Genomic DNA, 99,233 nt, shown 5'->3' on the forward strand with positions numbered 1-99,233 from the left:
GCAGGGCGTCGCCGACGGCGGGAAGCACGGCGAATGGCAGTCCGCGACCGGCGCGGCGCCGGGCCAGTTCGCCGAGGAAGCGGGCACGCGGGGTTATGCGAACCTGCTCGCGAGCGTGCCCGCGTGCACGGTCTACCACGACACGGCGGCGGTGGCGACGTCGTGCTTCACCGGCAACGGCGGCCAGTGGTGGACCTACGACGACGCGTGGTCGATCGGGTTGAAGACCACGTGGCTGAAGCAGCGCGGACTGCTCGGCGTGATGGCGTGGGAGATGTCGGGTGACAACGGGACGTTGATGAACGCGGTCAGCGCGGGTCTCGGCTAGCGGTCACCGGATTCAGCCCGCTGAACGGAAAACGCCTTCCGTTCAGCGGGCTGAACATTTCCCGGTTCTTTTATTCAGAACCCGAAGAAAGGGCTTCCCGAGCCTTGACGGACAGTGGTCTGGACCATGAAACTACAGACGCAGCCGCGCGCTGGTGACCCAGACACCGTCGTCTCGAGGAGAGCCATGTCCGCATCCCGCGTGAGAAAAGTCTTCACGCTCGCCGCCCTCGTCCCGCTCGCCCTGGGCTTGATTGCCACGCCGGCGCCCGCGGCGCCGGCGACGTTCACCCACCCGGGCGTGCTGGTCAGCCGTCCGCAGCTGGACTTCGTGAAGGCGCAGGTGAACGCCGGCGCCCAGCCGTGGAAAAGCGCTTACGACCAGGCCAAAGCGAGCACGTACGCATCGCTTTCGCGCACCGCGAAACCCCGTTCCGTCGTGGAATGCGGCCCGTATTCGGACCCGAACTACGGCTGCACGGACGAGCGCGAGGACGCGATCGCGGCGTACACCGACGCCTTGATCTGGTACATCTCCGGCGACGCGAGGTACGCGCAGAAGGCGATCGCGCTGATGGACGCGTGGTCGGCGACGATCACCAACCACACCAACAGCAACGCGCCCCTGCAGACGGGGTGGGCAGGCTCGTCCTGGCCCCGCGCGGCGGAGATCATCAAGTACACGTACACGAGCTGGCCGAACTCGGGTCGCTTCGGCACAATGCTGCGTAACGTGTACTTGAACAAAATCATCAACGGCAGCAACAGCAACGGCAACTGGGAACTGTCCATGATGGAGGCCGCGGTAGGCATCTCGGTGTTCCTGGAGGACAAGACGAGCTACGACAAGGCGGTAACCCGGTACCGCAACCGCGTGGCGGCGTACGTCTACCTGTCCTCGGACGGCGCGCTCCCGAAGACGGTCCCCGGCAGCGGTCTGTCCACCCGGGACCAGATCGTGGGCTACTGGCAGGGCCAGGGAACATTCGTGGACGGCCTGACCCAGGAAACATGCCGCGACTTCGTCCACACGGGTTACGGCATAGCAGCGATCGCGGACGTGGCGGAGACGCTCCGCATCCAGGGCCAGGACGTGTACGGCACGGACGTGGGCGAGCGCCTGCGCCAGGCCCTGGGGTTCCAGTCGAAGTACGAGCTGGGCACGGCGGTGCCGTCGTGGCTGTGCAAGGGCAGCGTGAAGAAGGGGCTGGGCCCGGTGACGGAGGTGGGGTTCAACGCCCTCCACGGCCGCCTCGGCATCGCGATGGCCAACACGCAGACGCTGACGGAGTCCCGCCGCCCGGCGGGCACGAACGCCCTGTTCGTGGCGTGGCAGACCCTGACCCACGCGAACAACCCAGCGTGACCTCGTCCCTCGCCCGCCCTGCCCGCGGCCCCGGCTTTCGCCAGGTTTCCGCAGGTCAGGCGGGCGAGGGACCCTGGTTACAAGGTCCTTTCGGAGGCGCGCTAGAGTACTCGTACGCACTGAGAAGTGCGGGTCCGGGCTGTGGCGCAGTTTGGTAGCGCACTTGACTGGGGGTCAAGGGGTCGCAGGTTCGAATCCTGTCAGCCCGACCGGATCAGCCACGTTCACGCAGGTGGACGTGGCTTTTTTCGTCCCCGAGGTAGCTCCGGACGCGACTCAGCCCCGGGGCTGCCCACATTCTACCCACATGCCCCGGGGCTGATCATCACGCCGCCATGCCTGCCAGCGCTTGAGTGCGCCGGGCGTCGAGCACATCCGCGACCTCGTCGAGGCGGTCCGGGAACAGGTGCCCGTACACGTTGAGCGTCATGGCCGCGTCGGCGTGCCCGAGCATCTGCTGAACGACCTTCACGTCCGCACCGGCAGCGATCGCGAGCGACGCGGCGGTGTGCCGGAGCTTGTGCGGGGTGAGTCCGGCGAGGCCAAGGTCAGCGGCCGTCATTGCCGCGTTGAACTCCCGGACGCGCCAGTTGTTCGCCCGCAGCGACTGACCCCGCCCCGTGGTGAACACCAGCTCGTCAGACTGCCGGCCGGTCACCAGCGGACGCAGCACCGGCACCAGCGAGGCCGGGAACGAGACGGTCCTCTTCTTGCCCGTCTTGGGCAGTCCCTCGTGCTGCACTCCCCCGACCTCGAAGAACGTCACAGCAACGCGGATGCGCCTCTTGACGAGATCCACCCGTCCGACACGCAGCGAGGCGGCCTCACCCCACCGAAGGCCCGTGTAGGCGAGCAGCAGGATCAACGCGCGGTTGATCTCGGCACCGGCCGTTGGACGGTCGTACTTCGTCCGGAGGCCCGCAGCGGCTTCGGCCAGCACCTCCACCTGTTCGTACGTCAGGTAGACGTGCTCCGCCTCGGGACGCACCGGCAGCTTGACGCCGCGCGCCGGGTTGGCCAGGATGCGACGCGGCACGCACCAGTCCAGCACCATCGAGAACACCCGGTACGCGTGTCGTGCCTGCGAGGGCCCGAGGCCGCTGCCGCCCTTGTCCTTGGGCTTCAGGAGGTCCGCGACCCACACGGACACGTCTTCGCGGTGGATCGCGTTGAGCGGCCGACCGCCCCACTTGACGTTGACGTGGTTGTCGAGCAGACCTCGGTACTTCCACCACGTCGACTGGCGCAGGTCGTGGCGGCTCTCCAACCACTTCTCCCCCATCTCGGAGAAGGTCACCTTCGCCGTCTTCGGATCCACATAGGACCCACCACGAAGGCTGTCTTCGAGTTCCGTCCGGCGCGCTTCCGCCTTGTCCTTGTTCGGAGCCGTCTCCGACCGGAGTCGGCCAGTCACATCGTAGTAGCGAACTTCCCAACGAACGGGCGGCTTCCGCCCTGTTGCCTTCGCCTTCGCGACCGCGTCACGGTGAGCAGCCTTTCGCAGCCGGTCGTAAACCCACGCGCGTGCCATCAGCAGGCCACCTGTCCGTCGACCCAGTTGTCCACATCGGACGGCCGGTAGCGAACGTACTTCCCGACCCGGAAACCGTTCGGGCCTTTTCCGGTCTTACGCCACTGGTAAAGCGTGTTGACCGGGATTTGGAGGTAGGAGGACAGGTCTTCGATGCTGAGTAGACGGTCATTCATGACGGTTTTCCTCGCTGTACTTGTGTTTGCGGTCTTCTCGGATGCGTTCGGCGATGCCGGCGGCGAGTTCGCGTTCGGCATCGTCGCGGTAGCCGGCTCCGTCGAATCGCCAGTCGTTGACCACGGCGATCGAGGCGGCGCGGTCGTCGAGGCCCAGGCGTTCGAGCGTCTCGGCGAGCCGGAAGGCCCGGCGGTCACCTCGGATGGCTTTGAACGTCGTGGAGTACGCCATCGACTTGGTGAGGAAGTGGCCCCGGAAGGCCAGCATGTGCGCCCACCGGCGGAGCTTCAGGTCCTCGTACGCCGACAGCTCCCGGAGGTCCCAAGCGGTTTGAATGATCCGCCGGTGATGCTCGGTGACCCGGAGGTGGTCAATGTCGAGTTGGGACCGGATCGGGCGGTCGGCGGCTTCGCTCTTGCCGGTGCCCTTGGTGGCGTACTTGGCGATGTAGGCGGCCAGTCGGGCTTCGGAGATCTGGCCGTTGTCGTCTTCGAGTTCGGCGGACCCGGCCGGCTCGATCCGGCGGACGTCGACCTGCGTGCCCCAGGTCAGCCACAGCTCGGTGCCGTCCGGGTACGGGGCGCGCACGCGCACGGCCCCGGCAGCGGCGTACACGGCGTCTTCGAGCAGGTCCGGTGTCGCCCACCCGGGAGCCGGTGACGTCGCGCCCTCGGGGCCGTCCAGGCGGACGACGGCGTGGAAGTGCACGAGCCCGCGCCGTTGGTATTCCGCGACCTTCCCGTACGAGAGCCGGGCCTGTTCGGCGAAGTCGCGGGCCTTCAGACCGGCACGGCGGGCGATCTCCCGGCGCAGCCGCGTCGTGAAGCGCTGCCACAGGACTCCGGCGTGGGCCTGCCAGAGCACCGAGCCGACGTAGTCGTAGGTCTCGGGGTCCAGCGGTCCGCCGACGCGGGTGTCGTCGTCGTGGTGGTACTCCCCGCAGCCGCAGGGCCTGCGCTTGCCGTTGCGGGTGATGTGGGCGGTGTGGGCGGGACCGAAGGACGGCGCGGTGAGGGTGACGAACGCGCGCGGCCGGTCGCCCACGGAAGCCGGGATGCCCTTGTGGCCGCCGATGAGGCCGGCGCGGATGAGGTGGAAGGCGTCTGCGGCGTAGCGGTCGGAGCAGGCCGGGCAGACACCGGAGCGGCGATTGCCGCAGGGGGCGAAGATGTCCCCGCCGTGGTGGTGCAGCACCCGGCCGGTGGTGGCGTCCTGGAGCTGGTGTGCGCCGGAGAGCCGGATGGGGCGGGCGCAGCCGTTGACGGCGCGGACCTTGTCGCGCCAGTCGTGGTAGTCGCGGGCGCGCACGCGGGCGGCGAGACGGTCGTCCAGCGTCAGCATGACGGTGCCTTTCGTTTGGCGGACATGAGAAACGGCGCGGGAGCCGGGCCGGATTGGTGGCCGGGTTCCCGCGCCGTGGCGGGGCGTGTCGCGGGGAGCCGGGCTACCTCATCAGCGACAGCTCGTAGGCGTTGTGCGCTACCCGTTGCATCTCCTGGCTCTCCTCTTCGTGGATGTGGGCCAGGTCGCCCGCCACTTCGGACAGGCGGCGCAGGGCCTCACGGTCGCGTCCGCCGGTTTCCTTCAACACCTTCCCGTTGAGCTCGTCGTAGTGCTCGTAGAGCCGGGTCAGTTTCTGCAGCAGTGTTTCCGATTTCTCCATGGTGCGGTCCTTTCAGGACGGTCAGGTGGTAGTGAGGTCGTGCAGGATCTGGGCGGCCATCGGCTCGGGGACGCGCACGACGCGGCGGATCTCCTCGATCGTCAGTTCGCGGCCTTCGTCGCGGGCCGCCTGGGCGGCGGTGGTGATTCGGCTGGTCAGCTCGGCGGGGAGCTTGAGCCGGGGCCGTGCCGACGCGACGGCCGGGGCCGGCGGCGGGGTGGGCACCGGTGCCGGGTGGTGGTCGACGCGGGTTGCGGTCACGGCGACCGGCTCCGGTTCCGGTCGCGGTGTTGAGGCGCGGCGCATGAGCAGCTTGACCACGACGAGGAACCCGAGTGCCGGCATCGCGGCGACCAGCCACCCGGCCGGGGTCGGTTCGGCGAGCGCGACCTGGGCGGCCATCTGCACCCCGAAACCGGCCACCAACACCGCCACCGGGAAGGTGAGCTTGCGGGTTGCTCCGGCGCGGTGGTCACGCTGAATCTCGAACCCGGCGACGATGACGATGCCCTCGATCACCACGGCGTCAGCCCAGGCGATCCAGCCGAGCTGTCCGTGGTGGACGGCCCAGTCGTGCGTGTGGGTGAACCCGGCCGCCGCGCCGATGCTGCCCAGGACCACGGCGACCAGGACCCGAACGATGTCCACCAGCCGACGTGTCTTCTGTGCACTGTCCACTGCGGACATCACGACTTCCTTTCGCTCTACTTCTCGCCGCGCCAGCTAGCGGCGGCAGTCCTGTATGCGTCGGCTTCCTCGTCCAACCTCTTCGCGATCAGGTCCGCCAGTTCCGCAAGCTGCAGGTTGCGATAATCCGGGCTCGCCTGATCCTCAGCGCTGACATTCACCCTTGCGGTGTAGTAGTTGTGCAGCAGTCGTTCCAGGTCGACCGGGTACCTGATGTGCGTCTCGTTCATTTCAAGCCTTTCGATTCGAGTCCTTTGTGGACCGCATAGTTTTCAGGATTCATGCTTTCGGGAACATCGCGGCGTCGAGGGCGATGCCAGCGAGTCGCCGGAACTCTGCTTCCTCCTCTCCGTGGATATCCGCGATCTCGTCGGCTAATTCCGACAGCCGCAGGAAGGCTGTGTATCCTCGATCGCTGGCGTCTTCACCCCTGAGGCACACGTCACTGAACTCCTCTTGCAGGTCGTGAAGCTTGCGCATGTTCGCCTGACTGTCGGTCACGGCGTGCCTCCGAAGGGGGTGAGGTTGGACCAGCGCTGGAGCATGTCCCGGCCGCGTCGGGTCAGCCGCAGCGGCAGCACGGGTTTGCGGACGACGCCGTGCAGGCACGAGATCGTCTCCCGAGCCGGACTGCGCTCGACGTAGCCGATGCTCACCAGGTGCATGACGATGTCGTCGTCCTGGGCGATGCGGCAGTGGCCGTCGGTGTCGATGACCATGACGCGGTCGGTGTCGTCCAGCAGGCCGTAGCGGCCGTCGCGGACTTCCGCGAGCACGTCCTTGGCCACCAACGGGTTGCCGACCGAGCCGAGTTTGCGTCGCCCTCGCGCGGGTGGGCACGCCCGGCTCGGTGCTGGTGCCGGCGCGGGGCCGGGCGTGCCGAACAGGCCGAGCTGTCCGGGGTCGGCGCGGCGGGTCACCGGACACGTTCCCGGCCGACGTCGCCGAACTCGCGGTTGCGGAACTCGGTGACTCCGAGCACCATCCCGAGCCCGACGAGGAAGAAGATCGCCGCGACGATCCAGAACAGCGCCGACCAGCCCTGGGCGAGGTAGATCAGCCAGAGCACGAGCGCGGCCGGCACGCCGTACTTGGCGTAGAGCCAGGCGCGCCAGACGTAGAAACCGAGACGCCACATGGTGTTCTCCTTTGCTCACGCGCCCGTGCGGCGCACCTTGTCGAGGGCTTCCTGGATCTGCGCGAACGCGTCCAGCGCCGCGCCGTACTCCGGGTCGTCCACCGGGCCGACGTCGCCGACGTGACCGAGACGGCGTTCGACGTCCACCCGGACCCAGTCACACCAGCCAGCCGCAGTGGAGAGCGCGCGTCCCAGGTGGGAGACCACGCGTTCGTGCGAGTCCTCCCGGTTGCTCATCACGCCACCACCGAGAGCCCGGCGAGCGGGCGGCCGGAGCGGATGAAGGCGATCAGCTCGTCGACCTCGCGGTCGTCGACGTAGGCGGCCCGGACACGCTGCGGGACGCGGGTGCGCTGGCGGATCACGAACCCGATGCCGGCGGTGTCCGGAACGTTGGGGATCTCGTCCGCCAACGCGCCCCGCAGCCGAGCGCCTTCCCCGAGAACCATGTCCACATGCGACTGCGCGGTCACCCGCAGACAGATCCGGGTCGGGAACAGCTCCCGGACGGGGACGACGTCCTTGCTCGGCTCCTGCACCGCCCCGCGCATGAAGTGGCCGGTGGCGCGGCCCTGTGACCCGACGATCGCCAGGTACTTGCGCAGGGTCCGGGCGATCGAGCCGTCGCCGTAGGCCAGCAGCGCGCCGATCTCGTCGATGATCAGCAGGTTCAGCGGCGTCTCTCGCGACACCTCGATCTTGCGGCGGCCGGTGGCGGCGAAGGACTGCTGAACCCTGCGCAGGTCCGCCACGTACTCGTCGACCAGCGCCTCACACGTCTCCTCGGTGTCGGCGTAGCGGTAGGCCGCGCCGGCATCCCCGAACTTGCGGAACTCCAGTTGCTTCGGGTCGCAGATCCACAACCGGACCAGCCCGTCACGGATCATCGGTGCCAGCGCCCGCAGCTCCGAGAGGATGATCGAGTTCTTGCCCGCGCCGGTCGCACCAGCGATGAACACGTGATCGCGGGTGCGCAGCCGCCAGTCCGTGCCGTACTCGGTGTCGCCGACGTAGATGTCGTCCAAGTCAACCGCGTCGATCGTGTCGGGCATCTCCGGGGCAGGGATGGTCTCGGTGAACGACTCCGACCGTTCGATGATCAGCGCGACATAGCCGGGCTTCGGGTGCTCGAACGCGATCCGCTGCACCCGCAGCGTGTCGGCGAGCCGTTCCAGGTTGTCCTCGATCGAGCGGCGCCCCTGCCCGCGAGCCAGCGCCAGCGTGAGCACGTCGACCGACGGGGAGTAGGACCGCAGCCGGGTGATCCGGGGGAACAGGTCCTCGCCGGTCTTGCGGTCGGTGACGTACATGTCGCACGCCTGCAGCGCCTTGTTGAAGCGCGGTCCGAAGTACGCCGTCCAGCGCCGACGCCACGCGCGCAGCCGCGGGGCCGCGTAATGGTCGAAGGTGTTCGGGTGCGCCCGGTACCAGCACGTGAGCGCGCCGGCCGTGCCGCCCGTGATCCCGCCGGTCGCGGTCCAGCCAAGCATGGCTCCGGAGGTGATCAGCGCGGCGGGGGCGACGGTCGCACCGGGGTGGCGGAACAGCCACTTCAGCGCGCGGAATTCGGTCCCGACCTTGCGAGACGACTTGGCGGTGTTCATGGTGGTGGTCCTCTCGAACAGCACAAGACCGGCCCCGCGTCCCGTGGTGGGAGGTCGCGGGGCCGGTCACGTGCGCAGCGGGTCATGGTGAGGTCAGGGGGTGATGGCGGTCCGGGCGTCGGTCAGCTCGGTGATGAGCGTGCCCATCGCGCGGCCCATCCGGTCGTGCGCGGCCTTGAAGCCGCCTTTGTTGATCGGCATGCCGCGCATCGACTCCTTGAGCTGCACGAGCGCGGTGCCGAGGTCGTCGGTGACGCGGTCGACCTGGTGGGACATCGTCAGAACCTCCAGTCGCGGGAGATGAGATCGGCTTCGTGCTTCTTGCCCAGCGTCCGCAGCCGGTCCAGTTCGTCGAACGCCTTGCTGCGGAACGCCTTCAGCTCGTCCTTGGTCGCGATCGTCCAGGACTCCGACATCGCGCTGTCGTCGTAACGGGCGATCAGCTTGTCGACCTCGCCGAGGACTTCGGCGACCATGTCCAGGGTGGCGACGAACCGGGAGTAGCGCTCCTGCGCTCGCCGGTTGAGTGCCTTGATCTGCACGTCAGCTCCACCTCTCCGGGTTGTGCTCCAGCGACCAGGCCAGCGCGGACAGGTCGCCGACCATCGCTCGGACCGCTCGCCCTGCCTGGATCTTCGCTTCGTTGGGCGCGTCGGTCGCCCGGAACGTCTCGAACGTGGCGGTCACCGCGTCCGTCATCGCCTTGATTTCCTGCATGCCGCTCTACCCTTCGCGTGTCGTGGCGACCAGTGCGGCCGCCGTCGTGAGGTCTGCTGCCAGGAAGCGCACCGCGTTCCCGACCGCGACCTTGATCTCTCGATCCGGGCTGGTGGCCACGAACGCGCGGTACGCCTCATTCGCCGCCGTGATGATCGCCAGGATTTCCGGCATGTCAGCCTCCGTTCCGGATCACGTGCCGGGCGTGCTCGAGGCCCTCGCAGAACCCCGCCTGCCACGCCAGGTTCTCGGTCGGCTCCGCCAGCGCGGCGGTCCGTTCCCGCTCCAGCCGGGCGGCGAGCATGCGGATCACCACGCCGACCTTCACCGGGCGGCTCACCGGCCGGCCTTCCACGCCAGCGCCAGCCCCGAGACCAGCGCCAGAACCCCGAACACCGGGGAAGCCACGATCAGCAACCCCACCAGCACGAGCCAAATCAGGTACGTCACTTCGCTCTCCTCCTCACATCGGCCACTGAGCGCCGCACACCGTGCACGTGGCAATCCGTGTCGGTGACAGCCAGAAACTCGCCGAACAGACGTGATCAGCCATCGCTAACCCCGCTTCGGGCCGTGCGGGTCATACGACGACAACCCACCCCGAACCGCGTTCATCCCACCCATTCGCCTACTCCTTCCGCTCGAACTCCGTTTATTCGTCGTCTTCTGCCGTGAACTCGACTCCGCAGCGCCCGCACAGAATCGGCGCTTCGGCCAGCGTGCTTTTCGCGACGCGGATCTTGCGGTCGCAGTCGCAGGAGGCCACCGCGAGGTTGTTGCTGCGCGTCTTGCCCGGGACCACCACTTCGGCGTGCCGGAAGGCCACCAACGCGGCCTTGATCAGCGCCACTTCACGCCGGTAGCGGTTGGACGTCTTCGTCGGCACGCACGTGACGCTCCAGCCGATGCGCGGGTCCTCCTCCAGGATCAACCCGAGCTCCTCACCCAGGGCCTTGAACCGCTGGTTGTGGTAGCGACCCTGACGCGAGGTGTCCTTGACCTCCCGAGTGTGCGCAACCCCGTGCGCCGCTTCGTGAAGCAGCGTGCCGAGTACCTCGTCGGCGGTCCGCTGAAGGCCCTCTCCCGAGACGAACAGCTCGGGAACCTTGTCGGTGTCGCCGACATGCCACCGGCCGGCCGCGAAGTGCCCCAACCGGGTTTCGCCGCGTCGGGATCCGAGGGTGCCGGACCCGATCGTGATCACGACGACCGGGACGTCCGGGTGCCGCTCGCGGATCGCGGCCCAGGTCGTGTCGAACGCCGCCACCAGCCGCGCGGTCACGCATTCCGTCGTGTCCACCATCGCGTAGCCACCTCCGCGTTTTGACACTTAAGTGTCAACGTGTCGATTTCTGGTAAAGCCCAAAGACCGTCGGACAAGTAGCCCGGCGATCAATGCGCGCCACCACAAATGGCGCGGATTTAGGCATGGATCGGCCCGCTCTGTATTTGTCAAGGATCGAAAGTGCCCTTGCCCGACTCGAAACGGGCAGCCAACCTTTTTGGGAAGGGCTCCAGGGTGGTGTTGACGCAACGGCCGGGGAGGTAGCCGCGCGGACCGGTCACCCACCGGTCATGAGGTCGGAATCAGGCGGCGCGCTGCGCAACACCCGCTCCGACAGGCTTCAACCCCGCCGCCTTGAACCACAGACCCGAGCCGGTGATCCGGCCGTCGTCCCCCGTCGTCTGCCACGTGTTCAGCACCGGGTTGATCAGCTCCACGTAGGAGCCCTCCTCGAACCCCTCCCCCGGGTCCGTCGCGAGCGTCACCTTGATCTCCTCGCCCTTGCCCGGCCGACGCCCCTCCACCGGACGCGGCTTCGCGAACAGCATCACCACGAACGCGGGCACGCCGTCCCGGTCCGTCGCCGGGGTCAGCTCCCCCTTGACCTCGCGCATCTTCATCGTCGGGGCCTCGGTGACCATGAACCGGTAGCCCGAGCTGACGAACGGGATGTCCTGCATGGCGAACCTCCTGGTCAACCACTTCGGTGTAGACCCCCTAAACACCGGAAGCGAGTCGTTATCAGTCGTCGTTGAGGGGGTGTAAACACGAAGGTACGCTGCCCTCGCAACAGGTGTCAAGGGGGTCTAAACTCTCAATGCATGGAGGCAGAGAGTGAGTTCGAGAGCGTGCGCCGCGACCCGGACCCGATCCGACGAGGGCAGCGGGCGTCGGCGCTGCTCGTCACCTACCAGCAGCGCGCAACCGAGCTGGCTCGCCTCCGGAAAGAGGCCATCGAGGAGGCTCACCGCCTGCGCGGCATGAGCTACACAGAGATCGCAGCAGCGCTCGGGATCACGAAGGGTCGCGTTACGCAGATCCGGTCGACCGCACCCCGACCTGAGCGGGCGTTCTTCGGCGTTGGCCCGGTCGCTATCGGCGTGCCGTGGCGCTACCAGACGACGGACCGCGAGCGGCCGCTCATCGCCGCCGATGACGCACAGACCGGCGAACAGTTCGAACGCCTCGTCGAGGGCATGTCGATGGCGGTCACGAAGTTCCAGATCGAGCCGGACCGCGAAGCCCTGCCGGACGGCGACGTCATCCTCGTCTGTGGCCCCAAGTCCGCACCCGTTGCAGCGAACCTCATGGAGCGCGACCCCGTGCTCAGCATGATCAAGGCCGATGGGCGCTGGTGGATCCAGCACGAGCAGACCGGAGAGCGGTACCGCTCCCCCACCGATGACGACCCCGCCGAGTCAGCTGATATCGCCTATGTCGGCCGGCACCAGGTGGGAGGACGCATCGTCGTGCATGTGGCCGGCATCCACAGCATCGGCTCACTCGGCGCGGCGCACTTCCTAACCGGCCACCTTGCCGAGCTGTTCAGCGATACGCGCGAGCACGAGTGTTCCTTGATCGTGCGCGCGACCTACAACGGCCTCACGATCACCGGAAGTGAACTCGCAGCCGGACCGTTCAGGTGGTGACCCGGATGCACGTGACCACCGCTCAGCTCCCCCGCTTCGGCGCCAGCGACGACAAGATCTTCACCCTGCCAAACGCCGTCATCGTCCTCGATGGCGCGTCCGCATTTCGCCCGGTGCCCGTACCCGCATCGGTCTACGCGGCCGACCTCGGACAGCGGATTGCCGACGGCCTGACGGCTGAGCCGGACGCAGACCTCCGGTCGGTAGTGCGAACCGCAATCGAGGACACCGCCCGCGGACTCAAGCTCGAACCGGGGAATTCGCCGTCGAGCACGGTAACGATCCTCCGCCGGCGGAACGGCGAAGTCGACGTGTTCGCCCTCGGAGACAGCGTCGCGGTGCTTCCCAGCCGGACCGTGACCGACGAGCGAATCGATGACCTCGACCTCGAACCGAGGCGCACCTACCGCCGACGGCTCGCGTCGGGAACCGGCTACGACGACACCCATCGAGCCCTCCTGCGCGAACTCCAGACGCAGCAGGCTGCCCAGCGCAACACCGAAGGCGGCTACTGGATCGCAGAGGCCGATCCCCGCGCAGCTGATCATGCCGTGACCCACACGTTCTCAGCCGACGAGATCCCGTGGGCGGTGCTCGCCACCGACGGCGCATACAACGTGATGACGCACCTCGGACTCGACGACTGGTCGAAGGTGTCCCATTCGGACAGTGCCCAGCTTGCCGCGATCCTGGAGCAGTGCCAGTCCTGGGAGGACGAAGCCGACCCAGAGGCCGTCGCACTCCCCCGCGCCAAGCAGCACGACGACAAGGCCATCGCAGCGGTCGACCTTCGCGCGTAGTCGTCGATGGACGTTGTGTTCAGAGTTTCTTTTCTTGTTCAAGGCGGCCCCTCCGGGGCCGCGCCGCTATCGGCCGGCACGCGCGGGGCCCGCCTCCGGCACCCACGCGACCGGCCGACGGCTGCACCCGGGGACCGCAGCTCAAGAAGAAGAGAATGTCCTCGCCGGACGGGCAGGTCTCCGAGATGGCCGAGTCGAGCGTGGCGGTTGCGTCCGTGAAGTGACCTGTCGCCACCTCGTCGACCTCCCAAAGGGCTATCATGTCGCGTCAAGGGGGCAGTTCAGCCAGAATGCGCAGGATCACTGGATGGCCCCCTTGACGCGACATGATCGGGCTACGCCAGGTCGACGAGATGGCGAAGAGGTCACTCACTAGTATCGAAAACGTTACACGAAGGGCAGCCATGCAGTCACAGATTCCCACTTGGGTCACTCTCGCGTTTGCGGCTCTTGGACCAATAGTAGGCGCCCTCGTGGGAGCCTTTATTACAGCCAGACGAGATGATCGCAGATGGCAACGCGAAAAAGAAAAAGCAGAGCTGGATGCAACGCGCACCGAGAAACGCGACGAGCACAAATACTGGTTAGACGTTCGGCGAGTAGCCTACGCAAAAGTCCTCGAAAAGTGGCCTCGCCTACTGGACGCCACCGGGACGATCGCCGCCAGGGCGAAGTCCGCTCGCGAAGACCTGAAGGTGCCGAATTTCGATATGGACGACCTTGAAACGCTAGCAAATGAGCTTGAGCAAGCGTTTACCGAAGCGGAAGTCTGTTCAACCCGAGTTATTCAATTCGATGTCGTGAAGGCAAACCGAGAGGTCACAGAACTTCAAGTAGCATCGATGATGCTCATCAATCTATTTCTGAGAGAAAAAGATGATCCATCCCGAGTTGTCAATGAAATTGATGATCTCAGTAAGAGGATTGCAGAACTACACGACCGACTCTACGATATGCGCAATGACTTTACCGAGAAAATAAAAGATGAACTTCACATACCCGGCGGAACATGGAATGAGTCGAAAGCGCAGGATGCGGTTAGCCGCAAGAAAAAGTAAGTAATCGGCGACGGTCGAGTACTCGTACTTCGAGTGCGGAAAGGCCTCTCCCGTCGAACTCGGGAGCGAGCCGTCCGGAGCTACGGATCGCCGCCGGTCAGCGCAAGCAAGCGGGCAGCTCATGGAGGGGCAGACTGGACTCGCAGCCCACATTCTGCCCACATGACACTAGCGAGTGACGACCGACAATCATGATCAAGGACCTCGGTCCCACCTGCTCATAGACGAGACATGGGCAAGCCCGCAGGTCTCAGAAGCGGCGAGCAAGTGCAAGGGGTCGCAGGTTCGAATCCTGTCAGCCCGACCGGATCAGCCACGTTCACCCAGGTGGGCGTGGCTTTTTTCATGCCTGAGTCAACTTCGGACACTGAATGCGCCCGACCATGCAAGATATGCGCAACACGGCGCAGGGGTATTCAGTAAGAGGCGGCCGTTTGCGTAACAGCTCCCCCCGCTCCTGCGGATACCAGGTCGCAAAGGAGATTCCCATGGCGGACAGCCTGATCGAACTCGGCATGATCACCCCACGTGAGATGAACAGCCCTGAGCTCATCTCGTCCTCCTCCCCATCCTCGTCACCGTCGCGACGATCGTGATCGTCGTATCGGGCAGGCGGTGAGCGAGTCGGCGAAAGCGAAGCGCACCCACACGTCAGACCGCTAGGGTGGCCCCAGCCGATTTCAGGGGGAGCTGTGACCGACCAGGAAGACTGGATCCCGCCGGGAGCCGATATCTCCAGGCCCAGTGCCGCGCGCATCTACGACTACCTGCTCGGCGGAGCCCACAACCTCGCCGCGGACCGGGCCGTCGCTCAGCAGCTCGAGGCCATCCAGCCCCAAGTCGCCACCGTGGCCCGGCGCAACCGGGCCTTTCTCCGCCGGGTCGTGCGGTTTCTGCTTGACCAAGGCATCCGGCAGTTCCTCGACCTCGGCTCGGGCATCCCCACCGTCGGCAACGTGCACGAAGTCGCGCAGGACGTCGATCCCGCTTCCACCGTCGTCTACGTCGACCACGAACCCGTTGCCGTCGCGCACAGTCTCATGCTGCTCAAAGGCAACTCCCGCGCCGCCGCGTTGGAAGCCGATGCCACCGATCCCGAGACCATCCTGGCGTCCGAGCCCGTCAAGGAACTCCTCGACCTCGGGAAACCCGTCGGGCTGCTGGCCATCACCCTTGGGCACTACCTGCCGCCCGAGCCGGACATCCATGCCGTCTTCCGTGCTTACCGGGACGCGCTCGCGCCCGGGAGCTACCTTGCCCTCACGCACCTCACCAACGACTTCGCCGTGCTGCGAGATCCGCGGGTTGCGGAGACCATGAAGTCGACGCAGGACCACATCTACCCGCGGACGCGCGCCGAAGTTCTCCGCCTCTTCGACGGCTTCGAGCTCGTTGAGCCCGGGCTGACCACCTCGGCGAACTGGCGGCCCGACCGGCTGGCCGCCGTCGTCGACCCTGAAGAAGACGGCCTCTACGCCGGTGTGGGCCTCAAGCCGTAGAACCGAAACGCTCCCACGCCGACTGGCGGGTCATCCCCAGCGACTCGCCGATCTGTGCCCACGTGCCGCCCAGGGAACGGGCTTTGCCAACCCATGCGGCCAGGTTCTGCTGCACCTGCGCGCTCGCTGCCGCGACCGGGCGCAGGTTCGCCAGGACCTGCTCCAGTGACAGGTCGTGGTCCCACGGCGCGATGTGCGGCGCCGACGCCGGCTTGCCCGCTATCACCGACACACACAGCTGCACGCAGCCGTCGCAGATCAGCACTCCCGGGCCGCTCACCAGCGTCTCGACCTCGGTGCTGGGCTTTCCGCAGAACGAACAATGCGCGATCACGTCGACCTCCCTTGTCAGGGTGGACCTTACATCCGTAAGGGTGACCCTGACAAGGACAGGAACGCCGACGTCCAGCCGGCGAGCTCGGTCAGCCGGGCCGTCAGCTCCTCGATCTCGGCCCAGCGGCGGTGCTCGCGCTCCAGGTCCGGGACCAGGAAGTCCTCCACCAGCAACAAGAGCGTCGCGATCTCGTAGGCGACGTCGGCGAGCTGCAGGAAGGGCCGGTACTCGGCTTCGGCGCCCGTCCCGTTCCGCGCGGCCCAGTCCCGGGCGCCGTGCCCGGCCGTGCGGCACACCGCCACGACCGTGCGCCGGAGGTCGCCGCGGCGGGAGTCCGGTGCGCCTTCGGCCAGCGGGGCGACGTTCCAGGCCACCGACAGCAGGCAGCACCCCGCGTCGTCCATCGAGTTGTTCATCACGGACGTACTCTGCGGACCCGCGGGCACAGTCCCGCCGTTCCGACTCGCGGGGTCACGCCATCGTGTGAAGAACCGGCCCCGATCGAGGAGTCAGCTCCGGGTGAGCATCGGCAGCGAGACGAAGTCCGCGAGCGCCTGCTGGCCGGCGGCGTTGGCGTGGATGCCGTCGCCGTTGTCGTACGCGGCCAGGATGCTGTTGGGCTTCAGCGGATCCTTCAGCACCTCGTCGAAGTCCACGACACCCGAACACAGCCCGCCGCAGGTGTTCCACTTCTGGACGAACAGCGCGATCTCGTGCCGGTCCAGGTTGTTCCGGTCGCTGTACCCCGGCCGGGGTGTGCTCGGCGTGACGTAGACGCTGATGCCCGCGGTCCGCAGCCGCCGGAAGACCTCGCGGTAGCTGTCGAGGATCGTCGCGGCGTCACAGCCGAACGCGAGGTCGTTGGTGCCGTAGTAGTAGAGCACCGACCGGACGCCGTGCAGCGCCAGCACGTCCCGGTCGAGGCGGCTGAGCGCGTCCAGCCCGGTGATCGACGGCGGTGAGCCGGGACAGCTCTTCGCGCTCGTGGTGCCCGAGACACCGGCGTTCGCCACGGCGAGCGGGGCCGACGCCGCGACGATCCGCCGTGCCAGGTCGTCGGTCCACCGCCGGTCCGCGCCGAGCTGGGTGCAGCCCGGGCCGCAGTTCGTGCTGCCGATGCCGTCGACGACCGAGCTGCCGAACGGGACGACCGTGCCCGTCAGCGCGAGGTTGTGCACGTCGACCGCGCTCACCACGTACGTCGATCCCACCGTCGAAGTGAAGGCTCCGCCGGAGACGTCGGCGGTGTGGTCACCCGATCCCGGCGGGGTGAGGTAGTTGACCCGCAGGGCAGCGCCGTGCCGGCCGGGTGTGGCCGTGCCCGCCACGAACATGCTCACCGCGAGGTTCGTGTCCGGGCGCGTGACCAGCCGGGTTTCGTCGCTCCAGACCTCGCCGCCGGCGGGGATCGTGACCGCGCGCCGGCCCGCGAAGGTCAGATCGCGCGCTTCCGCGACCGCGGCGCCGTCCGTGGTGACGCCCGCGGTGGTGTGCCCGATGGTCAGCGGCCCGGCGCCGAAGGTGTTCTGGAGCCGGACGCGCACCGCGTCACCGCCCTGGCTCAGGTGGGTGATCATCCGCAGCGACTGACCCGACACCGGCGCGTCGGCCCGGCCGTCCTGCGACTGGGCCCACGAGGTGAACCAGGCGGGCCGCGCCCCCGCCGCGCCCGGCGCGGAGACGACGACGGCCGCGGTCACGGAAACCGCGGCCAGCAAGGCGATCCTGCGCACGGCGCCTCCCTGGTCCACAAAGGACATCCGGGGTGACACCGGCGTCACCGCTCCTGACCGATCGTAGGGAGCCGGTCACGGGGCGACAAGGACACCGGGGCGGTCCTGTCCGATCTTGTCAACCACGCCCGTTTCGAGTTCGATGGGGGAACATGACCCTCAGAGGCCTGCCGCGACCAGGCGAAACCCCTCCCCGGCTCTTCGGTGACCCGTACGAGACCCCGGACGGCACCACCGTCATCACGGTCAGCAGGCCGCCCGGGGTGTTCGCGATCCGCGACGGTCAGGCCAAGTGGGAGCCGGCGGTCAACGCGACCCTGGTCGCGGTGCTGGCCGTGACCACCGGGCTCGTCGCGGCGACGCTCGGCACCCTCGCGGTGCTGCGCCGGCCACCGTGGCCGGACCTGTCCGGCTGGAAGCGCTAGGCCTGCTGACCGGCGGCGAGCGCCTCCACCCGGCCCATCGGGCCGTTGTAGTAGTTCTGGTCGCCCGGCAGGCCGCCGCCGCGGGCGAACTGCCAGATGCTCTGCTTGTCCCAGCCCGCGGGCAGCTCACCGACCTCCGGGCCGTACCGCGCCAGCCACAGCGGGTCGGTGTTGCCGAACCGGTCGGTGTTGCCGGTGCAGGTCTTCCACCACGACGTGCTCGTGTAGATGAGCGCGCTGCGCTTGGCCTTCGCCAGGTAGGTCCGGGTGAAGTCGGCGATCCACGCCGTCATGTCGGCCGGGCTCTTGCCGTAACAGACGTCGCCGTACGGGTTGTACTCGATGTCCAGCGCGCCCGGCAGGGTCTTGCCGTCCGGGCCCCAGCCGCCGCCGTGGTTGATGAAGTACTCCGCCTGCTCCGCGCCGCCGGAGATGTCCGGGCGCGCGAAGTGGTACGCGCCGCGGATCAGGCCCGCCGAGTGGGCGCCGTCGTACTGGCCGATGAACTGCGGGTTGAGGAACCCGGTGCCCTCGGTCGCCTTGACGTAGGTGAACTTCGCGCCGGCGGCGGCCGCGGCGCCCCAGTCGACCGGGCCCTGGTGCCCGCTGACGTCGTGGCCGAGCGTCTGCCCGGCCGGGTCGACCCGGGCACTCCCCTGCACGCCTTCGTGCAGCGCGATCTGGGTGCCCGCGAAGTTCGTGTCCGCGAGTGAGTAGTCGGGCGCGGCTTCGGCGGGGACCGCGACGACCACCGAGGCGAACGCGGCCAGCGCGCCCGCCGCGGCGAGCCGGGCCCGCCACCGCTGTTCGTCGTGTCCGGCAACGGTTCGGCTCATCGGGGCTCCGATCTCGGTACGGGCACGTTCGCAGCCCATGGTGCCTGCCCGTATCGCTCCCCGCGAGCGATGTGTCACTCGATGTAGTGATCTATAGCTCGGTGGTGATGATCGCTTCGACCAGCACCTCCCCCACTGGGGTGAGTTCGACGACGCCGTCGTCCGGAAGCAGCCGGACGAGCCCGCGCGAGGCCAGCGAGCGGAACTTCCCGAGCCACGGCTCCGCGAACAGCGACCGGCCGGGGAACCGCTCTGCGTGCAGGGAATCCCGCAACGGCTGCAACGTCGTCAGCGCCATCTTCACCGCCCGCGCCTCCTGCGCTTCCGCGGTGAAGCGCGTCGCCGAGCCCAGGGGAATCCGCCCCGCCTCCACGGTTTCGATGTAGCGCTTCGAGTTGACGTCGGAGATGGCCTCCGACGCGCGGCAGCTCGAGCTGCCGCCCAGCCCGATCGCGACCTCGGCCTCCTGCTTGTCCTGGTCGACCATGATGGACTTCCACTTCTCGGGCCCGAGGCCGTCGCGCGCGAAGTACATCGTCGGGTGCTCGGTGTAGCCCGCCTCGCGCAGCCCGTCGGTGAGCAGCTCCCGCATCTGGTACTGCTCGCCGAGCGTCGGCCAGCGGTGGCCGTCGCGCACCAGCTTGTCCCGGTAGGACGGCAGCTGCCACGCGGCCGGCTTCTCGCCGGTGACACCGGTGCGGGTGTCGCTGTAGGACGCCAGATGCAGCTTGGTGCACACGACCGCCGTGACCTCGTTCTCCAGCACGACGTCGAGGTCGCGGCGGACGCTGTCGAGGGTCTGGTCGAGCAGGCCGTACATCAGGTCGATGCTGACCCACTCGAAGCCCGCCGCCGTCGCGTTGCGGACGAAGTCGACGCACATCTGCGCGCTGTGCTCGCGCCCGCACAGCTCCAGCACGTGGTCGTCGAAGGACTGGACCCCGCTGGACAGCTTGGTGCAGCCCAGGTCCCGCAGCAGCGCGAGCTTCGCCGGGGTGAACGTGCTCGGGTCGCCTTCGAACCGGATCGTCGTGTCGGCGGTGAAGCCGAACTCCGAGCGGTAGAAGTCCAGCAGGCGGCGGATCTCCGGCTCCGGCAGCAGCGACGGCGTGCCGCCGAAGACGTTGAACTCCCCCACTTCGGCGCCGGCCAGGTGCGGCACGGCGTCGAGCCACATCCGCGCTTCGGCGATGTTCAGGTCGACCCAGTGCTTCGCTTTTTCGTACTGCACCTCGGGTTTGCCCTTGACGAGCACCACCGGGTACTGGCAGAACCGGCAGCGGTAGGCGCACGTCGGGATGTAGGACCAGAGGTGGATCGGGCCGGACGACGCCAGCTGCGTGTCGAGGTCGCTGAGGAACTCCGACGGCGAACCGGGGAGGTTGCCGGGGAACACGTGCGCCCCGAACGGGTCCTCCTGGACGAAGTCGAGCAGGTGCCGGTTCTCCGGCGCCTCGAGGACGTCGAGCACGGCGGGCCGGGGCCACGCGGGGTCGAGCCCGTGCAGCGAGCCGATCGCCGCTTCGTACGCCAGCGTCATCAGAACACCCCTCCGTTGCCGAAGTAGTTGTGGGCTTCGCCCGATTCCCGGTCTTCGCAGTAGTAGTGGACGAACTCGGCGAAGCGGTCGGGTGGCACCTCCGCCAGGCACGGCGGCAGCGGTGGCGGGTGCCCGATGTCTTCGCCGACGTGCTTGCGCAGGCACGCGAACAGCTCGTCGGCGAACTCGAGGTACAGCCGGTACGACGGGGTCTTGTACGCGTGGATCGGCGTGAAGTCGACCACGCGCATCTCGGCGCGGATCTCGGCGATCCGCCGGGCGAGCCGGGCGGCCAGGTCCGCGCCGAAGAACGCGATGACGGCGTCGTCCTCCAGGAGCGCGGGCGTCAGCAGCACCGGCAGGATCGTGTTCTTCGGGGTGAAGTCCTTGATCGAGAACTCCCACGCCTGCCGCGCCTCGGCCTCGGTGAGGTCGACGGCGGTCGTGGGCACCGAAGGCCGGATGTCGCGCATGACGATGATGCCGTCCGAGCCGTAGGCGCGGCCCGCGATGACCTCGTCGATGGCGTGGTCGACGCGCCGCGGGTTGATCTCGACCCGCGAGCGCGGCGCGTAGGTGATGGCGTCGCCGCCGCTGGCGACCTTGATCCCGAAGTCCCAGTCGTCGGAGAGGTGGTTGACGAACTTGCCGTCCTGCAGCTGGTAGAAGATCTCGATGCCGCCGGCGCGCTCGTAGGCGTCGCGCTCGACGGCGAAGCCCTTGCCGTCCGGGAAGCCGCCGAAGAGCGAGAACGTGACGGCGCGGCAGCGCAGCGTCCGCTGGATCGCGTCCCACAGCCGTGGCCGGTTCGTGAAGTGCTCCGCGGTGTAGTAGTAGTCGCAGACGCCGATCGCGGCCTTGCTCGTCTCCATCGCCGCGAACAGCTCGGCCAGCCAGTGCGGGTCGACCCGGCAGTCCGCGTCGGCGGACACGAGGTAGAAGCGCTCCCCCGGGTCGGTGTCGGGCCGGTTGCGGCTGCGCGCCGCGGCGAAGTCCATGCCCGCCCGTCGCGCGCACGAGACACCCTGCTCGGGCTCGGCGATCACGTGCAGCGCCAGCTCGGGATGGGACGCCGCGAAGGCGTGCGCGATGGCGACGGTGTCGTCGGTCGAGTTGTTGTCGACCAGGACGACCTCGTAGCTTTCCTTCTCCAGGTCCTGCTGGTCGTGCAGCGTCCGCAGCACCTCCGGCAGGTTCGCGGCCTCGTTGTACACCGGCAGCACGACGCTCAGCCGCGTGCCGGCGCCCATCGGCGGCGGGTACAGCCGGTCCACCAGCTCGTCGACGACCCGGGTGCCGAACCGCGCCTGCCCGAGATCGGAGTTCGCCCGCACCACTTCCGCTCGTTTCCCTTCGTCGGTGATCAGCTCGGCCACTTCGCGGGCGAACGCCGCGTCCGGCAGGTCGCGGGTCCGGATGTCGAGCACCGGCGCCCGGAACCCCTTGCTGCCGTAGACGACTTCGTAGAGCTCGTACCCGCTGGTCGCGTACGGCGTCCCGGAGGCGATCGCCTCGCTGACCGGGTTGCCGTAGCTCTCGTAGTCGTAGGAGGTCAGGAACAGCACGACCGTCGTGTGCGCCAGGAGGTCCCGCACCGAGTGGCGGCCGGGCACGACGGTGTCGTACGGCGTCAGCCAGCCGCCGAAGACGACCCGGTCGCGCACACCGAGCCGGTCCGCCAGCTCCGTGAGCCGGACGTGCTCGGCGGGCGCTTCGGCGACGTCGCCCGCGACGAACAGCCACGCGTCCGGCAGCAGCGCGAGCAGGTGGAGGTCCCGGTCGATGCGCTTCTGCGGGATGATCCGCGTGATCCGGGCCAGCAGCGGGACGTCCTCGGGAATGCCGTGGTCACGCCGGAAGGTCGCGTTGCGCTCGTCGAGGCGCGCGGGCGCGATGGTGAACGCGTTGGGCAGGACGTCGATGTTCCGCAGGCCGGGCACCCATTCGAGCGTCCGCGCCCGGGCCTCTTCGTGCAGGGCGAAGTAGTGGATGTGCGGTGAGCTCCGCGGCGCGGGCACCCCCGGGTACGGGAACCGCCCGTACTTCGCGATGCCCGGCTCGCTCTGCCACATCAGGTCGTGGTCGCGCCAGAACACGAACCGGCCTAGCCGGTGGCGGGCGCCGTACCGGTCGATCGCGCGGTAGAGCGCCTCGGTGTAGGTGAGGTTCTCCGGCAGCGTGCCGTTCTCGACCATCACCATCGTCACGCCGAGACGCTCCCAGGTGGCGACGATCTTCGCGGCCAGCTCGCCGGCGATCCGGTCGATCTCCGGCCGCAGGCTCTCGTCGCCGCGCTGGACGACCTGCGCGAGCACCCGTTCGACAAACGCGCCGTCGTAACCGCGGACGTCTTCGACCCCCTCGACGCGGTCGAGCGTGACCCACTCGGGCAGCAGCCCGGCCTCGTCGCGGTAGGGCCGGAAGAAGGCGCCCTTGTCGGCCTTGATGTCGTAGCCGAGGTCGAGGTGGACGCGGAGGCCCCGGGCGGCCGTCCGGCGCGCCGTCTTGAGGAACTCGACCACGACCCCGGACAGCGGAGTGGCGTCGAAAGAAACGCCCCAAAGGACTGACATCGATGTCGGACTCCCGTCTCGGCTTCGCCGTCGCCTCAACCCTAACCGCGCCCGCCGGCGGCGGCCGCGTGAACGAGGAAGCGCTTTCCTTTTGCCGGAAGTGCTTGACCAGCGGCCCCGGACGCCTCAGCATGTCGCCATGAACCGGGCACTGGGGGTGCTGACCTGCGGTGCCTTCCTTTCGGTGGTGCTCGGGGTCCTCGGGTCCGGGGAGCCCGTGCTCTCCCTCGTCCTCGGCGCCGTCTTCGCCGTGCTGGCCACCGCCGGCTTCGGCTGGGTGCGCGAGCGCGGCCGGGCGGTGTGGCCGGCCGCGTACGTCGCCGTCCAGCTCCCCCTGGCCTTCGTCGTCTTCACGATCAACGCCGGGGTCGGGGCGACGCTGTTCCTCGTGGTGCTGGTCAGCCAGTGCGTGGTGCTGCGGCTGCCGCGGCCGGCGATCGCGCTGGTCATCGCCGTGGTCCCGCTGGTGCACCTCGGCATGTCGCTCGGCGAGGGCCTGCGCGAAGGGCTCGGCACGCTCGTGTCGGTGCTGTTCGCGGCCGTCGTCACCGAGCTGCTGCTGCGCGAGCAGCAGTCCCGCGGCGAGCTGGCCGAAGCGCACGAGAAGCTGCGTGACTACGCCGCCCAGGCCGAGCGGCTCGCGACGGCGCAGGAGCGCAACCGCGTCGCCCGCGACATCCACGACGGCCTCGGGCACTCGCTCACCGTCGTCCAGATGCAGGTCAAGGCCGCGCGGGCGGTGCTGCCGACCGATCCTGGCAAGGCCGACGACGTGCTCGCCAAGGCGCAGGAACAGGCCGAGACCGCGCTGGCCGAGGTCCGCCGCTCGGTCAAGGCGTTGCGCGAGCCGCGGCCGACGCCGTTGGCCGACGCGTTGCGGACGCTGGCCTCGGAAGCCGGTGTCCCGGCCGAGCTCACGGTCTCCGGCGCCGAGCGGCCGCTGCCGGAAGAGCACCGCGAGGCCCTGTTCCGGACGGCGCAGGAAGGGCTGACGAACGTCCGCAAGCACGCCGCCGCGGACCGCGTCGACCTGGTCCTGGCCTACGCCGACACCTCGGTCCGGGTCGTCGTCCGCGACGACGGCGCCGGCAGCGACGGCGCCGCGTCCGCCGGGTTCGGGCTGCTGGGGCTGCGGGAACGCGCCGAGCAGCTGGGTGGCAAGCTCGACTTCACCTCGGCGCCGGGCGAGGGCAGCGCGCTGAGCATGGAGGTCCCGGGATGACACCGGTCCGCGTCCTGCTCGTCGACGACCAGGCGCTGTTCCGCGAAGCCCTCGCGACGCTGCTGGCGACCCACGACGGCATCACCGTCGCCGGCGAGGCGGGCAACGGCGAGGAAGCCTTGCGGCAGGTCGCTTCCGTGCGCCCCGACGTCGTCCTGATGGACCTGCGCATGCCCGTCCTCGACGGCGTCGGCGCGACCCGGCGGCTGCGGCTGGCCCACCCGGACGTCCAGGTGATCGCGCTGACGACGTTCGACGACGACGAAGACGTCTTCGCGGCGCTGCGCGCGGGCGCGGTCGGGTACCTGCTCAAGGACGTCTCGTCGGCCCGGCTGATCGAAGCGGTGCTGGCGGCCGCGCGGGGCGAGTCGGTGCTGCAGCCGTCGGTCGCCGCGAAGGTCGTCGCGCGGTTCGCGGCGCTGTCCGAGCCGAGTCCCGAGCCGCTGGTGGTGCCGCTCTCGGAGCGGGAGCGGGACGTGCTGCGCCTGCTCGCCGACGGCCGCAGCAACCGCGAGATCGCCGCGACGCTGTTCCTCGCCGAAGGCACCGTGAAGAACCACGTGACGAACGTGCTCGGCAAGCTCGGCGCCCGGGACCGCACCCAGGCCGCGCTGCGGGCGCGGGACCTCGGCCTGCTCTGAGCGGTCACATGACCCGGGTCATGACTTCCGGCACGTCCCCGCGCGGCCGGCACCCGGGACTCTCGTCCAGGAGCGAAACCGCACTGGAGGGAACCCGAGATGACCACCACCGCCCCACCCCGCAGCACCACCCGCAAGCTCGCCCGGTTCACCGGGCATTACGTCGAGATGGTCGTCGCCATGCTCGTCGGGATGATGGCGCTCGGCGCGCTGTGGCCGGCCGCCTGGCTGGAGCGCGCCGACGTCGACGCGATCGTGATGGCCACGGACATGACCGTCGGCATGGTGGCGGTGATGGCCCTGCGGCGGCACTCGTGGCCGCGGATCGCCGAGATGTCCGCGGCGATGTACCTGCCGTTCGTGGTCCTGCTCGTGCCGTTCTGGCTCGGCGCGATCTCCGGCTCGACGCTGATGGTCGCCGGGCACACGATCATGTTCCCGCTGATGCTCGCCGCCATGGTGTGGCGCCGCGCCGAGTACTGGCACTGACGTGCGCACCGTCCTGAAGTGGTTCGCGCTGGTCGTCGCCGTGCTCGCCGTCCCGGCCGGCGGTGCGGCGATCGCCGCCCTCTCCGCGTTCGACGCCCTCTACTCCCCCGGTCCGGCCCGTCCCCTGCCCGCCGCGACGGCGCCGGTCCACGACCCGGCCAAGCCGACCGCGGTGGTCGTGGTCGGCGACCGCGGGGCCGTCGTCTCCGACACCCTCGCGCCGTACGAGATCCTGGCCGCGACCGGCAGGTTCAACGTCTACACCGTCGCGCCGGAGCGCGAGCCGAAGCCGCTCACCGGTGGCCTCGACCTCGTGCCCGACCTGAGCTTCGACGACCTCGCCGCGCGGCTCGGCCCGAAGGCGCCGGACCTCGTTGTCGTGCCCGCGCTCCCGGACGTCGGCGAACCCACCACCGAGCCGGTCAAGAGCTGGCTGCGCACGCAGGCCGCCCACGGCGCGAAGCTGCTGAGCGTCTGCAACGGCGGCGGTGTCCTGGCCTCCGCCGGGCTGCTCGACGGGCGGCCGGCCACCGCGCACTGGCTCAAGATCGAAGCCTGGGAAGCCGACTACCCCGCCGTGAAGTGGGTGCGCGGGCAGCGCTTCGTCGACGACGGCGACGTCGTCACCACGGCCGGGATCCTGTCCGGCATCGACGGGACCCTGCGCTGGGTGGAACGGCTGGCCGGGCGTCAGGTGGCGGCCGACGCGGCGAAGGCGGTCGGCTGGCCGCGGTACGGCACCGACGTCCCGGTCCACGCCCCGGCGTCGGCGCCGGACGCGGCCGCGATCGTCAACGCCGCCTTCCGCTGGAACCCGGACGAGATCGGTGTGCTGCTCTCCGACGGCGTCGGGGAGATCGAGCTCGCCTCGGTGTTCGACACCGAGGGTCAGTCGCTCTCCTCGCGGACGCTGGCCGTGAGCACCGACGGCGCCCCGATCCGGTCGCGGCACGGCCTGACTTTCGTGCCCCGCGCGGCTTTGGCCGACGCCGACCTCGACCGGCTGATCGTCCCGGGCGCGACGCGCGGGGTGACGCCTCCGGCGGGCGGCCCGGCTCCGGAGTACGTCCACGACCGGCCCGGCTTCGCCTACGACACCGCGGTGAGCGCGCTCTCGCGCAGCACGGACGTCGCGACCGCGCGCTGGACCGCGAAGGTCCTCGAGCTGCCCACCGACGGAGTCGTGTTCGAAGGCCGGGCCTGGCCGTGGCTGCCCACGGCGGTGCCGATCGTCCTGGTCGGACTGGGGATCGCCGGAGTCGTGGTGGTGCTCCGGCTCCGTCGGCGCCGGGCGTGAGTCCCGGCCGGGCGGCCCCGCTTCGGCCGGGGCCGCCCGGCCTAAAACGATTTAGCAAATAGCCCGTCGAACTGGGAGGCAGGTCCTCGCTGCTTCCAGTGGAGTATTGCGGTCGCGTGATCCTCTGATTACAGTCACATATCACACCATATTGAAACGTTTAAATACTCCAGTCCCCGCCGTTAGGGAGCCCGCAATGCTGCGTCCCAAGCTCTGGCGCGCGACCACCACCACGCTCGCCGCGATCCTGGTCACCTCCGCCGCCGCGGTCCCCCCGGCGGCCGCCGCCCCTCCCCCGGATCTCGCCGGGGCGCACTGGATCTGGTACCCGGAGGGCGACGCCCGCGTCTCCGCGCCCGCCGCGACCCGGTACTTCCGCACGACGTTCGACGTGGCCGCCGGATCCGTGTCCGACGCCCAGCTGCTGCTGACCGGGGACGACACCGCCGACATCTGGCTCAACGGCAGGCCCCTCGCCTCCTCGGCCCGCACCGCGGACTCCTGGCGGACGGCGCTCGGCGTGGACCTGCGGCCCGCGCTCACCGCCGGGACCAACACGCTCGCGGTCGCCGTCCGCAACTCCGGTGGTCCGGCCGGGCTGCTCGGCCGGCTGCGCGTCACGACCGCGTCGGGGACCACCGACCTGACCACCGGAGCCGGCTGGAAGAGCGCGACGACCGCGCCGGAAGGCTGGGAGCAGCCGGGCTTCACCGACGGAGCGTGGGCCGCGGCCGCGGATCTCGGCGCCTACGGCACCGCGCCGTGGGGCAGCGAGGTCGGAACCGCGCTCGCCCCGGCGCCGGTGTCGGTCGCGAGCGCCACGGTCGGGCAGCGGGTGAACCCGATCGGCGTCGACCCGGCGCAGCCCCGGTTCGGCTGGAAGCTGACGTCCACGGCCGCGCAGCAGCGGCAGTCGGCGTACCAGATCGTGGTGTCCGCCCCCGGGTCCGACGTCTGGGACAGCGGCCGCGTCGCCTCCGCGCAGCAGGCCGACGTCGCTTACGGCGGTCCCGCGCTGGCGTCGCTGACCGCGTACACCTGGCGCGTCCGCGTCTGGGACGGTCAGGGGCGGACGAGCGGCTGGAGCCCGGTACAACGCTTCGAAACCGCGCTGCGCGACCCGGCCACCGAGTGGACGGGCGCGTTCCTCGGCCGCGCCGCGGCCGGGCCGGACCTCGCCGGCGCGAGCTGGATCTGGTACCCCGAAGGCGATCCGGCCGGTGGGGTGCCGCCGTCGACCCGGTTCTTCCGCAAGGCGCTGACCCTGGCGGCCGCGCCGCCGAAGGCCACGCTCGTGGTGACCGGCGACGACAGCGCGACCGTGTGGGTCAACGGAACGCAGGTCAGCGACTCCCCGCGGGTCACCGACTCGTGGAAGACCGCCGCCGTCCTCGACGTCGGCCCGCTGCTGACCGCGGGCGCGAACACGATCGCGGTCCGGAGCGAGAACACCACGCAGAGCCCGGCCGGCGCGATCGTGAAGCTGACCGTCCCGGGTGGACCGGCGGTGGTGTCCGACGGTTCCTGGAAGGCGAGCCAGGCCGGGCCGGACGGCTGGCAGCAGCGCGGCTTCGACGACAGCTCCTGGCCGGCCGCGCGGGCGGTCGCCGCGTACGGCACCGGGCCGTGGGGCGCCAACGTCGCCGTGAGCGCCCCCGCTCCCCTGCTGCGCAAGAGCTTCACCGTCGCCAAGCCGGTCGCGAGCGCGCGGTTGCTCACCACCGCGCTCGGGCTGCAGGAGACGCACCTCAACGGCGTCAAGGTCGGTGCCGAGGTGCTCGCCCCGGGCTGGACGGACTACGCAAAACGCGTGCAGTACCGCGTTTCCGACGTCACCGGGCAGATCCGGTCCGGCGAGAACGTGCTCGGCGCGCTGGTCGGCAACGGCTGGTACTCCGGCAGCGTCGGGATCGCGGGCAGCCAGAAGTACGGCACCGAGCCGTGGTACTCGGCGCAGCTGAAGCTGACGTTCACCGACGGCACGGCCACCACGGTGGCGACCGACGGCACCTGGAAGACCGGCGACGGCGCGATCCGCGCCGACGACCTCTACCAGGGTGAGACCTACGACGCGCGGCTCGCGAACGGCTGGGACCGCCCCGGTTTCGACGACCGCGCCTGGGCGGCGCCGCGCGTCAAGACCGGCGCGAAACCGAACCTGGTGTCCCAAGTGGACAACGGCGTCACCGTGCAGCAGGAGTTCAAGCCCGTCGCCTGGACGCAGCCCAAGCCGGGTGTGTGGGTGGCCGACCTCGGGCAGAACTTCAGCGGCTGGAACCGGCTTTCGGTGACCGGCCCGGCCGGCACGACGGTGACCATGCGGCACGCGGAGGTGCTCAACCCGGACGGCACGATCTACACGACGAACCTGCGCGCGGCGCAGGCGACCGACCGGTTCACCCTCGCGGGCACCGGAAGCGCGGAGACGTACGAGCCGCGGTTCACGGTGCACGGCTACCGGTACGTCGAGCTGACCGGCTTGCCGTCCGCTCCGACGGCGTCGACGCTGACCGGCCGGGCGATGTGGACATCCGGCGCGCAGGCCGGCACCTTCACGACGTCCAACACGCTCGTGAACCAGCTGCAGCACAACATCCTGTGGGGCGAGCGCTCGAACATGCTGTCCGTGCCGAGCGACTGCCCGCAGCGTGACGAGCGGCTCGGCTGGACCGGTGACATCGGGATCTTCGCCGGCACGTCGACGTTCAACCTCGACGTCGCGAACTTCCTCGGCAAGTTCAGCGACGACCTGGTCGACGCGCAGCACGACGACGGGTCGTTCACCGACGTCGCGCCGGGGGTGCTGAGCGGTTCGGGCACGGCGGGCTGGGGTGACGCGGGCGTCATCGTGCCCTACACCCTGTGGCAGCGTTACGGCGACACCGGCGTGATCAACGAGCACTTCGCCGCGATGGTCAAGTGGGTCGAGTACCTGCGGTCGACGTCGGGCGCCGACCTGATCCGCGACCACCAGACGTTCGGCGACTGGCTCAACGTCAACGACAACACTGCGCAGGACCTGATCTCGACGGCGTTCTTCGCGTGGTCGTCACGGCTGGTCTCGCGGATGGCGGCGGCCACCGGGCACACCGCGGAAGCCACGACGTACGGGACGCTCGCCGACCGGATCGGGGCGGCGTTCACGGCCCGCTTCTCCCAGGCCGACGGCACGGTGGGCGCGAACACGCAGACCGGGTACGTCCTGGCGCTGGCATTCGGGCTGCTCCCGGCGAACCGGGTCCAGCCGGCGGCGGACAAGCTGGCGGCGCGGGTGGCGGCGGCCGGCGGGCACCTCAGCGTCGGCTTCCTCGGCGTCGAGAACCTCCTGCCGCTGCTGGCCGCGCACGGCCACGCCGACGTCGCGTACCAGGTGCTGCTGCAGCCGGGCTTCCCCGGCTGGGGCTACATGATCGGGCACGGCGCGACGACGATCTGGGAGCGCTGGGACGGCATCAAGCCGGACGGGTCGTTCAACGACCCGGGGATGAACTCGTTCAACCACTACGGCCTCGGCTCGGTCGGCGACTTCCTGTACCGCTCGGTCGGCGGCCTGGTCCCGGCTGCCCCGGGGTACGCGTCGCTGCTGGTGGCGCCGCGTCCGGGCGGCGGTTTGACGTCGGCGAAGTCGGCGTACGAAACGCCGTACGGTAGCGCGGTCAGCGACTGGTCGATCTCGGCTGGGAAGCTCACGCTGCGGATGACTGTCCCGGTGGGAGCGTCGGCGACGGTGCAGGTGCCGACGTCGCAGCCGGGCTCGGTGGTCGCGCCGCCGGAAGCGGTGCCCTCGGCGCCGGGAACGTACTTCGTGCCCGCGGGTTCGTACGTGTTCACCGCTCCGGCGTGAGGTGAGAACCGCCCCAATGTGGCCTTGGGTGCGTTGAACGCACCGAAGGCCACATTGGGGCGTTTTGTCAGTGGCGCAGGGCGACGTTCAGCACGTCTCCCGCGTGGTCCAGGCAGTCCACGCAGATCACCGCATCCCGCGCCGCACAGTCGACACGCAGCAACGGACGTCGAAGGCCCAGGAAGGTCCGGCGCTCCCGGCGGCCGCAGAACTCGCAGACCGCCGCCAGTGGTGAGGTCACCGCGGCCAGGACGTCGCCGGCCCGGGTCTGCCGGTCCGCGCCGTCGCCGGTCACCCGCAGGCCGGCCTGGACGCAGTCCAGGCAGATCGGGCCGGTCTTGCCGGGCACCCGCGGCCCGGCGGTCCGGCCGCAGAACCGGCAGGGCCGGCCGGCCCCGTTCGTCGCCGTCACCGCGGCCCTCCTCCCGGTTCGCCGCCCGCCGGCCGCGCCGGAAGGCCTCTCTCCGAGTCACGCTACTCGGCCCCGCGGCGCCCGGCCGATCGCACTGCGGGGGCCCGGACCCCGACTTAGGCTCGACCGGACCCGGAGCTCGCGGACCTCCCCGCCCCGGTCGCACACCGAACGGGCAGGAGAACCACCGTGTCGTCGTTGACCGTGCTGTTCGGCGTCGCCGGGCTGCTGGCCCTCGCCGCGGCGATCGTGCCGAAGCTCGTCGCCGACCGCCCCTTCTCGGTGCCGCTGGTGATGCTGGTCGCCGGGATCGTCCTGGGCCTGCTCCCGCTGCCCGCCCCCTACGGCAACGGCTGGAGTGATCCCGCCGTCCACCTGCAGGGCGTCGAGACCTTCACCCAGCTCGGCATCCTCGTCGCGCTCGCCGGCGCGGGCCTGTCCGTCGACCGGCCGTTCGGCCTCAAGCGCTGGGGCTCGACGTGGCGGCTGCTCGCGCTGACCATGCCGCTGTCGATCCTGGCGATCGCCGTCCTCGGGCACTGGTGGCTCGCGCTCACGCCCGGCGTCGCCCTGCTGCTGGCCGCGGCGCTCGCGCCGACCGACCCGGTGCTGGCCGGCGACGTCGGCGTGCCGCACCCCGACGTCGAGCCGGAACTGGCCAAGGACAACGAAATCCGCTTCACGCTGACCACCGAGGCCGGCCTGAACGACGGCCTGACCATGCCGTTCGTGCTGCTCGGCCTGGCGCTCGCGGGCAGTGAGCCGGAGCTGGACGTCTCCTGGGTCCTGGTCGACCTGCTGCTGCCCCTGGTGATCGGCGTCGCGGTCGGGCTGGCCGGCGGGTGGCTGCTCGGCTGGGCGATCTTCCGGGTGACCTCGGACCGGCTGCGGCTGGCCGAATACGGCGACGGGCTGGTGCTGCTCGCTCTCGCCTTCCTCCCGTACGCGCTCGCGGAAGTGGCCCACGGCAACGGGTTCGTCGCCGTGTTCGTGGCGGCGGTCGCGGTCCGGACGCAGGAGCGCTCGCACGACTACCACGGTGTCCTGCACGCGTTCGGCCACCAGCTGGAACGGCTGTTCGTGCCGCTCGCGCTGCTGGGTCTCGGGCTGGCCATCGGCGACGGGCTGCTGCAGGGCCTGCGCGTCGTCGAGGTGGTGATCGCCGTGCTCGCGGTGCTGGTGGTCCGGCCCGTCGTCGGCTGGCTTTCGCTGCTCGGTTCGTCCGCGGGCCGGCCGGCCACGCTGGCGATCGCGTTCTTCGGCGTCCGCGGCATCGGAACGCTCTACTACCTCGCCTACGCGCTCAACCGGCTCCCGGTGCCGCAGCAGGACGTCCTGTGGCGCGTCGGCGCGCTCGCCGTGGCCGTGTCGGTGCTGGTCCACGGCGTTCTCGCGGAGCCGGCCATCCAGCGGATCGAGCGGATGGGCGGGCACCTGCCGACCTCCTGAGCGGGTGACCGGCCTCACGACGACCACCCGGTTGTGTGATGTGTAGCCGGCGAACCGGTGGGTAATCGGGGGACAAGGCCCTTTTGGCGACTGGCCGATCCGGAAATGTCGCCGCGACGGAAGGTGCACCGCCATGAACGACAAGATCGAGAACAAGGGCGAAGAGCTCAAGGGCCGCGCGAAGGAAGCCGTCGGTGACGCCACGGGCAACGAGCAGTGGCAGGCCGAGGGCAAGGCGGACCAGGCCAAGGGCTCGCTGAAGCAGGCGGGCGAGAAGATCAAGGACGCCGTGAAGGGCGTCACGAACAAGGACTGACATGTTCTGCGTGCTGCCGCACCTCCGCTGGGAGGTGCGGCAGCTTCGTGTCCGGGGGTGACCGTGTTCGAAGGCTTCGAGCTCGACCGCGTCGACGTCGGCGACGTGACCCTGCGGGTCCGCCGCGGCGGGTCGGGGCCGCCGCTGCTGCTGGTGCACGGGCATCCGCGCACCCACACGACGTGGCACCGGGTCGCGCCGCGGCTCGCCGACCGGTTCACCGTCGTCTGCCCGGACACGCGCGGCTACGGCGAATCGACGAAACCGCCGACCGACGCGGACCACACGCCCTACAGCAAGCGTGTCATGGCAGCCGACTGCGTCGCTTTGATGGCGCGCCTGGGACATTCCCGGTTCTTCGTGGCGGGGCACGACCGCGGTGCGTACGTGGCGACGCGGCTGGCCCTCGATCACCCGTCCGTGATCCGGGGCGCGGCGATCCTCGACGCCGTCCCGATCGGCGAAGCCCTCGCCCGCTGCGACGCGCGGTTCGCGCGCGAGTGGTTCCACTGGTTCTTCTTCGCCCAGCCGGAAAAGCCCGAACGGGTGATCACGGCCGACCCCGACGCCTGGTACAACGTCGGCACCAAGAACACACCGGCCCGGCTCGGCGAGGACAACTTCGCCGACTTCCACCGGGCGATCCACAACCCGGCCACGGTCACCGCGATGCTCGAGGACTACCGGGCCGGCCTGGGGGTCGACCGCGCGCACGACGACGCCGACCAGGCGGCCGGCCGGCGGATCACCTGCCCGGCCCTGGTCCTGTGGTCCAGCGAAGACGACCTCGAAGACCTCTACGGTGACGTCCTGGGCGTCTGGCGCGGCTGGACGACCGACCTCCGCGGGCAGGCGATCCGGTCCGGGCACCACATGGCGGAGGACAATCCCGCCGACCTGGCCGCCGCACTCGGGGAATTCTTCAGCGGCCTGCCCGCCGGTTGAGCCGTTCCCGTTGCGGGACGACGACGTACTTCGGGTCTTTTGTAGACGCCACGCCGGCCGCGTAGACGCCGAACCGCGTGCACAGGCCCGAAGCGACGTAAGCCGCCCCGGCGAGAGCGCCTGCCAGCCGGTTGCGGCGGGCCGCCAGCGAAAGCCCCGCGCCGGCGACGGTGAGCGCTTTCGCCGCCTTCAGCAGCTTCCCGGCTCGGCCAGTCCGGTAGGGCTCCGACGTCAGCCCCAGCCCGGCCCGCACGACCGGGCGTCGGGTGCTCAACTCGCGGCACAAGGCGACCGGTGAGCGGTTCGAGCAGGCGATCGACGTGATGACCACGCTCAACGACGCCGCTTCCCGCGCCGCGCCGGCCGCCGGGGCCGTGTGCGCCACCGACGTCACCGGATTCGGGCTGCTCGGGCACCTGCACAAGCTGGCACGGGCGAACGGGGTGACGGCGCGGCTCGACCCGGCGACCGCGCCTTATCTCGACGGTGCGCGAGAGGCTTTGCGCGACGGGTTCGTCAGCGGCGGGACGCGGCGGAACCTGGACTGGCGGGCACACGATCGTCGTCGGCTGAGTTTCCGGGCCCCGCGGCGGGTACGACTCGGTGTCGTCATCTTCGCAGCACGCCCACGGGGCGCCCTAAGCCATCCGCTCAACGGCGTCGCGGGCCTCCTTGAGGTCGGCGCCGGTGTGTTCGCGGTAGACCTTGATCGCCTGGATCTTCTTGCCCTGCCGCAGCAGCTCGGTCACTTCGGCGAGCTCCGGCTCCGCCACGACGACGCCGAGCTGGGCCGTGATGGCGTCGAGCTTCCGCTCCACCCGCTCGAGGCGGCGGCTGAGCTTGCGTTCCGTGGTCGACGTCCCCAGGCCGACGACGCCGACGAGCACGGCGGCGGCGAGCAGCAGCATCCCGTAGTCCATGGGCAAGCATGCTAGTGCCGGAAATTGTCGGTGGCCGCGGTTAGGGTGAGCCCATGACCACGCTGACCGATCGTCCGAACACCGCCCTGCTGGTCGTCGACGTGCAGAACGGTGTCATGAAAGTCTCCCTGGACCGCGACGCCGTCGTGGCCAGGATCGGCTCCCTGGTGGAAAAAGCCCGCGCGGCGGGCGTCGACGTCGTGTGGGTGCAGCACACCAGCGAGGAGCTGCCGCGCGACAGCGAAACCTGGCAGTACGTGCCCGAGCTGGTGCGCCGCGAGCCGGAACCGCTGGTGCACAAGACGTACGGCGACTCGTTCGAGGACACCGAGCTCGAGGCGGTGCTGGCCGAGCGCGGCATCGGCAAGCTGGTGGTGGCGGGAGCCCAGACCGACGCCTGCATCCGCGCGACCCTGCACGGCGCGATCACGCGTGGGTATGACGCGACGTTGGTGTCGGATGCGCACACGACGGAGGATCTGTCGGCGTATGGGGCGCCGTCGCCTGCTGCCGTGATCGCGCACACGAACCTGTATTGGCAGTTTCATACTGCGCCGGGGAGGACGGCGGGGACCGTGGAGGCGGATGAGGTGGAGTTCGGGGTGAAGGCGCCGGCGTAGGGCGGGTGCGGGGGCCGCCCGGGGGGCCGGGGGAAGGTGGGCTGGGGCGGACGGCTCGGTTCCAGGTCGCGTCTCGGGTTGCGGGCGTGCACCGGTGGAGCGAGGTCTCGGCCCGAAGATCACCCGTCAACCGGACTTCGAGCTGCGGCGGGGAACTCGGCCGGCGAGGGTCCAAGCGTGCGTTTGCCTGCCGCAGTGGCCGCTGCGCGGCAATCGTCGCGCAGCAACCAGGCCGCGGCCGGGCTGCCCGCGTAGCTCGCGCTTCGCCGATATCTCAGCTGCCGCGCAGGTGGTCGCGCAACGCTCGCGCCACCCGGGACATCAGGACCTCCGCCTCCGGTTGGAGCACCGCCGGGACCGTCGACTCCGTCAACGCCACCACCCCGAACACTCCCCCGTCCGCGTGCTCGACCACGCCCGCCTCGTGCCGCAGGTTCAACAGCGTGCCCGTCTTCGACGACCACTTCGCCGCGTCAGAAGCGAAGTCGGGCGTCAAACGATGGCGGATCACGTTGTTGGCCATCAGCTCCCGCACCGCCTCGGCCACCGCCGGGTCGATCTTCGACGGCGTCCAGAGCGCCTGCAGCAGGTCGAGCATCGCCCGTGCCGATGCCGCGTTCGCCCGGGTCACGTCGAGCTGCGGGAGCCGGTGGCCCTGCCCTGCCGTGCCCGCTGCGATCGCCAGTGAATGCGCCAGGTCGACCTCGCCCGCGTCGAAGCGCTCGGCCGGGGTGTCGACCAGGTCGCGCATCGGGTGCCGGACCGCGATGCCGCTCACCTCCCAAGCCGCCAGCATTCGCGCTACCTCGGCCGGGGGTGTCAGGGCGAACAGGGCGTCCGCCGCCTCTCCGTCGCTCAGGCACGTGCTCAGGTACACCAGGTCCTCGACCGCGATCTGCGCCGCATGCCGGAAGCGGGTCAGGCCGATCGGCCCGGGCGTGGTGACGCGGCCGGGGGCGACCTCCAGCCGGCGGGCGCCGTCGAGCTCGCCGCGGCGGATGCGCTCCAGGGTGGCCGCCGCCAGGGGGACCTTGACCAGTGACGCGATCGGGTACTCGCGGTCGGGGTCGATGCCCAGCTCGAGACCGGTCCGCAGGTCGCGGACCAGGAACGAGCCACGCAGGCCGCCGTCGGTCAGCTCCTCGCGCAGCTCGCGGAGCAGGGCCGTCATGCGGAATCCTCCTCTGCGCCCAGGCACCGCCCGACGGCGCCCCGCAGCACGGTACGCAACCGGTCCGCGTCGGACCCCAGCGCCGCCGCCACCGCGAACCCGCGCGCCAGGTCCAGCTCGCCCACCGGCCGCCACGGCAACCCCAGCTCGGCGGCCTGCGCGGCCGAGCACAGCAGCAGGTCCGGCGAGCCGAACACCTCGGCGGCCGCCGACGTGAGCGAGTCCGCCACCGCCACCTGCGACGGCTGCAGCCCGACCGCGTCACGCACGCGCAGCACCCGGTCGCGCACATGCGGGACGTCGTCCTCCGGCTGGAGCCAAACCCGACGCCGGGCGCCGCCGGACCGTCCGGCCCGCAGAGTCTCCAGGTGCACCACCCGGCCGGACGGCGGCGCGACCCCGGCCACACCCAGCGGCACGGCCCACTCCCCTTCCCCCGCCGGGACGGCCGTGAGCGCGGCCCGCACCTCCTGGGTACGGACCAGCTCGGCCCGCTCGCCCGGCGGCGCGGCGCGGAACTCCAGGTGGACGTCCAGCGTGCGGGCCTCGGCCGCCAGCTCGGCCAGGTCCCGCACCCCGCAGGTGTCCGGGACGGCCACCCGCATCGGCCGCAGCCGCGCCCGCCGGGCGTCGTGCTCCAGCGTGTCGGCCAGCTGGACGAGCCGCTGGGCCGAGGGCAGCACGTCCCGGCCGAACGGCGTCAGGCGCGCCCGGCGGGTGGTGCGGTCGAAGAGCCGTTCGCCGAAGTGCCGCTCCAGGGCCGCGATGCGCCGGCTGGCGACCGGCTGCGGGATGCGCGCGAGCGCCGCGCCCGCCGTGAAGCCCCCCGTCTCGCTCACGCTCACGAACGCCCGGCAGCCGCCGATCAGGTCCACGACCTCACTCTATGCGATTTTGGCATCAAACCACCTGTTTCCGTCTTCGACAGCATGACCGGATCCGGTGAGACTACGGGTGTCGATCAAGACCGGAAGGAAGCACCGTGCCGTTCCCCCACGTCCGGCGGGCCGCGCTCGCCGCGCTGGTCCTCGTCCCGCTCACCGCCTGCTCCGCGGAGGCCCCGGCGGCGACAGCAACACAGACACCACCGCCACCGGCGTTGTCGTCCACCGTCGCTGTGCCGCAACCGGACTTCGCCCCGCTCGAACGCGAATTCGACGCCCGCCTCGGGGTGTACGCCGTCGACACCGGCTCCGGCCGCGAGATCACGCACCGCGCCGACGAGCGCTTCGGGTACGCCTCGACGCACAAGGCGTTCTCCTCGGCGGCCGTGCTCCAGCGCACGAGCGTCCCGGACCTCGCGAAGGTGCTCAAGTACACGCGGGCGGACCTGCAGGCGAACTCGCCGGTCACCGAGAAGCACGTCGGCACCGGCATCTCCCTGCGCGACGCGATCGACGCGGCCCTGCGCTACAGCGACAACACCGCCGCGAACCTGCTGTTCCGCGAGCTCGGCGGGCCGGCCGGGCTCGCCGCCGCGCTGCGCGGGATCGGCGACACGACCACGCACGTCGACCGGATCGAGCCCGGGCTCAACGACCTCGCTCCCGGCGACGTCCGGGACACCAGCACGCCGCGCGCGATGGCCGGCAGCCTGCGCGCGTTCACCCTCGGCACCGCGCTGCCGCCGGAGAAGCGGACCATCCTGACGGACATGATGCGCGCCAACACGACCGGCGCGGCGCTGATCCGCGCGGGCGCGCCCGCGGGCTGGGCCGTCGCCGACAAGACCGGCACCGGCGAGTACGCGACCCGCAACGACATCGGTGTCGTCTGGCCGCCCGGGCGCGCGCCGATCGTGCTGGTGATCATGACCGACAAGAAGGCCGCCGACGCCAAGGCCGACGACCGGCTGCTCGCCGGAGCCTCGAAGCTCGTCCTCGACAGCTACCGCTGAGGCAGCGGAAGAACGCGCGCTTCGAGGTCGATGCCGAACGCGCCGGTGACCTCGGCCCGGACCAGCGAACCCGGTTCGGGCGCGGCGCCGGGGAACTTCACGTGCCCGTCGATCTCCGGCGCCTGGTGCGCCGCCCAGCCCTGGCCGGCCGTCCCGACGACCACCTCGACAACCGACCCGACCCGCTCTTCCGCGCGGCGGCTGCTCACGTCGTCGGCGAGGATCGAGAGTTCCTCGACCCGCTCGGCGAGCACCGCGGGCGGCACTTTGTCCGGCAGGTCCACGGCTTCCGTCCCGTCTTCGTCCGAGTAGCCGAAGACGCCGATGGCGTCCAAGCGGGCCGCGGCCAGGAACAGCTTCAGCTCGCCGAACTCCGCGTCGGTCTCGCCCGGGAAGCCGGCGATGAAGTTGGAGCGCACCCCGGCGTCCGGCGTGATCTCCCGGATCCGGTCGAGCAGCTGCAGGAACCGTTCCCGGTCGCCGAACCGGCGCATCCGGCGCAGCACCGGGCCGCTCGCGTGCTGGAACGACAGGTCGAAGTAGGGCACGACCCCGGGGGTCCCGGCGATCGCTTCGACGAGGCTCGGGCGCAGCTCCGCCGGCTGCAGGTAGCTCAGCCGGACGCGGTCGACGAACCCGGCGAGCCTCGGCAGCAGTTTCTCCAGCGCCTGCAGGTCGCCGAGGTCCTTGCCGTACGACGTCGAGTTCTCGCTCACCAGCAACAGTTCCCGCACGCCGTGGCCGGCCAGCCATTCGGCTTCGGCGAGAATTTCGGCCGGGGTGCGGGAGACGAAGGCGCCGCGGAAGCTCGGGATCGCGCAGAACGTGCATCGCCGGTCGCAGCCCGACGCCAGCTTGAGCGACGCGATCGGGCCGCCGCCGAGCCGGTGGCGCAGCACCGGCGGTCCGCTCGCCGGGCCGGTCCGCTCGGTCGTGTGCCCCGGGACGTGGGCGACGACGGCGGCGGGCCGCTCGACCGGGGTGATCGGCAGCAGTGTCCGCCGGTCGCGCGGGGTGTGCGCGGCGCGGGTCCGCCCCTGCAGGACGTCGCCGATGCGCTCGCCGATCTCCGGGTAGTCGTCGAACGACAGCACGGCGTCGGCTTCCGGCACCGCGTCGGCGAGCTCGCGGCCGTAACGCTCGGCCATGCAGCCGACCGCGACGACCTTCGCGCCCGTGCCGGAGGCGGCGAGGACGGCGTCGATGGACTCCTTCTTCGCCGCTTCGATGAAGCCGCAGGTGTTCACCACGACGACGTCGGCCGCGGCGCCGGGTTCGGCGAGCTGCCACCCCGAGTCGTCCAGGCGCGCGGCCAGCTCGTCCGAGTCGACCTCGTTGCGCGCGCAGCCCAAGGTGACCAGGGAGACGGTGCGCACGCCGTCAGTGGGCGACGACGTCGCCGTGGCCCGGCGGCTCGTCGCCGATGGCCGACACCACGACGGAGTCACCCTTGGGCCCGTCCCCGATCGCCTTGGTCTGGACCAGCACCGGCGAGTCGACCGCGGGCGTGACGACACCCATCGGCAGGTAGGCGGTGATCACGAACCCGCTCGCCAGCAGCACCCGGGCCACCCGGCGCCGCCGGTCCCCGGTTTCCCGGACGCTGACGCAGGTGCCCCACTGCTGCCCGGCCGGTGCTTCCGGCGCGGCGCCCTGACGGCCACGGCGTTCTTCGGCCATCCGCTCGAGATCATTCACGGTTCCCCCTCGACGAGTCCGGTGGCGGGTCGGCCCGAGAATCGCACGCCGCGCGAAACCCGCTCAAGGACTTCACCGGAAGTGGCCGGAACCGGTCAGTGACCACCGAACAGGCGCGTCACCGCCGTTTCGACGTCGTCAAGCCACCCGGCACGCTCCGGCTTCCCGGCGTCGGCCACCACCCGCAGCACGAGCCGTGTCACCTCCGGCTCACCGAGGTAGGGCGCCAGGCAGCGCCGCCAGATCGCGTCGAGCGGGTCGCCGAACAGGGTCCGCTCGCGCTCCTCGGTCGTGTCGGAGGTGTTGACGACCAGCAGCCGGCGCAGGCTCAGCAACGACTCGGGCGCGCCGCCCGCGTCGTCGAGCCGGTAGGCGACACCGGGGACGAGGATCCGGTCGAGCCAGCCGCTCAGGATGGCCGGCGGTTTGCCCCACCAGTTCGGGTGGACCGCGACGAGCCCGCCCGCGTCCCGCAGCTCCTCGCGGTGCCGCCGGACCAGCGGGTCCGGTTCGGCGGCGAGGAACTCTTCCGCACCGGTGCCGCTGGTGTAGGCCTCTTCCGCGGTCAGCACCGGGTCGAAGCCTTCGGCGTACAGGTCGTGGAACCGCACGGGCACGCCGGCGCGGGTGAGCGTGTCGACGACCCGCTCGGCGAGCGCGTGGTTGAAGCTCCCCGGCCGGGGGTGGGCGAGCAGGACCACCACGGGAGCGGTCATCCGGTCATCGCCACGAGGATGCGCCGCCGGCCGGTGAACGGTTCGCGCCCGTGCGCCATCAGCATGTTGTTGATCACCATGATGTCCCCAGCCTGCCACGGGAACGCGTAGCTCACCTCGTCGTAGACCTCACGGATCTTCTCCAGGTCCGAGACGGGGATCGGGCTGCCGTCGGCGAAGTAGGCGTTGCGCGGCAGATCCGCTTCCGGGTACAGCTCCAGCAGCGCCTCGCTGACCTCTTCGCCGAGGCTCGAGACGTGGAAGAGGTTGGCCTGGTTGAACCACACGGGCTCGCCGGTGTGCGGCTCGGTGGTGAACGACGGCCGGACGTGCCGCGTGCGCAGCCCGTCTTCGGTCCACTCGAAGGTCTGGCCGTTGCGGGCGCAGTAATCTTCGACGACCGCGCGATCCTCGGTCTGGAAAGCCTCCTGCCAGGTCAGGCCGAGCCCTTCGCGGAACGCGCGGGTGTAGGTGACGCCGCCCGCGAACCGCTCCCGCAAGTCCTCCGGCAGCAGCCGGTACATCGCCCGGCTGTCCGCGATCGGCGTGGCCCCACCGGTCTCCGCCGCGGTGTCGCACAGGAAGAACAGCCGCGCGGGCCAGCTCGCCGAGTAGGAGTTCTCGTTGTGCATCGGGATCGACTCGGCCGGCGGGTACTCCGTCGAGGTGTAGATGTTGCCGGCCACCGCCGAGCGCGGGGTCGACCGCTCGGTGTAGGTCAGCAGCGCCCCGCCGATCGTCTCGGTGACCTGGTTGAACAGGTCCAGGTCGGTGGGCAGCCCGCGCAGCAGGAGCGCGCCGTGGTCACGCAGGTGCGCTTGCAGCCGCGGCAGGTGGGCCTCGACCGACGCGAGGTCGGTGGCGTGGTGGACGGCGATCCGGGTGTGGGCATTGCCTTCCCGCTGCTCCAGCGGCGCCGTGAGATCGGCGGTCATGACTCCTCCAGTTCGAATCGGACCAGCTTGGTGGCCTCGGTGTGCAACGCGGCCAGGTCGTCGGCGTCGGCGAAGCCCGCGACGAGGACGTTGACCGCGTAGATCTCCTGGTCGTCGGTGAGCACCTGGCCGGGCGAGACGATGGTGACGACTTCGAGGACCTCGGGCAGGCCGGCGACCTGGTCCGCGCCCTCGACGCGCACCAGGCGCCCGGCGCCCTCGGCGTAGACGACCAGGTAGCCGACGGGAACGGGCAGGCCGGCGCCGCGCGCGGGCGGCGGGGTGCCGAGCGCGAGCGAGACGGCTTCGGCCGTGACGTCGATGCCGGTGGCGAGCTTCAGCAGCGCGGGCTGCGCTCCCCCGGCGCACCGCCCGGCGTTCACTTCGACGACCACCGGGCCGCGGGTCGCGTCGTCGATCACCTCGACGTGCGCGACCGTGTTGTCCAGCCCCAGCGCGAGCACCGCGCCGGTCGCGGCGCGCTCGATCGGCACGGCCCGCCCGGGCCCCAGCCCGAACGGCGGGCAGACCATGGCGAGCTCGAACTTCCGGTCGTCGACCAGCGGTTTGCCGACCACGGTGACGGGCTCGGCGACGCCGTGGCGGACCAGGACGTCCACGGCGTACTCCGGGCCGTCGAGGAACCCCTCGACCAGGAACACGCGCAACGGGTCGAGCGCTCCGGGCAGCAACCGGTGGTAACGCGCGTCCTCGGACTGCGGCAGCCGGGTGGCCAGGAGTTCATACGCCGCGGCCAGTTCATCCACTGTGGACACCGTGCGGACGAGTGTGCTCGCGGCGCCGTTGACCGGCTTGACGATCGCCGGCAACCCCACTTGGGCGGCGATCTTCGCTGCGTCGGCCGGGTCGGCGAACAACGCGCACCGAGGGCCCGGCAGTCCCGCTTCGGCGAGCGCCTGACGGACGGCGAACTTGTTGTGCGCCAGCGTGAACACGGCCGCCGGGCAGCGGGCGACGCCGAGCAGCTCGGCGACGCGGGCGGTGCTCGCGATGATCCCTTCGGCGGCAGTGAGCACCGCGGCGGGCTCCCGGTCGCGGAGCGCGTCGGCGACCGCGCCGGCGTCCCGGACGTCGCCGACCACGACGAACCCGTCCACGAGCGCCGCCAGCTCCGCCCGCTCGGCGTCGTCGAGGGGTTCGGTGACCAGTTCGGCCCGGAAGCCCTCGCGGCGCACGGCCGCCACGACGTCGCCGATCCAGTGCCCGCGTGTCTCGCGGACGACGAAGGCGGTCTTCACGAGACCTCCAGGCGGACGAGCTTGTTCGCCTCCGCGTGAAGGGCCGCGAGGTCGTCGTGGTCGGTGAACCCGGCGACGACGAGGTTCACCGCGTACGTCTCCTGGTCGTCGGTGAGCACCTGTCCCGGTGACACCGTGGTGACGACGTCGATCACCTCCGGCAGCGCGGCGAGCTCGTCGAGCCCGCCGATGCCGGTCAGCGTGCCCGAGCCGGACGCGTAGAGGATCAGCATCCCCAACGGGATCGGCAGCTTCGCCGGTTCCCGCGCGGGCGGGGGCGCGTCGAGGGCCAGCGCCGTGAGCTCGGCGAAGACGTCGATGCCGGTGCGCAACTTTGCCAGCAGCGGCATGATCGAGCCCGCCGGGCGACCGGCGTTGACCTCGACGATCGTCGGGCCGCGCTCGGCGTCGTCGATCACCTCGACGTGGGCGACGGTGTTGTCCAGCCCCAGCGCGAGGACCGCGGCGGACGCGGCTTCGGTGATCAGCGCGGCGCGCTCGCCGGTGAGTCCCGCCGGCGGGCAGGACAGCACCAGCTCGAACTTGCGCTCGTCGACCAACGGCTTGTCGAGCAGCTCCACCGGCTCGGCGACGCCGTCCCGGACCAGCACGTCGACCGCGTACTCCGGGCCGTTCAAGAACCCTTCGACGAGGAAGGTCTTCGCCGGGTCGAGCGAGCCGAGCGGACGGCGGTAGCGCGGGTCCGGGGACTCGGGCAGCCGCGCGGCCAGCACCTCGTAGGCGGCCGCCAGCTCGTCCACAGTGGACACGGTCCGGACGAGGTTGCTCCCGGCGCCGTTCACCGGCTTGACGATCGCCGGGAGGCCGACCCGCTCCGCGACGTCCGCGGCCTCGGCGGCCGAGGAGATCACCGCGAACGCGGGCCCGGTCCCGCCGAGGGCTTCCCGGACGGCGAACTTGTTCGCGCACAGGGCGAACACCGAAGCCGGGCATCGGGCGACCCCGAGCAGCTCGGCGACCCGGGCGGTGCTCACGATCGCCCCGTCGGAGCCGGTCAGCACAGCCACCGGAGCGCCGACGGCCGCGCGGATCGTCGCGGCGACGGCCTCGGGCTCGTAGACGTCGTCGATCGCCACGACGTCGTCCACGACCGTGGCCAGCGACGCGCGTTCGGCCGCGTCCACCGGGGGCGCGAGCAGCACCGCGCGGTGACCGGCCGCGTGCACCGCGGCGGCGACCTCGCCGACCCAGTGCCCGCGCGCCTCCCTGATCAGCACCACGGCACTCACGCGGCCTCCTTCCCGGCGACGGCGAGCTTGCGCTCCCGCTCCTGCGCGCCGACCAGGTCGTCCGGCAGCGAGTCGGGCACCTCGGTGTCGAAGCGGCGCAGCAGCTTCACCGCGAACCCGCTGACGTTGATGAGCAGCAGAACCAGTGCGTAGACGACGTAGGCGAGCCCGACGCCGCGGCCTTCGCCGGTCCCGAGCACCGCGCCGACCGAGCCTTCGAGGGCGCCACCGGGCGCGAGCAGCGGGGAGAACCAGCCGACGGCCAGGGGCGCCAGCACCGCGAACCCGATCGGCAGGGTCGACCAGGTGATCGTCTGGTTGATCGCGAACACCCGCCCGTGGAACCGCTGGGGCACCTTGACCTGCACGAGCGTCGCGTAGATGCCCTGCGACACGGCCATCGCCGCGGCCAGCAGGAACACGCCCGCCGCGACCACGACGAGCGACGGCCGCAGGCCCATCACCAGGCTGCCGACGGCGATGCCGACGTTCCCGACGAGCACCCCGGCCATCCGCCGGTGCCGCGGGCCGCCCCACAACGCCATGCCGACCCCGCCGGCCACCGCGCCGAGCGCCTCGGCCAGGGCCACCTGCGCGACGTCGGTGACCGTGCCGAACGAGAGCACCAGCGGCGAGACGAGCACCAGCGCGGGCGCGAGGAAGACGTTGGCCAGCGCGAAGTACAGCAGCATCGTGCGGAAGCCGCGGTGGTTCCACGAGTACTTCAGCCCAGCCGCGATCGCCGTCAGCAGCGGCTCGCGCGGACGCCAGCCGAGCAGGTCGGGGAACCGGACGAACAGCAGGCTGACGATGGCGAAGACGTAGCTCGCCATGTCGAGGACCAGGATGCCCGACAGCTGGATCGTGGCCAGCAGCCCGGCCGCGATCACCGGCATGAGCAGCTGCGCGAAGCCGTTGGACAGCTGGGCGAGGCCCATCGCGTGGCCGAGGTACTGCTTCGGGACGAGCTGCGCGACCGACGACTGGTAGGCGATCCGCTGCAGCGACCCCGCGACCGAGCCGAGCGGGATCAGCACGTACAGGAACCACAGCTGCAGGTTGCCCGCGGTCAGCAGCAACGCCAGCGCGAGCTGGATGACGCCGGCGATCGCGCTGGCCGCGATCATGATCTTCCGGCGGTCGCCGCGGTCGACGAGCGCGCCCGCCACCGGCAGGACCAGCACCCCGCACAGCAGGGCCAGCGCCCACAGCAGACCGAGGTCGGTGACCGAGCCGGTCTTCGTGTAGAGCCAGATCGGCACGGCGAACGACGTCAGCGCCGAGCCGGTCGAGGAGACCAGCTGCCCGACCGTGACGGTGACGAACCGGGCCATGCTCGGTTTCACCGTGAGCTTCTCGTCCACTGTGGACCGGTGCGTGTCGTGGACCGCCCAGCCCGCGTCCTCGCCCCTCGCCGAGACGTGCAGCTCGCCGGGGTTGTCCAGGGCGGGGTGGACGCGGGTGAGGATCTCGGCCAGCTCGTCCGCGCGGTAGCGGAGGAAGAAGTGCCCGGCCTGGTCCAGCACCACGAGCACGGTGCGGTCGGTGAGGAACTCCCACTCGCGGTAGCGCTCGGCGTAGTAGTCGGTGACCGGGTCCTCCGAGCCGACGACCGAGACGATCGGCGCGCGCAGCTTGGCGACGCGGGCGTCGAGCAGGCCGCTGAAGTACTCCTCGGCGGCGCGGCTGTCGGCGCGCATGGTGCTGATGATGCGGTCGGCCTGGTCCGGGTCGAGCTCCTCGGTGTCGACGCCCATGCCCTTGAGCCAGTCCGCGTAGTACCGGTTGCTGCGCAGCTTCTCCAGCCGCGTGCGCAGGGTGCCGACCGCGCCCTTGATCCGCGCGAACGGGAAGATCGCGCCGATGTGGACGACTTCCAGCCGGCGTCCGCGCTCTTCGAGCCGGCGGGCGACCCCGACGGCGAGCGCGTTGCCGACCCCGCAGTGGCCGTAGATGGCCAAGGGGCCGTCGATCCGCTCGAGGACCTCGTCCGCGAGCCGCTCGACCAGCACGTCGAACGGGACGGCTTCCTCGCTCAGGCCGACGTCGTGGCCGGGGATGGCCACCGAGAACAGCGAGAATCCGCCGGGCAGCGCGTCCGCGAGGGGCTGGTAGACGATCGCGCTGCCGCCGCCGTACGGGAAGCAGACGTAGGTCAGCGTCGGCTTCGCCACCGGCTTGGTCAGCTCGTAGAGCAGATGCCCGGAGTCGTCGCGGTCCCCTTCCAGGAACGTCGCCAGCTCGCGGATCGTGCGGTGCTGGAACAGGTCCATCACGCCCGCCTGGTGCCCGGCCTTCGCGATCCGCGCGACGACCTGGGTCGCGAGCATCGAGTGGCCGCCGAGGTCGAAGAAGTCGTCTCCGACGCCCAGCTCGTCCACCTTGAGAACGTGCCGCCAGATGTCCGCGAGGAGGATCTCCACAGGCGTCGAAGGCGCGACGAGCTCCGTGCTCGTGTCCCGGCTCGCGACCGGCGCGGGCAGCGCCTTGCGGTCGAGCTTGCCGTTCGGGGTCAGCGGCAGCTCGTCGAGACTCACGAACGACGGCGGCACCATGTAGTCCGGCAGGGTCTGCTTCAACGCTGCCCGCAGCGCCCCGGCGTCCGCGTCGCCGACGACGTACCCGACGAGCCGCTTGTCCCCCGGGGTGTCCTCGCGGACGAGCACCACGGCGTCGCGGACGCCATCTTGCCCACGCAACGCCGTTTCGATCTCGCCCAGCTCGATGCGCAGGCCGCGGAGCTTGACCTGGCTGTCGATGCGGCCGAGGAAGGCCAGGGTGCCGTCCGGCCGCCAGCGGGCGAGGTCGCCCGTGCGGTACATCCGTCCACCGTGGAACGGGTCCGGGACGAACTTCTCGGCCGTCAGCTCGGGCCGGTGGTGGTAACCCAGCGCCAGGCCGGCACCCGCGATGTGCAGTTCGCCCGGCACACCGACCGGACACGGCCGGCCACGCCGGTCGAGGACGTAGATCCGGGTGTTGCGGATCGGCGCCCCGATCGGCACGGACGCGACTTCGGCGAGCGCTTCCGGTGTGCAGTGCCAGGCGGTGACGTCGATCGCGGCTTCGGTCGGGCCGTAGAGGTTGTGGAGTTCGCAGTGCGGCAGCCGTGCGGTGAACTCGCGAGCCGTGCCGAGCGGCAGCTCCTCACCGCTGCACACGACCCGCCGCAACGCCGGCACCCGGTCGACGCCGGGTTCGGCCAGGAACAGGCTGAGCATCGACGGCACGAAGTGGGCGGTGGTGATGCCCTCGGCGACCAGCAGCTCGCGCAGGTACGCCGCGTCCTTGTGTCCGCCCGGCTCGGCGAGCACCAGCCGCGCGCCGGTGCCGAGCGGCCAGAAGAACTCCCACACCGAGACGTCGAAGCTCGCCGGGGTCTTCTGCAGCACCGAGTCCGACGCATCGAGGCCGTACGCGTCCTGCATCCAGTCCAGGCGGTTGACGATGCCGCGGTGCCCGTTCGGCACTCCCTTCGGCCGCCCGGTCGAGCCGGAGGTGTAGATGACGTACGCGGGATCGTCCGCGCCCGCCAGGGGTTCCGGGGGTGTGACCGGGCCGGTCAAGCCGTCGAGCACCACGACGGTCGCTTCCCCGGGCGGGAGGGTGTCGCGGAGGGCGGCCTGGGTCAGGACCACCGGCGCGGCCGCGTCGTCGAGCATGAACGCGAGCCGGTCCGCCGGGTACTCGGGGTCGAGCGGCACGTACGCGCCGCCCGCCTTCAACACCCCGAGCAAGCCGACGACCAGCTCGAAGGAGCGGTTCGCGAAGACACCCACCAAGATGCCCGGCCCGACCCCCAGCTCACGCAGGTGGTGCGCCAGCCCGTTGGCCCGCTCGTCCAGGTCGCGGTAGGACAACGACTCGCCGCGGAACGTCAGCGCGGGCGCGTCCGGCGTGCGGGCGACCTGGGCTTCGACGAGCGCGTGCAGCGTGCCCGGCGGGATCTCGCCCGCCGTGGTGTTCCACTGGTTCAGCACCAGGTCGCGGTGTGCGTCGCCGAGCAGGTCCAGTTCGGACACCGGCCGGGCCGGGTCGGCGACGATCGACCGCAGCAGCGTGACCAGGCGGTCGGCCATCCCGGCGACGGTTTCCGCGCCGAAGAGCGCGGTGTTGTGGACGAACTTGCCGATCAGCCCCGACTCGATCTCGATGGCGTGGAACTCGAAGTCGAACCGGGTCGAGGGCAGGTCCATCGGCAGCCAGCGGAAGTCCACTTCGGACTCCCCCGCCGCGTCCATCCGGCCCATCTCGTAGTTCTGCAGCGCTAACATGGCCTGGAACACCGGCGAGCGGCTGACGTCCCGCGGCACGCCCAAGGCGTTGACCAGCCGTTCGAACGGGACGTCGGCGTGGTCGAACGCGTCGAGCACGTGCCGCCGGGTCCGCGCGAGCAGCTCGGTGAACGCGGGGTCGCCGTCGAGCTGGGCGCGCAACGGCAGCATGTTGATGAACATGCCGACCACGCCTTCCAGCTCGGGCAGCCCGCGCCCGGCCGACGACGACCCGATCGCGAAGTCCTCCTGCCCGGAGTACCGGGACAGCAGCACCTGGTAGGCGGCGAGCAGGGTCATGAACAACGTGACGCCGTGCACGCGGCTCAGCTCACCGAGCGCGCGGGCGAGGTCCCGCTCGACGAAGAACTCGTGGATCGCGCCGTCGAACGTCTGGGTCGCCGGCCGCGGCCGGTCGGTGGGCAGTTCCAGCGGCTCGGCTCCGCGCAGGGTCTCCTGCCAGTGGTCCAGCTGCCGGTCCAGCTCGGCGCCGGTCAGCGTCCGGCGCTGCCAATGCGCGAAGTCGCCGTAGCCGATGGTCAGCTCGGGCAGCCCGGCCGCGGTGCCGTGGTAGTGCGCGGCGAGGTCGCGCAGCAGCAGGTCGACCGACCAGCCGTCCCCGACGATGTGGTGCGTGCAGACGACGAGGAGGTGCTCGGTGCCGGAGATCCGGGCCAGGGTGGCCCGCAGCAGCGGCCCGGCGGCCAGGTCGAACGGCTCGGCCACCGCGGAGTCCACCGCGGCCCGGGCTTCCGCTTCCCCCGCCACGTCCACAATGGACAACGGCACCGCGGCGGTCGGTTCCAGGTGGACCGACGGCCGACCGTCCTCGCCCGCCGGGAACCGCGTCCGCAGCGCCTCGTGCCGCGCCGGCAGGGCGTCCAGCGCGGCTCGCAACCGGTCGACGTCCAGCCGGCCGGTGAGGCGGATCGGCACCGGGATGGTGTAGGACGTCGTCCCGGGCGCGAACTGCTCCATGAACCAGACGCGTTCCTGCTGGTAGGACAGCGGGACGGGGTCGCCGTCCGGGCGCCGGGTGATGGTCGCGGCCGGTTCGGCCCGCCGGCGCAGCCGCCGTTCCAGCAGGGCGCGGCGCGCGGCCGCGCTGCTGGTCTCGTCGATCGTCGTCACGCCTGCCCGCCTTCGGCCAGCTGGGCCCGGACCTCTTCGTCGCTGAGCTGGTCGAGGTCCTCGGCCAGCCGCCGTTCGACCTCGGCCGCGAGCCCCGCCACGGTGGTGAACGAGAAGAGGCCACGCACCGGGAGGTCGACCCCGACCTGCTTGCGGATCCGGGCCATCGCGCGGATCGCCAGCAGCGAGTTGCCGCCGTGGGCGAAGAAGTCGTCGTGCACACCGAGCTTCTCGACCCCGAGGAGCTCACCGAGCACCTCGGCGACCAGCTCTTCGGCCGCCGTGCCCGGCGCGACGTACTCCGTCTCGCCGCCCAGCCCCGGATCGGGCAGCGCGGCCCGGTCGAGCTTCCCGCTCGCCGCCACCGGCAGGGCGTCCAGAGTGAGGAAGACCGTGGGCACCAGGTAGTCCGGCAACGTCGTCCGCAGCGCTTCGGCCGCGCCGTCGGCGTTCCCGACGACGTACCCGACCAGGGTGCCTTCGCGGACGGCCACTGCCGCGTCGCGGATGTCCGGAAGGTCGCGCAACGCGGCTTCGACCTCGCCCGGCTCGATCCGGTAACCGCGCAGCTTGACCTGCTCGTCGGTGCGGCCGAGGTACTCGAGGGTGCCGTCACGACGCCAGCGGGCGAGGTCGCCGGTGCGGTACAGCCGGCCGAACGGGCCTTCGGGGAAGCGTTCGGCGGTCAGCTCGGTCAGGCCGAGGTAACCGTGGGCGAGCTGCGGCCCGCCGAGGTGCAGCTGGCCCGCGACACCGGGCGGGACCGGCCGGAGCCGGTCGTCGAGAACGTAGACGCGAGTGCCGGGCACCGGACGGCCGATCGGCACCGGCCCGTCGACCGGACCGGACAGCCGGTGGGTGACACAGCCGACGGTCGCCTCGGTCGGGCCGTACTCGTTGGTGACGGTGCTCCCGGAGAACGGCCGCACGGCCTCGCCGAAGAGCGCTTCACCGCCGAGCACCAGGTCACCGGTCGGGTAGGACTCTTCGGGAAGCACGGCCAGATGGGTCGGGGTGGCCTTGACGAAGTCGGGCCGACCGCTGTCCACCAGGGAACCACCCGCGACGAGCGGGCCCAGCAGGGTCGTCACGGTCAGGTCGAACGACGCCGACGTGTGCAGCAGCGCACGTCCCGCCAGGCTCGGGTACGCCTCGCACGCCCAGCCCAGGTAGGTGGCGAGCGCGCGGTGTCCGATCCGGACACCCTTCGGCCGTCCGGTCGAGCCGGACGTGTAGATCACGTAGGCGATGTCGTCCGGACCGGGCTGGGGCGGGTTCTCCGGAGACGACTCGGCCCACACCGCCGGATCACCCAGGTCCAGTGTCTCCTCGTCGAGCGTGACACCGCTGGTGAGCACCACGCGGGCGCCCGCGTCAGCCAGGATCAGCGCCTGCCGCTTGCCCGGGTTGGCCGGGTCGAGCGGGACGTAGGTGGCGCCGCTCTTGAGCGTCCCCACGATGCCCACGACCAGGTCGGCCGAGTTCGGCGCGCACACCCCGACCACCCCGCCGCGGCCGAGCCGGTGCGCGACGCGGTTGGCGCGGGTGTTCAGCTCGGCGTAGCTGAGCCGCACCCCGCCCAGGTCGACCGCGACGGCGTCCGGCGTCCGTGTCACCTGTTCTTCGAATCGGGCGACGACCAGCGGAGCGTCCTCAGTGGACGTGCCACTCCACTCTTCGAGGACCTGGACCCGCTCGGCGTCCGACAGCAGCGGCAGGTCCGCCACGGCCACGGCGGGGTCGTCGACGGCGGCGGTCAGCAACCGGAGGAACCGGTCCACCATGGACTCCGCGGTGGCGCGGTCGAACAGGTCCGTCCGGTAGAGCAGCCGCCCGCCGGTCGCAGTCAGGTCGATCGCGACGTCGTCCTTGGCCGTCGAGTACCGGACCGGCTCGATGCCCGAGTCGGGGATGAAGTTGAACCCGAGCTGGTAGAGCGCCTGCACACCGCCGTCCCGCTCCGGGCGCACCTCCTCGGCGACCAGCTGGAACGGCACCCGCCCGTGCTCGATGGCGTCCAGCACCGCGGTGCGGACCCGGCCGACCAGCTCGGCGAACGCGGGCTCACCCGCGCAGTCCACCCGGACGGCGAGCTGGTTGACGAACATCCCGATCAGCGGCGCCAGCTCGGGCAGGTCCCGCCCGGCGACCGGCACCCCGACCACCACGTCGTCCGAACCGGACAGTCGGGCCAGCAGTGCGACGTACCCGGCCAGCAGCACCATGAACGGCGACGCCGAGAGCCCGCGGCCGACCTCGCCGACCCGGTCGAGCAGCCCGTCGGGCAGGGTGAAGTCGACCTGGTCGCCGGCAAAACCGAATTCGGCGGGCCGCGGCCGGTCGGTCGGCAGGCTGTGCACCGGCGGGAGCCCGGCCAGCCGCTCGCGCCAGTAGTCCAGCTGGGTGCGCAGAAGGGGCAGCTGACCGCGCTGCCAGGCCGAGTAGTCGGCGTACTGGATGGCGAGCTCGGGCAGCTTCGGCAGCCGTCCTTCGACGGCGGCGTTGCAGGCTTCGTTCAGCTCACTGGCCAGGACCAGCACCGAGCCGGCGTCGAACACCGCGTGGTGCACCACAAAAGTGAGGACCCAGCCGGCGTCGGCGAGGCGGCACAGCTGGGCCCGCCACGGCGGCGCGCCGTCGAGCGGGATCGGGCGCCGGGCGACCTCCTCGGCGAGCTCCGCGGCCCGCCGCCCCGCGTCCGGGACCGTCCGCAGGTCGTGCACCTCCGGCTCGATCGGCACAGCGGCGCGCACGATCTGGACCAGCTCACCGCCGTCCATCCGGAACGCCGTGCGCAGCGCCTCGTGGCGCCCGACGACCACGCCGATCGCGGCCCGCCACTGCCCTTCGGTGAGCGGCAGGTCCTGCCGCACCTGGCAGGGCAGGTTGTACACCGGGGACGCCGGGTCGAGCTGGTTCGACAGCCAGATCCGCTCCTGCCCGAACGAGGCGGGGAACGTCCATTCCTTCTTCTCGGTCATGGTCTCCTGCTTCAGCGCTCGAGCTTGGGGATGGCGGCCGGGGCGGGTTCGGCGGCGGGTGCGGCGCCGGCGCGCAGCTCCTCGATCCGCTCGACCAGGGCGGCCACCGTGGAGGATTCGAACAGCGTCTTCATCGCCAGCCGGGCGCCGGTGGTCTTGCGGACCTGCGCGATCAGCTGGATGGCGACGAGCGAGTTGCCGCCGAGGGCGAAGAAGTCGTCGTGGATGCCGATGCGCTCGACGCCCAGGACTTCGGCCCACTGCCGGGCGATCTCCGCTTCGAGATCCGTGCGCGGGGCGACGTAGTCGTCCTCGGACTGCGGCACGACCGGCTCGGCGACGTCGGTCTCTTCCAGCGACTCCGCGGTCACCCGGCGGGCGAACAGCTCCCGCACCGGGCGGGTGCTGATCACGACCTGGCCGCCGAGGCCGGGCGTCAGCGCGCGCAGGAACGCCTCGGCGCCGTCGACCGGCCGGATCCCGGCCGAGTCCACAGTGGACTTCGCCGCGGGCGCCGCGAGTCCGCCGCTGACCGCGCCTTCGTCCACCCGGCGCAGCACGAAGTCCTCGATCTCGACCAGCACGCGGCCGTCGTCGCCGCACAGGGTCAGGTCCGCGGCGATCACCTGGTCACCGCCGCCGTCGCGGTAGCGCAGGTGGCTGTGGAAGCTCGCCGGGAGCGCGTGGTGCACCACCACCCGGCCGTAGCTCATCGGCAGGTAGGTGCCGCTCCCCCGGCCGCGGCCGAACGCCGTCGCGACGTCGAGCAACGCCGGGTGCAGCCCCCAGCCGGTGTCGAAGACCGGCGCGACGAGGGATGCCAGTTCTTCGAGCTCGCCGACGTGGTGGGTGCGCAGTGCGGCCCAGCGCGGGCCGAAGGTGACCATGCTGGTCCGGCCGGTGCCGAAGGCGTTGCCGTCGTCGAGCACGCTCGTCCGGGCGCGCACGGCGTCGAGGTCCACAGTGGACACCGGCGCGGCCGGGACCCAGCCGGCGGAGCCGCGGACGTGCACCTTGGTCACCCCGGCCGCGCGGCTGGTCACCGTGAAGCCGTCACCGTCGAAGTTCACCCGGTACTCCGCGACCGTGCCCTCGGGCACCGAGAACGGCTCCAGGAAAGCGACGTCGCGCAGTTCGACGACGTGGCCGTCGGCCGGTTTCGGCAGCGTCGCCTCGACCGCGGCGCGGACGGTCTCCAGGTGTCCCGTGCCCGGCACGACCGGGACTCCGGCGATCCGGTGCTCGTCGAGCAGCCAGTGCCCGGCCGCCGAAACCAGCCCGTGGCAGCCATCGCCCGTGCGGGTGGTCAGCACCGGGTGGGTGACCGGGCCGTCCGCCCGGGTGCGGGTGGAGCGGATCGCGGTCGGCGCGGCGACCTCGGCGGCCATGCCGACCTCGTCCCAGCCGCCCCAGTCGTGCGCGACGACCCGGGCCCGCCAGCCGTGGTCACCGCGGGCGTAGGCGTCGAGGAAGTTGTTGGCCGCGCAGTAGTCCACCTGCCCGAAGTCGCCGGACACCGCGGTGACCGACGAGCACAGCGCGACGAAGTCCATCGGCCGGTCGGCGAACACCTCGGCCAGCGCCAGGGTGCCCGCGATCTTCGGGGCGAGCACCGCTTCGGCGGCCGCCCGCTCCTTGACCTCCGCGACGCCGCCGCCGGGCAGCCCGGCCGCGTGCACGATGCCGTCGAGCCCGCCGAACTCGCGCTCGGCCAGCTCGCGGACCTCCCGCAGCCGCGCCGGGTCGGTGACGTCGACGGCGAGCACGTGCACCACCGCGCCGGCGGCCTCCATCCGCCGGATCGCGAGCATCGCGCGCCCGGCCCGGTCAGCGCCGCCGGATGCGGCCAGGTGGGCGTCCCACTCCTCCCGCGGCGGCAGACCACCGCGGGTCAGCAGGATCAGCTTCGCCCGGACGCGCAGGGCGAAGTCCTCGGCCAGGGTGACGCCGATGCCGCCGGTCCCGCCGGTGATGAGGTACCGCCCGCCGTCCCGCAGCACCGGCGTCGCCACTTCGGGGACGGTGAGCTGCGTGTGTTCGAGGACCCAACGGCGGCCGGCGCTCAGCGCCACCTCGGCCGGTGCGTCCGCCGGGGCGAACAGCTCGGTGACGACCTCGGCGGACACGGCGCCGGTGTCGATCCGCCGCACCACCGTGCCGGGGACCTCCAGCGGCAGCACCCGCGCGATGCCCGCGAGCGTCATGTGCTCGGGCCGGGTCAGGCCGGTGCCGGTGACGTCGGCGGTCCCGCTGCTCAGCAGGTCGATCCGCACCGGCTCGCCCCAGGCCTGGACCAGGGTGAGGACGCTGAAGAACCCGCGGTCCTGGGCGGCCATGCCGGTCTCGGCGCCGCCGAGCGTCCACGCGTGCACGATCCGCTCCGGCCGGACGCCGAGCGCGGTGACCAGGGCGTCGTAGTCCTCACGGACCCCGGGCCGGACGGTGAAGCCGGTTCCGGTGACGGTGAACTCCGCGCCCGGCCGGACCTCGGTGACCACAACCCCGGCGTCCCGCAGCAGGCCGGGCAGCACGTCGTCGTCGACAAACGCCAGGCACGACCCGAACGGCTCGCGCCGCAGCTCCGGACCGGCCTGGCGCCACGACGGCACGGCGAACCACTCGTCGAGGGGCGACGGCCCGCTCGGCCCCACCGGCTCGACCACCGCGCCCGCCGGGTCGGGGTCGACCCAGAACCGTTTGCGCGCGTAGGGATACCCCGGCAGCGGCACCCGCGAGCCGGGCGCCAGGGAGTCCACGGCGATGCCGTGTGTCCACAAGAGACCGGCCGCCGCGTACAGCGTTTCGACGTCACCCTCCCGCTCGGTGCGCCCCGGCAGGCTCGGCTGCGGCGCGGGCAGGCCCTTCGGCACCTGGCCGCGGGCCAGCCCGGCGAGCTGGTGGCCCGGGCCGCACTCGACGAGGGCCCACCGCTCGCCGCCGGCGAACAGCGTCCGCACGCAGTCGCCGAACCGGACCGCCTGCCGCAGGTGCGCGGCCCAGTACCCCGGGTCGGTGGCCTGGGCGTCGGTGATCCAGTCCCCGGTGAGGTTCGACAGGAATGGCAGGGTGGGCGCCGACCGCGGCACCGCGGCGACGGCTTCGGTGAACTCCGCCAGGATCGGGTCCATCATCGGCGAGTGGAACGCGTGCGACGTCACCAGCTCGCGGCATTGGACGTCACTCGCCTTGAGCAGCGCGGCGAAGTCCGCCACGGCGTCCGGTGGCCCGGCGACCACGCAGGTGCCCGGGCCGTTGACCCCGGCGATCGCGAGCCCCTCGGGCAGCCGCTTCGCGACGGCCTCTTCGTCGAGCTGGACGGCGAGCATCGCCCCGGCGGGCACCGCCTGCATCAGCTCACCGCGCCGGACGACCAGCCGCAGCGCGTCGGCCAGGCCGAACACCCCGGCCACGGTCGCGGCGACGTACTCCCCGACGGAGTGCCCGATCATCGCGCCGGGCCGCACACCCCAGCTCTGCCACAGCTTCGCGAGCGCGTACTCGAGGACGAACAGTGCGGGCTGGGTGAACCGCGTCTCCCGCAGCGCGGCGTCCCCGCCGCGGTCGAAGACCAGCTCCTTCAGGCCCGGCATCCCGGCGAGCTCGCAGCACTCGTCGACGGCCGCGGTGAACACCGGCTCGGAGCGGTACAGCTCGGCGCCCATCCCCGCGTACTGCGAACCCTGCCCGGAGAACAGGAACGCCACCTTGAGCTCGTCGGCCTGCGCCGTGCCCAGACGGCGTGCGTCGCGCAGGCCGTCGACCGCGTCCTCCGGGTCCCGGACGACCACGGCCGCGCGGTGCGGGTACTCGGTGCGGCCGGCCGCGAGGGTGTGCGCGACGTCGGCGAGGTCGAGGTCGACGTCCCCGGCCAGCCGGTCGGCGAGCCGCTCGACCGCGGCGGACAGCGCTTCCCCGGTCTTGGCGGAGACGCGCAGCAGGTGCGCCGGGTGCGGGCGGCGGGTGCGCTGTGGCGCCGGGGCCTCCTCCAGCACGACGTGCGCGTTGGTGCCACCGACCCCGAACGAGCTGACGCCGGCCCGCCGCGGGTTCTGGGCCGCCTCCCACTTCGTCACGGTCCGCGCGGGGTAGAACGGGCTGCGCGGGAAGTCGATGCCCGGGTTCGGCTCGGCGTAGTTGATGGTCGGCGGGATGAGCCCGTGTTCCATCATCAGCACGGTCTTGATCAGCGCGACGACGCCGGCGGCCTGGGACAGGTGGCCGATGTTCGACTTCACCGAGCCGAGGGCGCACCAACCGGTGTCCGGCACGCCGTGGCCGTACACAGTGGACAGTGCGGTGACCTCGATCGGGTCGCCCAGCGCGGTCCCGGTGCCGTGCGCCTCGACGTAGCCGATGGTGCGCGGGTCGACCCCGGCCATGCCGACCGCCTGCGCGATCGCCTCGGTCTGCCCGGCGACGCTCGGCGCCGAGAAGCCGACCTTCGTGGCGCCGTCGTTGTTGATCGCGTTGCCCAGCACCACCCCCCGGATGTGGTCGCCGTCTTCGAGCGCCTGCGCCAGCCGCTTGACCAGCACCACGCCGACGCCGCTGCTCCACACCGTGCCGTTGGCGCCCGCGTCGAACGCGCGCACGTGCCCGTCCGGCGAGGTGAAGCCCTCGACGCCCATGTACCCGATGCCGTGGGGCATCTCCAGGTTCACCCCGCCGGCCAGCGCCATGTCGCACTCGCCGTTGCGCAGGGCTTCGCACGCCAGGTGCACCGCGACCAGCGACGTCGAGCACGCCGTGTGCAGCGCCAGGCTCGGGCCGCGCAGGTTCAGCTTGTAGGACACCGACGTGGTCAAGTAGCTCGGCTGGTTGCCGGTCGACATCCCGATGCCGCCGTGCTGCGACGCCATCACGCGCTTGTTGCGCAGCAGGTTCTCGATCAGGTAACCGGTCCGCCCGGTGCCGCCGTAGACCCCGATCGCGCCGCGGTAGCGGGCCGGGTCGTACCCGCCGTCGGTCAGCGCCGAGTGGCAGGCTTCGAGGAAGACGCGGTGCTGCGGGTCGGTGATCTCGGCTTCACGGCTGGTCATGCCGAACAGCTCGGCGTCGAACTCGTCGAAGCCGTCGACCACCGTGGTCGCGTTGACCCAGCTCGGATCGTCCAAAGTGGCCGGGTCGGCGCCGCGGGCCAGCAGCTCCTCGCGGCCGGCCGGCTTGATGGACTCGACACCGTCGACGAGGTTGCGCCAGAACTGCCGGAGGTCACCGGCGCCCGGGACACGGGCGGCCATCCCGACGATGGCGATCGGCTCGGCGCCGGGTTCGGGGTCGTGGGTCACTGGGCTGGCTCCTGTTCCTGGCCGGTCGTGCCGGCACTGCGGCGGGGTCTTCTGGACGGCGTGCGTCCCCGGCGGGCGGCGACACGCTCGGCGGCGCGGGCCAGTTCGGGGCTGGTTCCGGGCCGGGCGTGCAGGTAGGCCGCCAGGGCGCGGACGGTGGGGTGGCTGAACAGCTCGACGACCGGGATGCGGCGGCCGAGCCGGTCGGTGAGCAGGGCGTGCACCTTCATCAGGGCGAGCGAATGGCCGCCGACGTCGAAGAAGTTGTCGGTGACACCCACGCTTCCGACGCCGAGCACCTCCCGCCAGGCCTGCGCGATCACCGCCTCGGCGGCGGCGAGCACGGCGACGTCGGTGACCTCCGGAGCGGGCGCCGGCCGCGCGCGGGTCATCGCGTCCGGCGCGGCGGTGCGCACCGAGGGCCGCGGGGTCGCGGGCAGGCAGGTCCCGACCGGCCGGTCCGGCGCGGCGGCCAGCCCGGCGAGCAGGTCCGCGTAGTCCGCGGCGAACGCGGTCATCCGGACGGCGTCGAACAGGTCGGGGTTGTAGAGCAGCTCGACGCCGTCGCCGAGGACGTAGACGGTCAGGTCGAACGGCGAGCCCGGCTTGGCGACGGGCAGCCACCCGGCCCGCACGCCGGGCAGGTCCAGGCGCGGCTCGGTGAAGGTCAGGATGTTCACCATCACCTGCACCAGCGGGGCTTGTGCGGGGTCCCGGCCGACGCCCAGCGCCTCCACCAGCTTCTCGAGCGACGCCGCCGGGTGCGCGGTCGCGGCCAGCAGCTCGGCCCCGCCGCGCCGGGCGTGCGTGGCGAAGTCCGCGTTGTCGTCCGCCCGCAACCGCACCGGCAGGATGTCCACGAAGAACCCGGCGAGGTGCTGGGTCTCGGGCAGCTGCCGGTCGGCGACGACGGTGGCGACCAGGTGGTCGTCCCCACCGGTGAGCCGGCGCAGCAGCTGCCCGAACGCCGCCAGCAGCACCCCGGCCCGGGTGGTCCCGGTGCGCGCGGCGAGGTCCCGGACGGCGTCGGCGGCTCCCTCCGGGAACGCCTGGTGCACACTCGCGCCACGGTAGGTCTGCACGGCGGGACGCGGCCGGTCCCGCGGAAGGTCCACTGTGGACGGCGCACCGGACAGGTGCTCGGTCCACCAGGCGAGGTCCACGGCTTCCCGGCGGCAGTCCCGGTCCGCACGCCATGCCGCGTAGTCCGCATAGGACGCCGGGAGCGGCGGTAGTTCCTCGCCGCGATAGGCGGCCGCGAGATCGGCGCAGAGCAGCTCCTGTGACCAGCCGTCGAACACGGCGTGGTGCAGCGTGAAGCCGAGGACGTGGTCATCCGGGCCGAGCTGGTAGAGCCGGACCCGCCACGGCGGCTCGCGGTCGAGGTGAAGCGGTGTCGCCGCGTCGACGGCCAGCCGGTCGGCGAGGAAGGGCTCGGTCAGGCTGGTCATCGGCACCGGAACGTCGTCGACCGGCAGGCATTCCGCGCGCGGCACACCGTCGACCGGGCGGATCCGCCAGCGCAGCACGTCGTGCCGTTCGGCGACCGCCCGCAACGCCGTCCGCAGCGCGCCGACCTCCAGCGGGCCGGACAGCCGGAACGCCATGGTGATGTTGTAGGGCGCGGCGTCGGGGGCGAGCTGGTCGAGGAACCACAGCCGACGCTGCGGCGGGGACAACACCGGCGCGTGCCCGGTCGTCAGGCCCGGTCCGGTGAGCGGAGCGGCCGCAGCCACTCGCCGTTCGAGCCCGGTGAGGGTCCGCCCGGCGAAGACGTCCTCGACGGAGACGTCGGCGGCCAGCTCCGAGCGCAGGGCCGCGACCAGGCGCATCGCGGCGATCGAGTCGCCGCCGGCCAGGAGGAAGTCCGGTCCGGCGGCCGCGCCGAGCACCTGCCGCCACACCCGGGCCACGGGAGACGCGGGCTCGGGCGCGAACTCGACCGGGGTGTCCGCGAGGGCGCGCAGCGCGGGCCGGTCGACTTTGCCGGTCACGGTGTTGATCGGCAGCGTGGCGAACCGCCGGATCACCGCCGGGCGCATCGCCTCGGTGAGCCGGTCCCCGGCGTGCGCGCGGATGTCCTCATCGGACGGTGCCGACGCCGGGGCGAGGAACGCCACCAGCCGGGTGCCGCCGGGGCCGGGCACGGCTTCGACCGCGACGGCGTCGACCCCCGGGTGCGTGGCGAGCGCGGCTTCGACCTCGCCCAGCTCGATCCGCTGCCCGCGCACCTTGACCTGCCGGTCGGCCCGCCCGGCGAACTCGAGCCGGCCGTCCGGCCGCAGCCGGGCCAGGTCGCCGGTGCGGTAGGCCCGCTCCCCCGGCTCGTGCGGGTCGTCGACGAACTTCCGCGCGGTCAGCTCCGGGCTGCCGAGATACCCCGCGGCCACGCCGGGACCGCCGATGAGCAACTCGCCGAGCTCACCCGGCGGCACCGGCCGCAGGTGGTCGTCGACAATGTGCGCGCGGTGGTTCGGCGTCGGGGTGCCGAGCGGCAGCGGGTCGGCCGGCAGCCCGGTCACCTCGTCGGTGACCACCACGACCGTCGTCTCGGTCGGGCCGTAGACGTGGAAGAACCGGCGGCCGGGCAGCCAGCGGGCGGCCAGCTCGGCGGGCACCGGCTCACCACCGCAGGCCACGACCCGCCAGCCGGGCACGTCCGCCGGGTCGAGCAGCGACAGCAACGTCGGTGTGATGAACCCCCAGTCGACGTCGTGTTCGACGACGAAACGGCGCAGCCGTTCCGGGTCGGCCCGGTCGGCCGAACCGGCCAGCTGCACGGACCCGCCGACGGCCAGCGGCACGAAGACGTCCATCGTGAAGGCGTCGAACCCGAGCGACGAAATGCCGAGCACCCGCGTTCCCGGGCCGACCCCGAGCCGGTCCGCGAACCCGGTGATGAACGCGACGACGTTGCGGTGGCTGGTCAGCACGCCCTTCGGCCGGCCGGTCGAGCCGGACGTGTAGAGCACGTGCGCGGTGTTCTCCGGACCGGCCGGGCAGCTGCCGGGCGCCGCGGGCGGCGGGACGTCGAGCGCCTCGATCCCTGCCACCGCAACAAATTCGGCGACGGCGGCGTCCCCGATCACGAGCGAGACCCCGGCGTCGGCGGTGATCGTGGTCAGCCGGGCCCGCGGCCCGCCCGGGTCGAGCGGGACGTAACAGCCGCCGGCCAGCAGCACCCCGAGCACGGTGGGCACCAGCGCGGGCCGCCGGTGGGCACACACCCCGACCCGGGTCTCCGGGCCGGCGCCACGCTCGCGCAGGGCCGCCGCCACGCCCCAGGCCGCGGCGACGAGCTCAGCGTAGGTGAGCCGGCTTTCGCCCTGCCGGACGGCGAGCGCGTCCGGCGTCCGTGCGGCCTGCGCCAGGACCAGGCCGGCGACCGTGGTGTCCGGACAGGACAGTGACGGGCCGTGGATGCCCGCGAAGGGCAGCGTGTCGGTCACGGTGAACTCCCCAGTTCGGTGTGCGGCCCGGGACCGCGGTGGCGGCCGGACGGTGAAGCGTGCGGATCACGGGTGGTCACCCGGGACCGGCGGGTCGATCCAGAACCTGCCGCGGTGGAACGGGTGCCCGGGCAGCGGCACCCGGCCCGGCTCCGCGCCGTCGTGGCGGGCGGCCCAGTCGACGGTGTCGCCGCCGAGCCAGCGGGCGGCGAGCTCCCGGGCCGCGCCGGGCGGTCCGGCCAGGTTGTCGTCGCCGGTCAGGAGGGTGTCGAGCGCGTCGACCGCTTCCGCCGCGGTCGTCGCGACCACGGCGGCGCGGCAGGCGAACTCCCGGCGGCCGACCGCGAGCGTGTAGGCGACGTCGGCGAGCTCGGGCGGGTCGGCGGCGAGCCGCTCTCGCAGCGCGGAAAGCGTTTCGCGCAAGGATTCGGCGTCGCGCGCGGACACCGGCAGGACGTGCGGGCCGTCGGCGGTGACCCGCGGCCCGGCGGCCGGCGCCTCCTCGACGACCACGTGGACGTTCGTGCCGCCCAGCCCGAATGCGCTGACCCCGGCGACCCGGCGCGGCGCGTCCGGCCAGTCGATCGCCTTGACCGGCACGTAACAGGGCCCGCCGGCCAGGTCGGCCTCCGGGTGCGGCGCGGTGAAGTGCAGGCTGGGCGGGATCACGCCGTGGCGCACGGAAAGCACGGTCTTGAGCAGGCCCGCCACCCCGGCGGCCGCGTCGAGGTGCCCGATGTTCGTCTTGACCGAGCCGAGCGCGCACGTGCCGGCCGGGACGTCCCGGTACACCCGGTTCAGCGCGGCGACCTCGATGGCGTCCCCCAGCGGGGTGCCGCTGCCGTGCGCCTCGATCAGCCGGACGTCGGCCGGGTCGACCTCGGCCACGGCCAGCGCCTCGGCGACGGCGGCCGCCTGGCCCGCCGGCCCCGGCACGGCGTACCCGGCGCGCTCGGCGCCGTCGTTGGTCATCGCCCAGCCGGGCAGCACGGCGTGGATGTGGTCCCGGTCGGCGAGCGCGTCGGACAGCCGCCGCAGCACGACGACCCCGGCGCCGGAGCCGAACCCGGCGCCGTCGGCCGCGACGTCGAACGAGCGGCACCGGCCGTCCGGCGACGCCATCCCGCCCGCGCGGTACCGCGGCCACGTGATGCTGACGCCGCCCGCGAGCGCGAGGTCGCAGCGGTACTCGGCGAGGCTCTGCGCGGCGAGCCCGACCGCGGCGAGCGAGCTGGAGCAGGCACTTTGGACGGCCACCGCGGGCCCGGTCAGCCCGAGCCGGTAGGCGACCTGGCCGGGCAGGTGGTCGGTGAGCTGGCGGCCGAGGAGCCGGCCCTCCCAGTCGTCGGGGTCCACGTCGCCGGTCACGGCCGGGTTGCCGAACAGGTGGAAGAGGAAGTACCGGTTCACCCCAGCGGAGGTGAACACCCCGACCGGGCCGTGTTCCCGCGCCGGGTCGCGGCCCGCGTCCTCCAGCGCCCGCCAAGCCGTCTCGAGGAACAGGCGGTGCTGCGGGTCGGTCCGGGCCGCTTCTTCTTCGGTGAAGCCGAAAAAGGCCGCGTCGAAGTCTTCGATGCCGTCGAGACGGCCGCCGGCGCGGACGTGCGCGGGATCCGCGCGCAGGCCGGGACCGATGCCGAGCGCGGCGAGCTCGTCGTCGGTGTAGTCGTGGATCGAGTCGACGCCGGCGCAGAGGTTCCACCAGAACGCGGCCGCGTCCGGCGCCCCGGGAAAGCGGCAGGCGAGCCCGACCACGGCGATCAGGTCGCTGCCCGGCTCGTCCTCGTCGCCGGTCCCGGCGACAGCTCGCGGTGCGTCCGAAGTGGACTGTTCGAGGTAGCCGGCCTGTGCCGCGATCGTCGGGTGTTCCAGCAGGCCGAGCAGCGGGACGTCCACATCGAACTCCGCCGCCAGCCGCTGCTGGACCCGGCCCAGCAGCAGGGAATGCCCGCCGACGTCGAAGAACGCGTCCCCGGTGCCGATGCGGTCGTGCCCCAGCACCGCGCACCAGATCGTGTGCACCCGGCGCTCGGCCGGTGTCATCGGCTCGGCCGGGACCGGCGCGGGCGGCCGCGGATCCGGAAGCGCTTCCTCGTCGAGCTTCCCGGTGACGGTGAGCGGGAACGCCGGGACGGTGGTCACGGCGTTCGGCACCGCGTGGGCGGGCAGGGCTTCGGCCAGCGTGGTGCGCAACGCTCGCCCGTCCAGACGCGCGTCCGGCCCGGGGACCACGTAGGCGAGCAGTTCACCGTCGCGGACGATCGCCCGCGCTTCGGCCACACCGGGCAGCTCACCCAGCCGGGCCTCGATCTCGGTCAGTTCGACCCGGAACCCGCGCACCTTCACCTGGCGGTCCAGCCGGCCGAGGCAGACGAGCGCGCCGTCCGGCCGCACCTGCCCGAGGTCGCCGGTGCGGTAGCTGCGGACGCCGTCGGCGGTGGTGGCGAAGGCCGGGCTCGGCCGGCCGAAGTAGCCGTCGACCAGGTACCGGCCGCTGACCTCGAGCTCGCCGCCGTCGAGCACGGTGAGGGTGTACCCGGGCAGGGCGGCGCCGATCGGCAGCGGGCCGGTCGCGTCCGGGCCGACGTCGGCCGCGGTCAGCCGGTGCTGCGCGGCGAAGGTCACCTCGGTCGCGCCGTAACCGTTGACGTACACACAACCAGCGGCGAACCGGCCGCGGCGGACGTCGGCGTAGGTGGCCTGCTCACCACCCAGGAGGACGGTCCGCACCGAGGGCAGGTCGCCGTCGAAGGCGTCGAGGAGGTGGCGGTAGACCGTCGGGGTCGAGTGGTAGACGGTCACCTCGTGCCGCACGAGCTCACGCGCCGCGTGGGCCACGCCGTGGGCGCGGACGTCGACCGGCACGACGGTCGCGCCGGTCAGCAGCGCCGGGTACAGGTCGGGGATCGCCGCGTCGAAGCCGAACGAGGCCAGCAGGCTGAGCCGGTCGGCGGCGGTCACGGCGAGGGTCGTGATCTGGTTGTCCACGACGTGCAACAGGTTGCGGTGGGTCTGCGCGACCGCCTTGGGCGGGCCGGTGGACCCGGAGGTGAACAGCACGTAGGCCGGCGCGTCGGGGTCCGGGTCGGGCACCGGCAGCGGCGCGGTGTCCGGCCCGGACCGGACGACCCGCGCGGACCCGTTGCGGCACAGAGCTTCCGCGAGGTCGGCGTGCTCGGGATCGGCGAGCACGGCCGACACGCGCGCCGCCGTGACCTGGTTGGCGAGCCGGTCCCGCGGGAACGTCGGGTCCAGCGGGACGTAGGCGCACCCGGCGGACAGGGTGCCCAGGATCGCGGCGATCGTGGCGGTGCCGTGGCCGGTGAGCAGGCCGACGAACTCCCCCGGCCGGACCCCGGCGTCGAGCAGCCGCGCGGCGTGCCCGCCGGCCAGTCCGGCCAGCCGGGCGTAGCTCACCGCCGAGTCGTGCTCGAGCACCGCGATCCGCTCGGGCGAATGCCGGACGATTCCTGCAAAACGTCTGATGCAGCCGGCTCGCGTCATCGCTCGGCGTCGGCTCCCGAAGGCGAATGGGCGCGCGAAAACCACGGCGGTGAAGTCGACTTCATCTCACTCCCCAGTGCGATTCATGACGAAGAATCACGCCAGGTTAAGGGTCACGAAGCCGAAGTGGGATACGCAATCCGCAGAGTTGCACCGAATGGCCCATCGATCCCGGGCCGGAGGTAGCAGTTTCCCACGTGATCCACACTCCCAGTGCCCGCTGTCCCCCTCGAACGGCCACTGTGGACATTCGGGTGACTACCCCACGTAACGGGCGCTCGAGATGACTCGGTCGGATATTCACCGACCAAGGATCAGCGCATTGTTTCGGCGCGGCCATTCGCAAAATCGATTCAGCGCGCGCCGAATCCGCGCCATCCGGCGCCGAAGCCGTGGGGCCCGCGCTAACCGGCGTTGGCCAGCAGGCCCGGTCCCGACGGCGAGCTCTCGAGCAGGCACGCGTGACACGGCATCCCGCGCACCCCGTCCAGGACCTCGGCCTCGCCCGGGTGGATCGCCTCGCCGCACAGGGCCGTCAGGTGCTCCGGCACCGGGCCCGACGGGACGGGGATCAGGTGACAGACTCGTCTGCTCTCGCCGACGACGCCTCGGCGTAGCCGCACCAGCGCGAGCATTCCACCGTTTTCACCCATAGCCGAAAGATAGGCCGAACGGCCGAGCCCGGCTTCGTGCTCCCGACCCAACGATCTTGGGCCGGGGTGGTCTGCGGATACCAAACGTCAGGCCGCGGCCAGCACCGCCGCGCCCAGCCGGCGGCACAGGTTCAGGGCCAGCTCGACGTCCAGGCGGCCCTCCGCGAGCCCGCGCGGCAGCAGCTCCTGCGCCTTGCGGACGCGGTACTGCACGGAGTTCTTGTGCATCGTCAGCTCGGCCGCGGCCGCGGTGTAGCTGCCGCCGGTCGCCAGGAAGACGCGCAGGGTCTCGCGCAGCCGGGCGCAGTTCTCGTCGTCGGCGCCCAGCGGGCCGAGGGTGCTCGCGACCCACAGCCGGGCCGCGTTCAGGTCGCTCGTCATCAGGGCCACCGTGCCGACGTCCCGGAAGGTCAGCACGCGGTCGCAGTGCTCGCCGGCCGCGAGCGCCAGCGCGTGCACCCGGCGGGCCTGCTGGTGGGTGTCGCGGAAGCCGTCGACGCCCGTGCCGGGGTCACCGACGGTCACGCGCACCCCGGGTTCGGCCTGCTCGAGCGCCGCGTCGAGGTGTTCGCGGCGAACCGACGCGCCCGCGGCGAGCGGGAGCCACACCCACGCGCCGGCTTCGTCGCGGGGCACGAACAGCGGCCGGCCCTGCCCCTGGACGCGGTCGAGCACCGCGCCGGCGACCGACTCCAGCACCGACAGCGCGTCACCGGCGTGGCCCTCCGCCGCGTGCCAGACGATCATCCCCACGTGCGTGCCGCGCAGGCGGTAGCCGATCAGCGCCTCCGCCGCGTCGACGTCGACCGGCCCGCCGCCGTCCCCGAGCAGGTCCTGCACCTTCGCCGCCCGCGCGGCGCTCCGGTTGAGCAGCCACCGGTCGCGTTCGTCCTGGTAGACGCTCACGAGCTGGCGGACCACCCGGGTGATGAACTCGTAGGCGACCTTCAGCAGCCGGCGCATCATGGCCCCGAGCAGGGCCGCGTCGTCGACCAGTCGGGTGCACTCCTGGAACCCGAAGTCGAGCATCGCGGCCTGTCCGAGGTCGTACGCGCGGATCAGGTCGAACACCGGCGTGCCGCGCTGCGCCAGCCGCCGCGCGTACTCCATGGCCGCGGCCGGCGGCTCGACGGTCGCGGGGTCGATGCCGTGCCGGAAGATCTGCAGCGCGGTTTCGATGTTCTGGTAGACGCTCGCCGACAGCAGGCTCACCATGCGCTCGTCGTCGTTGACCAGCTGCGGCAGGTCGTTCGCGTAGAGCTGCACCAGCTCGCCGGTCAGCTCGGCCGCCCGGTCCGCCAGCGTGGCGGCGATCTGCCGGATCCGCTCCGAGACGAGTTCTTCGTCCACCATGGAGCCACCCTAAGGGGTGATCGATTCACCGCGGCCGAGGAACTCGTCGATCAAGCCGAACGTTTCGGCCGGAGCCTGCAGGTGGGGCATGTGCCCGGCGCCCTCGACGACCTCGAACCGCGCGGCGGGGAACGCGGCCGCGTACGCCTTGCCGAACGCCGGCGGGACGACGACGTCGTCCGCGCCCCAGACCAGCAGCGCCGGGATCCGGACCCGGGCCAGCCGCCGCAGCAGCTTCGGGTCGGCGACCGCGGGGCCGGCGTAGGCCCGCAGCGCGGCCATGTCGTCGGCCGACGGGCCGGGCGCGCCGGGCGGCGGCGCCGGCATCCGCACCGGCTGCTCCTCGATCTCCGGGCCGATGCCGTCGAGGACGACCAGCGCGCCGAGACGCCGGCCGCGGTCGCGAACGGCCATTTCGGACGCGACCCAGCCGCCGAAGGAGCTGCCGACCACGACGACGTCGGAGAGGTCTTCGTCGTCGAGGAGGTCGAGGTAGGTGACGGCGAGGTCGTCGACCCCGGTGAACCAGTCCGGCCGCGGGGTGCCGGCCCAGCCCGGGTGGGTCGGAGCGAGCACGCGCGAGTCCGGTGCGAAGTGCTCGACGATCGGTTCGACGCCCCGCGGGCCGGCGCCGCCGTGCAGCGCCAGCACGGTCCGGGTGCCGCTTCCGGTGTCGACGAGGGAGATGTCCAGTCCGGGGTGGGGAGACAACGTGCGAGTCATCGTGGCGCCTTTCAGTGGTGGGCGGCGTGGGCCAGCATCTGGTCGACCATCGCGGCGGGCGCGTCCGGCCGGAAGCAGGCTTCGAGGTTGTCCGCCGAGTCGCGGGCCGCTTCTTCCGCACGCGGGAACAGCGCGTTTTCGTAGGCCGAGAGAGCGCTTTCGACGTTGTCGTGCCCGGCCAGCGCCAGGGCCAGCTCGGTGGCGTCGAGCATGGCGAGGTTCGCGCCTTCGCCGGCGAACGGCGACATCAGGTGCGCGGCGTCGCCGAGCAGCGTCACGCCCGGCACCCGATCCCAGCGGTGGCCGACCGGCAGAGCGTGGATCGGGCGCGGGACCAGGCCGTCGTCACTGTCCACGATGAGCGCCCGCAGCCCGGCCTCGAAGTCGGCGAAGACCTCGAGCAGCCGGGCGCGGTCGGCCAGGCCGGTCACCGCGGCGGGGTCCTCGGTCTTCACGGCGGCGTACACGCGGATCCGGCCGCCGCCGTTGCGCTGGGCGATCAGGCCCTTCCCGCCGGCCAGCGCGAACATCGAGCCCGAGCCCACGAGCTCCGCCGCGGCCGGGTGCCGGGTGTCCACATCGGACAGATGAGCCTCGACGAAGGAGAGCCCGGAGTAGACCGGCGCCGCCTCCGACAGCAGCGGCCGGACCTTCGACCACGCGCCGTCCGCGCCGACGACCAGGCCGGACTCGACGACTTCGCCGGTGTCCAGGGTGATCGAGCCGGGCGCCACCGCGGTCACCTTGGTGCCCCAGCGGACGACGCCGGGTGGCAGCGACTCGACCAGGATCCGCTTGAGCTCCCCGCGGTCCACCTCCGGCCGGGTGCCCCCGCTCTCTTCGGCGGTCTCCTCGAACCGGACGACACCGTGCCGGTCGAGGATCCGCAGCGCCTCGCCCTCTTCGCGGGCGACCGCGCGGAACTCCTCGGTCAGGCCGGCTTCGGCCAGCGCACGCAGGCCGGACTCTTCGTGCAGGTCGAGCGTGCCGCCCTGGTCGCGGGCGGTCGGGGACGCGTCGAGCTCGTAGACGGTCGCCGTGATCCCGCGGGTGTGCAGGACGCGGGCGAGGGTGAGACCACCCAGGCCGCCGCCGACGATGGTGACGGAAGACATCAGGACTCCTCGGGTTCGGGACGCGGAGTGGCGAACGCGCCGTTGAGCAGCGCGTCGAACGCCCACCGCGAGCGGGCGGGGCCGGGGCCGGACACCAGGTCGGCAGCCAGCGCGGCGATGTGCGGATGGGTGGCCGGGGACGCGGTGGTCAGCGAGCCGACCATGTCCTCGTGCTCGCGGTCGGCGCCCGGCTTCTCCCGGCGACCGCCGTTCTCGGCGGCGGTCGCGGTGGCCGTCAGCAGCAGGACGTCGACCGCCCAGGCGGCCTGCCCCGACGCCATGCCGCCTTCGTCGAGCAGCGCGAGCACCGCTTCGACGAGGGTCAGGTAGTGCGGCCCGCTGAGCCGGGTGACGAGTGCGACGCGGGCCAGGCTCGGGTTCGCGAACAGCACCGACCGGTAGGAATTCAGCACGGCCCACAGCCGTTCGCGCCAGTCCCCCGCGCCGCCGAGGTCGACCTCGGCGAGCAGCTCGTCGAGCACCGCGGCGTGCAGTTCTTCGGTGTCCTTGACGTAGACGTAGAGCGACGCGGCCCCGGTGTCGAGCTCCTTGGCGAGCCGGCGCATGGTCACGCGCTCGACGCCTTCGGCCCGCATCACGGCGACGGCGGTCGTCACGATGCCTTCGCGCGTCAACGCCGGTTTCGCCGGGCGCTCGCGGCGGTTGTAGGTGCTGTCCGGAGCCATGCCTCCACCATAACGAACATGTTCGTCACGAGCACGTTCGGAGCGAACATGTTCGTATGAGTCAGGTCACAGGCCGGGTTCCTTCTCTGCTGAATCAGGGCCCGATCGAGTGCGGCCGGCGGCGTTCCGGCAGGGCCAGGACCGCCCAGACGACCTTGCCGCCCGCCCAGCGGGTGCTGCTCCCCCACGCCCGGGCGGTCTGGGCGACGATCCGCAGCCCCAGCCCGGGCTCCAGGATGTCCGGCCGCTCGACCAGGACGGCCGGGCGCGGGTCGTCGTCAGCGACGGCGATGGTCAGCAGGTCCTGGCGGAGCTCGAGCCGCAGCCGCGGTTCGGACGACGTGTGCCGGGACGCGTTGTCAGCGAGCTCGGCCGCGATGAGCGTCCCGTCGTATTCGAGGGCGGGCACGCTCCATTCGCGGGCCTGGTCGCGCACGAAGGCCCGGGCCTGCGCGATGCCGGGTTCGCCGCGGGCCAGCGTCCGCTCGGCCCGCCGGCGAATCCGGTTCGGCAGCGCGGCTTCGGCGGCTTCGACGTCCGCGTGCACGGGCACGAACCGGCCCACGCCGTAGTTGGCGAACGCCCGCAGGTGCCCGGCCTGCCGGGTGACCAGCGCCATGGGGATGCCCGGCCACTCCTCGAGCCGCCGGGCGACGAACGGGAACACGGCGGGCGGGCGGCCGCCCAGCTCCAGGCCGTCGATGTCGGCGACGAGCCCGGGCGGGGCGTCGGCGCCGATCTTCAGGAGGCCGTCGCGCAGGAAGGGGTACCCGGTGAGATCGAGCTCCCCGGTGATCGTCACCAGCGCGCTCGAGGCCCGGGTCCGCAGCCGGAGCTCGATGCCGTCAGCCACGAGGACCGGCTGGGTGGCGCCGTTGTTCCACGCGCACACGCTAGCCGTCCGGGAGGCGGGCGTACAGGCCGGTGGCGCACCCGTTCCGAGCCCGCGAGCGAGCTGATACCGCCGAACGCTTACCGGTCGCGCACCCGGGCGAAAAGAATCGGAAACATCGCCGAAACCCGGACCAGTTCCCTAACTGGTCTGGACCACGATTTCCAGGATCACCCGTCCGGCGGTTTCTCGTTTCCCTGCAATGGAGAGTTCCCGCTGGGCGGTCATCTGCGGAACACATGCTGCACGTTAGGCAATTACTAGGGAATTTCCCGAAACGACTTTCGAAGGGGTGTGGTGACGCCGGGCGGGCGGTATATCTGAAACGACCCGATCCGCAGTGGCCGGCCGGACTCCCCCGGCCGGTTCGATGCCGCCCGCCCCCCGTCACCGGAGGCACCATGCACCGCCTGGACCCCGCCCGTGAACACGTCATCGGGCTCTACCGCATCGTCATCGGCTTCCTGTTCGCCTGCCACGGCTTGAAAACGCTCTTCGGCCTGTTCGGCGCGAAGGCGGCCGCCGCGGTCGGCGTGTGGCCCGGCTGGTGGGCCGCGGTCATCCAGCTCGTCTGCGGCGCCCTGGTCTGCGTCGGCCTCGGCACCCGGTACGCCGCCGTGCTCGGCTCCGGCTCGATGGCCTTCGCCTACTTCACCGCCCACCTGCCCGACGGGCTGCTGCCGATCCAGAACGGCGGCGAAGCGGCCACCCTCTTCTGCTGGGCCCTGCTGGTCGTCGCGTTTGTCGGTCCCGGCCGCTTCGCGCTGAGCAATCTTCCCGCCCTGCAACGGAGTTCGCAGCGGACGGGAACCCGCGTCACCGCTTAAGGACGGGAGATCCCGACGCCGCTGCGTGCGTCGGGCCCGTACTTCGCCAGCTCCCCCGCGAGGTCGAGCCGGCCGATGCCGCCGCCCTTGGCGCGGTCCTCGTCGGTCAGCAGCTCGCGGGGGATGATCCAGACGACCTCGAACTCGAGCCCGCTGGGATCCTTGGCGTACAACGACTTCGTGGTGCCGTGGTCGGACGAGCCGACGAGCGCGCCGGCCGCTTCGAGCCGGCCGGCGATCCGCTCGAGGTCGCCGAGGGTGTCGACCTCCCACGCGAGGTGGTACAGCCCCACCGACGTCCGCCCGGCGCCCGAGTCCGCGGCCTCCGAGCCGAGTTCGAAGAGGCCGAGGTCGTGGTCGTTGGTCGAGCCGGGCGCGCGCAGGAAAGCCGCGCCGCGGTGCGCGTCACCGCCGTCGATGTAGTCGAAGCCCAGCAGGTCGCGGTAGAACGCGACACTCTCGGCCAGGTTCCGGACGTACAGCACGGCGTGGTTCAGGCGGAAGATCGACATCGGCTCCAGTGCCCAATCGATTGAAGTTTCAACTTCCAGGCTAGGCGCGTGCACCGAGCCGGTCAACCCACTCTCAGTGGGTCCGCCGACCGTCCGGGCGACAAACCTTCGACACCGCATCGAGGCCTGGTCCGGCGGCCCGCCGGTTCGTAGGGTGGGGAAACCGCAGGACGTCGTGTCAGCCGTCCCGCGGGCGGTGGCCCCCGGATCCGACCTTTCCCCGAAGCCAAGTCCGGGGTGCCACCGCACTCATTTACATACATACGGCATGTATGTAACCTGGCAAGCATGACGCCACGCAGCGAATCCCTCGGTCAGGAGCACCGCGTCCGGCTGCCCGCCGGCGAGGTGCGGTACTTCGAGCGGGGCGCCGGCGCCCCGGTCGTGTTCGTCCACGGCGTGCTGACGAACGCCGAGCTGTGGCGGAAGGTCGTGCCCGACGTCGCCGCGGCCGGGTTCCGGTGCCTGGCGCCCGACCTGCCGCTCGGGGCGCACGACCTCCCGATGCGCGCGGACGCCGACCTCTCCGTACCCGGCAACGCCGACCTGATCGCGGACTTCCTCGACGCGCTCGACCTGCGTGACGTCACGCTCGTCGCGAACGACACCGGCGGCGCGCTGACGCAGGTGCTGCTCAGCCGCCGGCCGGAGCGGGTCGGGCGGGTCGTGCTCACGCCGTCCGACTGCTTCGAGTACTTCTTCCCGCCGATCTTCAAGGCGCTGCCGCCGATCGCCCGGATCCCCGGTTCGATGGCGGTGCTCGGCCAGCTGCTGCGGATCCGCGCGCTCCACCCGCTGCCGCTGCTGTTCGGCTGGGTGGTGAAACGGCCGCTGCCCGACGCCGTCGCGCAGGCGTACCTGTCCCCGCTGCGGAAGTCGGCCGGCGTGCGCCGCGACCTGCGCAAGCTCCTGCGGGACGTGCACCCGCGCCACACCCTGGCCGCCGCCGAAGCCCTGCGCACGTTCGACCGGCCGGTGCTGCTGGCCTGGGCGGCCGAGGACAAGCTGTTCCCGATCCGGCTGGCCCACCGGCTCGCCGCGCTGCTGCCGGACGCGAAGCTCGTCGAAGTCGCCGACGCCTACACGTTCCTGTCCGAGGACCAGCCCGCGGTGCTGGCCCGCCACGTCGTCGAGTTCGCGGGTGTCATGGCAGATTAGGCGGGTGCGTCGTACCCAGCAGGACCGTTCCACCGGCACCAAGGCCGCCCTGGTCGCCGCCGCGCGCGAGCTGTTCGCCGCCCGCGGTTACCAGGCCGTCCCGGCCGACGAGATCACCCGCGCGGCCGGGGTCACCCGCGGCGCGCTGTACCACCACTACGCCGACAAGCAGGGCTTGTTCCGCGCCGTCGTCGAGGAGCTGGAACGCGAGCTGACCGAAGAGGTCGAGGTCGCGTTCGCCCAGGGACCGGACCCGCTGACCGGGATGACCCTCGGCCTGGGTGCGTTCCTCGACGCCTGCCTGCGCGACGAGGTCCAGCGCATCTCGCTGACCGACGCGCCCGCCGTGCTGGGCTGGGACGTGTGGCGCGAAATCGAGGCGGAGTACGGCCTCGGCCTTATCACCGGTGTCCTGGAGCAGGCCAGGGCGGACGGGCTGATCGTCGAAACGCCCGTCCGGACCCTGGCCCAGCTCGTGCTCAGCGCGGTGATGGAGGCGGCCAGGATGATCGCCTCGGCCGACGACCCCGCACGCACGCGCGCCGAAGTCCAGCAGGTGCTGGCCGGCTGGTTCGCGAGCCTGCTGCGGACCTAGCGCGTCCGGTAGGTGGTGAGCACCGCCGGGCCCACCTGGGTGCTCGACACCAGCCGCAGGTCGGCGGACGCCGAGCCGTCGAACAGCCGCCGGCCTTCCCCCACCACGCTCGGGAAGACGAGCAGGCGGTACTCGTCGACCAGGCCGCGGCGGGCCAGCAGCTGCGCGATCCCGACCGACCCGATGACGATCAGGTCGCGCTCCCCGCGCGTCACCTCGTCGACGAGCTCTCCTTGCAGCAGCGAGGAGTTCTGCCACGCACCTACGTCGGTCAGCGTGCGGGAGGCCACCAGCTTCGGGATCGAGTTCATCCGCTGCGAGAACTCGTCCGTGCGCTCCGGCCAGAGCTTCGAGAACAGCTCCCAGGTGGACCGGCCGAGCAGCAGCGTCCCGGTTTCGAGCAGCCGGCCCAGCCGGAACTTGTCGCCGGCGACGGCCTCGGGGCCGTGCCGGAACGCCCAGCCGCCGGTGGCCGTGCCGCCGGAGCCGTCGGGATCCTCCACAACGCCGTCCACGGTGACGAACTCGACGACGGTCACGCTCATGACAACTCCCGGTGGTCGTGGCGCGCCCTCTGGCGCGGCCTCACCGGTACCTACTCGGGCCGGCCCCCGGATTCATCGCTCAGCTGCGCGGGAGTCGTCCCCTCGGCGACGGCGACCGTGTCGAACCAGCCGCACGCGGGCTCGCCGGGCGGCCGGTCGAACCGCGTCACGTACGGCTTGACGTCGAGGATCGGGGTGCCGTCGAGCAGGTCGACCCCGGCGAACCGGATCGTGGCGCCGCGGACTTCGAGGATCCGGACCAGGCTGAACCCGATCGGGTTCGGCCGCCGCGGGCCGCGGGTGGCGAAGATGCCCATCCGGCGGCCTTCGCGGCGGAGCAGGAACGGGACCTGGGTCAGCGCGCCGGCCGGGCGGTCGGGCCGGTCCAGCAGGCTGACCAGCCACGCGTAGTCGAACCCGGCCAGGCCGGCCAGGCCTTCGGCGAACCGCTCGTCGAGCTCGACCGTGCCTTCTTCGGCGCGGTTGGCACCGGCCTGGACGGGGGTGTGCTCGAGGTCCGTGCGGGCGGTGCGCACGACACCGATCGGGATCATCGGCCCAGCTTAGGATCCCCGACCGGTGCCGCACGCGGCCGTCACGCCGTGACGAGCGAGAGGCCGTAGGTCTGCAGGATCTCGTTCACCGGCTGGAACCACGTCTCGCCGCCGGAGCTGCAGTTGCCCCAGCCACCGGAGGTTACGCCCTGGGCCTGGTCACCGGTGATGAAGGAGCCGCCGGAGTCGCCGGGCTCGGCGCAGACGTTGGTCCGGGTCACCTGGTAGACCGCGCCCTGGGAGTAGTTGACGGTCTCGTTCAGCCCTTCCACGACGCCGCAGTGCCAGTGCGTCGTGGAGCCCGAGCGGCACACCGACGTGCCGGCCGGCGCGACCCAGGAGCCGCGCACGAGCGCGTCGCTGACCGTGCCCCAGCCGAGCACGACCGGGGCGGTCCACCAGCCGTTGCCGATGCGGATGAACGAGTAGTCGTTGCCGGGGAAGGAAGAACCGGCGAAGGTGCCCATCGCCGAGCCGTCCCAGCCGACGACCGAGCTGCCGGCGCCGCCGCAGTGGCCGGCGCTGACGAACCCGCCCTGCACGGAGAACCCGATCGAGCAGCGTGTGTTGCCGTTGATGTAGTACGGGTCGCCACCGACGGTGCCGGCCGAGAACGGCTCGGCCGCCGGCGCGGTCGCCACGGTGACCGGGCCCGCCGCGCGGGCCTTCGTGAGGAAGGCGTCGACGTCGGCGCCGTGCGCGCCCGGGCGCAGCGTCACGACGACGCTGCCGGCGCGCGGGTCGGCGCGCCAGCCGCTGACGGCCGCGGGCGCGGGCGACGCCTTCGCGGAAGCGTCGATGGCGGCCTTGGCCGCGTCCAGCTTCGCCGCACTGGTCCGGGCGGTGGTGGGTTCGGCGCCGGCCTGCCGGACGGCGGCGGCCGCGGCCGGGTCGGTCACGCCCACCACGAGCTTGCCGAGCGCGGGGTCGAACCACGCGCCGCCGAACGCCGCACCGGCCGCGCGCTGGGCGGCCGGCAGCACGCGTGACGCGGTCGCCTCCTGGCCGAGCCGGGCTTCGGCCTGGGCGGTGGTCAGGCCGAAATCCCGCTGCATGGCGGCGATCAGCCCGGGCGAGGCGACCGCGGGGCTGAGGGACGCCGAGGCGAGCGACACCGTGAGGACGGCGGCGCCACCGAGGGCGAGGGCGATTCTTCGACGCATGGGAACTCCTCCAAGGCCGGGGGAAAGAAACACACCGTTCGCCGAGTGTGCGATGAGGCGGGTGGATGGTCCAGATTTGTCCGGTCTTCTGTCCGCTATTCGCGGAGGCGAACGACTGTCCATTGCGGACTCAAAACGTGAATGCACTGCACCGCAACGGTTTCCGCGCATAGCGGAGAGCCACGACCGAGTCCCGCTCGGCCGCGCCGGAGGTGCCGATCCTTCCTTACAACGTTGTAAAAAGGTCTGGACCAAGTAGAGCACACGCCCGCCGGCGACGGCCCGAACCGGAGTCTGCGGGGCAGCAGACGTGCATGACCGTCCCCTCCCCCGCGAGCACGGGGCGTTGACAGCCGCCGACCTGCTGGGCCAAGATCCTATTTCCTATAGGATTCTGCGAGCAGGGGGAACGGTGGCTGTCGTCACGCGGGCCGAAGTCTTTCTCGTCGACGTCGAGGTCGAGCAGGCGCGGACCGACGCCGTGCAGGCGTTCGTGTCCCAGGAGACCGTGTTCGTGGAGCTGACCACGGCCGACGGCGGCAGCGGGCTCGGCTACTCCTACACGATCGGCACCGGCGGCAGCTCCGTCGTCGCCCTGCTGCGCGACCACCTGCTCCCCCGGCTCGTCGGCCGGGACTCCCGGCTGGTCGAGGCGATCTGGCGGGACCTGTTCGCCGCCACCCGCGCGACGACCGTCGGCGCGATCACCGCACTCGCGCTGGCCGCCGTCGACACCGCGCTGTGGGACCTCAAGTGCCGCCGCGCCGGCGAACCACTGTGGCGTGTCGCCGGCGGGTTCCGGCCGCGGGTTCCGTTGTACGACACCGAAGGCGGCTGGCTGCACCTGAGCACCGAGGAGCTCGTCGCGGGCGCGAAGGCCGCCGCGGCCACCGGATGGGGCGGCGTGAAGGTGAAGATCGGCAAGCCCGACCCGAGCGAAGACCTCGAGCGGCTCACCGCGGTCCGGGAAGCCGTCGGGCCGCGGTTCGACCTGATGGTGGACGCGAACCAGTCGATGACGGCCGCCGAAGCCGTCCGCCGGGCCGCCGCGTTCGCCCCGCTCGACCTGTTCTGGCTGGAGGAGCCGCTGCCCGCCGACGACGTGGCCGGGCACGCCCGGCTCGCAGCGTCGACCCCGGTCCCGATCGCCGTGGGCGAGTCGCTGTACTCGATCGGGCAGTTCCACGACTACCTGCACCACGGGGCCGCGGCGATCGTGCAGCCCGACGTCGCCCGGGTCGGCGGCATCACGCCGTGGCTGAAGGTCGCCCACCTCGCCGAGGCGGCCAACGTCGACGTCTGCCCGCACTTCCTGATGGAACTGCACGTGAGCCTCGCCGCGGCGATCCCGAACGGGCGCTACGTCGAGCACATCCCGCAGCTACGAGCCATCACCCGGACCGAAATGGCGGTCGAAAACGGGCACGCGGTGCCCCCGGAAACGCCCGGGCTCGGAATCGATTGGGACCGCGACGCGATGGACGACCGCCGCACGGTTTGACACCCTGCGCGGACACCGCAGCGCCCGGCCACCCCTTTCCGGGTGGCCGGACGGTGCCGCGGAAATCAGATCTCGTCGACGCGGTAAGTGACCACCCGGGCCGGGACCAGCAGCGAACCGGAGCATTCCGCGACCGCCGGACCGAATCCGTAGGGCACGAATTCGCCGGCCACGAACCAGAAGGCGTTGCCACTGGCACACTGGGCGATCACCCGGTAGCCGTACCCCTCGCCGGGGAAACAGCTGACCGAAACCCCCTGTCCGAACAGGATCCCGTAGCGCTCGCCGAAGCAGCCGGGTGGCGCGAAATCGCCGCCGGCCGCCGCCGCTGGCACGACCGAAAGTCCCAGCAGCGAAAACACAGCGAACCCGAGAACCGCCAATTTCCTTCGCATGACTACTCCTCAGCGCGGAGAAACCCGACACAAAGGAGCATAGGAGCGCCGAAGAATTACCGGCAATTCATCGGGCCAGTGAACAACCATGCAGCGGAAAGTCACCACGCTGCTCCATCCGGGCTAGCCCGCGCCCCTGGACGGATGGCGAAGAGTGAAGCGGTTCCCCGGAGGCTCACGCAAACCCCGGTAACGGAGACCCCCGCCCGACAGCCCTGCGAAGGCGTGCCGGGCGGGTCACGACCGACCGAGATGTCCGAAGTGGACGGTCAGTGGGCGAAGGCGGTGAGGAAGCGGTCGCGGAAGGAGTCCATCTTCCACACCGGCGCCTGCGCGGCCGGGTGCAGGCCGTCGGTCCAGCCCCAGCCGGAGATCCGGTCCAGCACCTTCGGGTCCTTCGCGACGATCGTGATCGGCACGTCGTGCACCGCGCCCTGCGGGGTCACCACCGGCGGCTGGTGGTCGCCGAGGAACACGAGCACCAGGTTGTCGTCGCCGTAGTTCTGCACGAACGAGATCAGCGTCTTCAACGAGTAGTCGGTGGCGTCGCGGTAGGCGTCACGGATCTTCGCGGGGTCCTTCCAGACCGACTCCGGCGCCTCGCTCGCCGCCGGCTGCGGGGCGAAGACCGAGCCGTCGCCGACCTGGTTCCAGTCGACGAGCCAGGGCCGCGGCGACCACGGCGCGTGGCTGGAGACGAGGTCGACCTCCGCCATCACCGGCTGCTTCCCGGCCTTCGCGAGCTCGTTGCGCTGCAGCATCGACATCGTGAACTGGTCGGGCATCGTGGCGTAGGCGTAGCCCGGCCCGTGGTAGCCGATGCTGCGGGCGTCGTAGTAGGCGTCGGGGTGGTAGAACTTCTGCCCCTCGGGCCAGTCCTTCGTGTGCGCGGGCACGTCCCAGACGGTCCGCCAGCCCGCGCGCTGGAACGCGCCGCCGAGGGTCAGCCGGTCGCTGCCGAGCAGGTCGTTGTACCGCTGCTGGTTGTCGATCCACATCCCCGACTGCACGCTCGAGTGCGCCAGCCAGCTCCCGCCGCCGAACGTCGCCGACGACAGGAACGCGCTCTTCGCGCCGATGCCCGCGGCCCGCAGCTGCGCGGTGCCCGCGTCGAGCGTCGCGCCGATCTTCGGGGCGAACCCCGGGTCGTCGAGGGCGATCCGGCCGTAGCTCTCCACGAAGGTGAGCACGACGTTCTTGCCGCGCAGCCCGGTCAGCAGCCGGTCGCCGGGGGTGGTGCGGAACGCGTCCTCCGCGGCGATCTCGCCGAAGGGCCGCTGGTCCCGCAGGTCCGCGCCCACCTGGCGCAGGTCGCCGTAGGCCAGCGCGGCGGCGCTCTGGGCGGCGAGCGGCTGCCCCGGTGCGATCTCGACGCCGAACACCGAGCTGACGATCCAGATCACGCCGAGCACGGCCACCACGCGCGTCGCCCCGGTTCGGCGGCCGGCGGCGATCCGGGTCAGGCGCAGCATCGCGAGGACCATGAAGACCATGACCGCGACCGCGAGCAGGCCGGCGCCGACGAGCGCGGCGATCGTGCCCACCTCGCCGATCTGCCCGGCGAGGAACTCGACGCCGGCCTGGAAGAAGCTCCAGTCGTAGACCGGGTCGAACGGCTTCTCGAGCGTCGCGTAGAAGCCGGTGTCGAGGGCCTTCATCAGGGTCAGCAGCCCCAGCACGAGCCCGACGGCCACGGCGACGACGTTCCGCGCCCGCGGCGGCAGGACCAGCACGAACGCGGCGACGATGAGCCCTTCCACCGGCACGCGCACGAGTGCCTCGGCGGAGAAGGTGGTGAGGTCGTCCGGGGCGAGCAGCCCGAACAGCACGAGCAGGGTGGCCAGCACCGTCAGGACCAGGCCGGCGAAGGCGTGCCGGCGCCGGCCGGGCCAGGGCAGCCCGAAGTCGGGCAGGGCGGTCCCCGGGTCCGGGGAGCGGCGGCGGGCGAGCCGCGGCAGCGGCTGACCGGTGTTTCCGAGCATGCGGGCCTCACGTCGTGGTTCACGGCGGTGACCGCCTCCCCTGCGGCGGGTCCGGCGGTCCTCACCGGATATACGAGCCGGCCCGGCGCGCGGTTCAAGACACGAGCGGCCGCACTCTACCCGGGTTGGCGCCGTTCAAACCCCGGAGCCGGGCTTTCACCCGGGAAAGGGGCGGGAATACCCACGACAGGTGAGTGCGTACGGCCGTTCGGTTGCGAGCCCGTTGCGCCGGTGTTCTCCTCGGGGTGTCCGAAGATCGGTTTTACTGACGGAGGCTTACCGATGAATCTGTTCGACAAGGCGAAGGAAGCCCTCGGCCAGCACCCGGACCAGGCCGACCAGGGTGTCGACAAGGCCGCCGAGGCCGCCAAGCAGCGCTTCGGCGACCACGCCGACAAGATCGACCAGGGCTCGGACAAGGTGAAGGACTTCCTGCACAAACAGGGCGGCGGCCAGCAGGACGCGCCCCCGCAGTGACCTTCCGCCGGTGAGGCCCAGCCGTCCGGGGGAAGCACGCTTCGCTCCCCCTCCGGCTGGGTACCACCGGCTCCGTGGTCGCCACCTACCTCGTCCCCGTCCGGACCGCCCTCATCCTCTTCCCGTTCCTCGTGCTGGCCGTGATGCTGCCGGCGGCGTTCGTCAGCTACCGCCGCCGCGGCCGGGCCGGCGGGTGGACGACGGTCGTCTTCTACGCGTTCCTCTTCTACCTGCTGGCGATCGCGACGCAGACGGTGCTGCCGCTGCCCGCCGATTCGACGTACTGCGCGGGGCACACCTACGCGAGCTCTCCGCAGTTGCGGCCTTTCTACTTCGTCGAAGTGGTGTCGCAGCGGGCCCGCGGCCACTGGAGCCCCGGCGCGCTGCTGCACAACCCGGCGGTCTGGACCACGGCGCTGAACGTCATCATGCTCGCGCCGCTCGGGTTCTTCGTCCGCTACGCGCAGCGGATGCGGCTGGTGCCGGCCACTTTGGTCGGTTTCGGCGTGTCGCTGTTCTTCGAGCTGACCCAGCTGACCGGCCTGTGGTTCGTCTACCCGTGCCCGTACCGGCTGTTCAGCGTGGACGACCTCATCCTCAACACCGCCGGTGTCGTCGTGGGCTGGCTGCTCGCCGGTCCGCTCGGCCGGCTGCTGCCGCCGCCGGCGCCGGAGCACGAGCGTCGTCGCTACGCCGAGAAGGTCACCTTCACCCGGCGGCTGTTCGCGCTGGCCACCGACCTGCTGGGGTTCGCGGCGCTGCTCGGGTTCCTGTTCGGCCTGCTCACACTGTTCGGTGAGGACCTGACGCACCGCGACACGCCGGTCGCCATCCTCGCCCTCGTCTGGTTCGTGGTGCTGCCGGCGGTCACCGGATCGACCCCCGGCAAGCGCGCGATGCTGCTGCGGGTGGTGCGCCGCGGCCGCCGCCGGGCCGGGCCGATCGCGCTGCTGGTCCGCAACGGCATCCTGCTCTCCCCGCTGTGGCTCGGCTGGCTGGTGCTCGACCTGGACCACTGGGACCTCGGTGAGCACCCTGAGCAGCTGCTCCTGCCGATCGCGCTGGCCGTGTCGGTGTTCGTGGTCGGCGTCTGGACACCGCTGGCGGTGCTGCTCGACAGCGAGCACCGGGCACCCTACGAACGGCTGACCCGTACGGTCGACGTCGCCATCGTGCCCCCGGCCGCCGAGCCGCCGAAACCCGCTTCCGAGCCCGTTCCGGCCGAGGTCCTTAAAGGACGGTGAGGGACCACCGCGCTGCCTCGGCCGGGCCGCGCTGGTAGATTGCGCACCGGAGCAGGTTGAGCCGCCAGCCCGCGTCCCTGATCCCTCATCCAGGAGCTTTCCATGACCACCGACGCCACGCGGCCCCGGCAGCGGTTCTCCGGTGACGGCTGGTCGCTGGACATCCACGAGGCCCCGGACCTGAGCGTGTACATCCTGCGGGGCGAATTCGACTTCGCCGTCTCGCCGAAGCTCGCGGAAGTGTTCCCGCCGGAACCCGGCGCCGGCCGGGTCGTCGCCGACATGACCGAGGTGGAGTTCTGCGACTCCAGCTGCCTGCAGGCGCTGCTGCGGCTGTCCCGCGGGCTGCGCACGGCCGGCGGCCGGTTCGCCGTGGTGACGACCGTGCCGGCCGTGGTCCGGCCCATCGACCTGCTCGGCCTCGGCGACGTCATGCCGGTGCACCCCACGCTCGACGCGGTGCTCGCTTCCTGGAGCGCCGAATCATGACGACTTCCGAAACCCGTGTCAGCGGGGCCGGTTCCGGGCATGAAGAAGGGGAGGCCTTTCCCCCGGGGCCCGGCACGGCGAAGGAGGCGGACGTGAAACTGCGAGCTGTCCGGCACGAGCTCGGCATCTCCGCCGACCTCACCGAACTGGCCAAGGTCCGGTCCTGGGTCCGCGCCGTCCTGTGCGACCTGCCGGCCCACGTGGTCGGCACCGCCGTCATGGTGGTCGACGAGCTGACGTCCAACGCGCTGCGCCACGGCCGCGGGCCCTACCACGTCCGGCTGCTCCCCGGCGCCGCGAAGCTGCGGATCGAGGTCGACGACGGCGCCGGTGAGCCCGCGCGCCGCCGGGCGCCGTCCGACCACGGCGGACGCGGTCTCCTGCTGGTCGAGCGCTGCGCGGCGGCGTGGGGCCAGCTGCGCCGGCCCACCGGCAAGACGCTGTGGGCCGAGCTGCCCACCGAGCCCGGGCCGGTCCATGGCTGAACGCGTGCGCACGGCGCCCGCCGCTCCCGTGGTCGTCGACCGGGGCTGGGAAGCCGCGCCCACGGCCGCGGTCGTCGCCGACGGCGCCGGCGTGGTCCGGATCCTCAACGAAACCGCGCGTGAGCTCTTCCCCGGCGCCCGGCCCGGCTCCCCGCTGTCCGGCACGGTCGCGGACTGGCTGGCCGACGCACACGAGGCGTCGGCCGACGAGGTCGTCCGCGGCGAAGTCGGCGAACGGGCCTTCGCGGCTCATCCGATCCCGCACGGCGACGCGACGACGTGGTGGCTGATCGAGGAGACCGACGTCCTGGCGGCCCGGGAGTCGCTGGCCCAGGAGCAGCGGCGGACGGCGTTCCTCAGCGACGCGTCCGCGGCCCTGCTGGGCTCGCTCAACCTCGAACGCTGCATGGAGGTCGCCGCCCGGCTGGCCGCGGAGCACCTCGCCGACGCCGCCCTCGTGCTCGCCCCGACCACCGGCGGGAGCTTCCCCGCCGTCACCTGCGTGCGTGGCGGTGAGCCGGCGCGGTCCCGGCTGGAGATCGACCCGGAAGAGCTGCCCGGGCTCGGCGAGGCCCTGCAGGGCTTCCCGCCGGTGCCTTCGCGCTGGCTCGACCCGGACGCCGCGCCCGGCTGGGTGCTGCCCGGGGCCTTCGGGCCGGTCGGTTCGATCGTCGTCACGCCGCTGCCCGGCCACGGCGTCCCGGCGGGCGCCCTGGTGCTGCTGCGCCGCGGCGACCGGGCGTCGTTCACCGACCAGGAAGAGCTCTTCGCGCGCCTGTTCGCGGCGAGGGCCGGCGCGGCGATGTCGGCGGCGCGGGTGTTCGCGCAGCAGGCGTCGATCACCGACACGCTGATGCGCGAACTGCTCCCGCCGACCCTCGAACAGCTCGGCGGGGTCGAGTTCGCCGGCCGGTACCGCCCGGCCCGCGACGGCGAACGGATCGGCGGCGACTTCTACGACGTGCACTCCGCCGACGGCGAAGAGGCGCTGGCCGTGCTCGGCGACGTCTGCGGCAAGGGTCTCGACGCCGCCGTGCTCACCGGGAAGATCCGCACCACGCTGCGGGCGCTGCTGCCGATGGCGGGTGACCACCACCGGCTGCTCGACCTGCTGAACCGCACGCTCGGAGACAACCAGGACGCCCGGTACGTGACGCTGGTGCTGGCCTCGGCCCGCCGCGAGGGCGCGACCGTCCGGCTGCGCGTCACCTGCGCGGGACACCCGCCGCCGCTGGTCGTGCGGGCCGACGGCCGGGTCGAGGAGGCCGAAAGCCGGGGCAGCCTGATCGGCGTGCTGCCGGAGATCGAGTCGGTGAGCGCGGACATCACGCTCGAGCCCGGGGAGACCTGCCTGCTCTACACCGACGGGATCATCGAGGCGAAGGGCGGCCCGCTGGGGGACGCCATGTTCGGCGAGGAGCGGCTCCAGGAGATCGTCGCCGAGTGCGCGAACATGCCCGCCGACGCCGTGGTCGAGCGGGTGCAGATGGTCGCGTCGCAGTGGATCGGGCGCGGCGCCCACGACGACATGGCCGTTCTGGCGATCACCGCGCCGCGCGGGCAGCACCTGGCCGCGGTCGGCGGCCACGGTCGCGGGAGGTACACCGCATGAGCACCGCGACCCGCCCGGCCGGCGTGGCCGAGCAGGCCGAACGGCTTTGGGACGCCGTCACCGTCGGGGACGAGTACGCCGCCGGGGACGTCGTCGTCCAGGCGCTCGACGACGGGACGGACCCGGAGAGCGTGCTCCTCGACGTGATCGGCGCAGTGCAGCGGCGCGTCGGGCAGGAGTGGGCGGCCAACCGGCTCACCGTCGCGCAGGAGCACGCGGCGACCGCGATCAACGACCGCGTCATCGCGACGTTCGGGTTGGTGCTGCGGCGGCCCGAGCCGCACCTCGGCCGCGTCACGGTCGCGTGTGTCGACGGTGAGTGGCACGCGATGCCCGCCCGGCTGCTCGCCGAGGTGCTGCGGCTGCGCGGGTTCCACGTCGACTACCTCGGCGCCCAGGTGCCCGCCCCGCACCTGGTGGCGCACCTGCACCGCACCGGGCCGGACGCGGTCGCGCTGTCCAGCTCGATCGCCACCCGGCTGCCGACCGCGCACGCCACGATCACCGCGTGCCAGGCCGCGGCCACCCCGGTCATCGCGGGCGGCGCCGCCTTCGGGCCCGACGGCCGGTACGCGCGGCTGCTCGGCGCCGAAGCCTGGGCCCCGGACGCGAGGACGGCCGCCGACCGGCTGACCGAGCCGCTCCCCCGCCCGCACGGCGCGCACCAGCCGCTCGACGACCTGCCGCACCTGGCCGACCAGGAGTACACGCTGGTCACGCGCGGCTCCGGCCGCCTCGTGAAGGCGGTGCTGGCCGGGCTGGAGGAGCGGATCCCGGCCATGCGGGCCTACACCGACCAGCAGCGCCAGCACACGGCCGAGGACGTCGCGCACATCGTCGAGTTCCTGGCGACGGCGTTGTACGTTGGCGACGCCGAGCTGTTCATCGGCTTCCTGACCTGGACCGCCGGCATCCTCACCGCGCGCGGCGTCCCGGCCGCCTCGCTGGTGCCCGCCCTCGATCTGCTGGAGACCGAGCTGCGCGACTTCCCCCGGGCCACCGGCTTCCTCCGCGACGCGCACACGCACCTGGCGGACGCGGCCGTCGGATCGGGGCTGTCCGCATGACCAGTACGTTGAACTGCACCTGGGACGCCCCGGACGACACCGAGGCGCACGTCGTGGTGGCCGGTGAGCTGGAGTTCACCACGGCGGGGCTGCTGCTGAAGCTGGTCACGGATCGTCTGGCCGGGCACCCGAACGTGCGCGACGTGCACCTCGACTGCGCCGGGATCACCTTCTGCGACTCGTCCGGGCTGTCGGTCCTGATCCGCGTCCACCGCGTCGTCAGCACGGCCGGGGCCCGCCTGCACCTGGACAACCGGCAGCCGGCGCTCGACCGGCTGTTCGTGCTGACCGGAACGGCGGCGTACCTGACCGGCGAGTCCCCGGCCGTCCGGGCCCGCGTCGACTCCTAGGGCGTGCCTGCGACGTATAGTCGCGGCGAGGGTGACGCGCCACGCCGAGTTTCCGGCACCGGCGTGCAGGAGGGGCAGAGGTGTTCGGCCGGAAGAAGAAGCTCAACGATCTGAACGGCCTGATGGCGCAGCTCAGGCCCGACCTGAGCCCGGAATCGCTCGGCGTCGGGCCGGGTTTCCCGGGCGTCGCCCCGAACCCGCTCCTGAGCAGCGATGCGCGGAAGCGCACTGCGGAACTGCGTGCCGGGGTGCTTGCGCTCGGCGTTCTCGTCGACTGGCGGGAGGTCAACAGCAATCCACGCGTGGTCCTGATCTTCGACGTCGAGACCGCCGAGGGCACCTCGTTCCGTGGTGTCGCGGACGAAGACCTCACGCTCACCGAGCTCACCCGGCTCGCCCCGGGCCAGACGTTGCCGGTGCGCTACCGGCCGGCCGTCATGGACCACTACGTCGCCCTTGCCCGGGACGCGGACCCCTCCCGGGTGCAGCAGCTCTCCGACGAGATCGCGAGCCGCAAGCGGACCTGACCCGGAGCTCGTGCGCCTCTAGGCGTCCTTCCGGGCCAGCGCCGAAGGCCACCAGATCCGCCGGCCGACGTCCACGGTCAGCGCGGGCACCAGCAGCGACCGCACCAGGAACGTGTCCAGCAGGACGCCGAACGCCACGATGAACGCGATCTGGGCGAGGAACAGGATCGGGATCACCGCGAGCGCGGAGAACGTCGCCGCCAGCACCACACCGGCCGACGTGATCACCCCGCCGGTCAGGGACAGCCCGCGCAGCGTGCCGTCGCGTGTTCCCCTCGTCAGTGCCTCTTCGCGCACCCGCGTCATCAGGAAGATGTTGTAGTCGATCCCCAGCGCCACGAGGAACACGAACCCGAACAGCGGCACGACCGGGTCCGCGCCCGGGAAGCCGAGGACGTGGTTGAACACCAGCGCCGAGACACCCATCGTCGCGGCGAACGACAGCACCACCGTCGCGATGAGCAGCAGCGGCGCCAGCAACGACCGCAGGAGCAGGGCGAGCACCGCGAAGATCACCAGCAGCACGATCGGGATGATCAGCTCGCGGTCGTGCACCGACGTCTGCTGCGTGTCCAGCTGGATCGCCGTCGGGCCGCCGACCTTCGCGTTCGCGCCGGGCACCGCGTGCACGGCGTCCCGCAGCTTCCCGACCGTCGCGACCGCCGCTTCCGAGTCCGCCGGATCGTCGAGCACGGACAGGATCTGCACGCGGCCGCCGACCACCTTCGGCTTCCCGTCGGGTCCCGGCAACGGCAGCGACTGCGCCACGCCGGCCGGCTTCGCCGCGGCGAGCACGGCGGGCAGCGCGTCCGCGTCGGCGATCGTGATCGCGGGCGCGCCGAGCCCGCCCGGGAAGTGCCGGCCGAGGATCTCCTGGCCCGTCCCGGACTCGACCTGGGTGAGGAAGACGTCCGACTGCGCGGTGCCGGACGCCTTGAGCTGGGGCAGGAACGCGACGCCGATGCCGAGCACGAGCGCCGTCACGACCCAGACCGCGCGCGGCCGGCGGCCGACCAGCCGGGCCACCCGGCCCCAGATCCCGGACGTCTCCGGGTGCGGCGAGCCGAGCGCCGGCTTGAACGGCCAGAACGCGCCGCGCCCGCACAGGGCCAGCACGGCGGGCAGGAACGTGGTCGACGCGAGCAGCGCGGAGCCGATGCCGATGGCCGCGACCGGGCCGAGGCCCTTGTTCGAGTTGAGGTCGCTGAACAGCAGGCACAGCACCCCGAGGATCACGGTGCCGGCCGACGCGGCGATCGGTTCGAGCGTCGCGCGCCAGGCGAGCTTGAGCGCGTCGAACCGGCTCGGGGTGTCGCGCAGCTGCTCGCGGAAGCGCGCGACGGTCAGCAGCGCGTAGTCGGTCGCCGCGCCGAACACGAGGATCGAGAGGATGCCCTGGCTCTGGCCGTTGAGCGCGAGGACGTCGTTCTTGGCCAGCAGGTAGACGACGAGGCTCGCGAGCCCGAGCGCGAACACCGCCGAGAGGAGCACCAGGAACGGCAGCAGCGGGCTGCGGTAGACGACGATGAGGATCAGCGCGACCACGCCGCCGGCGACGAGCAGCAGGATGCCGTCGATGCCGCCGAACGCCTTGACCAGGTCGGCGATCTGCCCGGCCGGCCCGGTGACGAGCACGGTGAGCCCGGCCGGGGCGCCGGCGAGCCGCTCTCGGACCTCCTTGACGACGTCGGCGGGGTTGCCGTCGGCGAGGATCGGCACCGCGAGCTGCACGGCCTGGTCGTCGCGCGGCGCGTTTTCTGGCCTCCCGAGCGGGCCCACGACCCCGGGCACGCTGCCGAGCTCCCGCGCCTTGGCCTCGAGGAACCGGCGGTCGTCGGCGGTCAGGCCGCTCGGGCGCTCGGCGACGACGGTCGCGGGCAGCACCTGGCGGGAGCTGAACGCCTTCTGCTCGTCGGAGACTTCGGTGGCTTCGGCCGAGCGCGGCAGGAAGGCGGCGTTGTCGTTCTTCGCGACTTCGCTCAGCTTCCCGGCGAAGGGGCCGCCGAAGCCGCCCAGCCCGAGCCAGGCGATCACCAGGAGCGCGGGGATCAGCCAGCGGAGGCGGCGCGGCTTCTCGTTCATGGTCGCTAAGGTCCTTTCGTGGGCGGACACGCCCAATTGTTCAGCAGGCTGAACATTCTGCACGACGACCCGGAGTGACGGTGAGCACAACCCCCGAACCCGACCTGAGCACCTGGCCCACCGGCCGGCTGCTCGCGGTCGCCGCGCGGCTCGTGGAGCAGCGCTGGGCGGCCGTGCTCGCCGAAATGGGGCTCACCCACGCCGGGCTGATCGCGCTGCACGTCCTGCGCGACGGCCCGCTCCCCCAGCGGACGCTGGCCCAGCGCTGCCAGGTCACCGACCAGACGATGAGCCGCACGCTCGACCGGCTCGCCAAGGCGGGTTTTGTCACCCGGACGGCTGACCCGGTGGACGCCCGCCGGCACCTGACCCGGCTCACCCCGCGCGGCCGGACCGTCCACGACCGGGCGGTGCGCGCCGAACCCGCGCTGCTCGGCGGGCTCGGCGAGGACAGCACCTTCCGCGCCGGCCTGCTCGACGTGATCACCCGGCTGTCCGCGGAGGATCGAGACCAACCGGTGACCTGAGCGGCCCCGCCCAGGCCGCGGGGTGCGCGCGAGGCGCCACTGTGCGCTTGAGGTCCCCGGCCGAGCTCATCCGGGCGATTCACTTCCCGCGAGCCTGGGTAGGTCTTCTTCCATGTGGATCGCGGTGAGCACCCCAGTGGCCCTCCTGATCGCCACCGTCCTGATGGAGCGGTTCGAGCGACGATGCACGCTGACGCCCGTCACGAAGGGCGAACCGGCCGAGCTGCCGGCTTCCGGCGCTCTCGACTAGCCGTCCTTTGTAGACAGCCGGACGACGCTCCCCCTCCCGCGTCGCCTGGCCACCTTGATGTGATCCACGTCTCATTCCTTCCCGTCGAGAACCCCGGGGTCACCCCGCGGCGACTGACGAAGCAGATCCGGCGGACTCCGGATCGAGGGAGGAGAACACCATGCGCACCAAGGCCACCCGCACGGTGACCGGACTGGCCGCCGCGGCCGGGCTCGTCACGGCGGTGAGCATCGGGATCGCCGGCGGCGCGTCGGCGGCGCCGGGAACCACGGAGGGGACCATGACCACCACGAACCAGCCGGAGCCGCCGAAGGGCGCCCGGGCCACCGTGCAGGTGAGCCCGAACCCGACCACGCAGCGCGGCCAGGAAGTGACCATCACCGGCAGCTGCGGCGGCGGCACCGGGCTCAAGTCCGTGCTCGGCGGCTTTCCGGAGCACCCGGCACTGGAGAACATCCGGATCGTCGACGCCGGTCCGGACCACTTCGTCGCCAAGGCGACCGTGGCGCAGCACATCGGGAACGGCGTCGGCCCGGTCTTCGTCGACTGCGGCGGCGAGGCGGGAGTGACACTTCTGGTGACCCACATCTGACCCGGCCGGGCCCGCTCACCGGGAATCACCTCCGATGAGCGGGCCATCCGGGCCGATTCCGCGGAATTCAGCAGGTCTTCCACGCGAAGTGGTAAATCGTGTCCACGCTCGCGTGTTCGGAATCCATTTCGATGTAACTCGCCCCCGAGGAGGTGCCCGCGTCGGCCCGCAGTTCCGCATTGATGTTCAGGTTGCGGTCCTCGCCGCAGGGCGCGAACACGAGCTCGGCGACGTCGGTGACGTCGGTGGCGCGCCACACGCCGTGGAACGGCCCGGGGAAGGTGTGGCGCACCCGGGCGGTCGGCGACGTCCCGGCGAAGTAGTAGTTGGCCTGCTCGAGCGCGCTCGCCCCGCTCTCGATGTGCGCGAAGCCGCGGTACTCCGCCGATGCGATCGCGTACGTGAATCCTTGGGGCACATGGACGAGCACGTTGATCTGGCAGTTCTTCCGGGCGTCGAGCGCGGAGGAGCCGCCGCCGGCCTTGGCGGTGAAGTTCGAGTAGTGCACCGTGAACGCCGTGTTGTCCGACGCGACGTCGGCCGAGGCGGTCGCCGTGCCGGCCGGGCAGCCGGACCCGTTGATGGTCTTGATGTCGAGCGTGATCCTTTGGTCGGGAGCCGAATCCGCCACGGATTCGACGGGTGCGGCGACGGCGGACAGAATCATTCCGGCTACGACCAACATACCGAGCATGACGCTCCTCCAAATGGGCCACGGTGCCTTTTGATCACGATGATCGCGCGCGGAACGGATCGTAGCGCGATCGCAACCTTTTCGACGGCCACTGAACGGAGTAACACGGCGACCCGGCGTGCGGGAAATCCATTTCCCGCCTATTCATCTTTCAACAATGAGATATTGTGAAAATCGGCATCTCAAAACTGGTCTGGACCAGTATCGCGCCGGAGCGAAAGCGGCGGGGTCGAGCCGGCCAGCAGCGCCTCGGCGTCCAGCGTCACCGCGCCGCTCCCCCGCTCCGCGAACCGCCGGGCCACCAGCGCGCCCGGCTCGGCGACGTGGTCCACGCGCCCGGACAGGAACGCCCACTCGTGCTCGTCGGAACCGAAGTACAGCACCGTCCCGAACACCTCGCGGAACCGCCGCCACGACGCGCGCAGCGTCTCGTTGCGCCACAGCGTCGGGCAGCCGGCCTGGCAGGTCACCACCCCGCCCGCGGCCAGCACCCGCAAGCACTGGTGGAGGAAGTCCGTGCCGTACAGGCGGTTGTGCTGCGCTTCGGGGTCGGAGTTCTCGTCCGGCAGGTCGATCACGACCACGTCGTAGTGGCCGGCGGGCGCCGCGGCCAGGAACACCCAACCGTCCTCATAGGACATCAGGACCGGGCCCTCGCCCCGCGTCGCGAGCGCCAGCTCCCCGGCCGTGTAGCCGTAGGGCAGGTGGTCGGCGCATGCCCGGACGGCCTGCTCGTCGATGTCGACGTGGTCGACGTGCGTGGCGCCGGCGTCGACCGCGAGCTGACTGGCGACCCCCTCGCTCGAGCCGATCACCAGCACCCGCCGCACCTGGTCGGCCAGCAGCAGCGCGGGCACCATCAGCGCCTCGTGGTACACCAGCTGGCTCGCCTCGGTGCTCTGGCGCTCGCCGTCGCAGAAGAGCGAAACCCCCTGCGCGGTCTTGCCGATCAGCACCTCCTGGTACGGCGTGCGCGCGTCGAACACGACGTCGCCGACCGCCCAGACGCGGGTGAGGCCGGCGCCGACCGGCTCGTGGATCGAGGGCATCAGCGTTCTCCCCGGTGGACGACGGACAGGTGGACCGAGCCGGCGTCGAGCGCCTTCGCCAGCAGCCGCAGCGCGTGCTCGGGGTCGGCGCGGTCACCGCAGGTGAACACGTCGGCGAAGAGCGACCCGTGCTCGGGGTAGGTGTGCACGGACGCGTGCGACTCGGCCAGCAGCGCGATCACCGTGGCGCCCTGTGGCGCGAACCGCTTCGCCACGAGGTCGACGACCGTCGCGCCCGCCTCCGTCACCGCCGCGCGGAGCAGCTCCCCCAGCCGGGGAGCGTCGTCGAGCAGGCCCGGGTCGATGCCGTGCAGCTCGGCCAGGACGTGCCGCCCGGTGAACCGGCCGATCTCAGGCATCACCCCACCGCCCGACGCAGTACGTGCGCAGCGGCTCGATGCCGTTGAACGCCACCGACGCGTAGCTGGCGGTGTAGGCCCCGGTGCCGGGCAGGTCGAGCCGGTCGCCGGTCCGCAGGGCCAGCGGCAGCTCGTACGGCGTCCGCTGGTAGAGGACGTCGTCGCCGTCGCAGGTCGGCCCGGCGAGCACCACGGGCCCGCTCGGGCCGCCGGCGTCGACCGGCTCGAACCGGTAGGCGATCGCCTCGTTCTCGGCCTCGGCGAGCCCGTTGTACCGGCCGATGTCGAGGTACACCCAGCGCCGCTCGCCCCGGTGTGCCACCAGCACGACCTCGGTCCGCAGCAGACCCGCGTCCGCGACCAGCACGCGTCCCGGCTCGAGCAGCAGCTCCGGCCGTCCGCCCGGGAAGTGCGTGTCGAGCGCCGAGGCGATCGTCGTCGCGTACGCGGCCAGCGGCGGGACGGCGGTGCGGTGGGTGGTCGCGAAGCCGCCCCCGAGGTTGAGCCGCGTCAGCACGACGCCTTGGGCCGCGGCCTCGGCGAACAGCTTCGCCGCCGTCGCGATCCCGATCTCCCACGCGGTGACGTCCGGCTGCTGCGACCCGACGTGGAAGGCGATCCCCGGCCGCAACCCCAGCGCGGCCGCGCGCAGCACGAGGTCCAGGGCCTCGGCGGGCTCACAGCCGAACTTCCGGCCGAACGGCGTCACCGAGTCCGGCGCCTCGAGCACCACCCGGATGGAGACGGCCGAGCCGGGCGCGTGCCGGGCCAGGTGGTCGACGTCGTCGGGCGCGTCGGAGGTGAACTCGCGGACCCCGCGTTCGAAGGCGAAGGTGATGTCACGGGGCTTCTTGATCGGGTTGCCGTAGGCGAGGTCCGCCGGGTCGGCGCCACGCTCGAGGCACAGCGCCAGCTCGGCGGGCCCGGCGACGTCGAAGCCGACCCCGGCGGCCACCAGCGCGTCGAGCACCGGTGGCGCCGGGTTGGCCTTGACGGCGTACCGCACCAGCGCGCCCGGGAACGCCGAACGGAACTCGCGCACCCGCACCGCGACGGCGTCGGTGTCGACGACGAGGCACGGAGTCGGCGGGTCCCGGTCCTCGAGGAACCGGCGAAGGGGTTCGGCGCACACGGCGCCAGTCTCGCAAACGGCGTCAGACGAACCGCCACAGGTGGTCCGGTGACCCGTTGTCGTCCCACTGGGTCACCTGCGCGCCGTCGGCCGTGGACTGCTGGTTGACGGCCATCACCTTGCCGCTGCGGACGTTGACGATCTTCGACCAGTCCCCGCCCGCGTCGACGATCCGCCAGTTGTGGTCGGGGGTGCCGTTGTCCTGGAACTGCTGGACGTGGGCGCCGTTGTCGAGGCTCTGGTCGTGGACCGCCAGCACCTTGCCGCTGTTGCGGTTGACGATCCGGACGGTGCCGTCCCCGTTGTCCACAACCGCCCAGAGGTGGTCGGCCGTGCCGTTGTCGCTCCACTGCGTCACCTCGGCCGTGTCGGCCAGTGACATGTTCGACACCGCCAGCACCTTGCCGGAGCGCTGGTTCTGCAGCTTCCGCCACGCGGTCGTCGACGCCGCCGGGCGGGTCAGCAGCGCCAGGTAACCGCCCGCCACCGGGCGGGCCTGGAAACCGCGCTGGGTGGCGTCGGCCACGACGTACCAGTCGCTGAACGGGACGCGCTGCGGCGTGGTGTTCGCGTAGCTGTAGACGCCCTCGACCAGCGTGGTCCGGATGTTCGGCTGGTCGGTGAGCCACGCGGCGGTCCACAGCTCCCAGTCGGCCTTCGTGTAGTTGTTGCGCGGGTCGAGCAGCACCCCGTGGGCGCTCGCGCGGCCCTGGTACCAGGCCGCCTCCTGCGTCGCGACGCCGAGAGGGACCAGGTCGAGGCCGAGCACGCGGTCGGCGAAGCCGTTGTACTTCAGGCTCCAGGTGCCGGGCTGGTCGTAGGCCAGCTTGAGGTGCTGGTTCGACGGGTCCTGCGCCAGCGTCACCCACTGGCTGACGTAACCGCGGGAGACCGACCGGTACCGCTGGGCGTCGGCGGTGTTGCCGGTCGCGGCGGCGATGATCCCCATCGCGCCGACGCCGATGATGCCCTTGAGCGCGAGGTTGGCGCTGTGGGCGATGAACCCGGTGAAGTCGTCGGTCTGGTTCTGGAAGCCCGGGTCGAGGGTGTTGCCGACGAGGTACTCGGCCCACTGCCGCAGGATCCGGTAGTGCGTGTTCGCGAAGGCGGCGGCGTCGGCCGACGGCAGCCGCTGCACCAGCGCCGCGGCCATGATCAGCATGTTGGCCGACTCCTCGACCGGCATGCTCTCCTCGTTGCCGTCGTTGTGCCCGGCCGCGTCCGGGTAGTGCGCGCCGACGTCGTGCTCGGAGAACTGCATCGGCCACCCGCCCTGCTCGGCGTAGTCGAGCACCGGTTCGAGAATCAGCCGCAGGTACGCCGGGGAAAGGTAAAGGTAGCCCGGGAACGCCGGGTAGATGACGTCCACGGTGGACATGTTGCCGCTGGAGGAGATCTCCTTCAGGAAGCCCCACGGCGCGCCGCCGCGGTCGACCAGCTCGGTGCCGCCGAACGCCTGGCGCAGCGCCAGCGCGCAGATCCCCGCGTAGTGCTCGCCGGTGGTCCCGCCGCCGGCCGCGGCGACGGCGTCGTCGTGCAGCCGCTGGTCGATCGCGGTCGCCGCACTCAGCGCGCTCGCGTAGTCGTCGGCGAACCAGACCGCCATGTCCTGCCAGCTGCCCCAGTAGTGCGTCCACCAGGGCCGCAGCTCGGCGCCGAGGTAGCGCACGGCGGGCGTCCGGACGTGTCCGATCGCCAGTGTGAACGCCGCCGACGTGCCACCGGCCGCGATCGTGCCGAGGTTCTTGGTGAAGGCGAGCACCGGCCAGCGGTCGCTGATCGCGCGGGGCTGGGCGGTGTCGCTGGTGTTGTTCAAGGCTCCTTGGCCGGCCGACGCGGCGCGCACCACGGTGTCCTGTCCGATCTGCCAGCTGACTCCGGACGCCGGCGCGGCCAGCACCAGCGAGCCCCAGCTCGCCTGGTCGCCGTTCTCCTGCAGCACACCCGGGCTCGCCGGGGTGCAGCTCAAGAGCGTGTAGCCGTTGGACTGCTGCTGCGTCCAGGTGACCGGCGTCGAGGTGTTCCCGTGCACCCACTCCGCGGAGGTGTCGAAGTGCAGGTCGACGGCGTGGGCGCGGCCGTCGGCGCTGGCGGCCTGGAGCGTCACGTAGCCGAACGGGACGCTCTGGCGCTGCAGGTTCGCCGGGTCGACCGGCGAGAAGAACGTGACGGTCAGGTTCACCCCGCCGCCGGTCAGGACGTAGGTCGAGCGGGTGCCGGTGACCTGCAGGCTGACCTGCGTCATCGGCGTGAGCGCGGGTCCGCTCGGCAGGGCGGGCTGCCCGGCGAAGACGTAGGCGGCGCCGTCGATGCGGGCGAGACCGCAGAGGGCGGTGACGTGCCCGGTCCAGAAGCTCGACCAGGTGCCGGGGAGGTTGTCGGCGGGCTGCCAGGTGGACAGGTACGGCGAGCGGACGATCAGCGGCGTCGCGGGCGGCCGGATCGGGCCGAAGGTGCCGGCGGCGGCCGCGCCGCCGGGCAGCCAGAGCGCCGCGGCGACGGCGGCGGCCGTGCCTCCGGCGAGCCGGAGCAGGTCACGGCGGGTCAGGTGATCGCGTTCTCGGACGGACATCGGTGTCCCCTTCCACGGCGGCGAACAGCGCAGCCCAACTTTTACATCGTTGGTACAACGTTGTAAATCCGCCGATGGTCGGTCCGGGAAGGGCCACCGGACCACCGGGTCCGCAGGTCCGGTGGCCTTTTCGAGCCATCGGTGGGGTCGCTCCGCTCGTCTTGCCGAGCACCCCGGCACGCCGACCTCGTCTTCACCGGCGGGCGGATCACCGCCGTCGGCGGCGACCCGAAACCCCTGATCGGCCCGCCGTGGGCGCCGGGATCGAACTCGCCGCCGTCGCCGCGTACGCCGCTTCCCACCCGCGGCTCGAGTGGCTGACCGGCGGCGGCTGGTCCCGTTCGGCGCCCTGCCGCGGTCCGGGGCCACCCTGACCGCCGGGAACGACTGGCGGTGAGCAGCCCCGACCCGCTGCAGGGCATCCACGTCGCGGTCACCCGCACGCCGTACGGGGAAGACGTGCCCCTGTTCTTCCCGACGCAGCGGATCGGCCTCGACGCGGCGATCACGGCCTACCCGGCGGGTTCGGCGTAGGTGAACCACTTCGACGACACCGGCTCGATCCGGCCGGGCCTGCGCGCCGATCTCGTGGTGCTCGACCGCGATCCCTTCGACAGCCCCGAAAACGAGATCGGGGCCGCGAAGGCCGAACTGAGCTTCATCGGGGGCCGGTGCGTCCACGGGCCATGACGCCCGGTTCCGGCTCGACGGTCACCCTCGGGCGCAGGGGCAGGTTCTCCAGCCCCTCGAGGTCGAGCACCAGGAACCAGTGCGCGTTGGCCGGAATGTGGATCTTGAACATCGGTGTGGTGGCCACCCCGCCGTGCATCCGGTAGTACTGCCGGCGCCGGTATGCCTGGTAGTTGACCGCCGTCAGCAGCCTGACGTTGGCCATCGCGTCCAGGCGGACGGTGACCACCGCGTCTCTTCGCACCTTCCCGAGGTCGAACACGTTCGCTTCCATCTTTCGTCCCTGCTTCCACGCGTGGGTTCTGAGGTGGGTCGCGGGCAGCGCGGAGCACGCCGCGAGCACACGACGGAGTGGAGGTTCGGGACGGGACCTAACCGGGGCCGGTGCCCGGTTCGCACGCTCGCCAGAGCGGATGGAAGTCACCATGCGACTGCGCGAGGCCCCTGCCGGAGCGGGGAATGAAGTCGGCGGTCAGGAGGGCGGGCGGGATCGGGGAGCCGCCGCCGACGGTGGCATCGGCGGGAGTCGGGCTTCGCGGGACCGGCGGGTTCTGGGGAGGGTGGTTCTTCTTTTTCTGGAGCGGCTGCGGTTTCTGGAGCGGCTGGGCTCGGGTTCCAGCTTCGGCTTCGGCCGCGTTGGGTCCGGTCGTGCGGGCTTTGGTGGCTGCGGTCTGGCGGGCGGGTTCCGCGGACTCGGGTGAATCCGGCGCTGCCGCTTGGGGTGCGTGCTGGGGGTTCGCCGCGCGGGTGGGTGCGAGCGGTTGATCGGGAGCGGGGCTCCCGGCGGGCGGGGCGGATGTGCCGGGGTGGGCACCATCGTTGCCGGCGGGAGCCACGACTCCGGTCACCGGAGCGACGAGATCCGTGACGGGCTTGACGATCGGGGCGGTCGCCTCGGTCACCGGCGCGACGAGGTCGGTGACCGGCTTGACGACGGGCTGCGCGATGTCGGTGATCGGCTGCAGCACAGATCCGACGGTGCGCGCCACGGGTGCGACGGCCCTGACCACGGGAGAGGAGATGGGCTCGACGAGGTGCGCCACCGGCTCGACCGCCGGAGCGGCGGCCTTGACCACGCGCGCCACCGGCTCAACCACAGGCCCCGCACTCTCGACCACTCGCGCCACCGGCCCAACCACCGGCCCAGCAGTCTTCACGACCCGCGCAACCGGCTCCGCCACAGGCGCGGTGGCCACGCGCGCCACCGGCTCGACCGCCGAGGCGGCAGTCTCGACCACCGGCTTCACCACGTCAGACGCGGCCTTCACCGGCTCAACGACAGGCGCACCGGACTTCACAACCCGCCCAACCGCCGAGGCAGCGGTCTCGACCACCGGTTTCTCCACATCACCCGCAGCCGTCACCACCGCAACACCGGCCGGCGGCGAAGCCCCCGTCGCCGCTTCCGCGTGACCTGACACCAGCCACGAGAGCAACCACAACCCCGCCACTGCCCCGGCCAGCATCAGCAGCCGACGCGCGGTGGTGGTCGCGTCGCTTGCCCGGGTCACGTCGGGGAACCTCCAGAGGCGAGAGCAGACCTGGGACTTACCCTCCAACGCCCCCGGTCACACCCCGCGCTACGGCTCCACAGCGTCTTCCACTCGTCCGGACTATCAGCAAGCCTGAGTAAAGACTCCAGTCGGCGGAGCCCGGTACCCCAGTCGCCACGACCAGGTTGATCAGGGTTCCTGAGCGTGGTGCATCAGCGCGCCCAACGCCGTGATGCCGTGCTGAAGGCCTTCGCGGAACGTCGCGCGCTGGCCTGGGCTCAGGTCGGCGAGCAACGCGTCCTCGACCTCCGCGACCGCCGGCGCGCAGTCGGCGAGCAAGCCGCGACCGGCTTCGGTGAGGCCCGCCAGCAGCACCCGCTTGTTGCCCGGCTTGGGGGTGCGCGCGATCAGCCCGCGCTTTTCCAGCGCCAGCACCATTTCGTGCATGGTCTGCGGCCGCAGGAACGACCGGCGCGCCAGCTGCGCCGACGACAGCGCGCCGCTGGCTTCGAGGACCGTCAGCGCCGTGTACTGCAACGTGGTCAGGCCGAGCGGCCGCAGCGCGTCGTCGAGCAGCGCCCTGACCACCAGCTCGAGCCGTTTGACCAGGTAGAGCGTCAACGGCGCGCCGGCGGGCTGCGGCTCCGCGGTGGTGCTCACGCCGCCCATCATGACACGCGGCGGCCGTTATGCTGCGATCATGGACCACGCTCGGCAGACCCGCGTGCGGCAGGCGTTCGACACCTTCTTCGCCCCGCCCGCGCCCCCGCCGGAAAGCCACGTCCTCGACCTCTTCCACCGCACCGCCGAAACCGTGCCCGCGTACCGGAAGTTCCTGCGGGAGCACGGCATCACGCCCGCGGACGTCGTCACGATGGCGGACTTCCGCACGCTGCCGCTGGTCGACAAGGCCGGCTACCACCGGAAGTACCCGCTGCCCGAACTGTGCCGCGACGGCACGTTCGCCGGGCTCGACATGATCGCCGTCTCCTCCGGCTCGAGCGGGCACCCGACGATCTGGCCCCGCTCGCTCGAGGACGAGCTGCACGTCGCCCGGCGGTTCGAACAGGTGCTGGTGGACGCCTTCGGCGCCGGCGAGCGCGGCACCCTCGCCGTCGTCTGCTTCCCGCTCGGCACCTGGGTCGGCGGCCTCTTCACCACGGCGTGCGTGCGTCACCTCGCGGCCAAGGGCTGCCCGATCACCGTGGTGGCGCCGGGCAACAACAAGGCCGAGATCCTGCGGGTGCTGCCCGAACTCGCGCCGCACTTCGAACAGGTCGTGCTGCTGGGCTATCCGCCGTTCGTGAAGGACGTCGTCGACACCGGGCTCGCCGAAGGCCTCGACTGGCCCGCGTACGCGGTCAAGCTCGTGCTCGCCGGTGAGGTCTTCAGCGAGCAGTGGCGGGACCTCGTCGCGCAGCGGGCCGGGATCGCCGACCCGGTCCGCGACATCGCCTCGCTCTACGGCACGGCCGACGCCGGGGTGCTCGGCACCGAAACGCCGGTGTCGGCGGGCATCCGCCGGTTCTTCGCCGACCACCCCGACCTCGCCCGCGAGGTCTTCGGCGACGCGCGGCTCCCGACGCTCGTGCAGTACGACCCGGCCAGCCGCTTCTTCGAGGTGCACGAGGGCACGCTCGTCTTCACCGGCGACGGCGGCATCCCGCTGATCCGCTACCACATCGCCGACGACGGCGGGGTCCTGCCGCACGACGAGCTGCTCGCCTACTGCGCCCGCCACGGCTTCACGCCGCCGCCCGGGCCGGAGCTGCCGTTCGTGTACGTGTTCGGCCGGTCGCTGTTCACCGTCTCCTTCTTCGGCGCGAACGTCTACCCGGAGAACGTCACCGTCGGCCTGGAGCAGCCCGGCATCAGCGACGTGGTGACCGGGAAGTTCGTCATCGAGGCGGTCGAGGACGCCGACCGCGACCGGCGGCTGCGCATCACCGTCGAGACGGCGCCGGGCGCGACCGCCGACGCCGCGCGGATCGCGGAGTCGGTGCGCGCGCAGCTGTGCCGGCTCAACAGCGAGTTCGCGCACTACGTCCCGCCGGAGCGGCAGCTGCCCGACGTCGTCCTGCGGCCCGCCGGGGATCCCGAGTACTTCCCGGTCGGCGTCAAGCACCGCTACACGCGGCAGGCCTAGGGAGTGTCCTGTAAGTGATCTAGCTGCGGTCCGGTTGAATTGCGGCGTGGTTGGTCGGGGTGAGTTGACGGAGAAGGCGTGGGCGGTGATCG

At 71.7% G+C, this 99,233-nt stretch carries 95 protein-coding genes, 1 tRNA gene and 1 pseudogene (1 of these 97 only partly in view); 37 read left to right on the plus strand and 60 right to left on the minus strand.

Annotated features, from left to right (window positions below):
- From ACZ61C_RS11340 to ACZ61C_RS11350, 3 genes are all read left to right on the plus strand, one after another.
- Nucleotides 1–328 carry the end of a glycosyl hydrolase family 18 protein gene (locus ACZ61C_RS11340; RefSeq protein WP_465305420.1) on the plus strand. The gene continues 1,928 nt to the left of window position 1, outside the view, so 328 of the gene's 2,256 nt are visible here — the last part of the coding sequence; the start codon falls outside the window, past its left edge; its stop codon occupies nt 326–328.
- Nucleotides 329–514: 186 nt separating this feature from the next.
- Entirely contained in the window at nt 515–1,693 is a 1,179-nt protein-coding gene (locus ACZ61C_RS11345) for an alginate lyase family protein (protein ID WP_465305422.1), read from the plus strand.
- 135 nt (nt 1,694–1,828) lie between these two features.
- Nucleotides 1,829–1,902: transfer RNA gene (locus ACZ61C_RS11350), tRNA-Pro, on the plus strand.
- 116 nt (nt 1,903–2,018) lie between these two features.
- Here ACZ61C_RS11350 and ACZ61C_RS11355 read toward each other — a convergent pair.
- The 18 genes from ACZ61C_RS11355 to ACZ61C_RS11440 all read right to left on the minus strand — a co-directional run bounded on the left by ACZ61C_RS11355 (nt 2,019) and on the right by ACZ61C_RS11440 (nt 11,175).
- Complete coding sequence (locus ACZ61C_RS11355; RefSeq protein WP_465305424.1) at nt 2,019–3,224, minus strand: tyrosine-type recombinase/integrase; 1,206 nt, start codon at nt 3,222–3,224, stop codon at nt 2,019–2,021.
- Nucleotides 3,224–3,400, minus strand: coding sequence for a helix-turn-helix transcriptional regulator (locus ACZ61C_RS11360; protein WP_465305426.1), 177 nt, complete (start codon nt 3,398–3,400; stop codon nt 3,224–3,226). The genes ACZ61C_RS11355 and ACZ61C_RS11360 overlap by 1 nt, the downstream gene beginning before the upstream one ends.
- Nucleotides 3,393–4,742: a replication initiator gene (locus ACZ61C_RS11365; protein WP_465305428.1), complete on the minus strand. Its 1,350-nt coding sequence runs from the start codon at nt 4,740–4,742 to the stop codon at nt 3,393–3,395. The genes ACZ61C_RS11360 and ACZ61C_RS11365 overlap by 8 nt, the downstream gene beginning before the upstream one ends.
- 103 nt (nt 4,743–4,845) lie before the next feature.
- Nucleotides 4,846–5,064: a hypothetical protein gene (locus ACZ61C_RS11370; protein WP_465305430.1), complete on the minus strand. Its 219-nt coding sequence runs from the start codon at nt 5,062–5,064 to the stop codon at nt 4,846–4,848.
- Between the two features lie 21 nt (nt 5,065–5,085).
- A complete protein-coding gene (locus tag ACZ61C_RS11375) occupies nt 5,086–5,712 on the minus strand; it encodes a DUF2637 domain-containing protein (protein ID WP_465305432.1) in 627 nt (208 codons plus the stop codon).
- A gap of 56 nt (nt 5,713–5,768) precedes the next feature.
- A complete protein-coding gene (locus tag ACZ61C_RS11380; RefSeq protein ID WP_465305434.1) occupies nt 5,769–5,981 on the minus strand; it encodes a hypothetical protein in 213 nt (70 codons plus the stop codon).
- A 49-nt stretch (nt 5,982–6,030) separates the two neighbouring features.
- Nucleotides 6,031–6,252, minus strand: a complete 222-nt coding sequence (locus ACZ61C_RS11385; protein ID WP_465305436.1) for a hypothetical protein — start codon at nt 6,250–6,252, stop codon at nt 6,031–6,033.
- Nucleotides 6,249–6,671: a hypothetical protein gene (locus ACZ61C_RS11390; protein ID WP_465305437.1), complete on the minus strand. Its 423-nt coding sequence runs from the start codon at nt 6,669–6,671 to the stop codon at nt 6,249–6,251. The genes ACZ61C_RS11385 and ACZ61C_RS11390 overlap by 4 nt, the downstream gene beginning before the upstream one ends.
- Nucleotides 6,668–6,889, minus strand: a complete 222-nt coding sequence (locus tag ACZ61C_RS11395; RefSeq protein ID WP_465305439.1) for a hypothetical protein — start codon at nt 6,887–6,889, stop codon at nt 6,668–6,670. Before ACZ61C_RS11395 ends, ACZ61C_RS11390 begins: the two co-directional genes overlap by 4 nt.
- Nucleotides 6,890–6,904: 15 nt before the next feature.
- Nucleotides 6,905–7,126 carry a hypothetical protein gene (locus tag ACZ61C_RS11400; protein WP_465305441.1) on the minus strand — a complete coding sequence of 74 codons (222 nt, stop codon included), beginning with the start codon at nt 7,124–7,126 and terminating at the stop codon, nt 6,905–6,907.
- Nucleotides 7,126–8,493 (minus strand): FtsK/SpoIIIE domain-containing protein, encoded by a 1,368-nt coding sequence (locus ACZ61C_RS11405; RefSeq protein WP_465305443.1) that lies wholly within the window; start codon nt 8,491–8,493, stop codon nt 7,126–7,128. The genes ACZ61C_RS11400 and ACZ61C_RS11405 overlap by 1 nt, the downstream gene beginning before the upstream one ends.
- A gap of 93 nt (nt 8,494–8,586) precedes the next feature.
- Nucleotides 8,587–8,769, minus strand: coding sequence for a hypothetical protein (locus ACZ61C_RS11410; RefSeq protein WP_465305445.1), 183 nt, complete (start codon nt 8,767–8,769; stop codon nt 8,587–8,589).
- 2 nt (nt 8,770–8,771) lie between these two features.
- Nucleotides 8,772–9,035, minus strand: coding sequence for a hypothetical protein (locus tag ACZ61C_RS11415; RefSeq protein ID WP_465305447.1), 264 nt, complete (start codon nt 9,033–9,035; stop codon nt 8,772–8,774).
- A 1-nt stretch (nt 9,036) separates the two neighbouring features.
- On the minus strand, nt 9,037–9,210 hold the full coding sequence (locus ACZ61C_RS11420) for a hypothetical protein (RefSeq protein WP_465305449.1): 174 nt from the start codon (nt 9,208–9,210) through the stop codon (nt 9,037–9,039).
- Between the two features lie 6 nt (nt 9,211–9,216).
- Nucleotides 9,217–9,384 carry a hypothetical protein gene (locus ACZ61C_RS11425; protein ID WP_465305451.1) on the minus strand — a complete coding sequence of 56 codons (168 nt, stop codon included), beginning with the start codon at nt 9,382–9,384 and terminating at the stop codon, nt 9,217–9,219.
- Nucleotide 9,385: 1 nt separating this feature from the next.
- Nucleotides 9,386–9,550: a hypothetical protein gene (locus tag ACZ61C_RS11430; RefSeq protein WP_465305453.1), complete on the minus strand. Its 165-nt coding sequence runs from the start codon at nt 9,548–9,550 to the stop codon at nt 9,386–9,388.
- A 312-nt stretch (nt 9,551–9,862) separates the two neighbouring features.
- Nucleotides 9,863–10,513: a hypothetical protein gene (locus ACZ61C_RS11435; protein WP_465305455.1), complete on the minus strand. Its 651-nt coding sequence runs from the start codon at nt 10,511–10,513 to the stop codon at nt 9,863–9,865.
- A gap of 284 nt (nt 10,514–10,797) precedes the next feature.
- Nucleotides 10,798–11,175 (minus strand): hypothetical protein, encoded by a 378-nt coding sequence (locus tag ACZ61C_RS11440; protein ID WP_465305457.1) that lies wholly within the window; start codon nt 11,173–11,175, stop codon nt 10,798–10,800.
- A gap of 141 nt (nt 11,176–11,316) precedes the next feature.
- Between ACZ61C_RS11440 and ACZ61C_RS11445 the strand changes: the two genes are divergently transcribed.
- From ACZ61C_RS11445 to ACZ61C_RS11460, 4 genes are all read left to right on the plus strand, one after another.
- Nucleotides 11,317–12,144, plus strand: a complete 828-nt coding sequence (locus ACZ61C_RS11445) for a sigma-70 RNA polymerase sigma factor region 4 domain-containing protein (RefSeq protein WP_465305459.1) — start codon at nt 11,317–11,319, stop codon at nt 12,142–12,144.
- A 5-nt stretch (nt 12,145–12,149) separates the two neighbouring features.
- Nucleotides 12,150–12,944: a hypothetical protein gene (locus tag ACZ61C_RS11450; protein WP_465305461.1), complete on the plus strand. Its 795-nt coding sequence runs from the start codon at nt 12,150–12,152 to the stop codon at nt 12,942–12,944.
- A 404-nt stretch (nt 12,945–13,348) separates the two neighbouring features.
- Nucleotides 13,349–14,002, plus strand: a complete 654-nt coding sequence (locus ACZ61C_RS11455; protein WP_465305463.1) for a hypothetical protein — start codon at nt 13,349–13,351, stop codon at nt 14,000–14,002.
- A 692-nt stretch (nt 14,003–14,694) separates the two neighbouring features.
- Complete coding sequence (locus ACZ61C_RS11460) at nt 14,695–15,501, plus strand: SAM-dependent methyltransferase (protein ID WP_465305465.1); 807 nt, start codon at nt 14,695–14,697, stop codon at nt 15,499–15,501.
- Here the strand turns inward: ACZ61C_RS11460 and ACZ61C_RS11465 are convergent.
- The 3 genes from ACZ61C_RS11465 to ACZ61C_RS11475 all read right to left on the minus strand — a co-directional run bounded on the left by ACZ61C_RS11465 (nt 15,491) and on the right by ACZ61C_RS11475 (nt 17,568).
- Nucleotides 15,491–15,835 (minus strand): ClpX C4-type zinc finger protein, encoded by a 345-nt coding sequence (locus ACZ61C_RS11465; RefSeq protein ID WP_465305467.1) that lies wholly within the window; start codon nt 15,833–15,835, stop codon nt 15,491–15,493. The two genes, ACZ61C_RS11460 and ACZ61C_RS11465, sit on opposite strands and share 11 nt — an antisense overlap.
- A gap of 26 nt (nt 15,836–15,861) precedes the next feature.
- Nucleotides 15,862–16,251 carry a hypothetical protein gene (locus ACZ61C_RS11470; RefSeq protein ID WP_465305649.1) on the minus strand — a complete coding sequence of 130 codons (390 nt, stop codon included), beginning with the start codon at nt 16,249–16,251 and terminating at the stop codon, nt 15,862–15,864.
- A 93-nt stretch (nt 16,252–16,344) separates the two neighbouring features.
- Nucleotides 16,345–17,568: a GDSL-type esterase/lipase family protein gene (locus tag ACZ61C_RS11475; protein WP_465305469.1), complete on the minus strand. Its 1,224-nt coding sequence runs from the start codon at nt 17,566–17,568 to the stop codon at nt 16,345–16,347.
- Between the two features lie 152 nt (nt 17,569–17,720).
- Between ACZ61C_RS11475 and ACZ61C_RS11480 the strand changes: the two genes are divergently transcribed.
- Nucleotides 17,721–17,993: a hypothetical protein gene (locus ACZ61C_RS11480; RefSeq protein WP_465305471.1), complete on the plus strand. Its 273-nt coding sequence runs from the start codon at nt 17,721–17,723 to the stop codon at nt 17,991–17,993.
- On the opposite strand, the gene ACZ61C_RS11485 is transcribed toward ACZ61C_RS11480, so the two are convergent.
- From ACZ61C_RS11485 to ACZ61C_RS11495, 3 genes are all read right to left on the minus strand, one after another.
- A complete protein-coding gene (locus tag ACZ61C_RS11485) occupies nt 17,990–18,829 on the minus strand; it encodes a GH25 family lysozyme (RefSeq protein ID WP_465305473.1) in 840 nt (279 codons plus the stop codon). The two genes, ACZ61C_RS11480 and ACZ61C_RS11485, sit on opposite strands and share 4 nt — an antisense overlap.
- Before the next feature lie 91 nt (nt 18,830–18,920).
- Nucleotides 18,921–20,369 (minus strand): radical SAM protein, encoded by a 1,449-nt coding sequence (locus tag ACZ61C_RS11490; RefSeq protein ID WP_465305475.1) that lies wholly within the window; start codon nt 20,367–20,369, stop codon nt 18,921–18,923.
- Nucleotides 20,369–22,942 (minus strand): glycosyltransferase, encoded by a 2,574-nt coding sequence (locus ACZ61C_RS11495; RefSeq protein ID WP_465305477.1) that lies wholly within the window; start codon nt 22,940–22,942, stop codon nt 20,369–20,371. The genes ACZ61C_RS11490 and ACZ61C_RS11495 overlap by 1 nt, the downstream gene beginning before the upstream one ends.
- 139 nt (nt 22,943–23,081) lie before the next feature.
- Here ACZ61C_RS11495 and ACZ61C_RS11500 point away from each other — a divergent pair, with 139 nt between their 5' ends.
- From ACZ61C_RS11500 to ACZ61C_RS11520, 5 genes are all read left to right on the plus strand, one after another.
- On the plus strand, nt 23,082–24,164 hold the full coding sequence (locus tag ACZ61C_RS11500; protein WP_465305479.1) for a sensor histidine kinase: 1,083 nt from the start codon (nt 23,082–23,084) through the stop codon (nt 24,162–24,164).
- On the plus strand, nt 24,161–24,805 hold the full coding sequence (locus ACZ61C_RS11505; protein ID WP_465305481.1) for a response regulator: 645 nt from the start codon (nt 24,161–24,163) through the stop codon (nt 24,803–24,805). The genes ACZ61C_RS11500 and ACZ61C_RS11505 overlap by 4 nt, the downstream gene beginning before the upstream one ends.
- 99 nt (nt 24,806–24,904) lie before the next feature.
- Nucleotides 24,905–25,294, plus strand: coding sequence for a hypothetical protein (locus tag ACZ61C_RS11510; protein ID WP_465305483.1), 390 nt, complete (start codon nt 24,905–24,907; stop codon nt 25,292–25,294).
- Nucleotide 25,295: 1 nt separating this feature from the next.
- Nucleotides 25,296–26,591, plus strand: a complete 1,296-nt coding sequence (locus ACZ61C_RS11515; RefSeq protein WP_465305485.1) for a DJ-1/PfpI family protein — start codon at nt 25,296–25,298, stop codon at nt 26,589–26,591.
- Between the two features lie 196 nt (nt 26,592–26,787).
- A complete protein-coding gene (locus tag ACZ61C_RS11520) occupies nt 26,788–30,435 on the plus strand; it encodes a family 78 glycoside hydrolase catalytic domain (RefSeq protein WP_465305487.1) in 3,648 nt (1,215 codons plus the stop codon).
- A 67-nt stretch (nt 30,436–30,502) separates the two neighbouring features.
- Here the strand turns inward: ACZ61C_RS11520 and ACZ61C_RS11525 are convergent, their stop codons facing one another.
- Complete coding sequence (locus tag ACZ61C_RS11525; protein ID WP_465305489.1) at nt 30,503–30,847, minus strand: hypothetical protein; 345 nt, start codon at nt 30,845–30,847, stop codon at nt 30,503–30,505.
- Nucleotides 30,848–31,036: 189 nt separating this feature from the next.
- On the opposite strand from ACZ61C_RS11525, the gene ACZ61C_RS11530 reads away from it, so the two are divergent.
- The 4 genes and pseudogenes from ACZ61C_RS11530 to ACZ61C_RS11545 all read left to right on the plus strand — a co-directional run.
- Nucleotides 31,037–32,296, plus strand: a complete 1,260-nt coding sequence (locus ACZ61C_RS11530; RefSeq protein ID WP_465305491.1) for a cation:proton antiporter domain-containing protein — start codon at nt 31,037–31,039, stop codon at nt 32,294–32,296.
- 133 nt (nt 32,297–32,429) lie between these two features.
- Nucleotides 32,430–32,612 (plus strand): CsbD family protein, encoded by a 183-nt coding sequence (locus tag ACZ61C_RS11535; RefSeq protein WP_465305493.1) that lies wholly within the window; start codon nt 32,430–32,432, stop codon nt 32,610–32,612.
- A 63-nt stretch (nt 32,613–32,675) separates the two neighbouring features.
- Nucleotides 32,676–33,557: an alpha/beta fold hydrolase gene (locus ACZ61C_RS11540; protein ID WP_465305651.1), complete on the plus strand. Its 882-nt coding sequence runs from the start codon at nt 32,676–32,678 to the stop codon at nt 33,555–33,557.
- 257 nt (nt 33,558–33,814) lie between these two features.
- Nucleotides 33,815–34,111: pseudogene (locus ACZ61C_RS11545) on the plus strand (AIR synthase-related protein); the annotation flags it as partial.
- A gap of 84 nt (nt 34,112–34,195) precedes the next feature.
- Here the strand turns inward: ACZ61C_RS11545 and ACZ61C_RS11550 are convergent.
- Nucleotides 34,196–34,477 (minus strand): ribosomal protein L7/L12, encoded by a 282-nt coding sequence (locus ACZ61C_RS11550; RefSeq protein ID WP_465305495.1) that lies wholly within the window; start codon nt 34,475–34,477, stop codon nt 34,196–34,198.
- A 53-nt stretch (nt 34,478–34,530) separates the two neighbouring features.
- Between ACZ61C_RS11550 and ACZ61C_RS11555 the strand changes: the two genes are divergently transcribed.
- Nucleotides 34,531–35,097, plus strand: a complete 567-nt coding sequence (locus ACZ61C_RS11555; protein ID WP_465305497.1) for an isochorismatase family protein — start codon at nt 34,531–34,533, stop codon at nt 35,095–35,097.
- Between the two features lie 274 nt (nt 35,098–35,371).
- On the opposite strand, the gene ACZ61C_RS11560 is transcribed toward ACZ61C_RS11555, so the two are convergent.
- Together ACZ61C_RS11560 and ACZ61C_RS11565 are read right to left on the minus strand one after the other, a co-directional pair.
- Complete coding sequence (locus ACZ61C_RS11560; RefSeq protein WP_465305499.1) at nt 35,372–36,268, minus strand: serine hydrolase; 897 nt, start codon at nt 36,266–36,268, stop codon at nt 35,372–35,374.
- Nucleotides 36,265–37,143 carry a LysR family transcriptional regulator gene (locus ACZ61C_RS11565; RefSeq protein WP_465305501.1) on the minus strand — a complete coding sequence of 293 codons (879 nt, stop codon included), beginning with the start codon at nt 37,141–37,143 and terminating at the stop codon, nt 36,265–36,267. Before ACZ61C_RS11565 ends, ACZ61C_RS11560 begins: the two co-directional genes overlap by 4 nt.
- Before the next feature lie 107 nt (nt 37,144–37,250).
- On the opposite strand from ACZ61C_RS11565, the gene bla reads away from it, so the two are divergent.
- Nucleotides 37,251–38,165 carry a class A beta-lactamase gene (bla, locus tag ACZ61C_RS11570; RefSeq protein WP_465305503.1) on the plus strand — a complete coding sequence of 305 codons (915 nt, stop codon included), beginning with the start codon at nt 37,251–37,253 and terminating at the stop codon, nt 38,163–38,165.
- Here the strand turns inward: bla and rimO are convergent.
- From rimO to ACZ61C_RS11655, 17 genes are all read right to left on the minus strand, one after another.
- Complete coding sequence (rimO, locus tag ACZ61C_RS11575; protein WP_465305505.1) at nt 38,156–39,541, minus strand: 30S ribosomal protein S12 methylthiotransferase RimO; 1,386 nt, start codon at nt 39,539–39,541, stop codon at nt 38,156–38,158. The two genes, bla and rimO, sit on opposite strands and share 10 nt — an antisense overlap.
- 4 nt (nt 39,542–39,545) lie before the next feature.
- Complete coding sequence (locus ACZ61C_RS11580; RefSeq protein ID WP_465305507.1) at nt 39,546–39,863, minus strand: hypothetical protein; 318 nt, start codon at nt 39,861–39,863, stop codon at nt 39,546–39,548.
- Between the two features lie 95 nt (nt 39,864–39,958).
- Nucleotides 39,959–40,579 carry an NAD(P)H-dependent oxidoreductase gene (locus ACZ61C_RS11585; protein ID WP_465305509.1) on the minus strand — a complete coding sequence of 207 codons (621 nt, stop codon included), beginning with the start codon at nt 40,577–40,579 and terminating at the stop codon, nt 39,959–39,961.
- Nucleotides 40,576–41,514 (minus strand): TauD/TfdA family dioxygenase, encoded by a 939-nt coding sequence (locus ACZ61C_RS11590; protein WP_465305511.1) that lies wholly within the window; start codon nt 41,512–41,514, stop codon nt 40,576–40,578. Before ACZ61C_RS11590 ends, ACZ61C_RS11585 begins: the two co-directional genes overlap by 4 nt.
- A complete protein-coding gene (locus tag ACZ61C_RS11595) occupies nt 41,511–42,773 on the minus strand; it encodes an ATP-grasp domain-containing protein (RefSeq protein ID WP_465305513.1) in 1,263 nt (420 codons plus the stop codon). Before ACZ61C_RS11595 ends, ACZ61C_RS11590 begins: the two co-directional genes overlap by 4 nt.
- Nucleotides 42,770–44,023: an ATP-grasp domain-containing protein gene (locus ACZ61C_RS11600; protein WP_465305515.1), complete on the minus strand. Its 1,254-nt coding sequence runs from the start codon at nt 44,021–44,023 to the stop codon at nt 42,770–42,772. The genes ACZ61C_RS11595 and ACZ61C_RS11600 overlap by 4 nt, the downstream gene beginning before the upstream one ends.
- Complete coding sequence (locus ACZ61C_RS11605) at nt 44,020–49,428, minus strand: non-ribosomal peptide synthetase/MFS transporter (RefSeq protein ID WP_465305517.1); 5,409 nt, start codon at nt 49,426–49,428, stop codon at nt 44,020–44,022. Before ACZ61C_RS11605 ends, ACZ61C_RS11600 begins: the two co-directional genes overlap by 4 nt.
- A complete protein-coding gene (locus ACZ61C_RS11610) occupies nt 49,425–52,409 on the minus strand; it encodes a non-ribosomal peptide synthetase (protein ID WP_465305519.1) in 2,985 nt (994 codons plus the stop codon). The genes ACZ61C_RS11605 and ACZ61C_RS11610 overlap by 4 nt, the downstream gene beginning before the upstream one ends.
- Before the next feature lie 11 nt (nt 52,410–52,420).
- Nucleotides 52,421–57,697 carry a type I polyketide synthase gene (locus ACZ61C_RS11615; protein ID WP_465305521.1) on the minus strand — a complete coding sequence of 1,759 codons (5,277 nt, stop codon included), beginning with the start codon at nt 57,695–57,697 and terminating at the stop codon, nt 52,421–52,423.
- Nucleotides 57,694–61,146: an acyl carrier protein gene (locus ACZ61C_RS11620; RefSeq protein WP_465305523.1), complete on the minus strand. Its 3,453-nt coding sequence runs from the start codon at nt 61,144–61,146 to the stop codon at nt 57,694–57,696. The genes ACZ61C_RS11615 and ACZ61C_RS11620 overlap by 4 nt, the downstream gene beginning before the upstream one ends.
- A 66-nt stretch (nt 61,147–61,212) precedes the next feature.
- A complete protein-coding gene (locus ACZ61C_RS11625) occupies nt 61,213–64,650 on the minus strand; it encodes a beta-ketoacyl synthase N-terminal-like domain-containing protein (protein ID WP_465305525.1) in 3,438 nt (1,145 codons plus the stop codon).
- 404 nt (nt 64,651–65,054) lie between these two features.
- Nucleotides 65,055–65,285, minus strand: coding sequence for a hypothetical protein (locus ACZ61C_RS11630; RefSeq protein ID WP_465305653.1), 231 nt, complete (start codon nt 65,283–65,285; stop codon nt 65,055–65,057).
- Nucleotides 65,286–65,390: 105 nt separating this feature from the next.
- Complete coding sequence (locus ACZ61C_RS11635; RefSeq protein ID WP_465305527.1) at nt 65,391–66,656, minus strand: PucR family transcriptional regulator; 1,266 nt, start codon at nt 66,654–66,656, stop codon at nt 65,391–65,393.
- A 9-nt stretch (nt 66,657–66,665) separates the two neighbouring features.
- Nucleotides 66,666–67,379 carry an alpha/beta fold hydrolase gene (locus tag ACZ61C_RS11640; RefSeq protein ID WP_465305529.1) on the minus strand — a complete coding sequence of 238 codons (714 nt, stop codon included), beginning with the start codon at nt 67,377–67,379 and terminating at the stop codon, nt 66,666–66,668.
- Between the two features lie 11 nt (nt 67,380–67,390).
- Nucleotides 67,391–68,494: an FAD-dependent oxidoreductase gene (locus ACZ61C_RS11645; protein ID WP_465305532.1), complete on the minus strand. Its 1,104-nt coding sequence runs from the start codon at nt 68,492–68,494 to the stop codon at nt 67,391–67,393.
- Complete coding sequence (locus ACZ61C_RS11650; protein ID WP_465305534.1) at nt 68,494–69,180, minus strand: TetR/AcrR family transcriptional regulator; 687 nt, start codon at nt 69,178–69,180, stop codon at nt 68,494–68,496. Before ACZ61C_RS11650 ends, ACZ61C_RS11645 begins: the two co-directional genes overlap by 1 nt.
- Nucleotides 69,181–69,274: 94 nt before the next feature.
- Nucleotides 69,275–70,033 (minus strand): ATP-binding protein, encoded by a 759-nt coding sequence (locus tag ACZ61C_RS11655; protein WP_465305536.1) that lies wholly within the window; start codon nt 70,031–70,033, stop codon nt 69,275–69,277.
- Between the two features lie 440 nt (nt 70,034–70,473).
- On the opposite strand from ACZ61C_RS11655, the gene ACZ61C_RS11660 reads away from it, so the two are divergent.
- Nucleotides 70,474–70,899 (plus strand): DoxX family protein, encoded by a 426-nt coding sequence (locus tag ACZ61C_RS11660; protein WP_465305538.1) that lies wholly within the window; start codon nt 70,474–70,476, stop codon nt 70,897–70,899.
- Here ACZ61C_RS11660 and ACZ61C_RS11665 read toward each other — a convergent pair.
- The gene (locus tag ACZ61C_RS11665; RefSeq protein ID WP_465305540.1) at nt 70,896–71,411 is read right to left on the minus strand and encodes a VOC family protein; all 516 of its coding nucleotides are present in this window, start codon (nt 71,409–71,411) and stop codon (nt 70,896–70,898) included. The two genes, ACZ61C_RS11660 and ACZ61C_RS11665, sit on opposite strands and share 4 nt — an antisense overlap.
- Before the next feature lie 288 nt (nt 71,412–71,699).
- On the opposite strand from ACZ61C_RS11665, the gene ACZ61C_RS11670 reads away from it, so the two are divergent.
- Complete coding sequence (locus ACZ61C_RS11670) at nt 71,700–72,569, plus strand: alpha/beta fold hydrolase (protein WP_465305542.1); 870 nt, start codon at nt 71,700–71,702, stop codon at nt 72,567–72,569.
- A 4-nt stretch (nt 72,570–72,573) separates the two neighbouring features.
- Nucleotides 72,574–73,164 (plus strand): TetR/AcrR family transcriptional regulator, encoded by a 591-nt coding sequence (locus tag ACZ61C_RS11675; RefSeq protein ID WP_465305544.1) that lies wholly within the window; start codon nt 72,574–72,576, stop codon nt 73,162–73,164.
- Here the strand turns inward: ACZ61C_RS11675 and ACZ61C_RS11680 are convergent.
- From ACZ61C_RS11680 to ACZ61C_RS11690, 3 genes are read right to left on the minus strand one after another with little or no spacing between them, the layout of a single operon-like run.
- Nucleotides 73,161–73,709, minus strand: coding sequence for a dihydrofolate reductase family protein (locus tag ACZ61C_RS11680; RefSeq protein WP_465305546.1), 549 nt, complete (start codon nt 73,707–73,709; stop codon nt 73,161–73,163). The genes ACZ61C_RS11675 and ACZ61C_RS11680 overlap by 4 nt on opposite strands.
- Before the next feature lie 50 nt (nt 73,710–73,759).
- Nucleotides 73,760–74,263, minus strand: a complete 504-nt coding sequence (gene tsaA / locus ACZ61C_RS11685; RefSeq protein ID WP_465305548.1) for a tRNA (N6-threonylcarbamoyladenosine(37)-N6)-methyltransferase TrmO — start codon at nt 74,261–74,263, stop codon at nt 73,760–73,762.
- Nucleotides 74,264–74,304: 41 nt separating this feature from the next.
- Complete coding sequence (locus tag ACZ61C_RS11690) at nt 74,305–75,426, minus strand: S1 family peptidase (protein WP_465305550.1); 1,122 nt, start codon at nt 75,424–75,426, stop codon at nt 74,305–74,307.
- 412 nt (nt 75,427–75,838) lie between these two features.
- On the opposite strand from ACZ61C_RS11690, the gene ACZ61C_RS11695 reads away from it, so the two are divergent.
- Nucleotides 75,839–76,927, plus strand: a complete 1,089-nt coding sequence (locus ACZ61C_RS11695; RefSeq protein WP_465305552.1) for a mandelate racemase/muconate lactonizing enzyme family protein — start codon at nt 75,839–75,841, stop codon at nt 76,925–76,927.
- A gap of 65 nt (nt 76,928–76,992) precedes the next feature.
- On the opposite strand, the gene ACZ61C_RS11700 is transcribed toward ACZ61C_RS11695, so the two are convergent.
- Together ACZ61C_RS11700 and ACZ61C_RS11705 are read right to left on the minus strand one after the other, a co-directional pair.
- On the minus strand, nt 76,993–77,289 hold the full coding sequence (locus tag ACZ61C_RS11700) for a hypothetical protein (RefSeq protein ID WP_465305554.1): 297 nt from the start codon (nt 77,287–77,289) through the stop codon (nt 76,993–76,995).
- A gap of 302 nt (nt 77,290–77,591) precedes the next feature.
- On the minus strand, nt 77,592–79,304 hold the full coding sequence (locus ACZ61C_RS11705) for an alkaline phosphatase family protein (RefSeq protein WP_465305556.1): 1,713 nt from the start codon (nt 79,302–79,304) through the stop codon (nt 77,592–77,594).
- A 282-nt stretch (nt 79,305–79,586) separates the two neighbouring features.
- Between ACZ61C_RS11705 and ACZ61C_RS11710 the strand changes: the two genes are divergently transcribed.
- The 8 genes from ACZ61C_RS11710 to ACZ61C_RS11745 all read left to right on the plus strand — a co-directional run bounded on the left by ACZ61C_RS11710 (nt 79,587) and on the right by ACZ61C_RS11745 (nt 85,555).
- Nucleotides 79,587–79,781 (plus strand): antitoxin, encoded by a 195-nt coding sequence (locus ACZ61C_RS11710; RefSeq protein WP_465305558.1) that lies wholly within the window; start codon nt 79,587–79,589, stop codon nt 79,779–79,781.
- A gap of 74 nt (nt 79,782–79,855) precedes the next feature.
- Nucleotides 79,856–81,025: a VanZ family protein gene (locus tag ACZ61C_RS11715; protein WP_465305560.1), complete on the plus strand. Its 1,170-nt coding sequence runs from the start codon at nt 79,856–79,858 to the stop codon at nt 81,023–81,025.
- A gap of 102 nt (nt 81,026–81,127) precedes the next feature.
- Complete coding sequence (locus ACZ61C_RS11720; RefSeq protein WP_465305562.1) at nt 81,128–81,514, plus strand: STAS domain-containing protein; 387 nt, start codon at nt 81,128–81,130, stop codon at nt 81,512–81,514.
- Nucleotides 81,515–81,606: 92 nt separating this feature from the next.
- Nucleotides 81,607–81,999 carry an ATP-binding protein gene (locus ACZ61C_RS11725; protein ID WP_465305564.1) on the plus strand — a complete coding sequence of 131 codons (393 nt, stop codon included), beginning with the start codon at nt 81,607–81,609 and terminating at the stop codon, nt 81,997–81,999.
- Nucleotides 81,992–83,611, plus strand: coding sequence for a PP2C family protein-serine/threonine phosphatase (locus ACZ61C_RS11730; RefSeq protein WP_465305566.1), 1,620 nt, complete (start codon nt 81,992–81,994; stop codon nt 83,609–83,611). The genes ACZ61C_RS11725 and ACZ61C_RS11730 overlap by 8 nt, the downstream gene beginning before the upstream one ends.
- Nucleotides 83,608–84,678: a cobalamin B12-binding domain-containing protein gene (locus ACZ61C_RS11735; protein WP_465305568.1), complete on the plus strand. Its 1,071-nt coding sequence runs from the start codon at nt 83,608–83,610 to the stop codon at nt 84,676–84,678. The genes ACZ61C_RS11730 and ACZ61C_RS11735 overlap by 4 nt, the downstream gene beginning before the upstream one ends.
- Nucleotides 84,675–85,028 (plus strand): STAS domain-containing protein, encoded by a 354-nt coding sequence (locus ACZ61C_RS11740; RefSeq protein WP_465305569.1) that lies wholly within the window; start codon nt 84,675–84,677, stop codon nt 85,026–85,028. The genes ACZ61C_RS11735 and ACZ61C_RS11740 overlap by 4 nt, the downstream gene beginning before the upstream one ends.
- 80 nt (nt 85,029–85,108) lie before the next feature.
- The gene (locus ACZ61C_RS11745; RefSeq protein ID WP_465305570.1) at nt 85,109–85,555 is read left to right on the plus strand and encodes a hypothetical protein; all 447 of its coding nucleotides are present in this window, start codon (nt 85,109–85,111) and stop codon (nt 85,553–85,555) included.
- An 18-nt stretch (nt 85,556–85,573) separates the two neighbouring features.
- Here ACZ61C_RS11745 and ACZ61C_RS11750 read toward each other — a convergent pair whose 3' ends face one another.
- Entirely contained in the window at nt 85,574–87,637 is a 2,064-nt protein-coding gene (locus ACZ61C_RS11750) for an MMPL family transporter (protein WP_465305572.1), read from the minus strand.
- 74 nt (nt 87,638–87,711) lie between these two features.
- On the opposite strand from ACZ61C_RS11750, the gene ACZ61C_RS11755 reads away from it, so the two are divergent.
- The 3 genes from ACZ61C_RS11755 to ACZ61C_RS11765 all read left to right on the plus strand — a co-directional run bounded on the left by ACZ61C_RS11755 (nt 87,712) and on the right by ACZ61C_RS11765 (nt 89,006).
- Nucleotides 87,712–88,164 (plus strand): MarR family winged helix-turn-helix transcriptional regulator, encoded by a 453-nt coding sequence (locus tag ACZ61C_RS11755; protein ID WP_465305574.1) that lies wholly within the window; start codon nt 87,712–87,714, stop codon nt 88,162–88,164.
- Nucleotides 88,165–88,288: 124 nt separating this feature from the next.
- The gene (locus tag ACZ61C_RS11760) at nt 88,289–88,414 is read left to right on the plus strand and encodes a hypothetical protein (protein WP_465305576.1); all 126 of its coding nucleotides are present in this window, start codon (nt 88,289–88,291) and stop codon (nt 88,412–88,414) included.
- Nucleotides 88,415–88,574: 160 nt separating this feature from the next.
- The gene (locus ACZ61C_RS11765; RefSeq protein WP_465305577.1) at nt 88,575–89,006 is read left to right on the plus strand and encodes a hypothetical protein; all 432 of its coding nucleotides are present in this window, start codon (nt 88,575–88,577) and stop codon (nt 89,004–89,006) included.
- A 67-nt stretch (nt 89,007–89,073) separates the two neighbouring features.
- On the opposite strand, the gene ACZ61C_RS11770 is transcribed toward ACZ61C_RS11765, so the two are convergent.
- The 5 genes from ACZ61C_RS11770 to ACZ61C_RS11790 all read right to left on the minus strand — a co-directional run bounded on the left by ACZ61C_RS11770 (nt 89,074) and on the right by ACZ61C_RS11790 (nt 94,812).
- Nucleotides 89,074–89,700, minus strand: coding sequence for a DUF4360 domain-containing protein (locus tag ACZ61C_RS11770; protein WP_465305579.1), 627 nt, complete (start codon nt 89,698–89,700; stop codon nt 89,074–89,076).
- 182 nt (nt 89,701–89,882) lie between these two features.
- Nucleotides 89,883–90,749 carry a spermidine synthase gene (locus ACZ61C_RS11775; protein WP_465305581.1) on the minus strand — a complete coding sequence of 289 codons (867 nt, stop codon included), beginning with the start codon at nt 90,747–90,749 and terminating at the stop codon, nt 89,883–89,885.
- Nucleotides 90,749–91,108: an adenosylmethionine decarboxylase gene (gene speD / locus ACZ61C_RS11780; protein ID WP_465305583.1), complete on the minus strand. Its 360-nt coding sequence runs from the start codon at nt 91,106–91,108 to the stop codon at nt 90,749–90,751. Before speD ends, ACZ61C_RS11775 begins: the two co-directional genes overlap by 1 nt.
- Nucleotides 91,101–92,240 carry a type III PLP-dependent enzyme gene (locus tag ACZ61C_RS11785; RefSeq protein WP_465305585.1) on the minus strand — a complete coding sequence of 380 codons (1,140 nt, stop codon included), beginning with the start codon at nt 92,238–92,240 and terminating at the stop codon, nt 91,101–91,103. Before ACZ61C_RS11785 ends, speD begins: the two co-directional genes overlap by 8 nt.
- A gap of 22 nt (nt 92,241–92,262) precedes the next feature.
- Nucleotides 92,263–94,812 (minus strand): glutaminase domain-containing protein, encoded by a 2,550-nt coding sequence (locus tag ACZ61C_RS11790; protein ID WP_465305587.1) that lies wholly within the window; start codon nt 94,810–94,812, stop codon nt 92,263–92,265.
- A 393-nt stretch (nt 94,813–95,205) separates the two neighbouring features.
- Here ACZ61C_RS11790 and ACZ61C_RS11795 point away from each other — a divergent pair, with 393 nt between their 5' ends.
- Nucleotides 95,206–95,346, plus strand: coding sequence for a hypothetical protein (locus ACZ61C_RS11795; RefSeq protein ID WP_465305589.1), 141 nt, complete (start codon nt 95,206–95,208; stop codon nt 95,344–95,346).
- Nucleotides 95,347–95,502 (plus strand): amidohydrolase family protein, encoded by a 156-nt coding sequence (locus ACZ61C_RS11800; RefSeq protein ID WP_465305591.1) that lies wholly within the window; start codon nt 95,347–95,349, stop codon nt 95,500–95,502.
- Here ACZ61C_RS11800 and ACZ61C_RS11805 read toward each other — a convergent pair.
- The 3 genes from ACZ61C_RS11805 to ACZ61C_RS11815 form a co-directional block, all read right to left on the minus strand.
- Complete coding sequence (locus ACZ61C_RS11805; RefSeq protein ID WP_465305593.1) at nt 95,471–95,776, minus strand: DUF1883 domain-containing protein; 306 nt, start codon at nt 95,774–95,776, stop codon at nt 95,471–95,473. The genes ACZ61C_RS11800 and ACZ61C_RS11805 overlap by 32 nt on opposite strands.
- A gap of 97 nt (nt 95,777–95,873) precedes the next feature.
- Nucleotides 95,874–97,013: a hypothetical protein gene (locus ACZ61C_RS11810; RefSeq protein WP_465305595.1), complete on the minus strand. Its 1,140-nt coding sequence runs from the start codon at nt 97,011–97,013 to the stop codon at nt 95,874–95,876.
- Between the two features lie 171 nt (nt 97,014–97,184).
- Nucleotides 97,185–97,667: a MarR family winged helix-turn-helix transcriptional regulator gene (locus ACZ61C_RS11815; protein ID WP_465305597.1), complete on the minus strand. Its 483-nt coding sequence runs from the start codon at nt 97,665–97,667 to the stop codon at nt 97,185–97,187.
- A 28-nt stretch (nt 97,668–97,695) separates the two neighbouring features.
- Here ACZ61C_RS11815 and ACZ61C_RS11820 point away from each other — a divergent pair, with 28 nt between their 5' ends.
- The gene (locus ACZ61C_RS11820) at nt 97,696–99,141 is read left to right on the plus strand and encodes a phenylacetate--CoA ligase family protein (RefSeq protein ID WP_465305599.1); all 1,446 of its coding nucleotides are present in this window, start codon (nt 97,696–97,698) and stop codon (nt 99,139–99,141) included.
- Nucleotides 99,142–99,233: the final 92 nt, after the last annotated feature.

The organism is Amycolatopsis sp. NPDC104587 (assembly GCF_055583645.1).

Coding starts and splice junctions, on each gene's coding strand:
- ACZ61C_RS11345 (WP_465305422.1), top strand. CDS start 515: ATGTCCGCATCCCGCGTGAGAAAAGTCTTCACGCTCGCCGCCCTCGTC.
- ACZ61C_RS11355 (WP_465305424.1), bottom strand. CDS start 3,224: ATGGCACGCGCGTGGGTTTACGACCGGCTGCGAAAGGCTGCTCACCGT.
- ACZ61C_RS11360 (WP_465305426.1), bottom strand. CDS start 3,400: ATGAATGACCGTCTACTCAGCATCGAAGACCTGTCCTCCTACCTCCAA.
- ACZ61C_RS11365 (WP_465305428.1), bottom strand. CDS start 4,742: ATGCTGACGCTGGACGACCGTCTCGCCGCCCGCGTGCGCGCCCGCGAC.
- ACZ61C_RS11370 (WP_465305430.1), bottom strand. CDS start 5,064: ATGGAGAAATCGGAAACACTGCTGCAGAAACTGACCCGGCTCTACGAG.
- ACZ61C_RS11380 (WP_465305434.1), bottom strand. CDS start 5,981: ATGAACGAGACGCACATCAGGTACCCGGTCGACCTGGAACGACTGCTG.
- ACZ61C_RS11395 (WP_465305439.1), bottom strand. CDS start 6,889: ATGTGGCGTCTCGGTTTCTACGTCTGGCGCGCCTGGCTCTACGCCAAG.
- ACZ61C_RS11400 (WP_465305441.1), bottom strand. CDS start 7,126: ATGAGCAACCGGGAGGACTCGCACGAACGCGTGGTCTCCCACCTGGGA.
- ACZ61C_RS11405 (WP_465305443.1), bottom strand. CDS start 8,493: ATGAACACCGCCAAGTCGTCTCGCAAGGTCGGGACCGAATTCCGCGCG.
- ACZ61C_RS11410 (WP_465305445.1), bottom strand. CDS start 8,769: ATGTCCCACCAGGTCGACCGCGTCACCGACGACCTCGGCACCGCGCTC.
- ACZ61C_RS11420 (WP_465305449.1), bottom strand. CDS start 9,210: ATGCAGGAAATCAAGGCGATGACGGACGCGGTGACCGCCACGTTCGAG.
- ACZ61C_RS11425 (WP_465305451.1), bottom strand. CDS start 9,384: ATGCCGGAAATCCTGGCGATCATCACGGCGGCGAATGAGGCGTACCGC.
- ACZ61C_RS11435 (WP_465305455.1), bottom strand. CDS start 10,513: ATGGTGGACACGACGGAATGCGTGACCGCGCGGCTGGTGGCGGCGTTC.
- ACZ61C_RS11440 (WP_465305457.1), bottom strand. CDS start 11,175: ATGCAGGACATCCCGTTCGTCAGCTCGGGCTACCGGTTCATGGTCACC.
- ACZ61C_RS11445 (WP_465305459.1), top strand. CDS start 11,317: ATGGAGGCAGAGAGTGAGTTCGAGAGCGTGCGCCGCGACCCGGACCCG.
- ACZ61C_RS11450 (WP_465305461.1), top strand. CDS start 12,150: ATGCACGTGACCACCGCTCAGCTCCCCCGCTTCGGCGCCAGCGACGAC.
- ACZ61C_RS11455 (WP_465305463.1), top strand. CDS start 13,349: ATGCAGTCACAGATTCCCACTTGGGTCACTCTCGCGTTTGCGGCTCTT.
- ACZ61C_RS11470 (WP_465305649.1), bottom strand. CDS start 16,251: ATGAACAACTCGATGGACGACGCGGGGTGCTGCCTGCTGTCGGTGGCC.
- ACZ61C_RS11480 (WP_465305471.1), top strand. CDS start 17,721: ATGACCCTCAGAGGCCTGCCGCGACCAGGCGAAACCCCTCCCCGGCTC.
- ACZ61C_RS11485 (WP_465305473.1), bottom strand. CDS start 18,829: ATGAGCCGAACCGTTGCCGGACACGACGAACAGCGGTGGCGGGCCCGG.
- ACZ61C_RS11490 (WP_465305475.1), bottom strand. CDS start 20,369: ATGACGCTGGCGTACGAAGCGGCGATCGGCTCGCTGCACGGGCTCGAC.
- ACZ61C_RS11495 (WP_465305477.1), bottom strand. CDS start 22,942: ATGTCAGTCCTTTGGGGCGTTTCTTTCGACGCCACTCCGCTGTCCGGG.
- ACZ61C_RS11500 (WP_465305479.1), top strand. CDS start 23,082: ATGAACCGGGCACTGGGGGTGCTGACCTGCGGTGCCTTCCTTTCGGTG.
- ACZ61C_RS11505 (WP_465305481.1), top strand. CDS start 24,161: ATGACACCGGTCCGCGTCCTGCTCGTCGACGACCAGGCGCTGTTCCGC.
- ACZ61C_RS11510 (WP_465305483.1), top strand. CDS start 24,905: ATGACCACCACCGCCCCACCCCGCAGCACCACCCGCAAGCTCGCCCGG.
- ACZ61C_RS11520 (WP_465305487.1), top strand. CDS start 26,788: ATGCTGCGTCCCAAGCTCTGGCGCGCGACCACCACCACGCTCGCCGCG.
- ACZ61C_RS11535 (WP_465305493.1), top strand. CDS start 32,430: ATGAACGACAAGATCGAGAACAAGGGCGAAGAGCTCAAGGGCCGCGCG.
- ACZ61C_RS11550 (WP_465305495.1), bottom strand. CDS start 34,477: ATGGACTACGGGATGCTGCTGCTCGCCGCCGCCGTGCTCGTCGGCGTC.
- ACZ61C_RS11555 (WP_465305497.1), top strand. CDS start 34,531: ATGACCACGCTGACCGATCGTCCGAACACCGCCCTGCTGGTCGTCGAC.
- ACZ61C_RS11560 (WP_465305499.1), bottom strand. CDS start 36,268: ATGACGGCCCTGCTCCGCGAGCTGCGCGAGGAGCTGACCGACGGCGGC.
- ACZ61C_RS11585 (WP_465305509.1), bottom strand. CDS start 40,579: ATGACCGCTCCCGTGGTGGTCCTGCTCGCCCACCCCCGGCCGGGGAGC.
- ACZ61C_RS11590 (WP_465305511.1), bottom strand. CDS start 41,514: ATGACCGCCGATCTCACGGCGCCGCTGGAGCAGCGGGAAGGCAATGCC.
- ACZ61C_RS11610 (WP_465305519.1), bottom strand. CDS start 52,409: ATGACCGAGAAGAAGGAATGGACGTTCCCCGCCTCGTTCGGGCAGGAG.
- ACZ61C_RS11625 (WP_465305525.1), bottom strand. CDS start 64,650: ATGACGCGAGCCGGCTGCATCAGACGTTTTGCAGGAATCGTCCGGCAT.
- ACZ61C_RS11630 (WP_465305653.1), bottom strand. CDS start 65,285: ATGCTCGCGCTGGTGCGGCTACGCCGAGGCGTCGTCGGCGAGAGCAGA.
- ACZ61C_RS11635 (WP_465305527.1), bottom strand. CDS start 66,656: ATGGTGGACGAAGAACTCGTCTCGGAGCGGATCCGGCAGATCGCCGCC.
- ACZ61C_RS11640 (WP_465305529.1), bottom strand. CDS start 67,379: ATGACTCGCACGTTGTCTCCCCACCCCGGACTGGACATCTCCCTCGTC.
- ACZ61C_RS11645 (WP_465305532.1), bottom strand. CDS start 68,494: ATGTCTTCCGTCACCATCGTCGGCGGCGGCCTGGGTGGTCTCACCCTC.
- ACZ61C_RS11650 (WP_465305534.1), bottom strand. CDS start 69,180: ATGGCTCCGGACAGCACCTACAACCGCCGCGAGCGCCCGGCGAAACCG.
- ACZ61C_RS11660 (WP_465305538.1), top strand. CDS start 70,474: ATGCACCGCCTGGACCCCGCCCGTGAACACGTCATCGGGCTCTACCGC.
- ACZ61C_RS11665 (WP_465305540.1), bottom strand. CDS start 71,411: ATGTCGATCTTCCGCCTGAACCACGCCGTGCTGTACGTCCGGAACCTG.
- ACZ61C_RS11670 (WP_465305542.1), top strand. CDS start 71,700: ATGACGCCACGCAGCGAATCCCTCGGTCAGGAGCACCGCGTCCGGCTG.
- ACZ61C_RS11680 (WP_465305546.1), bottom strand. CDS start 73,709: ATGAGCGTGACCGTCGTCGAGTTCGTCACCGTGGACGGCGTTGTGGAG.
- tsaA (WP_465305548.1), bottom strand. CDS start 74,263: ATGATCCCGATCGGTGTCGTGCGCACCGCCCGCACGGACCTCGAGCAC.
- ACZ61C_RS11690 (WP_465305550.1), bottom strand. CDS start 75,426: ATGCGTCGAAGAATCGCCCTCGCCCTCGGTGGCGCCGCCGTCCTCACG.
- ACZ61C_RS11705 (WP_465305556.1), bottom strand. CDS start 79,304: ATGCTCGGAAACACCGGTCAGCCGCTGCCGCGGCTCGCCCGCCGCCGC.
- ACZ61C_RS11710 (WP_465305558.1), top strand. CDS start 79,587: ATGAATCTGTTCGACAAGGCGAAGGAAGCCCTCGGCCAGCACCCGGAC.
- ACZ61C_RS11720 (WP_465305562.1), top strand. CDS start 81,128: ATGACCACCGACGCCACGCGGCCCCGGCAGCGGTTCTCCGGTGACGGC.
- ACZ61C_RS11730 (WP_465305566.1), top strand. CDS start 81,992: ATGGCTGAACGCGTGCGCACGGCGCCCGCCGCTCCCGTGGTCGTCGAC.
- ACZ61C_RS11735 (WP_465305568.1), top strand. CDS start 83,608: ATGAGCACCGCGACCCGCCCGGCCGGCGTGGCCGAGCAGGCCGAACGG.
- ACZ61C_RS11740 (WP_465305569.1), top strand. CDS start 84,675: ATGACCAGTACGTTGAACTGCACCTGGGACGCCCCGGACGACACCGAG.
- ACZ61C_RS11750 (WP_465305572.1), bottom strand. CDS start 87,637: ATGAACGAGAAGCCGCGCCGCCTCCGCTGGCTGATCCCCGCGCTCCTG.
- ACZ61C_RS11765 (WP_465305577.1), top strand. CDS start 88,575: ATGCGCACCAAGGCCACCCGCACGGTGACCGGACTGGCCGCCGCGGCC.
- ACZ61C_RS11770 (WP_465305579.1), bottom strand. CDS start 89,700: ATGCTCGGTATGTTGGTCGTAGCCGGAATGATTCTGTCCGCCGTCGCC.
- ACZ61C_RS11775 (WP_465305581.1), bottom strand. CDS start 90,749: ATGCCCTCGATCCACGAGCCGGTCGGCGCCGGCCTCACCCGCGTCTGG.
- speD (WP_465305583.1), bottom strand. CDS start 91,108: ATGCCTGAGATCGGCCGGTTCACCGGGCGGCACGTCCTGGCCGAGCTG.
- ACZ61C_RS11790 (WP_465305587.1), bottom strand. CDS start 94,812: ATGTCCGTCCGAGAACGCGATCACCTGACCCGCCGTGACCTGCTCCGG.
- ACZ61C_RS11805 (WP_465305593.1), bottom strand. CDS start 95,776: ATGGAAGCGAACGTGTTCGACCTCGGGAAGGTGCGAAGAGACGCGGTG.
- ACZ61C_RS11815 (WP_465305597.1), bottom strand. CDS start 97,667: ATGATGGGCGGCGTGAGCACCACCGCGGAGCCGCAGCCCGCCGGCGCG.
- ACZ61C_RS11820 (WP_465305599.1), top strand. CDS start 97,696: ATGGACCACGCTCGGCAGACCCGCGTGCGGCAGGCGTTCGACACCTTC.